The 113777-nt window shown below is 71.4% G+C and carries 106 protein-coding genes, 1 tRNA gene and 2 pseudogenes (2 of these 109 only partly in view); 74 read left to right on the top strand and 35 right to left on the bottom strand.

Going from position 1 to position 113777, the window contains the following annotated elements:
- A protein-coding gene (locus ACF06X_RS24120) for a flavodoxin family protein (protein WP_392289358.1) crosses the window boundary here: on the bottom strand, positions 1 to 66 show its 5' end (the start). 555 nt of this gene lie to the left of the window's left edge; the window shows 66 of its 621 coding nt (coding positions 1–66); the start codon lies at positions 64 to 66; its stop codon lies off the left edge, out of view.
- Positions 67 to 214: 148 nt separating this feature from the next.
- Here ACF06X_RS24120 and ACF06X_RS24115 point away from each other — a divergent pair, with 148 nt between their 5' ends.
- Positions 215 to 1162 (top strand): DMT family transporter, encoded by a 948-nt coding sequence (locus tag ACF06X_RS24115; RefSeq protein WP_392289357.1) that lies wholly within the window; start codon positions 215 to 217, stop codon positions 1160 to 1162.
- On the opposite strand, the gene ACF06X_RS24110 is transcribed toward ACF06X_RS24115, so the two are convergent.
- Both ACF06X_RS24110 and ACF06X_RS24105 read right to left on the bottom strand, forming a co-directional pair.
- Positions 1059 to 1949 (bottom strand): LysR family transcriptional regulator, encoded by an 891-nt coding sequence (locus ACF06X_RS24110; RefSeq protein WP_392289356.1) that lies wholly within the window; start codon positions 1947 to 1949, stop codon positions 1059 to 1061. The two genes, ACF06X_RS24115 and ACF06X_RS24110, sit on opposite strands and share 104 nt — an antisense overlap.
- 1 nt (position 1950) lies before the next feature.
- The gene (locus tag ACF06X_RS24105) at positions 1951 to 2424 is read right to left on the bottom strand and encodes a PLD nuclease N-terminal domain-containing protein (protein WP_392289355.1); all 474 of its coding nucleotides are present in this window, start codon (positions 2422 to 2424) and stop codon (positions 1951 to 1953) included.
- Positions 2425 to 2525: 101 nt separating this feature from the next.
- Here ACF06X_RS24105 and ACF06X_RS24100 point away from each other — a divergent pair, with 101 nt between their 5' ends.
- On the top strand, positions 2526 to 3983 hold the full coding sequence (locus tag ACF06X_RS24100) for a menaquinone biosynthesis decarboxylase (RefSeq protein WP_392289354.1): 1458 nt from the start codon (positions 2526 to 2528) through the stop codon (positions 3981 to 3983).
- Positions 3980 to 4882 carry a menaquinone biosynthesis prenyltransferase MqnP gene (gene mqnP / locus ACF06X_RS24095; protein WP_392289353.1) on the top strand — a complete coding sequence of 301 codons (903 nt, stop codon included), beginning with the start codon at positions 3980 to 3982 and terminating at the stop codon, positions 4880 to 4882. Before ACF06X_RS24100 ends, mqnP begins: the two co-directional genes overlap by 4 nt.
- 6 nt (positions 4883 to 4888) lie before the next feature.
- Here the strand turns inward: mqnP and ACF06X_RS24090 are convergent, their stop codons facing one another.
- Positions 4889 to 5494 carry a rhomboid family intramembrane serine protease gene (locus tag ACF06X_RS24090; protein ID WP_392289352.1) on the bottom strand — a complete coding sequence of 202 codons (606 nt, stop codon included), beginning with the start codon at positions 5492 to 5494 and terminating at the stop codon, positions 4889 to 4891.
- A gap of 98 nt (positions 5495 to 5592) precedes the next feature.
- Here ACF06X_RS24090 and ACF06X_RS24085 point away from each other — a divergent pair, with 98 nt between their 5' ends.
- The 8 genes from ACF06X_RS24085 to ACF06X_RS24050 all read left to right on the top strand — a co-directional run bounded on the left by ACF06X_RS24085 (position 5593) and on the right by ACF06X_RS24050 (position 13146).
- Positions 5593 to 6279, top strand: a complete 687-nt coding sequence (locus tag ACF06X_RS24085; RefSeq protein ID WP_392289351.1) for a UbiX family flavin prenyltransferase — start codon at positions 5593 to 5595, stop codon at positions 6277 to 6279.
- Between the two features lie 200 nt (positions 6280 to 6479).
- The gene (locus ACF06X_RS24080) at positions 6480 to 6935 is read left to right on the top strand and encodes an Lrp/AsnC family transcriptional regulator (protein WP_355113733.1); all 456 of its coding nucleotides are present in this window, start codon (positions 6480 to 6482) and stop codon (positions 6933 to 6935) included.
- A 48-nt stretch (positions 6936 to 6983) separates the two neighbouring features.
- Positions 6984 to 8147 (top strand): aminofutalosine synthase MqnE, encoded by a 1164-nt coding sequence (mqnE, locus tag ACF06X_RS24075; protein WP_392289350.1) that lies wholly within the window; start codon positions 6984 to 6986, stop codon positions 8145 to 8147.
- 121 nt (positions 8148 to 8268) lie between these two features.
- Positions 8269 to 8805 (top strand): GNAT family N-acetyltransferase, encoded by a 537-nt coding sequence (locus ACF06X_RS24070; RefSeq protein ID WP_392289349.1) that lies wholly within the window; start codon positions 8269 to 8271, stop codon positions 8803 to 8805.
- A 57-nt stretch (positions 8806 to 8862) separates the two neighbouring features.
- A complete protein-coding gene (locus ACF06X_RS24065; RefSeq protein WP_392289348.1) occupies positions 8863 to 9156 on the top strand; it encodes a DUF4229 domain-containing protein in 294 nt (97 codons plus the stop codon).
- A 389-nt stretch (positions 9157 to 9545) separates the two neighbouring features.
- Complete coding sequence (locus tag ACF06X_RS24060) at positions 9546 to 10883, top strand: dicarboxylate/amino acid:cation symporter (RefSeq protein WP_392289347.1); 1338 nt, start codon at positions 9546 to 9548, stop codon at positions 10881 to 10883.
- An 81-nt stretch (positions 10884 to 10964) separates the two neighbouring features.
- Entirely contained in the window at positions 10965 to 12455 is a 1491-nt protein-coding gene (locus ACF06X_RS24055) for a sensor histidine kinase (protein WP_392289346.1), read from the top strand.
- A 7-nt stretch (positions 12456 to 12462) separates the two neighbouring features.
- Positions 12463 to 13146 carry a response regulator gene (locus ACF06X_RS24050; RefSeq protein ID WP_392289345.1) on the top strand — a complete coding sequence of 228 codons (684 nt, stop codon included), beginning with the start codon at positions 12463 to 12465 and terminating at the stop codon, positions 13144 to 13146.
- Positions 13147 to 13185: 39 nt separating this feature from the next.
- On the opposite strand, the pseudogene ACF06X_RS24045 reads toward ACF06X_RS24050, so the two are convergent.
- Positions 13186 to 13506: pseudogene (locus ACF06X_RS24045) on the bottom strand (phosphatase PAP2 family protein); the annotation flags it as partial.
- 482 nt (positions 13507 to 13988) lie between these two features.
- Between ACF06X_RS24045 and ACF06X_RS24040 the strand changes: the two are divergent.
- Entirely contained in the window at positions 13989 to 14639 is a 651-nt protein-coding gene (locus ACF06X_RS24040; protein WP_392289344.1) for a TetR/AcrR family transcriptional regulator, read from the top strand.
- On the opposite strand, the gene ACF06X_RS24035 is transcribed toward ACF06X_RS24040, so the two are convergent.
- Positions 14608 to 15465, bottom strand: a complete 858-nt coding sequence (locus ACF06X_RS24035; protein WP_392289343.1) for a MaoC family dehydratase — start codon at positions 15463 to 15465, stop codon at positions 14608 to 14610. The genes ACF06X_RS24040 and ACF06X_RS24035 overlap by 32 nt on opposite strands.
- A 97-nt stretch (positions 15466 to 15562) precedes the next feature.
- Between ACF06X_RS24035 and ACF06X_RS24030 the strand changes: the two genes are divergently transcribed.
- On the top strand, positions 15563 to 17443 hold the full coding sequence (locus ACF06X_RS24030) for an AMP-dependent synthetase/ligase (protein WP_392289342.1): 1881 nt from the start codon (positions 15563 to 15565) through the stop codon (positions 17441 to 17443).
- Between the two features lie 45 nt (positions 17444 to 17488).
- On the opposite strand, the gene ACF06X_RS24025 is transcribed toward ACF06X_RS24030, so the two are convergent.
- From ACF06X_RS24025 to ACF06X_RS24015, 3 genes are all read right to left on the bottom strand, one after another.
- A complete protein-coding gene (locus tag ACF06X_RS24025; RefSeq protein WP_392289341.1) occupies positions 17489 to 17737 on the bottom strand; it encodes an SCO4226 family nickel-binding protein in 249 nt (82 codons plus the stop codon).
- A 41-nt stretch (positions 17738 to 17778) separates the two neighbouring features.
- Entirely contained in the window at positions 17779 to 18432 is a 654-nt protein-coding gene (locus ACF06X_RS24020) for a pyridoxal 5'-phosphate synthase (protein ID WP_392289340.1), read from the bottom strand.
- A 165-nt stretch (positions 18433 to 18597) separates the two neighbouring features.
- Positions 18598 to 19767, bottom strand: a complete 1170-nt coding sequence (locus tag ACF06X_RS24015) for an acetyl-CoA acetyltransferase (protein WP_392289339.1) — start codon at positions 19765 to 19767, stop codon at positions 18598 to 18600.
- A 119-nt stretch (positions 19768 to 19886) separates the two neighbouring features.
- On the opposite strand from ACF06X_RS24015, the gene ACF06X_RS24010 reads away from it, so the two are divergent.
- Together ACF06X_RS24010 and ACF06X_RS24005 are read left to right on the top strand one after the other, a co-directional pair.
- On the top strand, positions 19887 to 21089 hold the full coding sequence (locus tag ACF06X_RS24010; protein WP_392289338.1) for an acyl-CoA dehydrogenase family protein: 1203 nt from the start codon (positions 19887 to 19889) through the stop codon (positions 21087 to 21089).
- Positions 21089 to 21571, top strand: coding sequence for a nitroreductase family deazaflavin-dependent oxidoreductase (locus ACF06X_RS24005; protein ID WP_392289337.1), 483 nt, complete (start codon positions 21089 to 21091; stop codon positions 21569 to 21571). Before ACF06X_RS24010 ends, ACF06X_RS24005 begins: the two co-directional genes overlap by 1 nt.
- Positions 21572 to 21673: 102 nt before the next feature.
- Here the strand turns inward: ACF06X_RS24005 and ACF06X_RS24000 are convergent, their stop codons facing one another.
- Positions 21674 to 22321 (bottom strand): TetR family transcriptional regulator, encoded by a 648-nt coding sequence (locus ACF06X_RS24000; protein ID WP_392289336.1) that lies wholly within the window; start codon positions 22319 to 22321, stop codon positions 21674 to 21676.
- Between the two features lie 274 nt (positions 22322 to 22595).
- Between ACF06X_RS24000 and ACF06X_RS23995 the strand changes: the two genes are divergently transcribed.
- Both ACF06X_RS23995 and ACF06X_RS23990 read left to right on the top strand, forming a co-directional pair.
- Complete coding sequence (locus ACF06X_RS23995; protein ID WP_392289335.1) at positions 22596 to 23636, top strand: VOC family protein; 1041 nt, start codon at positions 22596 to 22598, stop codon at positions 23634 to 23636.
- A 103-nt stretch (positions 23637 to 23739) separates the two neighbouring features.
- Positions 23740 to 26178, top strand: coding sequence for a PQQ-binding-like beta-propeller repeat protein (locus ACF06X_RS23990; RefSeq protein WP_392289334.1), 2439 nt, complete (start codon positions 23740 to 23742; stop codon positions 26176 to 26178).
- A gap of 22 nt (positions 26179 to 26200) precedes the next feature.
- Here the strand turns inward: ACF06X_RS23990 and ACF06X_RS23985 are convergent, their stop codons facing one another.
- Complete coding sequence (locus tag ACF06X_RS23985) at positions 26201 to 26908, bottom strand: hypothetical protein (protein WP_392289333.1); 708 nt, start codon at positions 26906 to 26908, stop codon at positions 26201 to 26203.
- Positions 26909 to 27014: 106 nt separating this feature from the next.
- Between ACF06X_RS23985 and ACF06X_RS23980 the strand changes: the two genes are divergently transcribed.
- The gene (locus tag ACF06X_RS23980) at positions 27015 to 27611 is read left to right on the top strand and encodes a hypothetical protein (protein ID WP_392289332.1); all 597 of its coding nucleotides are present in this window, start codon (positions 27015 to 27017) and stop codon (positions 27609 to 27611) included.
- Between the two features lie 23 nt (positions 27612 to 27634).
- Here the strand turns inward: ACF06X_RS23980 and ACF06X_RS23975 are convergent, their stop codons facing one another.
- The 3 genes from ACF06X_RS23975 to ACF06X_RS23965 are packed head-to-tail and all read right to left on the bottom strand — an operon-like array spanning position 27635 to position 30004.
- Positions 27635 to 28438 (bottom strand): enoyl-CoA hydratase/isomerase family protein, encoded by an 804-nt coding sequence (locus tag ACF06X_RS23975; protein ID WP_392289331.1) that lies wholly within the window; start codon positions 28436 to 28438, stop codon positions 27635 to 27637.
- Positions 28435 to 28860 (bottom strand): Zn-ribbon domain-containing OB-fold protein, encoded by a 426-nt coding sequence (locus tag ACF06X_RS23970; protein WP_392289330.1) that lies wholly within the window; start codon positions 28858 to 28860, stop codon positions 28435 to 28437. Before ACF06X_RS23970 ends, ACF06X_RS23975 begins: the two co-directional genes overlap by 4 nt.
- Before the next feature lies 1 nt (position 28861).
- Positions 28862 to 30004 carry a lipid-transfer protein gene (locus tag ACF06X_RS23965; protein WP_392289329.1) on the bottom strand — a complete coding sequence of 381 codons (1143 nt, stop codon included), beginning with the start codon at positions 30002 to 30004 and terminating at the stop codon, positions 28862 to 28864.
- Positions 30005 to 30099: 95 nt separating this feature from the next.
- Here ACF06X_RS23965 and ACF06X_RS23960 point away from each other — a divergent pair, with 95 nt between their 5' ends.
- From ACF06X_RS23960 to ACF06X_RS23945, 4 genes are all read left to right on the top strand, one after another.
- Positions 30100 to 31650 carry a FadD3 family acyl-CoA ligase gene (locus tag ACF06X_RS23960; protein ID WP_392289328.1) on the top strand — a complete coding sequence of 517 codons (1551 nt, stop codon included), beginning with the start codon at positions 30100 to 30102 and terminating at the stop codon, positions 31648 to 31650.
- 53 nt (positions 31651 to 31703) lie between these two features.
- Positions 31704 to 32003, top strand: a complete 300-nt coding sequence (locus ACF06X_RS23955; RefSeq protein ID WP_392289327.1) for a ribbon-helix-helix domain-containing protein — start codon at positions 31704 to 31706, stop codon at positions 32001 to 32003.
- Positions 32000 to 32395, top strand: a complete 396-nt coding sequence (locus ACF06X_RS23950) for a hypothetical protein (RefSeq protein ID WP_392289326.1) — start codon at positions 32000 to 32002, stop codon at positions 32393 to 32395. The genes ACF06X_RS23955 and ACF06X_RS23950 overlap by 4 nt, the downstream gene beginning before the upstream one ends.
- 140 nt (positions 32396 to 32535) lie before the next feature.
- Complete coding sequence (locus ACF06X_RS23945) at positions 32536 to 33216, top strand: hypothetical protein (RefSeq protein ID WP_392289325.1); 681 nt, start codon at positions 32536 to 32538, stop codon at positions 33214 to 33216.
- A gap of 37 nt (positions 33217 to 33253) precedes the next feature.
- Here ACF06X_RS23945 and ACF06X_RS23940 read toward each other — a convergent pair whose 3' ends face one another.
- The 4 genes from ACF06X_RS23940 to ACF06X_RS23925 are packed head-to-tail and all read right to left on the bottom strand — an operon-like array spanning position 33254 to position 34695.
- Entirely contained in the window at positions 33254 to 33823 is a 570-nt protein-coding gene (locus ACF06X_RS23940) for a Uma2 family endonuclease (protein WP_392289324.1), read from the bottom strand.
- Between the two features lie 20 nt (positions 33824 to 33843).
- Entirely contained in the window at positions 33844 to 34134 is a 291-nt protein-coding gene (locus ACF06X_RS23935) for a hypothetical protein (protein WP_392289323.1), read from the bottom strand.
- A complete protein-coding gene (locus tag ACF06X_RS23930) occupies positions 34131 to 34433 on the bottom strand; it encodes a hypothetical protein (RefSeq protein ID WP_392289322.1) in 303 nt (100 codons plus the stop codon). Before ACF06X_RS23930 ends, ACF06X_RS23935 begins: the two co-directional genes overlap by 4 nt.
- Before the next feature lies 1 nt (position 34434).
- Positions 34435 to 34695 (bottom strand): hypothetical protein, encoded by a 261-nt coding sequence (locus tag ACF06X_RS23925; protein ID WP_392289321.1) that lies wholly within the window; start codon positions 34693 to 34695, stop codon positions 34435 to 34437.
- Between the two features lie 137 nt (positions 34696 to 34832).
- Here ACF06X_RS23925 and ACF06X_RS23920 point away from each other — a divergent pair, with 137 nt between their 5' ends.
- Together ACF06X_RS23920 and ACF06X_RS23915 are read left to right on the top strand one after the other, a co-directional pair.
- Positions 34833 to 35591 (top strand): GntR family transcriptional regulator, encoded by a 759-nt coding sequence (locus tag ACF06X_RS23920; protein WP_392289320.1) that lies wholly within the window; start codon positions 34833 to 34835, stop codon positions 35589 to 35591.
- 47 nt (positions 35592 to 35638) lie between these two features.
- Complete coding sequence (locus ACF06X_RS23915; protein ID WP_392289319.1) at positions 35639 to 36397, top strand: GntR family transcriptional regulator; 759 nt, start codon at positions 35639 to 35641, stop codon at positions 36395 to 36397.
- Positions 36398 to 36833: 436 nt separating this feature from the next.
- Here ACF06X_RS23915 and ACF06X_RS23910 read toward each other — a convergent pair whose 3' ends face one another.
- Complete coding sequence (locus ACF06X_RS23910) at positions 36834 to 37034, bottom strand: hypothetical protein (RefSeq protein ID WP_392289318.1); 201 nt, start codon at positions 37032 to 37034, stop codon at positions 36834 to 36836.
- Between the two features lie 202 nt (positions 37035 to 37236).
- Positions 37237 to 40200, bottom strand: coding sequence for a BTAD domain-containing putative transcriptional regulator (locus ACF06X_RS23905; RefSeq protein ID WP_392289317.1), 2964 nt, complete (start codon positions 40198 to 40200; stop codon positions 37237 to 37239).
- A gap of 154 nt (positions 40201 to 40354) precedes the next feature.
- Between ACF06X_RS23905 and ACF06X_RS23900 the strand changes: the two genes are divergently transcribed.
- From ACF06X_RS23900 to ACF06X_RS23870, 7 genes are all read left to right on the top strand, one after another.
- Positions 40355 to 41572, top strand: a complete 1218-nt coding sequence (locus tag ACF06X_RS23900; RefSeq protein WP_392289316.1) for an amidohydrolase family protein — start codon at positions 40355 to 40357, stop codon at positions 41570 to 41572.
- A gap of 38 nt (positions 41573 to 41610) precedes the next feature.
- Positions 41611 to 42528 (top strand): LLM class F420-dependent oxidoreductase, encoded by a 918-nt coding sequence (locus tag ACF06X_RS23895; RefSeq protein ID WP_392289315.1) that lies wholly within the window; start codon positions 41611 to 41613, stop codon positions 42526 to 42528.
- Between the two features lie 16 nt (positions 42529 to 42544).
- Positions 42545 to 43306, top strand: coding sequence for an SDR family NAD(P)-dependent oxidoreductase (locus tag ACF06X_RS23890; protein WP_392289314.1), 762 nt, complete (start codon positions 42545 to 42547; stop codon positions 43304 to 43306).
- A 111-nt stretch (positions 43307 to 43417) separates the two neighbouring features.
- The gene (locus ACF06X_RS23885; protein WP_392289313.1) at positions 43418 to 44542 is read left to right on the top strand and encodes an LLM class flavin-dependent oxidoreductase; all 1125 of its coding nucleotides are present in this window, start codon (positions 43418 to 43420) and stop codon (positions 44540 to 44542) included.
- 198 nt (positions 44543 to 44740) lie between these two features.
- A complete protein-coding gene (locus tag ACF06X_RS23880; protein ID WP_392289312.1) occupies positions 44741 to 46468 on the top strand; it encodes an amidohydrolase family protein in 1728 nt (575 codons plus the stop codon).
- Positions 46465 to 47922 (top strand): aldehyde dehydrogenase family protein, encoded by a 1458-nt coding sequence (locus ACF06X_RS23875; protein ID WP_392289311.1) that lies wholly within the window; start codon positions 46465 to 46467, stop codon positions 47920 to 47922. Before ACF06X_RS23880 ends, ACF06X_RS23875 begins: the two co-directional genes overlap by 4 nt.
- Before the next feature lie 270 nt (positions 47923 to 48192).
- A complete protein-coding gene (locus ACF06X_RS23870; protein WP_392289310.1) occupies positions 48193 to 49758 on the top strand; it encodes an APC family permease in 1566 nt (521 codons plus the stop codon).
- 130 nt (positions 49759 to 49888) lie between these two features.
- Here ACF06X_RS23870 and ACF06X_RS23865 read toward each other — a convergent pair whose 3' ends face one another.
- Positions 49889 to 50356, bottom strand: coding sequence for a carboxymuconolactone decarboxylase family protein (locus tag ACF06X_RS23865; RefSeq protein ID WP_392289309.1), 468 nt, complete (start codon positions 50354 to 50356; stop codon positions 49889 to 49891).
- Between the two features lie 117 nt (positions 50357 to 50473).
- Positions 50474 to 51268, bottom strand: a complete 795-nt coding sequence (locus ACF06X_RS23860; protein ID WP_392289308.1) for a GNAT family N-acetyltransferase — start codon at positions 51266 to 51268, stop codon at positions 50474 to 50476.
- A 94-nt stretch (positions 51269 to 51362) separates the two neighbouring features.
- Here ACF06X_RS23860 and ACF06X_RS23855 point away from each other — a divergent pair, with 94 nt between their 5' ends.
- Positions 51363 to 51896 carry a GNAT family N-acetyltransferase gene (locus ACF06X_RS23855; protein WP_392289307.1) on the top strand — a complete coding sequence of 178 codons (534 nt, stop codon included), beginning with the start codon at positions 51363 to 51365 and terminating at the stop codon, positions 51894 to 51896.
- 52 nt (positions 51897 to 51948) lie between these two features.
- Positions 51949 to 52779 (top strand): LLM class F420-dependent oxidoreductase, encoded by an 831-nt coding sequence (locus ACF06X_RS23850; protein WP_392289306.1) that lies wholly within the window; start codon positions 51949 to 51951, stop codon positions 52777 to 52779.
- Positions 52780 to 52791: 12 nt separating this feature from the next.
- On the opposite strand, the gene ACF06X_RS23845 is transcribed toward ACF06X_RS23850, so the two are convergent.
- From ACF06X_RS23845 to ACF06X_RS23835, 3 genes are all read right to left on the bottom strand, one after another.
- Positions 52792 to 53415: a hypothetical protein gene (locus ACF06X_RS23845; RefSeq protein ID WP_392289305.1), complete on the bottom strand. Its 624-nt coding sequence runs from the start codon at positions 53413 to 53415 to the stop codon at positions 52792 to 52794.
- Between the two features lie 70 nt (positions 53416 to 53485).
- The gene (locus ACF06X_RS23840; protein ID WP_392289304.1) at positions 53486 to 53989 is read right to left on the bottom strand and encodes a hypothetical protein; all 504 of its coding nucleotides are present in this window, start codon (positions 53987 to 53989) and stop codon (positions 53486 to 53488) included.
- Entirely contained in the window at positions 53982 to 55808 is a 1827-nt protein-coding gene (locus ACF06X_RS23835) for an alpha/beta hydrolase (protein ID WP_392289303.1), read from the bottom strand. Before ACF06X_RS23835 ends, ACF06X_RS23840 begins: the two co-directional genes overlap by 8 nt.
- 279 nt (positions 55809 to 56087) lie before the next feature.
- On the opposite strand from ACF06X_RS23835, the gene ACF06X_RS23830 reads away from it, so the two are divergent.
- A complete protein-coding gene (locus ACF06X_RS23830; protein WP_392289302.1) occupies positions 56088 to 58685 on the top strand; it encodes a bifunctional FO biosynthesis protein CofGH in 2598 nt (865 codons plus the stop codon).
- 165 nt (positions 58686 to 58850) lie between these two features.
- Complete coding sequence (locus tag ACF06X_RS23825; RefSeq protein WP_392289301.1) at positions 58851 to 59969, top strand: ADP-ribosylglycohydrolase family protein; 1119 nt, start codon at positions 58851 to 58853, stop codon at positions 59967 to 59969.
- Here the strand turns inward: ACF06X_RS23825 and ACF06X_RS23820 are convergent.
- Positions 59954 to 61477: a sodium:solute symporter family protein gene (locus ACF06X_RS23820; protein WP_392289300.1), complete on the bottom strand. Its 1524-nt coding sequence runs from the start codon at positions 61475 to 61477 to the stop codon at positions 59954 to 59956. The two genes, ACF06X_RS23825 and ACF06X_RS23820, sit on opposite strands and share 16 nt — an antisense overlap.
- A 229-nt stretch (positions 61478 to 61706) precedes the next feature.
- Positions 61707 to 62489: an SDR family oxidoreductase gene (locus ACF06X_RS23815; RefSeq protein ID WP_392289299.1), complete on the bottom strand. Its 783-nt coding sequence runs from the start codon at positions 62487 to 62489 to the stop codon at positions 61707 to 61709.
- An 82-nt stretch (positions 62490 to 62571) separates the two neighbouring features.
- Here ACF06X_RS23815 and ACF06X_RS23810 point away from each other — a divergent pair, with 82 nt between their 5' ends.
- The 3 genes from ACF06X_RS23810 (at position 62572) to ACF06X_RS23800 (ending at position 66292) form a co-directional block, all read left to right on the top strand.
- Positions 62572 to 63393, top strand: a complete 822-nt coding sequence (locus ACF06X_RS23810; RefSeq protein ID WP_392289298.1) for a hypothetical protein — start codon at positions 62572 to 62574, stop codon at positions 63391 to 63393.
- Between the two features lie 122 nt (positions 63394 to 63515).
- Positions 63516 to 63932: a hypothetical protein gene (locus ACF06X_RS23805; RefSeq protein ID WP_392289297.1), complete on the top strand. Its 417-nt coding sequence runs from the start codon at positions 63516 to 63518 to the stop codon at positions 63930 to 63932.
- Positions 63929 to 66292: a tetratricopeptide repeat protein gene (locus ACF06X_RS23800; protein WP_392289296.1), complete on the top strand. Its 2364-nt coding sequence runs from the start codon at positions 63929 to 63931 to the stop codon at positions 66290 to 66292. Before ACF06X_RS23805 ends, ACF06X_RS23800 begins: the two co-directional genes overlap by 4 nt.
- 107 nt (positions 66293 to 66399) lie before the next feature.
- On the opposite strand, the gene ACF06X_RS23795 is transcribed toward ACF06X_RS23800, so the two are convergent.
- The 3 genes from ACF06X_RS23795 to ACF06X_RS23785 all read right to left on the bottom strand — a co-directional run bounded on the left by ACF06X_RS23795 (position 66400) and on the right by ACF06X_RS23785 (position 68603).
- Positions 66400 to 66609 carry a DUF397 domain-containing protein gene (locus ACF06X_RS23795; RefSeq protein ID WP_392289295.1) on the bottom strand — a complete coding sequence of 70 codons (210 nt, stop codon included), beginning with the start codon at positions 66607 to 66609 and terminating at the stop codon, positions 66400 to 66402.
- A 194-nt stretch (positions 66610 to 66803) separates the two neighbouring features.
- Positions 66804 to 67664 (bottom strand): helix-turn-helix domain-containing protein, encoded by an 861-nt coding sequence (locus ACF06X_RS23790; protein WP_392289294.1) that lies wholly within the window; start codon positions 67662 to 67664, stop codon positions 66804 to 66806.
- A 216-nt stretch (positions 67665 to 67880) separates the two neighbouring features.
- A complete protein-coding gene (locus tag ACF06X_RS23785) occupies positions 67881 to 68603 on the bottom strand; it encodes a GPP34 family phosphoprotein (protein ID WP_392289293.1) in 723 nt (240 codons plus the stop codon).
- A gap of 162 nt (positions 68604 to 68765) precedes the next feature.
- Between ACF06X_RS23785 and ACF06X_RS23780 the strand changes: the two genes are divergently transcribed.
- The 4 genes from ACF06X_RS23780 (at position 68766) to ACF06X_RS23765 (ending at position 76512) form a co-directional block, all read left to right on the top strand.
- Positions 68766 to 71018 carry a D-alanyl-D-alanine carboxypeptidase family protein gene (locus ACF06X_RS23780; RefSeq protein WP_392289292.1) on the top strand — a complete coding sequence of 751 codons (2253 nt, stop codon included), beginning with the start codon at positions 68766 to 68768 and terminating at the stop codon, positions 71016 to 71018.
- Between the two features lie 350 nt (positions 71019 to 71368).
- On the top strand, positions 71369 to 73057 hold the full coding sequence (locus ACF06X_RS23775; protein WP_392289291.1) for an MFS transporter: 1689 nt from the start codon (positions 71369 to 71371) through the stop codon (positions 73055 to 73057).
- Positions 73058 to 73147: 90 nt separating this feature from the next.
- Positions 73148 to 73873 (top strand): DUF6333 family protein, encoded by a 726-nt coding sequence (locus ACF06X_RS23770; protein WP_392289290.1) that lies wholly within the window; start codon positions 73148 to 73150, stop codon positions 73871 to 73873.
- 170 nt (positions 73874 to 74043) lie between these two features.
- Positions 74044 to 76512, top strand: a complete 2469-nt coding sequence (locus ACF06X_RS23765; protein WP_392289289.1) for a hypothetical protein — start codon at positions 74044 to 74046, stop codon at positions 76510 to 76512.
- Positions 76513 to 76657: 145 nt separating this feature from the next.
- On the opposite strand, the gene ACF06X_RS23760 is transcribed toward ACF06X_RS23765, so the two are convergent.
- Together ACF06X_RS23760 and ACF06X_RS23755 are read right to left on the bottom strand one after the other, a co-directional pair.
- Positions 76658 to 76730, bottom strand: a tRNA-Arg gene (locus ACF06X_RS23760).
- Between the two features lie 85 nt (positions 76731 to 76815).
- Positions 76816 to 77487 (bottom strand): HAD family hydrolase, encoded by a 672-nt coding sequence (locus ACF06X_RS23755; protein WP_392289288.1) that lies wholly within the window; start codon positions 77485 to 77487, stop codon positions 76816 to 76818.
- Positions 77488 to 77621: 134 nt separating this feature from the next.
- Between ACF06X_RS23755 and ACF06X_RS23750 the strand changes: the two genes are divergently transcribed.
- The gene (locus ACF06X_RS23750; protein ID WP_392289287.1) at positions 77622 to 79139 is read left to right on the top strand and encodes an FAD-dependent monooxygenase; all 1518 of its coding nucleotides are present in this window, start codon (positions 77622 to 77624) and stop codon (positions 79137 to 79139) included.
- Between the two features lie 69 nt (positions 79140 to 79208).
- Here the strand turns inward: ACF06X_RS23750 and ACF06X_RS23745 are convergent, their stop codons facing one another.
- From ACF06X_RS23745 to ACF06X_RS23735, 3 genes are all read right to left on the bottom strand, one after another.
- Complete coding sequence (locus ACF06X_RS23745; RefSeq protein WP_392289286.1) at positions 79209 to 80411, bottom strand: sensor histidine kinase; 1203 nt, start codon at positions 80409 to 80411, stop codon at positions 79209 to 79211.
- A 222-nt stretch (positions 80412 to 80633) separates the two neighbouring features.
- Positions 80634 to 81320, bottom strand: coding sequence for a ScbR family autoregulator-binding transcription factor (locus tag ACF06X_RS23740; RefSeq protein WP_392289285.1), 687 nt, complete (start codon positions 81318 to 81320; stop codon positions 80634 to 80636).
- 163 nt (positions 81321 to 81483) lie between these two features.
- On the bottom strand, positions 81484 to 82230 hold the full coding sequence (locus ACF06X_RS23735) for a ScbR family autoregulator-binding transcription factor (protein ID WP_392289284.1): 747 nt from the start codon (positions 82228 to 82230) through the stop codon (positions 81484 to 81486).
- Positions 82231 to 82386: 156 nt separating this feature from the next.
- Here ACF06X_RS23735 and ACF06X_RS23730 point away from each other — a divergent pair, with 156 nt between their 5' ends.
- The 31 genes and pseudogenes from ACF06X_RS23730 to ACF06X_RS23580 form a co-directional block, all read left to right on the top strand.
- On the top strand, positions 82387 to 83289 hold the full coding sequence (locus ACF06X_RS23730) for a ScbA/BarX family gamma-butyrolactone biosynthesis protein (RefSeq protein WP_392289283.1): 903 nt from the start codon (positions 82387 to 82389) through the stop codon (positions 83287 to 83289).
- Positions 83286 to 84131, top strand: coding sequence for an NAD(P)H-binding protein (locus ACF06X_RS23725; protein ID WP_392289282.1), 846 nt, complete (start codon positions 83286 to 83288; stop codon positions 84129 to 84131). The genes ACF06X_RS23730 and ACF06X_RS23725 overlap by 4 nt, the downstream gene beginning before the upstream one ends.
- Before the next feature lie 290 nt (positions 84132 to 84421).
- Positions 84422 to 85063 (top strand): TetR/AcrR family transcriptional regulator, encoded by a 642-nt coding sequence (locus tag ACF06X_RS23720; RefSeq protein WP_392289281.1) that lies wholly within the window; start codon positions 84422 to 84424, stop codon positions 85061 to 85063.
- A 16-nt stretch (positions 85064 to 85079) separates the two neighbouring features.
- Entirely contained in the window at positions 85080 to 86075 is a 996-nt protein-coding gene (locus ACF06X_RS23715; RefSeq protein ID WP_392289280.1) for an aldo/keto reductase, read from the top strand.
- Positions 86076 to 86357: 282 nt separating this feature from the next.
- Positions 86358 to 87137 carry a response regulator transcription factor gene (locus tag ACF06X_RS23710; RefSeq protein ID WP_392289279.1) on the top strand — a complete coding sequence of 260 codons (780 nt, stop codon included), beginning with the start codon at positions 86358 to 86360 and terminating at the stop codon, positions 87135 to 87137.
- Positions 87138 to 87194: 57 nt separating this feature from the next.
- Positions 87195 to 88277 (top strand): hypothetical protein, encoded by a 1083-nt coding sequence (locus ACF06X_RS23705; RefSeq protein WP_392289278.1) that lies wholly within the window; start codon positions 87195 to 87197, stop codon positions 88275 to 88277.
- Positions 88278 to 88514: 237 nt separating this feature from the next.
- Positions 88515 to 90272, top strand: a complete 1758-nt coding sequence (locus tag ACF06X_RS23700; protein WP_392289277.1) for an acetyl/propionyl/methylcrotonyl-CoA carboxylase subunit alpha — start codon at positions 88515 to 88517, stop codon at positions 90270 to 90272.
- Positions 90273 to 90367: 95 nt separating this feature from the next.
- Entirely contained in the window at positions 90368 to 90697 is a 330-nt protein-coding gene (locus tag ACF06X_RS23695) for a TcmI family type II polyketide cyclase (RefSeq protein WP_392289276.1), read from the top strand.
- Positions 90694 to 91965 (top strand): beta-ketoacyl-[acyl-carrier-protein] synthase family protein, encoded by a 1272-nt coding sequence (locus ACF06X_RS23690; protein WP_392289275.1) that lies wholly within the window; start codon positions 90694 to 90696, stop codon positions 91963 to 91965. Before ACF06X_RS23695 ends, ACF06X_RS23690 begins: the two co-directional genes overlap by 4 nt.
- Positions 91962 to 93176 (top strand): ketosynthase chain-length factor, encoded by a 1215-nt coding sequence (locus tag ACF06X_RS23685; protein WP_392289274.1) that lies wholly within the window; start codon positions 91962 to 91964, stop codon positions 93174 to 93176. The genes ACF06X_RS23690 and ACF06X_RS23685 overlap by 4 nt, the downstream gene beginning before the upstream one ends.
- 106 nt (positions 93177 to 93282) lie before the next feature.
- Positions 93283 to 93555 carry an acyl carrier protein gene (locus ACF06X_RS23680; protein WP_392289273.1) on the top strand — a complete coding sequence of 91 codons (273 nt, stop codon included), beginning with the start codon at positions 93283 to 93285 and terminating at the stop codon, positions 93553 to 93555.
- Between the two features lie 164 nt (positions 93556 to 93719).
- Positions 93720 to 94505 carry a 3-oxoacyl-ACP reductase FabG gene (gene fabG / locus ACF06X_RS23675; protein WP_392289272.1) on the top strand — a complete coding sequence of 262 codons (786 nt, stop codon included), beginning with the start codon at positions 93720 to 93722 and terminating at the stop codon, positions 94503 to 94505.
- A gap of 79 nt (positions 94506 to 94584) precedes the next feature.
- Positions 94585 to 95532: an aromatase/cyclase gene (locus tag ACF06X_RS23670; RefSeq protein WP_392289271.1), complete on the top strand. Its 948-nt coding sequence runs from the start codon at positions 94585 to 94587 to the stop codon at positions 95530 to 95532.
- 5 nt (positions 95533 to 95537) lie between these two features.
- Entirely contained in the window at positions 95538 to 97019 is a 1482-nt protein-coding gene (locus ACF06X_RS23665; protein WP_392289270.1) for an FAD-dependent monooxygenase, read from the top strand.
- 113 nt (positions 97020 to 97132) lie between these two features.
- Positions 97133 to 98002 (top strand): glucose-1-phosphate thymidylyltransferase RfbA, encoded by an 870-nt coding sequence (rfbA, locus tag ACF06X_RS23660; protein WP_392289269.1) that lies wholly within the window; start codon positions 97133 to 97135, stop codon positions 98000 to 98002.
- 138 nt (positions 98003 to 98140) lie between these two features.
- Positions 98141 to 98779 carry an antibiotic biosynthesis monooxygenase family protein gene (locus ACF06X_RS23655; protein WP_392289268.1) on the top strand — a complete coding sequence of 213 codons (639 nt, stop codon included), beginning with the start codon at positions 98141 to 98143 and terminating at the stop codon, positions 98777 to 98779.
- Positions 98780 to 98791: 12 nt separating this feature from the next.
- Positions 98792 to 99970 carry a nucleotide disphospho-sugar-binding domain-containing protein gene (locus ACF06X_RS23650; protein WP_392289267.1) on the top strand — a complete coding sequence of 393 codons (1179 nt, stop codon included), beginning with the start codon at positions 98792 to 98794 and terminating at the stop codon, positions 99968 to 99970.
- Positions 99967 to 100965 carry a dTDP-glucose 4,6-dehydratase gene (gene rfbB / locus ACF06X_RS23645; RefSeq protein ID WP_392289266.1) on the top strand — a complete coding sequence of 333 codons (999 nt, stop codon included), beginning with the start codon at positions 99967 to 99969 and terminating at the stop codon, positions 100963 to 100965. The genes ACF06X_RS23650 and rfbB overlap by 4 nt, the downstream gene beginning before the upstream one ends.
- Positions 100965 to 102512 carry an FAD-dependent monooxygenase gene (locus ACF06X_RS23640; protein ID WP_392289265.1) on the top strand — a complete coding sequence of 516 codons (1548 nt, stop codon included), beginning with the start codon at positions 100965 to 100967 and terminating at the stop codon, positions 102510 to 102512. The genes rfbB and ACF06X_RS23640 overlap by 1 nt, the downstream gene beginning before the upstream one ends.
- A 28-nt stretch (positions 102513 to 102540) precedes the next feature.
- Positions 102541 to 103749, top strand: a complete 1209-nt coding sequence (gene metK / locus ACF06X_RS23635; protein ID WP_392289264.1) for a methionine adenosyltransferase — start codon at positions 102541 to 102543, stop codon at positions 103747 to 103749.
- Between the two features lie 65 nt (positions 103750 to 103814).
- Entirely contained in the window at positions 103815 to 104828 is a 1014-nt protein-coding gene (locus tag ACF06X_RS23630; RefSeq protein ID WP_392289263.1) for a carbohydrate kinase family protein, read from the top strand.
- 51 nt (positions 104829 to 104879) lie between these two features.
- Positions 104880 to 106007, top strand: a complete 1128-nt coding sequence (locus tag ACF06X_RS23625; protein WP_392289262.1) for a DegT/DnrJ/EryC1/StrS family aminotransferase — start codon at positions 104880 to 104882, stop codon at positions 106005 to 106007.
- Positions 106008 to 106092: 85 nt separating this feature from the next.
- Positions 106093 to 106836, top strand: a complete 744-nt coding sequence (locus ACF06X_RS23620) for a class I SAM-dependent methyltransferase (protein ID WP_392289261.1) — start codon at positions 106093 to 106095, stop codon at positions 106834 to 106836.
- Positions 106833 to 107444 carry a dTDP-4-dehydrorhamnose 3,5-epimerase family protein gene (locus tag ACF06X_RS23615; RefSeq protein WP_392289260.1) on the top strand — a complete coding sequence of 204 codons (612 nt, stop codon included), beginning with the start codon at positions 106833 to 106835 and terminating at the stop codon, positions 107442 to 107444. Before ACF06X_RS23620 ends, ACF06X_RS23615 begins: the two co-directional genes overlap by 4 nt.
- Entirely contained in the window at positions 107435 to 108439 is a 1005-nt protein-coding gene (locus ACF06X_RS23610; protein WP_392289259.1) for an NAD-dependent epimerase/dehydratase family protein, read from the top strand. The genes ACF06X_RS23615 and ACF06X_RS23610 overlap by 10 nt, the downstream gene beginning before the upstream one ends.
- The gene (locus ACF06X_RS23605) at positions 108436 to 109815 is read left to right on the top strand and encodes an NDP-hexose 2,3-dehydratase family protein (protein WP_392289258.1); all 1380 of its coding nucleotides are present in this window, start codon (positions 108436 to 108438) and stop codon (positions 109813 to 109815) included. Before ACF06X_RS23610 ends, ACF06X_RS23605 begins: the two co-directional genes overlap by 4 nt.
- Before the next feature lie 336 nt (positions 109816 to 110151).
- A complete protein-coding gene (locus tag ACF06X_RS23600) occupies positions 110152 to 111051 on the top strand; it encodes an alpha/beta hydrolase (protein ID WP_392289257.1) in 900 nt (299 codons plus the stop codon).
- Between the two features lie 28 nt (positions 111052 to 111079).
- Positions 111080 to 112387, top strand: coding sequence for an MFS transporter (locus tag ACF06X_RS23595; protein WP_392289256.1), 1308 nt, complete (start codon positions 111080 to 111082; stop codon positions 112385 to 112387).
- A 38-nt stretch (positions 112388 to 112425) separates the two neighbouring features.
- On the top strand, positions 112426 to 112785 hold the full coding sequence (locus ACF06X_RS23590) for an acyl carrier protein (protein ID WP_392289255.1): 360 nt from the start codon (positions 112426 to 112428) through the stop codon (positions 112783 to 112785).
- Positions 112786 to 112790: 5 nt separating this feature from the next.
- Positions 112791 to 113315: pseudogene (locus tag ACF06X_RS23585) on the top strand (4'-phosphopantetheinyl transferase family protein); the annotation flags it as partial.
- Positions 113316 to 113639: 324 nt separating this feature from the next.
- Positions 113640 to 113777: the start of an acyl-CoA carboxylase subunit beta gene (locus ACF06X_RS23580; protein ID WP_392289426.1), read on the top strand. Its footprint extends 1434 nt past the window's final position; the window shows 138 of its 1572 coding nt (coding positions 1–138); its start codon is at positions 113640 to 113642; its stop codon lies beyond the right edge, outside the window.

The following is a 113777-nucleotide window of genomic DNA, read 5'->3' as shown; positions in this document are numbered from 1 at the left end:
GGAGCGTGAGCTGCCGAGAACGAAGAGGAACGAGCGGTCCGCGTCACGCGTGGCGTCGAGAGTCATGTCTGCTCCGGTCTCGTGGGTGCCCCGTTGCCAACTTCGCTGCTTCGGAAGGTATTCCGGCTGCCATCGGCCCCGCCGATGGGCCCATCGGCAGGACCCCCCACTGGCTCGTGGACCGGCCCCGGGCCCCGTCCGTAGCGTCGGCGGCATGAGAAACGAGAGCGCAACGCAGACCAGGGGAACCGTCGAGCTGACCCTCGCCATGGTGCTCTCCGGGACCCTGGGGATCTTCGTCGTCGAGTCCGGGGCGTCGCCCCTGAACGTGGTGTTCTTCCGGTGCCTGTTCGGGGCCGCCGCCCTCGGCGCGTACAGCCTGGCCCGGGGCTACTTCACCGGGCACGGGTTCACGCCGAAGAAGCTCGGACTCGCCGTGCTCGGTGGGGTGTTCATCGTCTTCAACTGGGTTCTGCTCTTCGAGGCGTACGAGGCCACGTCGATCTCCTTCGCCACCGTCGTCTACCACACCCAGCCGTTCTTCCTCGTGGTCTTCGGCGCCGTGCTCTTCCGGGAGCGGATCACGGCCGCGAAGTTCGGCTGGCTCGCCGTCGCCTTCGTCGGGCTCGTCCTCGTCTCCGGCATCCGGCCCGGCGACACCGCCTCCCTCAAGGGCCTCGGACTCGCGCTCGCCGCCGCCGTTCTCTACGCCCTGTCGACGATCGTCACCAAGCGGATCACCGGCGTACGCCCCCACCTCGTCGCGCTCGTCCAGGTGCTGGCCGGCATCCCGCTGCTGCTGCCCTTCGCCGACTTCGGCGCGGCCTCGCGGCTCGGTGCCGGGTGGGGGTGGCTCGTCGGGCTCGGGCTCATCCACACCGGCCTGATGTACGTCCTGATGTACGCCGCCTACCAGAAGCTGCCCACCGCCAAGATCGCCGTCCTCGCCTTCACCTACCCGGCCGTCGCGATGTTCGCCGACTGGGCGGTGTACGGGCACCACATCGGCCTCGTCCAGGCGCTCGGCGTCCCGCTGATCGTGCTGGCCAGCCTGAAGATCACCCTGTCGGGGTCTGCTCCCGCACGAGCCGCCGTGCCTGCTCCACGAACAGCCGCACATGCGCCGGCAGCCGCTTCCCCCGCCGCCACGCGATCTGAGTGACGAGAGTGAACGGCGGTTCCCAGTCCAGCTCGACCAGCGCCCCGGACGCCAGCTCCTCGGAGACGGTGACCCGGGGCAGCAGGGCGATCCCGAGCCCGGTGGCCACGCCCCGCTTCGTCGCCTCGATCGTCCCGAACTCCATGAACGGCGGCGACCACTCGCTCAGCGCCGCCTCGAACAGGTCGCGGTACGGGCATCCCGGCTCGGTCCCCACCAGCTGGGCCGCCGCCAGGTCCGCCGGCGTCAGACCCGTACGTCCCGTCAGCGGGTGGCGTGGCGCCGCGACCAGGATCAGCGGCTCGGGCGCGAGGATCTCCGTCTCCAGGCCCTCGTGTTCCGTCTCGCGCTCCATCAGGAACCCGACGTCGTACGTGCCCTGACGCAGCGCCTGCCGGGTCTCGTCGCCGAGGGTGGGGCGCAGGGTCAGCCGCACCTTGGGGTAGCGGTGGTGGAAGAGCTCCAGGAGCGGCGGCAGCCGGTAGGAGGTCAGCGACTCCATCGTGCCGACGGCGATCGACCCGGCCGGCTCCTCGGCCTCCGCGACCGCGACCCGGGCCTCCTCCGTGAGCTCGATGATCCGGCGGGCGTACGGCAGGAGCCGCTCGCCGGCCTCGGTGAGCCGGATGCGGCTGCCGAGCCGTTCGAAGAGCTCCACGCCGAGGGAGGACTCCAGGGAGCGGACCTGGCCGGTCACGCTGGACTGGGCGTACTTCAGCTCGGCGGCGGCCCGGGTGAAGGAGAGGACGGTCGCGACCTTCTCGAAGGTGACCAGGAGCCGGAACTCCACGTCAGGACTTCTGCCCGTCGTCGCCCCGTTCGCCACCTCGTTCGCCACCTCGTTCGCCGTCTCGCTCGCCGCCCAGCTCGCCACCCCGTTCGCCGCCCGGCTCGCCCTGCTCGCGCTCCTTCCGCAGCTCCTCCTCGCGGCGGCGCAGGTCCGCCTCCCAGTCCTTGAGGACGGCCTGGTCCTTCTCGTTCTCGTCCTTGAGGGACTTCAGGAAGTCGGGGTTGTCGTCCGGCGCGACCCACTCGGTGCGGTGGTTGCGGTGCCACTCGGAGGGGGTGCGGCCGCCGGCGGGGGCCTTGCGCATCTTGCCCGCGGCGAACCACACGATCGGGCCGACGATCCAGAACAGCAGGATGATGATGACCCAGACGACCTTGGGCAGGTGCTTGGCCTCGTCCTCGGGGGTGTTGAGGCAGTCGATGAACGCGTAGATCGTCAGCGCCAGCGGCAGGATGTACATCAGTGCCCTGAGCATGTGGGACAGCCCCCTGGAAGCGATGCTGGAAGCAGTGGCAGGGCCCGTTTCGGCGGCCCCGGTGACAGGTCCAGCCTAGCCCGTGGCGGATACTGGCCCCTATGGCTTACGACGATCTCCGCTCGCTGCTGAGGGCCCTGGAACGCGAAGGCGACCTCAAGCGCATCAAGGCCGAAGTCGACCCGTACCTGGAGGTCGGGGAGATCGTCGACCGGGTGAACAAGGCGGGAGGCCCGGCGCTGCTCTTCGAGAACGTCAAGGGCTCCGCCATGCCGCTCGCGATGAACGTCTTCGGGACGGACCGCCGGCTGCTCAAGGCGCTCGGCCTCACGTCGTACGGAGAGATCAGCGAGAAGATCGGCGGGCTGCTCAAGCCCGAGCTTCCGCACGGTTTCGTCGGGGTACGGGAGGCCTTCGGCAAGCTGGGCTCGATGGTGCACGTGCCGCCGAAGAAGGTGAAGTCGGACAACGCCCCCGTCCATGAGGTCGTCCTCACCGGCGACGACGTCGACCTGGACCGGCTCCCGGCGCTCTTCACCTGGCCGAAGGACGGCGGCTCCTTCTTCAACCTGGGTCTGACGCACACCAAGCACCCGGAGACGGGCGTGCGCAACCTCGGGCTCTACCGCCTCCAGCGCCACGACAGGCGCACGATCGGCATGCACTGGCAGATCCACAAGGACAGCCGCAACCACTACGCGGTGGCGGCGGCGCGCGGCGAGCGGCTGCCGGTCGCGATCGCGTTCGGCTGCCCGCCGGCCGTGACGTACGCGTCGACGGCGCCGCTGCCGGGCGACATCGACGAGTACCTCTTCGCCGGCTTCGTGCAGGGCAAGCGGATCGAGATGGTCGACTGCAAGACCGTGCCGCTCCAGGTGCCGGCGAACGCGGAGGTCGTGATCGAGGGGTGGCTGGAGCCGGGCGAGATGCTCCCGGAGGGCCCCTTCGGCGATCACACCGGCTTCTACACGCCGCAGGAGCCGTTCCCGGCGCTGAAGATCGACTGCGTGACGATGCGGAAGCGTCCGCTGCTGCAGTCGATCGTGGTGGGCCGGCCGCCGACCGAGGACGGGCCGCTCGGCCGGGCGACGGAGCGTTTCTTCCTGCCCCTGCTGAAGATCATCGTGCCGGACATCGTGGACTACCACCTGCCGGAGTCCGGCGGCTTCCACAACTGCGCGATCGTCTCGATCGACAAGAAGTACCCGAAGCACGCGCAGAAGGTCATGCACGCCATCTGGGGCGCGCACATGATGTCGCTGACGAAGCTGATCATCGTGGTGGACAAGGACTGCGACGTGCACGACCTGCACGAGGTGTCCTGGCGGGCGCTCGGCAACACCGACTACGCCCGCGACCTGACCGTGGTCGAGGGCCCGGTCGACCACCTCGACCACGCGTCGTACCAGCAGTTCTGGGGCGGCAAGGCGGGCATCGACGCGACGAAGAAGCTTCCCGAGGAGGGCTACACCCGGGACGGCGGCTGGCCGGACATGGTGGAGTCCGACCCGGCGACGGCCGCGCTCGTGGACCGCCGGTGGAAGGAGTACGGCCTGTGACCGGCGCCGCCGCGGCCGCGCCGGTGCCCGGGCGCACCAAGGCCTTCCTGCGCCTCGTGATGATCGAGCACTCGGTCTTCGCGCTGCCCTTCGCGTACATCGCCTCGCTGACCGCGATGTTCCAGCGGGACCGGAACATCGACTGGCTCACGCTGCTCCTCGTCACCGTCTGCATGGTGGGGCTTCGGACCTTCGCGATGGCCTGCAACCGGATCATCGACCGCGAGATCGACGCCCGTAACCCGCGGACGGCCGGGCGGGAGCTGGTCACGGGGGCCGTGTCCGTGCGGTCGGCGTGGACCGGGGCGGGGATAGCGGTCGTCGTCTTCCTCGGGGCGGCGGCGCTGTTGAACCCGCTGTGCCTGGCGCTCGCGCCGCTCGCGGTCGTGCCGATGGTGATCTATCCGTACGGCAAGCGGTTCACGAACTTCCCGCACGCGATCCTGGGGCTCGCGCAGGCGATCGGGCCGATCGGGGCCTGGATCGCGGTGACGGGGGAGTGGTCCTGGGACGCGGTGATCCTGGGGCTCGCGGTCGGCGTGTGGATCGGCGGCTTCGACCTGATCTTCGCCTGCCAGGACGTGCAGGCGGACCGCGCGCACGGCGTGCTGTCGGTCCCGGCGCGCTTCGGCATCCCGGCGGCGCTGTGGGGGGCGCGCGGCTCGGCGGTCGTCACGACCGGGCTGCTCGTCTGGTACGCGCTGGCGACGCAGGCGGGGCTGTTCTTCTGGGTGGGGCTGGCGATCGTGGTGGTGGCGTTCTGCTACGAGCACACGATCGTGAAGCCGCACGACCTGTCCCGGCTGAACCGGGCCTTCTTCACGACGAACGGCTTCATCGGGATCTCGCTCTTCGTCTGCGCGCTGCTCGACCTGCTGGTGCGCGGGCTCACTCTCTAGCGAGGGTTACGGCGTGAGGGCCGGGCGCCGGTCCGCGGGGCGGAACAGGAAGGCGGCGCCCACGCCGGCCACGAGCCCGACGAGGTGCGCCTGCCAGCTGACCGCGCTGTCGGTGGGCAGGGCGCCGAGCAGCATGGTGCTGCCCCAGATCGCGGCGACCGTCACCCCCACGGCGATGCCGAGGAGCCTGCGCTCCACGAAGCCGCGGACGACGAGATAGCCGAAGAGGCCGAAGACCAGTCCGGACGCGCCCGCGGTGATCGAGTCGGTCGGGGAGAGCAGCCAGACGCCGATGCCGTCGGCGACGACGATCACCCCGCAGACGGCGAGGAAGCGGCGGATGCCGCCGAGCGCCGCGAGGAAGCCGAAGATCAGCAGCGGCACGCTGTTGGAGGCGACGTGGTCGAAGCCGAAGTGCAGGAAGGGGGCGGTGACGATCCCGCCGAGGCCGTCCGGGTCGCGGGCGACGATGCCGTACGCGTCGAGTGCGTGGCCGGTGGCGTGGTCGACGACCTCGAGCACCCAGAGGGCGGCCACCCAGACGAGCATCATCTTGGCGGCGGCCTTGCCCCGGCCGGCCGAGGTCACGCCACGGGTGTGCGGTGCGGTCATGGCAGCCCCCTGCGGTCGTACGCCCTACGCTTCCCCCCGGAAACGTCCGGGCCACCTTACTCAGTGCCCGCGACGGCGGGCCGGATAGGCTCATCGGCGTGGAACCGGTAGAGGAACAGCAGCGTCGTCCCTGGGTGGTCGGGGTGTCGGGGGCGTCGGGGACCCCGTACGCCGCCGCCGTGTTGAGGGGGCTGCTCGCGGCGGGGGAGAGCGTCGACCTGGTCGTCTCGCGGGCGTCGCGGCTGACGCTGCTCGACGAGACGGGCATCGCCTTCCGGGACGCGCACTGGCGCGAGGACCTGGCGGCCTGGCTGGCGCGGGGCGCCGACGGGAAGCCGGACACGTTCGCCGTGGACGTCGAGGGCGTGCGGTACTGGGCGGCCGGGGACCTGGCGGCGGGGCCGTCGTCGGGTTCGTACCCGGTGAAGGGGATGCTGATCGTGCCCGCGTCGACCGCCTCGGTGGCGGGCGTGGCGCTGGGGCTTTCGAAGGACCTGCTGCAGCGGGCGGCGAGCGTGACGCTGAAGGAGCGGCGGCCGCTGGTGGTCGCGGTGCGGGAGACCCCGCTGAACGGGCAGACGCTGAAGCATCTGGTGGCGCTGGACGAGGCGGGCGCCGTGGTGCTGCCCGCCTCTCCGGCGTTCTACGCGGGGGCGACGCACATCCAGGATCTGGTGGACTTCGTCGCCGGGCGCGTGCTCGACGCGGCGGGGGTGCCGCACCGGCTGTACCGCCGTTGGGAGGGAGAGCTCGGTGGCGGTGGTGCGGGCTCTCGGGGTGACTAGCGCTTCTCGGCGGGGCGCGCGTGGCGCACGGGACGGGCGCTGCGCGTCGTGCGCGTGGTGCGCTGCGTCTCGGCGCGCTGCGCAGCGGACGAAAGATCGTTTTTGATCTGCTGAAAGATTCACAGGGTGTCGGCCCCTGTGTACCTTGGATTTTATACCTAAACTCGCGGTATCGCTGGACAATGGAAGGCTTCGTACCTATGGACGCCGTGGACAGGCAGCTCATCCAGGCTCTGCGCGAGAACGGCAGGGCTTCGTACGCCGAGCTCGGCCGACTCGTCGGGCTCTCCGGCCCCTCCGTCACCGACCGCATCAACCGTCTGGAGGCGGCCGGTGTCATCACCGGCTACCGCGCCACCGTCGACGCCCGCTCGCTGGGCCTCGGCGTCACCGCCCTCATCGGCATCTCGCTCTCCGACGCGGCCGACCACGAGGACGTGGCGCGCCGGCTGAAGGACCTCGCCGAGATCGAGGACTGCTGGTTCATCGCCGGCGACGACTCGTTCATGCTCAAGGTGCGGGCGAACGACGTGGACGGCCTGGAGAAGACGATCCGCCGGCTGTCCGGCACCAAGGGCGTCTCCCGGACCCGTACCACCATCGTCCTCTCCACGAAGTGGGAGAACCGGGTCGGAGATCTGCCCGAGGAGGGCTGAGGGTAGCGTGGGTGGAGCCTGATTTCGGAGATATGGGAGGCGGCCTCGATGGACGCGGGACTCAAGCGCGAGCTGGAGCAGAAGGTCCGGGCCGGTGAGCGGCTGAGCCGTGAGGACGGCATCGCCCTCTACGAGTCCGACGACCTGGCCTGGCTCGGCGGCCTCGCCCACGAGGTCCGGACCCGTAAGAACGGTGACGTCGTCCACTTCAACGTCAACCGTCACCTCAACATGACGAACGTGTGCACCGCCTCCTGCGCGTACTGCTCCTTCCAGCGCAAGCCGGGCGAGAAGGACGCGTACACGATGCGCATCGAGGAGGCCGTCCGCCTCGCCAAGGCGATGGAGGGCGAGAACCTCACCGAGCTGCACATCGTCAACGGGCTCCACCCCAACCTGCCCTGGCGCTACTACCCGCGCTCCCTCTCCGAGCTGAAGAAGGCCCTGCCGAACGTCTCGCTGAAGGCGTTCACGGCCACCGAGATCCACCACTTCGAGACGATCTCCGGCATGTCGGCCTCCGACATCCTGGACGAGCTGATCGAGGCCGGCCTGGAGTCCCTGACCGGCGGCGGCGCGGAGATCTTCGACTGGGAGGTCCGCCAGCACATCGTGGACCACCGGACCCACTGGGAGGACTGGTCCCGGATCCACCGCCTCGCGCACGAGAAGGGGCTGAAAACCCCTTCGACGATGCTGTACGGGCACATCGAGGAGCCCCGGCACCGCGTCGACCACGTGCTGCGGCTGCGTGAGCTCCAGGACGAGACCGGCGGCTTCCAGGTCTTCATCCCGCTGCGCTACCAGCACGACTTCGTCGACATGCAGGACGGCAAGGTCCGCAACAGGCTCCAGGCGCGCACGACGATGGCGACCGGCGCCGAGGCCCTGAAGACCTTCGCGGTCTCCCGGCTCCTCTTCGACAACGTGCCGCACGTCAAGGTCTTCTGGGTCATGCACGGCGTCCAGACCGCGCAGCTGGCGCTCCAGCACGGCGCCGACGACATGGACGGCTCGGTCGTCGAGTACAAGATCACGCACGACGCCGACAACTACGGCACGCCGAACAAGCTGACCCGCGACGACCTGCTCGAACTGATCCGGGACGCAGGCTTCCGTCCGGTGGAGCGCAACACGCGGTACGAGATCATCCGCGAGTACCCGGGGCCGGACGCGGGCCGCCGGGAGTCGCCGCAGCCGATGCGGGTCTGACCCCCTTCTCTGTCGATGTGTCGATGTGAGGACGGCCGTGGTGCGCGGGGACGCGCACCGCGGCCGTCTTGCTGTGCGGAATCCCCTTGAGCGGTGTGGGGGTAATGTCTACTCTCGCTCCATGCCACTTACCACGCCGCTTACCTTCGAGCTGGATCCCCCGGTCACCCCGGCCCTGCGGGACGGCATCCTGCGCCTGTGGGCGGACGTCTCCAACGCGGGCGGCGCCGTCGGCTTCGTCCCGCCCGTGGAGGTCGACGAGGTACGGCCCGAGCTGGTCAAGCACCTCGCCGCCATGACCGAGGGCCGGATGCGGCTGGTCGCCGGTTTCGAGGAGGACGGCACCGTCGCCGCCACCGCCTTCGTCGCGTACAACGCCCACCGCCTGATGAGGCACTGGGTGTGGCTCTACACCGTCATGGTCCACCCCTCCCACCAGGGCAAGGGGTACGGGCGCGACCTCATGGCCGCCGTCGAGCGCGAGGTCCGCGGCCTCGGGGGGATCGAGGCCATCCGGCTCGCCTGCCGCGGCGGCACGGGCGTCGACCGCTTCTACGCCTCCTGCGGCTACAAGGAGGTCGGGCGCGTGCCGGACGCGATCCGCGTCGCCGAGGGGGACGACCGCGACGACATCATCATGCTGCTCCCGCTGACTTGATCCCTTTCGTCCCATGCTTCACTGGACGCGACCAGTGAAGAAGAGAAAGGGGCCGTCGTGTCCGAGAACGGAACGGGTGCCGCCACCCTCCGCTACACCCTCATGCGCATCGGCATCTTCGCCGGCTGCTTCTTCGTGCTCTGGGGTCTGGTCTACATCGGCGCCCTGCCGCGCGGCCTCGGCGACTCCAACCTGCTCTGGGTCCTCGTCCTCTCCGTCGTGATCTCCGCGCCGCTCAGCTTCGTGCTGCTGCGCAAGCAGCGGGACGCGATGTCGGAGGGGATCGCGGCCAAGGTCGACCGGGCGAAGACGAAGCTCGAGTCGAACCGGTCCCGGGAGGACGCCCTGTAGCGGCGTCGTAAAGGGTAGAGGCGCCGTAAAGGGCGCGTAAGTTTCCTCACACGCACAGCAGCGCACAGCACCCCGGTCATGAGCTTCCAAGGCTCCTGACCGGGGTGTTCTGCGTTTCGGAGGCTGTTCGACCTCCCGGGACCCCAAAGAAGGGCTTTGAGCATCTCAAAGTTCAAGTGTTAACGTGTTCGGCATGAAGACAGCTGTGCGCCCCCTCGATGCCGTGAGCACCCCGCTCGTGGCGCGCCTGCATGTCGATCTGTGCCGCTGTATGTCCGCGGTCTGTTGCCGCGAGCTCTGACCCGGCATCATGCAGCGGCACCGCCTGAGCGCGTGTGTGCCGCACCCCCGTCCCGTATTTCCCCGATACGCACCTGTGGAGTGTGTCTGTGTCCGCGTCCGCGTCCGCGCCCGTGACGAAGTCTCCGTCCCGCATACCGAAGGTCCCCTTCTGGGCCCAGATCGTCGCCGGTCTCGTGCTCGGCGTCCTGCTCGGCTGGCTCGCCCGCAGCCAGGACGTCAGCTGGCTCAAGGAGACCCTCGGCCAGGTCGGCGACATCTTCGTCCAGCTCCTGAAGCTCGCCGTCGCCCCGCTCGTCTTCTTCGCGATCCTGGTGTCCATCACCAACCTGCGCAAGGTCAACAACGCCGCCAGGCTGGCCGCCCAGACGCTCGTCTGGTTCATGATCACCTCGCTGATCGCGGTCGCCATCGGCCTCACGATCGGCCTGCTCACCAACCCCGGCGCCGGCACCGGCCTCACGCCGCAGGACGGCAAGCTGCCGAAGCGCGAGGGCACCTGGATCGACTTCCTGACCGGGATCATCCCCTCGGACGTCATCACGCCCTTCACCGAGCTGAACGTCCTGCAGATCGTCTTCATGGCCGCCGTCGCCGGCGTCGCCGCGCTGAAGCTCGGTGACCGCGCCAAGCCGATCCTCACGCTCGCCGAGTCGATCCTGGAGCTGCTCCAGAAGGCCCTGTGGTGGGTCATCCGCCTCGCCCCGATCGGCACCGTCGGCCTCATCGGCTTCGCCATCGCCGACTACGGCTGGGAGCTGATCGGCAAGTACGCGACCTTCACCGCCGACGTCTACATCGGCTGCGCGCTCGTCCTCTTCGGTGTCTACCCGCTGCTGCTGGCGACCGTCGCCAAGGTCAACCCGATCCAGTTCTTCAAGGGCGCCTGGCCGGCCATCCAGCTGGCCTTCGTGTCCCGCTCCTCGGTCGGCACCATGCCGGTCACCCAGAAGGTCACCGAGCGCCTCGGCGTCCCGAAGGAGTACGCCTCCTTCGCCGTCCCGTTCGGCGCCACGACCAAGATGGACGGCTGCGCCGCGATCTACCCGGCGCTCGCCGCGATCTTCATCGCGCAGATCTTCGACGTGCAGCTGGGCATCCAGGACTACCTGCTGATCGCCTTCGTCTCGGTCGTCGGCTCGGCGGCCACCGCCGGCCTCACCGGCGCGACGGTCATGCTGACCCTGACCCTCTCCACGCTGGGCCTCCCGCTGGAGGGCGTGGGCCTGCTGATGGCGATCGACCCGATCCTCGACATGATCCGCACCGCGACGAACGTCGCCGGCCAGGCCCTGGTCCCGGTCATCGTCGCGGCCCGCGAGAAGATCCTGGACCACGACGTCTACAACGCGGCGTCGTCCTCCCCGATCGAGGAGTACGAAGCCCGCGAGGCGGAGCGGAAGGTGGCGGTCCCGGCCACGGCCTGACCGCGTCCGTAGCTCTTTGATGCCCATGTCCCCGCCGCGGGGGCATGGGCATCACCGCGTTACGACTTTCGGCAGTGCCGGATGGTCCACGTCTTCCGTACCGTCACGTCTGTGAACGAGACCACGACCGAAGACGAGAGGGCGGCCGGAGGCGGTGCGGCCGGCTTCCGGCGGGTGTTTGATCCAGGCAACCTGCTGGCGGGGGCTACGACGGTAGCGGCCGGTTTGAGTGTGGTGAGCCTGTGGTGGGCTCTGCCGACCGTGATCACCGCGTTCCTGGCGGGGCGGCGGCCTGGAAGAATCCGTCCGACAGCACTGGTACTGATCGCGGTTCTCGCAGCCGGAGTGGTGGCCGCGTCCATGGTGCCCTCGTGGCTCGCGTGGGGGAGCCGGTTCGTGGGGGTGGTGGTCCTCGCCGCCATGCTGCCCTGGTTCGCGGGCCGGTTCTGGCGGCAGCACCAGGAACTGATCAAGGCTGGTTGGGAGCGGGCCGAGCATCTGGAACGAGAGCGGCGGTTGGTCGCCGAGCAGGCCAGGCTGCTTGAGCGGGCGCGCATCGCGCAGGACATGCATGACGTACTCGGCCATGACCTCAGCCTCATCGCGCTGTCGGCCGGCGCCCTGAAGCTCGCGCCAGGCATGGAAGACCGTCATCGGCTGGCTGCCCAGGACATAAGGGCCAAGGCCGCGGCCGCGGTGGAGCGTCTTGGCGAGGTGATCGGTGTCCTGCGTGAGGAGACGGAAGACGCACCGATGCGGCCGTCCAGCTCCAGCCTTGCGCATCTTGTGGGCGAGGCGTCCGCGTCCGGGCTCGCGGTCGAACTGCGTGTCGATGGCGAGAGGGCCGATCTTCCCCCAGTGGTCGAGCGAGCCGCCCATCGCGTCGTGCAGGAAGCACTGACGAATGTGGCCAAGCACGCCTCCCGGGCGGCGACGACGGTCCACGTGTCGCATACGGCGACAGAAACAAAGGTCATGGTGAAGAACGGCCCCGCGTCGGCTCCGGTTGGTCCTCGTCCCCGGAGTGGAGGCCGCGGCCTCGTCGGTCTCGATGAACGAGTCCGGCTGGCCGGAGGCTCCTTCGAGTACGGCCCCCAGGACGGCGGCGGGTTCGCGGTCGTCGCCCGGCTTCCGCACCTGCCCCCGGCACAGCGACCGCGAACTGCCGCCCCCACTCCTCATCGGCAGGGGGACGAACTGCCGCAGGAGTATCGCCACGCTCGACGCCGTGCCGGCCGGACCCTGGTCATGGCGGTGATGCTGCCCCTGGTGACCGGCGCGGTGCTGAGCGGAACGCTGATGGGGTGGGAGACGCTGTCGGCGTCGCGCTCGGTGCTGGACCCGCGCGACTACGCCCGCCTGCGAGTGGGGCAGGATCGCTCCGAGGTGGAGCGTGTGCTGCCGGACCGTCAGACGATCCACCGCCCGTCGGCTACCGAACCCAAGGGACGAGGCATTACGTGCGAGTACTACGCGATGACAGCCGACCGGTTCGACGACCGGTCCGGAGACGCGTACCGGCTGTGCTTCCAGAGGGACACGCTGGTGTCTCTCGATGCCCTGACGCCCTGAGCGTTCGATGATCCGGGTGCTGATCGCCGACGACGAGGCGATGATCCGTGCGGGCGTGCGGGCCGTACTGTCCACCGATCCAGGCATCGACATCGTCGCCGAGGCCGCCGACGGACAGGACGCTGTGGAACTGGTCCGGCGCCATCGCCCCCAGGTGGCCGTGCTCGACATCCGTATGCCGAAGGTCAACGGCATCGAGGCAGCGGCGGAGATCCACCGGACGGTGCCGACCACCGGTGTGATCATGCTGACGACGTTCGGGGAAGACGACTACATCCTCCAGGCGCTGGGCGGCGGCGCCGCCGGTTTCCTGATCAAGTCGGGCGAGCCCGAGGAGTTGGTCGCGGGAGTCCGTGCTGTTGCCGACGGCGCCGCCTACCTGTCACCGAAGGTCGCGGCCCGAGTGGTCGCGCACCTCGCGTCGAGCGGCGCCGGTGCCCTGGCCAGTCGGCGCGGCGCTGCCCGTGAGCGGGTCAATGGGCTCACCGCCCGGGAACGCGAAGTGCTGTCGTTCCTCGGCAGCGGGTTGTCCAATGGCCAGATCGCCCGTCGGCTGCATGTGGTGGAAGGAACGGTCAAGGCGCACGTCAGCTCCGTCCTGGCTCGTCTGGGTGTGGACAACCGGGCCGCTGCCGCCGTCGTGGCCCATGAGGCCGGCATTGTTCCCCCACCAGCGCCTGAGCAGCAGTGATGTCGCCCGTACCGCGAGCGGCATCACGGCGAGCAACACAGCAGCCGCGACCGTACCGCCGAGAACCGCGCCGGCGAGCACGTCATGTGGGTAGTGGACTCCCACCAGGACGCGCAGAAGTGCCGCCGCCCCGGCCAACGGCAGTGTCACGAAAGCCAGGCGTGGCCGCCGCATGGCCAGCCCGACCGCGAGAGCGGCGGCCAGGGTGGCGTGGTTACTCGGAAAAGACCAGTCCCCCGCCCCCGGACACTCCGCGATCGCCTCGACCCCTCGCAGCGCTCGGCAGGGCCGCTCCTCGTCCACGACCAGTTTCAGTGCCTCGCTGATCGCATAGGCGGCAACGGTGCCGACACCGATCATGACGGCCCCTGCGGCGCCGGCAACGTCCTTGTGGCGGACCGCGGTCCAGCACAGCCAGAACAGCGACAGTCCAAGGATCACCAGGGTGCCCTCGGTCGCCACCTCAAGAAGCGAGCCCATCCATGCCGGTGCGTCCGCCACAGCTCCGGTCACCGACCGGTACGCGGATACCGAAGCCCCCTGCGTGACCTCAGTCGCGCCGGCCTCGCCCAGCCCGCCGGGGGACAGCCGGACAATCGCTCCAGCTCCCGCTCCCAGCAATGCCACGGAGCCCAGCAGCCGGGCGACCCGTATGTTCTCTCGAGAGTGCGTTTCCATGGCGCCGAACGTAGGAGCGGCAACAGTCGGAATCCTGAGCCGAACGGCAAGGTCGGACTTGGACGATGGTCAGGGTTGACACCACCGCCGCCGGAGAGGCAGCCGCGTGAGCGTCCCGTAGGCTCTCCACCGACCAGCGAGCGGGGTGGGGAAGGATGTCCGACGTGGGTGCCACGAAGGCCAAGCGGATGCCGCGCGCCGTGCGCGAGCAGCAGATGATGGACGCCGCTGTGCAGACCTTCGGGCAGCGGGGGTACCAGGCCGCGTCCATGGACGACATCGCCGAACTCGCGGGCGTCTCCAAGCCGCTCGTCTATCTCTACCTGAACTCCAAGGAAGACCTCTTCACCGCCTGCATCCGGCGCGAGGCGAAGGCGTTGCTCGCCGCGGTGGCCGCGGCCGTCGATCCGCGGCTGCCGGCCGACGAGCAGCTGTGGGCCGGGCTGCTCGCCTTCTTCACGCACACCGCCGAGCATCCGGACGGCTGGGCGGTGCTCAACCGGCAGGCGCGGACGCACGGGGAACCGTTCGCCAGCGAGGCCGCGCAGATGCGGGACGAGATCGTGGCGTACGTGGCGACGCTGATCGGTGCCGCCGCGAAGGAGACCCACCGTGCGACGCACCGCGATCCGGAGCTGGCCGAGCGGGATGTCGCCGGGCTGTCCCAGGCCCTGGTCGGCGCGGCGGAGTCGCTGGCCGGCTGGGCGAACGAGACGCCGGGGATGACGGCCTGGGAGTCCGCCGCGACGCTGATGAACTTCGCGTGGGCGGGCCTGGGCAACCTCATGAAGCACGAGCGCTGGTCGCCGAGGTGACGCCGGTGAGGTGCAGGCGCTCCCCGGACCGTAGTTGGAAGGCGCCGCGCCCGTCGGACGCGTAGGCGACCGTGCGCGGTAGCAGGATCGGCGCCTTGAACTCCGCTCTTACGGCGGTGAGTTCGCCGTCCGGGTCGGCTTCCGCCAGGCAGCGGGCGAGGGTCCACATGCCGTGCGCGACCGTCCCCGGGAAGCCGAAGGCCCGTGCGGCGAGCGGGTGGAGGTGGATGGGGTTGCGGTCGCCCGACACGGCGGCGTAGCGGCGGCCGAGGTCGGCGGGGAGGTGCCAGGCGGCGACCTCAGGAAGCGGAAGCGGTACGAAGGGTGCGCGGGGCTCCTCGGGCGGTCCCGGCGGGCGCCCGTGCCGGGCCAGATAGCCGCTGCGCGACTCCCACACCAGCCGCCCCGCGAGCCGGGCCTCGGTCACCATCGTGGCCTCGGTGCCCCGGCGGTGCGGGGCGAGCCCCTCGGCGTACACGGTGATCTCCGGGCGGTCCTCCGAGGTCAGCGGGGTGTGCCGGCTGATCGTGATCCAGGTGTGGACCAGGCCGAGCAGGGGCAGCGGGAAGTCCCGGCGGGACATCAGCCGCATCGCGGCGGGGAAGCCGAGGACGTGGGGGTACGTGAGGGGGAGCGGCGCGAGCCGATCAGGACCGAAGCCGCAGACGCGGGCGTACGCGGCGAGGTGTCCGGGGTCGATCCGCAGCGGGCCGCCGACGATCCGGGCCTCGGGCGCGCGGGCGTCCGGGCCGACCTTCGTGAAGGGGGAACGGACCACGGCCCCGGCCAGGGCGAGCAGGTGTCGCGGCGTCGCTGTCACGGCCATTGTCCTGGCTCCTTGCCCGGTCGTAGATTTACTCCGGAGTAAGGTTACTTGTTGGTTGGGGAGTTGACCGTCCGTTCCGACGACCGAGGAGCCGCACGTGTCCGTCGCCACCCCCTCACACCCGGAGATCCCGCCGCCGGTCGAGCCGCACCGGACCGTCGTCGACGGACGGGTGCGGGAGGTCTCCGTACCCCCGCTCGTCCCTCCCGTACGGCGGGGCTCGCTCGCCGACCTCCCCTACGACAACGCCCGCGACGACCCCGGCGCCGTCGTCTTCGGCCGCAAGCGCCCCGACGGCACCTGGGCCGATGTCACCGCCTCCGCCTTCGCGGCCCAAGTCCACTCCGTGGCCAAGGGGTTGATCGCCGAAGGGCTCCGCCCCGGGGACCGGCTCGCCCTCATGGCCCGTACCACCTACGAGTGGACCCTGCTCGACTTCGCCGCCTGGGCCGCCGGCCTGATCACCGTCCCCGTCTACCCCACCTCCTCCGCCTTCCAGACCCGCTGGATCCTCCAGGACTCCGGCGCCACCGCCTGCGTCGTCGAGGACATGACCCAGGCCCGGACCGTCTCCACCGAGCGCCGCGGACTGCCCGGCCTTGCCCACCTCTGGGTCCTCGACAGCGGCGCCGTCGACCACCTGCGCCGGGCCGGGGCGCACGTCCCCGACGAGGCCGTCACCGCGCGCCGCGGACTGCTCACCCCCGACACCCTCGCCACCCTCATCTACACCTCGGGCACCACCGGCCGCCCCAAGGGCTGCGCCCTGACCCACGCCAACTTCTTCGCCGAGGCCGACAACGCGGTCGCCCTCCTGCACCCCGTCTTCCGCTCGGTCAGCAAGGAGCCCGCCTCGACCCTGCTCTTCCTGCCCCTGAACCATGTCTTCGGGCGGATGGTGGCCATCGGCTGCGTACGGGCGCGGGTACGGCTCGGGCACGCGCCGTCGATCGAGAACGACGACCTGCTGAGCGACCTGGCCGGCTTCCGGCCCACGTTCCTGCTCGCCATCCCGTACGTCCTGGAGAAGGTCTTCCACACCGCCCGCGCCACGGCGGAACGGATGGGCCGGGGCGCCTCCTTCGACCGCGCGGCACGGGTCGCCGAGCGGTACGGGCACGCCCCGGCGCCGTCCCTCGGGCTGCGGGCGGCCCGGGCGCTGTACGACCCGCTGGTCTACCGGCGGATCAGGGCGGCGCTCGGCGGCCGGGTCCGGTACGTGATCTGCGGCGGGTCGCCGCTGGGCGCCCGGCTCTCGGAGTTCTACGCGGGCGCGGGCGTGGAGGTCTTCGAGGGGTACGGACTGACCGAGACGACCGCCGCCTCGACGGTCACCCCGCCGCAGCGGCCGCGCACCGGGACCGTCGGGTGGCCGCTGCCGGGGACGGCGGTGCGGATCGCGGACGACGGCGAGGTCTGGCTCAAGGGCGGCCATGTCTTCGCCGGCTACTGGGACTCCCAGCGCGGGGAGGCCCTGCCCCACACCTCCGAGGGCTGGTTCCCGACCGGGGATCTGGGCGCGCTCGACGCGGACGGCTACCTGCGGATCACCGGCCGGAAGAAGGACGTCCTGATCACCTCGGCCGGCAAGAACGTCGCTCCCGGCCCGCTGGAGGACTGGCTGCGCGCCCACCCGCTGGTGAGCCAGTGCGTGGTCGTCGGCGACAACCGTCCGTACGTCACGGCGCTGATCAGCCTCGACCACGAGGGTCTTGTGCACTGGCGGCGGATGCGGAAGAAGGACCACATCGCGCTCTGGGAGCTGACCCGGGACGAGGAGCTCCTGGCCGTACTCCAGCGGGCGGTGGACGAGGCGAACCGGCTCGTCTCACGGGCCGAGTCGATCCGTGCCTTCCGCCTCCTGACGACCGAGTTCTCCGAGGCCGCCGGACACCTCACGCCGTCCCTGAAGCTGAAACGGGCGGCGGTGATACGGGACTTCGCGCGGGAGATCGACGCCATGTACGCGGGCGAGTGAGGGCGCGGTCCGAGGACGCGCGCCCCTCCCCGCGCGAGCGCGCGCTCACACGCTGAGCGGAACCTCGTGGATCTCGTCCGCCGCGTGGCCCGTGCGCTCGTGGATGCGCTGGACCGCCTCGGCCGACGGGCCCGTGGAGAGGCAGTACACCGTTCCGGACTTGGGGTCCGCCCAGGCCCTTTCGAAGTGCACGCCCTCGTCCTTCTCGATGGCGAGGTCGGCCGCGTGGGCCTCCTTGAGCTGATCACCGGTGATGCCCACCATGTTGTGGTGGACGTCCATGTACGTTCCCATCTCGTCCCACCTCCTTCTCCCATGGTGCGCTCGCACGGCGATCACGGCCAGAGCAGCTCCCGGACCCAGCCGGCGCCGTCCCTGCGGTAGCGCAGCCGTACGTGCCGGCGCTCCTCGTCCCCCTGGAAGAACTCCACCTCGGCGGGCTCCAGGATGTAGAGCGTCCAGGTCTTCGACGCGGTCTCCGGCTCGGCGTTCGCCCGCTCCCAGGCCGCCGCGCTCGCCTCGGCGAGCACCTCGACCGACTCCAGGACCTCGCTCTGGCGCTGCACCAGCGCCGAGGCCAGGGCGCCCGTCGAGCGCGCGTGGAGGTCGGCGTACGACTCCTCGGGAGTCCCGGTGGCCACCCGGCCGCGGACCCGCACCTGGCGGCCCTGGCCGGGCCAGTAGAAGCCGAGCGCGGCCTCGGGCCGGGCGGCGAGCTGGCGGCCCTTGGCGCTGGTGGCGTGGGAGGCGAAGTGCCAGCCGCGGGCGTCGGCGTCGTGCAGCATCAGGACGCGGACGTCGGGGCGGCCGTCCGCGTCGGCGGTGGCCAGCGACATGACGTGCGGCTCGGTCTCCCCGGCCTCGGCCGCTGCCGTGAACCAGTCGTGGAAGAGGGTGAGCGGGTCGGCGGGCGCGGTGGACGGGTCGAAGGCGGGCAGCTCGGTGTCCCAGACCCGCAGCGAGTGGAGGGCGGTGCGAAAGTCGGTCATACGGCCACCGTAGGGCCCGGGCGGCCGGCCGCCGCCCGTACTCCCTCACCGGCACGGCGTGTGCCGCCTTCTGGATGTCGTCGTCTGTCTATGACGCTTGTATGGATCCGGGCGGTGTGGGCGGTGTGGGCGGTGTGGGCGGTGTGGGCGGTGCGAGGGGTCGCGTCAGTCCCGGCCGAGCACCACCGTTCCCGAGGAGCAGAACCAGCCCCCCGTCCCCGAGGCCACCGCCAGCTCCGGAAGGCTCCCGTCGGCCCGCCGCACCTGGAGCCCCGGCGCCTCGCCGCGCAGCTGTCGTACCGCCTCCACCAGCAGGAACAGCCCCCGCATCCCCGGATGGCAGGCCGACAGGCCGCCGCCGTCGGTGTTGACCGGCAGGCGGCCCTTCTCCTCGACGAACGGACCGCCCTCCCCCTTGGCGCAGAAGCCGAGGTCCTCCAGCGTCACGAGCGTCATGTACGTGAAGGCGTCGTAGATCTCCGCGAGGTCGACGTCCTCCGGCCGGACCCCCGCCCGCTCGAAGGCGAGCCGCCCGCTGACCGCCGCCGGGGAGACCGTGAAGTCCTCCCACTCCGACATCGTGGTGTGCGAGACGTGCTCGCCCGTGCCGAGGATCCAGACGGGCGTCTTCGCCGTGTCCGGTACGTACTCCTCGGCCGCCAGCAGCACCGCGCAGCCGCCGTCGCTGCGGATGCAGCAGTGCAGCTTCGTGAAGGGGTCGGCGATCATCGGTCCGTCGAGCACCTCGTCGACGGTGATCGGCTCGCGGAACATCGCCTCGGGGTTGTGCGCGGCGTTCGCCCGCGCCTGGACGGCGACCTCGGCGAGCTGCTCCAGGGTCGTCCCGTAGGTGTGCATATGGCGGCGGGCGGCCATCGCGTACTTGGCGATCAGGGTGTGACCGTAGGGGACCTCGAACTGCAGCGGGCCGCGCGCGCCGAAGGAGAGGTTCGAGGTGCGGCGCCCGGCGCGGATGTCGGCGCGGGCGGTGGAGCCGTAGACGAGCAGGACGGCGTTGGCGTGGCCGGCGGCGATGGCGTCGGCCGCGTGGGCGGCCATCACCTCCCAGGTGGCGCCGCCGACGGCGGTCGAGTCCACCCAGCGGGGTCGCAGCCCCAGGTACTCGGCGACCTCGACCGGGGCGAGGGTGCCGAGCCCCGCCGAGGCGAGACCGTCGATCACCGAGCGGTCGAGCCCGCTGTCCGCGAGGGCGCGGCGGGCGGCCTGGGCGTGCAGAGTGTAGGGAGTGGCCTCGTCGACGCGGCCGCAGTCGGAGAGGGATATGCCGACGACGGCGACGCGGCGCCCGGCGCGGTTCCGTGGAGTGGAGGGCATGAATCTGACGGTACATCAGATCGTGTCCCTCTGCGCCTCTCCCTCGTGGCGTCCGCCCTCTGTGCTTCTGCCCCGCACCGGCCTAACATGACGGGCCGTCAGATACGGAGGGGAGCTCCATGGACGCCGCCTTCACCGCCGAGCAGGACGAGATCCGCCGCACGCTGCGCGAACTGCTCGCCAAGCATTCCGGGCCCGCCGAGGTCCGCGCCGCCGTCGCCACCCCCGAGGGGTACGACACCGACCTGTGGCACCGGATGTCCGGCACGCTCGGACTCGCCGGGCTCGCCCTGCCCGAGGAGTACGGCGGTGTCGGCTGCGGCCCCGCCGAACTGGCCGTCGCCTTCGAGGAGACCGGCCGCGCCCTCGCCCCCTCGCCGCTCCTCGCCACCGCCGTACTCGCCGCCCCGCTGATCGCCGCCCTCGGCAGCGAACGGCAGCGCGCCGCCCTCCTGCCCCGCCTCGCGGCCGGTGACCTGACCTGCGCACTCGCCGTTCCCGGCGGCTCCCTCTCCCTCGCCCTCGGCCTGACCGGGGACAATGCCGACGACTCCTGGGCAGGCGGCGGCCGGGCCGGCGGCGTGCAGGCGCGGACCGTGGACGGGCGCACGCTGCTGTACGGGGAGGCCACACAGGTCCTCGACGGCCACAGCGCCGGGCTGCTCCTGGTCGCCGCGCACGCGGGCGGCTTCGCGCGGAGCCGGACCCTGCTGTTCCTGGTGCGCGGGGACGCGGCAGGCCTGGCGCGCGTACGGCTGCCGACGCTCGACGCGACCCGCACGCAGGCCGCCGTACAGCTGCGGGATGTCGAAGGCGAGCTGCTCGGCGAGGATCCGCCGAACGCGCCGGTCAGCGGGCTGGGCCGGCTGGGCGGGCTCGGGGTGCTCGGCGCGTTGGCCGCGACGGGGCGGACCGCGGCCGTGATGCTCGCCGCCGAGGCGGTCGGCGCGGCCGGGGCGGCGCTGGACCGCACGGTCGCGTACACCGGCACCCGCGAACAGTTCGGTCGGCCCGTCGGCTCCTTCCAGGCGGTCAAGCACCGGCTCGCCGACCTGTACGTCCAGGTGGAGGCGGCGCGCTCGCTGGTGTACTGCGCCGCGCGGGAGGCCGGGCCCGGAGGGCTCGCGCTCGCGGCGGCTTTGGAGGCGCTGCGGACGGTGGCCGGGGAGGCGATCCAGCTGCACGGCGGGATCGGCTTCACCTGGGAGCACGAGGCCCACCTCTACTTCAAACGGGCGACGGCCGACGAGCTGCTCTTCGGGCCCGCGCACCGGCTGCGGGCGCACGCGGCGGCCGGCCTCTTCGGGGAGGTGGCCGCCTGATGGCCGCCGGCCGGGAGCGGATGACCCGTCTCATCCAGAAGGTCTCGTCCACGCGGACGTTCGCGAAGATCGCCCCGCACGTCATTCCGCCGATGGACCGGGCGGTGCACCGGCTGACCCGGGGCAAGGTGCTGCTCAGCGCCCAGATGCTGCCGGGCGTGATCCTCACCGTACGGGGGGCGAGGTCGGGGCTGCCCCGGTCGACACCGCTGGCGTGCATGCCGGAGCCGGGCGGGACCTGGCTCCTGATCGGCTCCAACTTCGGGCGGCAGGGGCATCCCGCCTGGACCGCGAACCTGCTGAAGAACCCGGAGGCGGAGGTGAGTTGGCGCGGCGAGACCATTCCCGTACGGGCGGAGCTGCTGACCGGGCAGGAGCGGGCGGCGGCGTGGCGCGCGGCCCTCGCGTTCTGGCCGCCGTACGCGACGTACCAGGCGCGGGTGGAGCGGGAGATCCGGCTCTTCCGGCTGACGAGACGGTGAACCGGGCGGGGCGGGCCTGGGGGCGGACATGGGAACGCCGGCGGCGGTCTCTCGGGTGGGACCGCCGCCGGCGCGACAGGACGGATGAAGGGCGCGGGTCGGTTACTTCGTCGGCTTCTTGCCCGTGATTCCCAGGTGTACCAACAGGGCGAGATTGGGCTTGAGTTCGGCCTGCTTCACGCCCCAGGTCTGGAAGCCCTTCTGGTGGCCCGCCACCGAGGCGAGCATCGCCACGAGGGAGCCCGCCATGGCGGCCGGGCTGACGTCCTTGTCCACCTTGCCCTTGGCCTGGAGCTCCTTCACCGCCTCGGTAAGGGAGTTGGTGACGGAGTTCAGGATCTTCATGCGGATCTTGTAGAACCGTTTGTCCCCTTCGGCGGCACCGAGGTCCACCACGCGGAGGATCGCGTCGTGCTTGCGCCAGAAGTCCAGGAAGCCCTCGACCAGTTCCTCGGAGGTCTGCCAGCCGGCCTTGCCGACCCAGGAGCGGCCGGAGACCAGTTCGGTCAACCCCGCGCCCTCCTTGGCCATTTCCTCCGCGATCTCGAGAACGGCTCCCTCGACGTCGGGGAAGTACTGATAGAACGTCGCGGGGGAAGTGCCCGCCTTCCGAGCCACGTCGATGACCTTGACGTCCCGGTACGGCGAGGAGCTGAGCATCTCGCTGAGGCAGTCGAGCAGCTTCTGCCGCGTCGCCTGCCCGCGTCGTCCGGCCACGCGGCCGTCGACCGTGCGTACTTGTCCTGTCATGCCGTCAGCTTACCGAGGGGTGATCGGCGCGCGATTCGGCCGACTGCAAATGGGGTGCGAGGGCGCGTACGCCCTCTCCGGAGGGGGCGTACTTGGGGGTGGGAGGCGCCCCTGAGGGCCCGGGCGACACGTCCGTACCCGAATAGGCTTATTAACAGCCTGTGGAAAACTTCGGTGGACAACCCATGGGAATCAAGGCCCGCCGGGGTCCTTTCTCCCCATCTGTTCGCTTTTGGGGTGTGCGGGGGAGGTCCGGCCGCCCTAGCGTGGAGCCATGGCCGCATTCACAGAGGGCACCCCGTGCTGGGTGGAGGCGCAGCTCCCCGATCTCGAAGCGGGGAAGCGGTTCTACGGCGAGCTCTTCGGCTGGACCTTCGACGACGAGCGGGACGAGGCGCTCAGCGACGGCAAGCGGGTCGCCGGACTCCTCCCCAAGCGGGACGGCCGGATGCCCACGACCTGGACCGTCTACCTCGCCACCGAGGACGCCGGCGTCCTCAGCGCGCGGATCAAGGCGGCCGGCGGCCGGATGATCATGGAGCCGTACCCCGTCGGCCGCTTCGGCGTGATGGCGCTCGCCGCCGACCCCGGCGGCGCCGTCTTCGGGCTGCGGCAGGCCGGCGACGACGACGGCTTCGAGAAGACGATGGCCCCCGGGTCCTTCTGCTGGATGGAGGTCTACACGTGGGAACCGGACGCGGTCGACACCTTCTACGCCTCCGTCTTCGGCTATCTGGGGCGCCAGGTGACGGCGGAAGAGGAGGGCAGGGAGAGCGACTTCGACTACCGCGTCTGGTCCCCGCCCGGCTCCCGTCCCGGCGACGAGTCGGCCTTCGGCGGCCGGGCCGTCCTGACCGACGCCTTCCCGGCCGAGATGCCGGGGCACGTCCTCGTCTACTTCGCCGTCTCCGACTGCGACGAGACCTGCGCCACCGCGGTCCGCCTCGGCGGCCGCGTCACCAACCCGCCCTTCGACACCCCGCACGGCCGCATCGCCGTCCTCCACGACAACCAGGGAGCCCGTTTCGCCGTGCTCGCCGAGCCCCGGGACACGCGCGAGGACAAGCCCGCGGACACGCGCGAGGACAAGCCCGCGGACAGGCCCGTGGACACGCGCGAGGACAAGCCCGCGGACAGGCGCGAGGACAAGCCCGCGGACAGGCGGCCCGAGAGCAGACCCGCGGAGACGCCCGCGGGCAGCGAGAAGACCGCTGCCGAGCGGCCCACCGCCGGGGAGCCGGTCACCGACAGCGCCGGCCGGCCCGCGCGGGAACCCGCCGACGAGCCGCTCGCCGCGCCCGGCGATATGAGCTGACACACGCCGATCCGCCCCCGGGTTCGCAACCACCGCCTCGGACAGGAAGAATCAGGGCCACGGGGCCGTATTCTCATGGCCCGTACGGGGAGGTGGCACGCAAGTGGAGCAGCTGACGCAGCACGACCCGAGACGGATCGGGCCCTTCGAGGTGCTGGGCCGGCTCGGTGCAGGCGGTATGGGTCTGGTCTATCTCGCGCGCTCGGCGTCCGGCCGGCGCGTGGCGATCAAGACTGTGCGGACCGAGCTCGCCGAGGACCAGCTGTTCCGTGTCCGTTTCACCCGTGAGGTCGAGGCCGCGCGGGCCGTCTCCGGTTTCTACACGGCCGCCGTCGTCGACGCCGACCCCCGCGCCGCCGTGCCGTGGCTGGCCACCGCCTACGTACCCGCGCCCTCCCTCGAAGAAATAGTGAACGAGTGCGGGCCGCTCCCGGCCCAGGCCGTGCGCTGGCTGGCCGCCGGTGTCGCCGAGGCCCTGCAGTCCATCCACGGCGCGGGCCTGGTCCACCGCGACCTGAAGCCCTCCAACGTCCTCGTCGTCGAGGACGGACCCCGGGTGATCGACTTCGGCATCGCCTCGGGCGTCTCCAACACGCGGCTGACCATGACCAACGTCGCCGTCGGAACGCCCGCCTACATGTCGCCCGAGCAGGCCCGCGACTCGCGCAGCGTCACCGGCGCGTCCGACGTGTTCTCGCTCGGCTCGATGCTGGTCTTCGCCGCCACCGGCCATGCCCCCTTCCACGGCGCCAACCCCGTCGAGACCGTCTTCATGCTGCTCAGAGAGGGTCCGGACCTCGAGGGGCTGCCGGACGAGCTGCGTCCGCTGATCGAGTCCTGTATGCAGATGGACGTCTCGCGCCGCCCCACCCCGGCCGATCTGCAGGCCCAGCTCGCTCCCCACCTCTTCGGCTCGGGCAGCGACGACAGCGGTACGGCCTCGGCCTGGCTGCCGCACAGCGCCACGGCGATGATCGAGCACCGCCGGGGCGGCCGGCCCAGCGCCCCCGCCCCCGTCGCCGCACCTCCCGCACCCCCCGTACCGCCCGCCCCGCCGCGTCCGCCCCGGCAGGCGCCGGAGTGGGGCGGCGGCGGTAGCGACCCTCGCACCGGCCAGGCGGTCGGCGGCGGACGGCACGCCGCGCCCGCCGAGGCCGCCGGTCCGGTACGTCTCGCGGGGGCCGCCGTCCCGATCGGCCCCGGCCCACGGGTGGCCGACACCCGCGCCGCCGTCCGCCCGGGCGCCGACGCGGGACCGGCCACCGGCTGGATCCGCCCGCCCGGCGGCGGCCCGAACGGCGCCGAACCCGGCCCGCCGCCCGGCTCGCGCCCGCTGCCCTCGCCCTCGCCGTCGCCCTCGTCCGCGCCGGCCCCGGAGGCGCAGGCCGCCGCCGAGCCCGGCCACTGGCGGCCCTGGCGCTTCCGGATGTCGAACGACGTCTGGGGCACCCCGGTCGTCGCCGGCGACCTGCTCTACGTCACCTCCTTCGAGGTGCACGCCCTGGACGTGGCCAGCGGCCGCCGCCAGTTCAAGACCCGCGACGTGGCCTGGTCCATGGCCGTCGCCCAGGGCCGTATCCACGCCTCCGACGGCCCCACGCTGTACGCGCTGGACGCCGCCGACGGCCAGGAGCGGTGGCGGCTCTCGGCCGACGCCTGGGTGTACTCCCTCAAGGTCGACCGGGGCACGGTCGTCACCGGCACCCGCGGCGGCGGGGTGCAGGGCTGGGAGGCCTCCAACGGCGCCAAGCTGTGGGAGATCACGGGCGCGCAGACCGACTTCGAGACCCCGGAGGCCGGGCCCGCGATCCACGGCGACACGGTGTACGTGTGGCGGGACGCCAGGCTCCAGGCGTTGGACGCCCGTACGGGTGTCGAGCGCTGGTCGTACCCGGTCGGCGACGCCGCGTCCTGCGGCAACGTCCCGGTCCGGGTCGCCCCGGCGGAGGACGGGTGCGTCTACGTCTCGGCCGGCACGCGGGTGCTGTCGATCGACATCGCGGGCGGCCACGTCCGCTGGCACTTCGAGGCGCCCGCCGTCTTCCTCTCCCCGCCGGCCTTCGCCCCCGGCCCGGCGGTGACCGGCGGCGGGGTCTACCTCGCCGACTACCTCGGCACGGTGTACGCGCTGGACGCGACCACCGGCCAGGACCGCTGGCGGATCGCGACCGAGTCCCGCCAGTCGATCGAGCCGGTCCTTGTCGTCGACGGCAATGTGCACGTGGGCAGCGGCAGCGCGCTCTACACGCTGGACGCGGTCACCGGCACGCCGAAGTGGCGGTTCGCGGCGGGCGGCGAGCTGATCGGCAGCCCGGTCGTCGCCGACGGCCGGGTGCACTTCGGTTCGGCGGACCACGTCCTCTACACGCTGGACGCGACGGGCGGTCAGCTGCGCTGGAAGCTCGCCACCGGCGGCGAGATCACCGGCTCTCCGGTGGCGCGGGGCGGGGTCGTGTACGCGTGCAGCAAGGACCGGTGCGTGTACGCGCTGGACGCGGTGAAGGGGACGGCGACGGGACGGAGCGCGGGCCACAGGGCATGAGCCACAGGGCGTCAGCCTCGACTCAGGGTCGCTGCTGCTGCGGCGGCGGTTCGTCCGGGTGCGGACCGCGGCCGTCGTGGCCGTAGCCGTCCCGGCCGTAGTCGTCGCGCCCGTGTCCGCCCTGTCCGCCGTAGCCGTGTTGGCCGCCGTGGGCCGGGTCCTGCTGGTTCCAGCGGGGCTGGTCCATCGTCCGTGTGGGTGAATCCGCCTCATGCGGATAGGCGGGGCCCGCGCCCTGGCCGTATCCCTGCTCGTAGCCCTGCTCGTACGGCGGCGGCTGGTGCCGGTGGTGATCGTCGAGCCGGGTGGCGTGGGCGCGGCGGCGGCCGGACATGACCGCTGCGGCGAGGAGCAGCAGGACCCCGCCCCCGAGCGCGATCCCGACCCCGGAGCCCAGACCCGTACCGTCCGAGCCGACCGTCAGACCGCCCTCGGCCTGCCCGACGCGGACCATCCACAGGACGGTGAAGCCGATCACGATCACTCCGGCGACGGTCACCAGGATCCGGGAGCGGAGCACCAGGCCGACGAGGGTGACCAGGGCCGCGACGGCGAAGGGCAGCAGCATCGAGACGAAGACACCGGACTCGGCGTCGGTGATACCGCCGAACAGGTCACCGATGCGGTAGTCGCTGCCGTGACGGCCGCCGTACCAGGCACGGAAGGGGCTCCAGACGGCGGCCGCCGCTCCGGCGATGGCCAAGACCGATGCGATGACGTTACGGACCATGGATCGGCCCTCCTTCGGTCCGGCTCACGCTCCCGACGCTACGCCCGGTGAGGGAGCCCCGCCACGCGACGCTAGGGTGGCGCGGACACGACAGAAAAGGTGTGCGATGGCAACGGGGACGGCGCGCCGCAGGGGCCTCAGGCTCGCGGCGACGCTCACAGTGGTGGTGCTGGCGCTGACGGGGTTCGAGACGGGCAAGGGCAGCTCGGGCGGGAGCGGCGGCAAGGGCGGCAGCAAGAGCGGCGGCAAGAGCCGCAGCAGCGGCGGCGGCGGTGACAGCGGCGGCGGCTGCTCCAGCTCCGAGAAGAAGAACGACGACTACGGCGACTACGACGGCGCGAACAGCGGCAGCACCTACACGGCCTCACCCACCCCCACCCCCACCCCCACCGCGTCCGCCACCTCGACCGTGGACGTGGTGGTCGTCGACTGTGTCGAGCCCGCGCGGAAGAAGCGCAAGGGCAGGCCCGCCCGTAAGGCGGACACCACCGCCACCCTGCGGATCACCTCACGGGAGACCTTCACCGAGACCTTCGAGGTCACCGTGGAGTTCGAGGGCTCCGCGGGGTCCAAGGTCGACTCCGCGCAGAAGGTGGTCACCGTCGAGCCGGGCGAGACGAAGACCTTCGAGGTCGCGATGAAGACCCCGAAGGCCGTCGCCAAGGTGAAGAACTGCTCGGTCGACGAGGTACGCGCGCGGTAGAGCTCGAACAGACCGCGGCCGCCTCACCGCAGCCGGAAGCCACCGGACCCACCGGATTCGCGGGATCCGTTCTCCCTCCGGGTGAACAGCTCCGCCTGCCGCTCGGCCGGCAGGTTCCCGAGTGCGACGAGGTGGGGTGCGTGGGCGAGGGCCTGGGCGCGGGCGACCTCCTTGGCCGACCAGAGGGCGCGGACGGTGCCCTGGACCGCCTCCGTCGGGTACGTGGCGATGACGGCGGCCGCCCGGCGTGCGGCGTCCAGCGCCCCGCCGGTCGCCGTCAGCTCGGACACGAGCCCCGTCTCGTACGCCCGCCGGGCCGAGATCCGCTCGGCCGTCCCCATCAGAGCCATCCGCGCGACCTCCCCGAACGGCATCCGCTGCGCCATGTGGACGGTCTCGAAGGCGCTGACCATGCCGTAGGTGGTGTGCGGGTCGAAGAAGGTGGCGCCCTCGCCCGCGACGAGGAACTCCGCCTCCCCGAGCAGGTAGAACGCCCCGCCGCAGGCCATGCCCTCCACGGCGGCGACGACCGGTTTCCACAGGTCGTTCGCCTTGGGGCCGATGGCGAGCAGTGGATCGTCGATCGTGTACGGGGAGGAGGGCTGGGGGGCCTCGCCGGCGGCGGCGCGGTCGATGCCGGTGCAGAAGGCCCGCTGCCCGGCGCCGGTGACGACGACGGCCCGTATCTCGTCCTCGTACCGCAACCCCCGCCATGCAGCCGTCAGTCGCTCGGCCATCTCCAGGGTGATCGCGTTGTGTTTCGCGGCCCGGTCGAGGGTGACGACGGCGACGCCGGACTCCTTGTCCCGCTCCACCCGGACGCTCATCCGCGCTCCAGCAGCCAGCGCGGCACGGTGACGCCGTCGATCTCGGTGAACGCGACCTTCACCGCGGCGCCGATCCGCAGCCGTGCCGGGTCGACCGAGTCGAGCGGCGCGTCGGGGGAGGCGACCACGTTGCCGACGAGACGGATGCGGGGAGCGTCGGCGAGTTCGACGAGGACGGCGTTGTACGGGGCGTGGGCGGCGTAGTCGGGCAGGAGCGGCGGATGGGGCACGACGTACGACCAGATCCGGCCGCGGCCGGACATCCGGCGCCACTCGCTGTCGAAGGACCGGCAGTGCGGGCAGCAGGGCCGGGGCGGGAAGCGGAGCTCCCCGCAGGCGGCGCAGGCCTGGACGCGGAGTTCGCCCCGGGCGGCGTACTCCCAGAAGGGCGCGCCGTCCTCGTCGACCACGGGTGTCAGCATCTCAACTCCTCAGCAGAACGGCCGATGTGGGGACGCCTTCGCCGGCCGTGACCAGGCAGGTGGCGGCGTCGGGCACCTGGGCGGTGGAGGTGCCGCGGAGCTGCTTCACGCCCTCGGTGATGAGGTTGAAGCCGTGGACGTAGGCCTCGGAGAGTCCGCCGCCGCCGGTGTTGAGGGGCAGCCGTCCGCCGATCTCCAGGGCGCCGCCCTCGGTGAACGCGGCCCCCTCTCCCCGTCCGCAGAAGCCGTAGCCCTCCAGGGAGAGCGGGATGAGCGGGGTGAACGCGTCGTAGATCTGGGCGACGTCGACGTCGCCAGGCCCGAAGTCGGCCTGTTTCCAGAGCTGTCGGGCGGCGGTCCAGGCGGGCCCGCTGAGGGGGTCGTCGTTCCAGTAGTTGACCATTCCGTGGTGCTGGGCGGGCAGGCCCTGCGCGGTGGAGTGGACGTACACGGGCCTTTGCCTGCAGTCCCGCGCCCGCTCGGCGCTCACGACGACGCAGGCGAGCGCCCCGTCCGTCTCCAGGCAGTTGTCGAAGAGGCAGAGGGGTTCGCTGATCCAGCGGGCGGTCATGTACATCTCGCGGGTCAGCGGCCGCTCGTACATCATCGCCGCCGGGTTCTGGTTGGCGCGGTTGCGGCAGGCGAGGGCGACGTTGAAGAGGTGGTCGCGGGTGGCGCCGTACTCGTGCATGTAGCGGCGGGCGAGCATGCCGATCTCGTCGGCGGGCCGCAGGAGGCCGAAGGGCCGGGTCCACTGTCCGGGGGTGGGGAGCTGGACCTGGGTGTTCTTCCAGGGGCGCGGCCCGGAGCCCCGCTTCCGCGACCTCCACGCGACGCCGACGCTCGCCTGTCCGGTGGCGACGGCGGCGGCGAGATGGCCGACGGTCGCGCACGAGCCGCCGCCGCCGAAGCCGACCTTGCTGAAGAAGGTGACGTCGCCCGCGCCGATGGCCTTGGCTATCTCGACCTCGTCGGTCTCCTCCATCGTGTACGAGGCGAAGGCGTCGACCTCGTCGGGTGCGATGCCGGCGTCGTCGAGGGCGGCGAGGATCGCCCGGCAGGCGAGGGTCTTCTCGGACTCGGGGAGCTGTTTGGCGAACGGCGTCTGCCCGATTCCGACGATGGCGGTGGCGTCCTTGAGCACTGCAACCTCCCCGATCGCAAGCTCGCTGCGAGCTGCTGACAGCGCGTCAGGCTACAGCTAATCTGACGAACAGTCAGCTAAGGGGAGTGGTGGAGATGACGCGCGGCGACCTGGAGTGGGGCTCGATCCCGGGGCTTGTACGGGCGGCGGCCGAACGGTACGGGAGCGCTGAGGCCGTCGTCGAGGGCCGTACCCGCGTCTCGTACGAGGAGTTGGGCGAGCGCGTCGAACGCGCGGCGGCGGCGTGCATGGCGTCCGGGGTCCGGCCGGGCGACCGGGTCGCGATCTGGGCGCCGAACACCCTGGACTGGATCGCCTCGGCGCTCGGCGCGGTGACGGCCGGGGCGGTCCTCGTCCCCCTGAACACCCGCTTCAAGGGCACGGAGGCGGCCTACGTCCTGCGGCGCTGCCGGGCCAGGCTGCTCTTCGTGACGGGCACGTTCCTCGGCACCTCGTACGTCGCCTCCCTGCGCCGCTCCGGGGTCGAACTCCCGCACCTGGAACGGGTGGTGGTGCTCGGCGACGCCGCGCCGGAGGAGTGGACGACCTGGAAGTCCTTCCTGGCGGAGGGCGACGAGGTGACGTCGGCGGAGGTACGGCGGCGGGCCGGCGCGATCGCCCCCGACTCCCCCTCGGACATCATCTACACCTCCGGCACGACGGGCCGGCCCAAGGGGGCGGTGATCACCCACGCCCAGACCCTGCGCTGCTACGAGGTGTGGAGCGACCTCGCGGGGCTGCGGGAGGGCGACCGCTACCTCATCGTGAACCCGTTCTTCCACACCTTCGGCTACAAGGCCGGGATCATCGCCTGCCTGATGCGGGGCGCGGTGATGATCCCGCAGCCCGTCTTCAACGTGGAGACCGTCCTCGCGAACGTCGCCGCCGAACGCGTCTCGGTCCTCCCTGGCCCGCCGACCCTCCACCAGTCGCTCCTCGACCACCCCGCCCGCTCCTCGTACGACCTCTCCGCACTCCGCCTCGTGGTGACCGGGGCGGCGGTCGTCCCGCTCCGGCTGGTGGAGCGGCTGCGCGGCGAGCTCGGCGTCGGCACGGTCCTCACGGCGTACGGCCTCTCCGAGGCGAGCGGCATCGTCACCATGTGCCGCCGCGGCGACCCGGCGGAGGTCGTCGCGACCACCTCGGGCCGCCCGATCCCCGACACGGAACTCCGCCTCTCGGACGCGGGCGAGGTCCTGGTCCGGGGCCACCACGTGATGCGCGGCTACTTCGAGGACGAGGCGGCCACCGCCGAGGCGATCGACCCGGACGGCTGGCTCCACACGGGCGACGTGGGCGTCCTGGACGCGGACGGCAACCTGCGGATCACGGACCGGATCAAGGACATGTTCATCGTCGGCGGCTTCAACGCCTACCCCGCGGAGATCGAGCAACTCCTGGGCCTCCACCCCGACATAGCCGACGTGGCGGTCATCGGCATCCCGGACCCGAGGCTGGGCGAGGTGGGAAAGGCCTTCGCGGTGCGCCGGCCGGGGGCGCGGGTGACGGGCGACGACCTGATCGCGTGGGCGCGGAGGGAGATGGCGAACTACAAGGTCCCGAGGGAGGTCGAGTTCGTGACGGAGCTGCCGCGGAACGCGAGCGGGAAGGTGGTGAAGGGGGTGCTGCGGGGCGGGGTGGGGTGAGGTCACCCTTCGGGGTGATGCGGGCCACTTCCGCCATCGGTATGGTCGTGGGTATGGCAACGAAGAAGTACACGGTCACCCTGCCGGAGGAGCTGGCGGAGGAGATCCGCAAGGAGGTCGGCCCGGGCGGCTTCAGCGCGTACGTCACGCATGCCATACGGCGACAGCGGGAGCAGGACCGGCTGGGGGAGCTCGCCGAATGGATGCTGGAGCCGGGAGGCCCGCTCACCGAGGAGGAGCTCGCGGCGGCCGAGGCGGAGCGCCGTGAGATCGAGCGCTGGCACGAGGAGCGCGAAGAGCGGGAGCGAGCGGAAGCCGAGGCTGCTGCGGAGCGGAGGGCTGACGCCGCGTGAGCGAGACCTGCTACGTACTGGACAGTGAGGGCCTCTCGCGGGCCGCGCAGCGCGACCGGGCGATGGCCCGCCGTGTCGTGCAGGCCCATCAGTTGGGCATCCGCGTCGTGACCAGCTCCATGACCTTGGTCGAGGCGTACCACGACAAGATCCCGTATGCCGCCTGGAGGTGGACCCTTTCCCGCATCGTGGTGGAGCCGGTCACCCAGGACGTCGCGGAAGCGGCCATCACCCTCCTGAAGGGCGCCGGCCTGCACGGCCACAAGTACGCCATCGACGCGGCGCTCGCCGTGATCGCGGGGCGCCAGCGGGGCCGCGTCACCGTCTTCACCTCGGACGAGGACGACATGCGTCAGCTGTGCGCACCGGCGGTGCGGGTCCAGGCCGTCTGACCGGGGGACGCGGGAAGGAGGGGCGGGGCCGCAACCAAGTGGCCCCGTCCTGGCGTCATGAGGCGTAGCCCTCGGCAAGGCCGCTCCGTGGGGGCCAGACAGTCTGCGTCCGTCGCACGCTCACCTCCTGGAGGAAGCCGGTGTCGTCGCAAGAAGTCCTCATATCCCTCACCCCGCAACAGGCCGCGACAGGCGTGGTGTTGACCGTCACCCTGCCGACCGGCCCCGCCCACATCCGCATCCCGCCGAGCAGGGACGGCGACCTCGTCCGGGCCCGCCTGGGCGACGGCGAAGTGCTCCTGCGGGTCCGGGTCACCGGGCAGAACCCGCCTCCGGCGGCGCGGAAGTCCGGTGGTCTGGGCTGCCTGGTGACGCTCGGAGTCGTCGGCGCCGTGATAGCCGCCCTCGTCCTCACGAACGACAGCGACGACGACAGCGGCAGCGCCGCCACCACTCCCACCGTCACCTCGTCGCCGACCGCCACGCCGAGCTCGTCGTACGACGACCCGTTCGACACCCCGACCACCGCCGCCCCGACGACGGAGCCGCCGCCCGATCCGTACACGGCGGGCACCTGCCTCAACGGAACGCTGCCGGACTCGACGACCGCGCAGCGCGTCAACGACGTCGAAGAGGTCTCCTGCTCGGCGTCGGACGCCCACTACCGCGTGATCCAGACGATCCCGCTGACCTCGGACCTCGACCGCTGCCGGTCCAATCCGAAGACGCAGTACGCCTTCTCCTACCGCTACACGATCAACGGCGCGACGATCAACGAGTACGTGTACTGCCTGGTGGGGCTCGGCTCGTACGCGCGCTGAGCCGCAGCAGCACGATGCCGTGTTCCGCGTGTGACGGCTACTTCGCCGGGGCCGTGGGGTCGATCGGGAGACGGCCCGTGTCGATCACCAACTCGCCGAGGGGCGTGGCGAGCGTGGCGACCTCGCCGTACGGGACCGTGCGCTTCTGGGCGTACGCGCCGGCTGAGGGTTCCCACAGGAACGTGGCCGTCGCCTTGTACGGGTCGAAGATCAGGTACACGGGGATGGCGGCCTTGGCGTACACCTCGACCTTGGTCACGTAGTCGTTGCGGATGCTGCCGGGCGAGACGACCTCGATCGCCAGCTCGGTCAGTTCGTGCGGGTACTTCGAAAGGTTTTTGGCGCGCTCGACGGCCGGAATGACGGCCAGGTCCGGGGCGGGCTCCGAGATCGTCTCGTCCATGTCGTTCTTGACGTCCTCGACGAGCGCCCAGTCAGGTCCGATCTGGTCCCGCAGCATGACGCGCAGTTCGAAGATCGTGTCCCCGTGGAACGGGCGCACGGGGCTCATCACGATGCTGCCCTCCAGGATCTCGATCTTGTAGCCGTCAAGCTGGCCGGAGAGCTTCTCGACCGTGGCCCGCAGCATGTCCATATCGACCGTCATGCCTGCCTCCCGTGTCACCGTCATGATGGCACGGGGCCGTGAGGGACGGCACGGCACTCGGCGATCAGAAGCGCGTCCCGCAGGGCGTCGGTGAGGTGCCTGGCCAGTGTGTGCAGCTCGTCCGCATTGGCTGCCGGATCGCTCAAGGTGCCGTGGGCGCGCTCCAGGACCTGGCGGGCGAGGCCGATCTGGACGGTTTCGATCTGATCGGCGAGGCGGGAGAGCCGGCCGGTGCCGTCGCCGATGAGGTAGCAGGGCTTGCCGTCCGGGCCGCTCCAGGGGAGCAGCCGCGGGGAGCGGATCGGGTTCATGTGGTCTCCAGGGGATGAATGACGCGGGTGTCCAGGTCGAAGCCGTAGACGGCGGCGAGCAGGGTGACTCGGCGCTGTAGCCGGACTGCTTCCTCCCGCTCGTACGCATGGAGGTATGGGCGTACGAGGGCGGTGGTTGCGCCGTCGATGGGCGCGTACCAGGCGCGGACGGTCGGGGCGGGGCGGAGGCGGGCTTGCGGTTGAGGTGGCTCCGGACCGATCGGGCCGACCCGGTGGCGGCCGGTGGGGGTCAGGAGCGAACGGGCTCGGGCGCAGAGCTGAGCGACGAACGTACGCATCTCATTCACTCCTGCCGTGAGGCGAGTTGCTGGTATGGATCTCCGCCCAGACGGCCGGGCCTTCGAGCGTGAGGTCATGGCCGAAGCGGTCGCCGTCCGCGAGGGCAAGCAGCAGGGTCAGGCGTTGAGTCTCCGAGAGCTGCTCCGACAGCGGCACGCTGACGCGAATGAGTCCGGGAACCTCCGACACAAGCGGTTCGTGATGGGTGATGACCTTCAGGCGTGCCGCGAGCGCGATGGCAAGTGCTTTGGGCGTGGGCACAGGACCCCCTGTGATGGGCTGCCTACGGAGCGAAGTGCTACTCCAGTAGATTTCACCTAATGCAGTAGCTTGTCAATCCCGAGCTGTCCGAACCTTGCACTGCCTGCCCCGGAGCTGGGGTGAACGGAGAGTCGACCATGCCCCGTGAGGCGCCCTACCTCGATGTCGCAGACGCGCTGCGTGCGCGAATCGCCGCTGGTGAGTGGGTGGTTGGCGAGCGTCTGCCCTCTCGCGCACGGTTGGCCGAGGAGTACGGCGTCGGACGGAACGTCACTCAGCGCGCCATGGACCGGCTGATTGCGGAGGGGCTCCTGGAGGGGCGTGCCGGATCCGGTACGTACGTGCGGAAGCCCCGGGATCGTCGCCGGATGGTCCGCTCGCGCCATCGTGAGCGCCGCGGTGGCTCGCCCTTCCGGGCGGACATGCGTGAGAACGGCCGCACCGGTACCTGGGAAGCCCGCAGCGAGGCCCGCACGCCTGCCCCGTCGGAGATCGCGGAGCGGTTGGCCATCGAGCTCGGCGAGCTGTGTGTCGTTACGCGATACGAGTTTCTGGCGGACGGTCAGCCGGTACAGCTGTCCCAGTCGTGGGAACCAATGGCGATCACCGGAGACACGCCGATCGTCCTCCCGGAGATGGGACCGCTCGCCGGTATGGGTGTCGTGGAGCGTATGCGCTCCATCGGCGTACGGGTGGAAACGGCGGTTGAGATTCCGCGCCCTGCTCGCGCCACACAGGAACAGGCGAACCTGCTCGGCATCAGCCTTGGTGACCTGGTGCTGCTGATCGAGCGCACGTACTACGACGGCGGGGGGCGACCTGTGGAGACGGCGGACATCGTCGTACCCGATGTGCGTTGGGAGGTTGCCTACGAGTTCGGCGTCGAGCGCGGGTAGGGCTCAGTCGGGTGGTCAAGGATTCCTGTTCGGAACGGTGGTGTGGCGTGGCACAGCCCGAGTATCAGCGGATCGCCGCTGACCTGCGGCGTCGTATCTCCTCCGGAGAGTTCGGGCCCGGCGAACGGTTGCCCATCCTCCCTGCGCTGTGCGAGGAGTACGGCGTCTCGGAGGTCACCGTCCGGAACGCGTTGGGCCTGCTGCGCAACGAGGGCGTGATCGAAAGCCGCGCACGCGCCGGTACCCGAGTGCGCCCGCGCCCGCCGATCCATCGGATGGCGGCGGATCGCTATCGCGCCGCTCCGGGGGCGAAGTCCACGCCGTTCACGCGGGATCAGGGGATCGGCTGGTCCGAGTACCGCCTCGACAAGCGCTTCGAGAAGGTTCAGGCGGACACGGAACTTGCGGCGTTGTTCGAGTGCGAGACGGGTGAGCGGCTGCTCGCGCGGCACTTTGTCTTCTACGACAACGAGGTGCCGACGCAGACAAGCGTCAGTTACGTGCGGTGGAGTGACGTTGCCGGAACCCCGGTCGCCGACCCCATCCACGAGCCGTGGCCGGGCGGGACCCGGGCCCAACTGGCCAGTCTCGGGATCACGGTCGCCCGGGTCACCGAGTCCTTCACGTGCGGGATGCCGAGCGAGGAGGAGGCGGCTGCGCTGCGCATCGGATCCGGTGTGCCGGTGCTGCGCTACACGCGGCGGCACATTGCCGATTCGGGGCGCGTGGTGGAGGTGGCGCATCCGATCGTGCGGCGAGGCGATACGACGGTTGTCGACTTCGTGATCGACCTTGACGCCTCGTAAGAGCAATCCCGGCGTACGTGGTGTGGCTGCTCCGAGCGGATCACGCGAAAGGATCCACCGGGGGAGCATGCGTGAGGCGCCTGGACCGGAGTGTGGTCCAGGCGCCTCACGATGCCGACTGTCAGGTGGCGTGCTGGTCCGCCAGGGTCGGGGTCGCGGTGCCGGCCGCGGCGGCCGCCGCGTTTGGCTTGTATCTTCCTCGCTCCATAAGACGGAGAGGCCGGGCAGCTCAACCCGGCCTCTCCGTCTTGCGTCCGATCGCTGCGCGCCGTGCCCTGCCCGCCGGATCCCCCGAGACCCGTCGGGCGTCCCCCGTGCTCCCGCGCCCGCGCCGGACGTTCAGGCTGCGGCGGCTCCCCCGAAGTCGCCGCCGCAGCCGTCCCCCCGTATGAGCCGGCCCCGTGTCCCCCGTGTCCCCGTGGGCCGGCTCGGCTCGTTACTTGATCGGCTCGCTCGTCGCGTGGGAGTCGAGCGGCTTGATCGGCTCGCTCGTGGCATGCGAGTCGAGGGTGGTGATGTCGCCGCCGGTCGCGTGGGAGTCGAGCGGCTTGATCGGCTCGCCGGTGGCGTGTGAGTCCAGGGTGGTGATGTCCTCGCCCGTGGCGTGGGAGTCGGCGGGCTTGAGGTTGTCGGCCATGGAGTCAGCTCCTGAATTCATTGGGCACAGTGGGACTGAGACGTCCGCCCGGCAATTCCCCCGTGGACAGCCGGGCGGACGTTCAGGGCCGATCACCTTAACGGTGAGGCCTCGTGGCGATCCGTCTGCCCCCCGACGCGGCGGATCGACACGTACGAGAATGCCGTACGGCGATAAACGATTGATGAACGCCCAGTCCGGGTCAGGCAACCGCCGCCGGGTGGAGCAGCATCCTGACGTGGTCCGCCTCGGGTGAGCCGAGGCTCTCGAACGACGCGAGCGCCTCGCTCCAGCACACCCGCGCACGGTCGGTCTGCCCCAGCGCGGCGAGCCCGCGACCCAGAACCGTCAGGACGTTGGCGCGCCGCCACTCCCCGCCGATGCCGTGCAGCACGGACAGCGCCTGCTCGGCGTTGGCCGCGGCGGCGGCGTGCCGCCGGTCGGCGATGTGTACCTCGGCGAGCCGGAACAGGGTCATCCCGTGCCACAACTGCTGCCGGCTCTCCTGGAAGGCGGTGAGCGCCTCCGTGAGGACCGCACGGGCCTGGGTGGTCTGCCCGGACGCGGTCAGGGCGAGCCCAAGGGCGTACTTGCCGTTGGCGAGACGCAGGGCGAGGCCGCTGTCGGCGTCCTCGTAGATGGCGATGCCCTGCTTGGCGAGTTCCACGGCGCTCGCGACCCGTCCCGTGGCCAGGTGCACGCGCGACAGGTTGCACAGCGCGCTCGCCTCCCCGGGCTTGTTCGCGTCGGCGCGGAAGGCGTCCAGTGCCTGCGAGAGGTGGGCCTCGGCGTCCACGTGACGGTTCTCGTACAGGGCGAGGATCCCCCGCTCGTTGGGTGCGTTCGCGCGGGTCCACGGATCCCCGGAAGCGCGGCCGAGCTCCGCGGCGCGGCGGGCCTCCTCATCGGCCTCCTCGAAGCGACCGGCGGTGCTGTACACCTGCGTCAGCGTGGTGCGTGCGCGGCCCTCCGAGCGGGCGTCGCCGAACGCGCGGGCCGCGTCCCGTGCGGCCACGGCCGCCATTTCGTACCGGAGGGCGTTGATGCCCGACTCGGCGAGGTCTTTCGTCGCCATCAGGAGGTCGACGGCCCGGCGCAGGCACGGCCGGGCAAGGGACTGCTGGACGCAGGCCAGTACGCAGTCCGCCTCCGCGTGGAGCCAGTCGAGGGCTTCGGCGTGGTCCGTGAACTCCAGCCCGGCGTGGTGCGTGGCCTCCAGATGGGCGACGGTCCGGTCGCCCGGCCTTTCGATCGCGTACACCCTTGCCGCCGTCGACAGGTAGAAGTCGAGCAGCCGGGACAGCGCCCGCTCCCGCTCCGACGGCGGCTGTTCGTCGCGGTCCGCGCACGCACGCGCGTAGAGGCGGACCAGGTCGTGGTAGCGGTAGCGGCCCGGGGCCGCGGATTCCAGGAGGGAGGTGTCGACGAGGGCTTCGAGCAGGTCCTCGGTGTCGTGGAGTGGCAGGTCGAGGACGGCCGCCGCCGCCGGCAGTGAGATGTCCGGGCCGTCCGCGAGTCCCAGGAGGCGGAAGGCGCGGGCCTGGGCCGGCTCCAGCTGGCCGTAGCCGAGTTCGAAGGTGGCCTTGACCGCCAGGTCGCCCGCTTGGAGCTCGTCCAGGCGGCGGCGCTCGTCGGCGAGCTTCGCCGCCAGGACCGCGACCGTCCAGGTGCGACGGGCCGCAAGCCGGGACGCGGCGATACGGATCGCGAGCGGCAGGAACCCGCACGCGGCGACCACGTCCAGGGCCGCCTCCCGCTCGGCCGAGACCCGCTCCACGCCCACGATGCGGGTGAAGAGCTGCAGCGCCTCCTCCGGGGACATCACGTCCAGGTCCACCAGGTGCGCGCCCGCCAGGTCCACCATCCGGATCCGGCTGGTCACCAGGGCCGCGCAGCCGGCCGTGCCCGGCAGCAGCGGACGGATCTGGGCCGCGTCCCGGGCGTTGTCCAGGAGCACCAGGATCCGGCGGCCGTCGAGCGTCGAGCGGTACAGCGCGGCCCGCTCGTCCAGCGAGTCGGGGATCGCCGAGTCCGGGGTGCCCAGGGCGCGCAGGAACGCGCCGAGGACCGTCTCCGGCGCCGCCGCCCGGGAGCCCGCGCCCTGGAGGTCGACGTACAGCTGCCCGTCCGGGAAGTGCGGCCGGGCCTCGTGGGCCACGTGCACGGCCAGCGTCGTCTTGCCGACGCCGCCGATGCCCGCCAGCGCCGAGACGGCCATCACGGAACCCTCGGCGGTGACGAGCCGGTCGCCCAGCTCCCGTACGAACGCGGCCCGGCCGGTGAAGTCGGGAACGGTGGCCGGGAGTTGGGCCGGGCGGGAGACGGCGGGTGCGGGCGCCGACTCCTCGACCGGGCGGGCCAGTTCGGCGTCCGCCCGCAGGATCCGCTGCTGGAGCCGGGACAGTTCCGGGTTCGGGTCGACACCCAGCTCGTCGGCGAGGAGCCGGCGCGTGTCCGCGTACACGGCGAGCGCCTCCGCCTGCCGTCCGGACCGGTACAGGGCGAGCATCAGCAGTTCCCGGAGGCGTTCGCGCAGGGGGTGGGCCGCGGTCAGCGCCGTCAGCTCCGAGACGGCCTCCGCGTGCGCGCCGGCCTCCAGGTCCATGTCGAGCCGCGTCTCGACCAGCTGGAGCCGCCACTCCTCCAGGCGGGTCCGCTGCGTCTCGGCGTACGGCCCCGGTACGGACGCCAGCGCCTCGCCGTCCCACAGCCCGAGCGCCTTGTTGATCCGCGCCCGGGCCCCGCGGCGGTCCCCGCCCGCCCGCAGCTTCTCGGCCTCGGCGGCCAGCTCCTGGGCGACGGCCAGGTCCAGGGCGTCCCGGCGGGGCCGGATGGCATAGCCGCCGGACTCGCTGACCAGGACCCCGGACGGCAGGATCTTGCGCAGCCGCGAGGCGTAGGTCCGTACCGCCGCGAGCGCCTGCGAGGGCGGCTCCTCGCCCCAGATGGCGTCGATCAGCTCGGAGGCGGTCGCCGTGCGCCCGTCACGCAGCAGGAGCGCGGCGAGCAGCGCCCGCTGCTGCGGCGACCCGGACGGCAGGGCTTCGCCGCCGCGCCAGGCGCGCACCGGGCCGAGCACACCGAAGCGCAGGTCCTGACCGCCATCGCCGGGACCTGTCGACGGGGCTCGCTGCCCCGGAACTCGCGGGCCGTTCTCACGGTCCATAGCTCCCCCTGCCGTACCGCTGGTTTCGCCCAAGACAGTCTGCCTTGTCCGGAGGGGGCGCGTCAGCATCGGGTCACTGTCTGCACAAGGTCTGCCACAGGTTCCGGACGCCAGCTAGCTGACGGGTCGTCAGATCGGCGCTACGGTGAAACGCATGGAGACCTTCCCGAAGATCATCTCGGTGGACGACCACACCGTGGAGCCCCCGCACGTCTGGCGGGACCGGCTCCCGTCCCGCTACCGGGACACCGGCCCCCGGATCGTCCGCGCCCCCCTGAAGGAAATGACCTTCCTGGGAGGGAAGTTCGCGCCCGTCATGGGGGCCAAGGGGGACGACGGGCCGATCGGCGACTGGTGGGTCTACGAGGACCTGCACCGGCCGCTCACCCGGCTCGACACCGCCGTCGGCTACGACAGGGACGAGATCAAGCTCGAGGTCATCACCTACGAGCAGATGCGGCCCGGCTCGTACTCCGTCCCCGACCGTCTCGCCGACATGGACGTCAACCACGTCCAGTCCGCGCTCTGCTTCCCCACCTTTCCCCGCTTCTGCGGTCAGACCTTCACCGAGGCGAGCGACCGCGAGCTGGGGCTTCTCGGGATCCGCGCCTACAACGACTGGATGGTGGAGGAGTGGTGCGGGCCCGAGGCGCGCGGCCGGCTCATACCGCTCACCCTGATTCCGCTGTGGGACGCGGAGCTGGCCGCCGCCGAGGTCCGCCGCAACGCCGACCGGGGGGTGCGCGCCGTCGCCTTCTCCGAGATCCCGCCGCACCTCGGGCTCCCCTCGATCCACACCGACCACTGGGACCCCTTCCTGCGGGCCTGTGACGAGACCGGCACCGTGATCGCGATGCACATCGGATCCTCCAGCCGGATGCCCTCCACCTCCGCCGACGCCCCGCCCGCGGTCGGCTCCACCATCACCTTCGCCAACTGCTGCTTCTCGATGGTCGACTGGCTCATGAGCGGCAAGTTCGAGCGCTTCCCGAACCTGAAGATCATGTACGCCGAAGGCCAGATCGGCTGGATCCCGTACATCCTGGAACGCGCCGACGTGGTCTGGGAGGAGAACCGCGGCTGGGGCGGCGTCGCCGAGAAGGTCCTGCGGCCGCCCTCCGAGCTCTTCGCGGGCCATGTGTACGGGTGTTTCTTCGACGACGCCTTCGGGCTCAGAAACCTCGACGCGATCGGGGTCGGCAACGTCCTGTACGAGACCGACTACCCCCACTCCGACTCCACCTGGCCCAAGTCCCGCGAGGTCGGCGAGGCCCAGATGGGGCACCTCGCCCCGGATGTCGTCGAGCGGATCGTGCGCGGCAACGCGATCGAGCTGCTGGGCCTCACCGCCGACGGCCTGTGGCGTCCGTAGCCCGTAGTCCGTAGTCCGTAGTAAGGAGGAGGGACCCCATGGTCGTCTACGGGATGCAGCTGCCCGTCCAGTCCCAGAGCACCCTCTACGCCGAGCCCTGGGAGGCCGCCGCGGGCCCCGCCGATCTCGTCGAGATCGCCAGGACCGCCGACCGGACCGGCTTCGACTACGTCGCCTGCTGCGACCACGTCGCCATCCCGCGCCGCCTCGCCGGGCCGATGAGCACCGTCTGGTACGACCCGGTCGCCACCCTCTCCTTCCTCGCCGCCGTCACCGAGCGCGTCCGGCTCCTGTCGCACGTCGCCGTCGTCGGTCTTCGCCACCCCCTCGTCACGGCCAAGGCGTACGCCACCCTCGACCATCTCTCCGGCGGCCGTCTGGTGCTCGGGGTCGGCGCGGGGCACGTACGGGAGGAGTTCGAGGCGGTCGGGGCCGACTTCGACGCGCGCGGCCCGGTCCTCGACGAGACGATCGACGCGCTCCGGGCGGCCCTCGGGCCCGAGGAGTATCCGGAGTTCGCCGGCGAGCGCTTCGCGTTCGAGGGGCTCGGTCAGCGGCCCCGGCCCGCCCAGGAGCGGGTGCCGGTCTGGGTCGGCGGCTCCTCACCCGCCGCCGTGCGCAGGGCCGCGCTCAAGGGCGACGGCTGGCTGCCCCAGGGGGATCCCCGGGACAGGCTCCCGGCACAGATCGCCCGGCTGCACCGGATCCGGGCGGAGGCGGGGATCGCCCGTCCGCTCACCGTCGGGGCGATCGCGGAGGCGCTCTACGTCGGCGAGGCCGACTGGGACGTCGGGCGCCGGACGCTGACCGGGAAGCCCGAGGCGCTGGCCGAGTCGCTGCGCGCGTACGAGGAGATGGGCGTGCACCAGATCCAGGTCCGGTTCCGCTCCCGGAGCCGTACCGAACTCACCGACCAGATGGCGGCGTTCGCGGCGGAGGTCGCCCCCCACCTCTAGAGAAGGGGACACGGACATGGGCAAGCTGGACGGGCGCGTCGTCGTCATCACGGGCGCGGCGCGCGGGCAGGGCGAGCAGGAGGCGCGGCTCTTCGCCGCCGAGGGGGCCAAGGTCGTCCTCGCGGACGTGCTGGACGACCTCGGCGAGGCGCTGGCCAAGGAGCTCGGGGAGGAACGGGCCGCGTACGTCCGTCTCGACGTGACGAAGGAGGCGGACTGGGCGGGCGCCGTCGCCGTCGCCAAGGAGCGGTTCGGCCGGATCGACGGGCTGGTGAACAACGCCGGCATCCTCCGCTTCAACGAGCTGGTCTCCACCCCCTTGGAGGAGTTCCAGGCGATCGTCTCGGTCAACCAGGTCGGCTGCTTCCTGGGGATACGGACGGTCGCGCCGGAGATCGAGGCGGCCGGCGGCGGGACGATCGTCAACACCGCCTCGTACACCGGCCTGACGGGCATGGCGGGCGTCGGCGCCTACGCCGCCACCAAGCACGCAGTCCTCGGCCTGACCCGGGTCGCGGCCATCGAGCTCGCGGCGAGGGGAATCCGGGTGAACGCCGTCTGCCCGGGCGCGATCGACACCCCGATGAGCAACCCGGAGGGGGTGGACCCGGCGGCGACGGCCGAGCTGTACCAGAGGCTCGTGCCGCTGGGCCGGATCGGGAGGCCGGAGGAGGTGGCGGCGCTCGCGCTCTTCCTGACCGGGGACGACTCCGCGTACATCACCGGACAGCCGTTCGTCATCGACGGCGGCTGGCTCGCGGGCGTGAGCCTCTTCTGACGGTTCGTCTGACGGTTCATCAGGTATTGACGCACCTGTCGTGCGGTGCGAGAGTCGGGCACATCAAGAATCTGACGGTACGTCAGAAACAACGAGGACGGTGAACCCCCAGTGGAATTCGGGATCTTCGTACAGGGATACGTCGGCAAGCGCGCCGAGACCGATCCCGAGGCCGAGCACAAGGCTCTGATGGAGGAGACCGAGTACGTCATCCAGGCGGACGCCTCCGGGTTCAAGTACGCCTGGGCCTCCGAGCACCACTTCCTGGAGGAGTACTCGCACCTCTCGGCGAACGACGTCTACCTCGGATACCTCGCCCACGCCACCGAGCGGATCCACCTCGGCTCCGGCATCTTCAACCCGCTCGCCCCGGTGAACCACCCGGTCAAGGTCGCCGAGAAGGTCGCCATGCTCGACCACCTCTCCGGCGGACGCTTCGAGTTCGGCTCCGGCCGGGGCGCCGGCTCCCACGAGATCCTCGGGTTCATGCCGGGCATCACCGACATGAACCACACCAAGGAGATCTGGGAGGAGACGATCGCCGAGTTCCCCAAGATGTGGCTCCAGGACGAGTACGCCGGCTTCCAGGGCAAGCACTGGTCGCTGCCGCCCCGCAAGGTCCTGCCCAAGCCGTACGGCAAGTCCCACCCGGCCATGTGGTACGCCGCCGGGTCGCCGTCCTCGTACGCCATGGCGGGCAAGAAGGGGCTCGGTGTCCTCGGCTTCAGCGTGCAGAAGGTCTCCGACATGGAGTGGGTCGTCGAGTCGTACAAGACGGCGATCAAGGAGGCCAGGGCGGTCGGCGACTTCGTCAACGACAACGTCATGGTGACGTCCACGGCGATCTGCGCCGAGACCCACGAGAAGGCGGTCGAGATAGCCGTCGGCGGCGGACTCAACTACCTCCAGTCGCTCCTCTTCCGCTACCACGACACCTTCCCCCGGCCCGAGGGCGTCCCGGAGTGGCCCGAGCTGCTCCCGGAGTACAGCGCCGAGATCATCGAACTCCTCATCGCCGAGGAGCTGATGATCTGCGGCGACCCGGAGGAGGTCACCCGCCAGTGCAAGCGCTGGGAGCAGGCGGGCGCGGACCAGCTCTCCTTCGGGCTGCCGATCGGGATCTCGTACGAGGACACGATGAACACGATCAGGCTGATCGGCGAGCACGTGATCCCGAAGATCGACACGGACCCGGTCCACCGCACCACCCGCTTCCGCCAGGCGGCGGGTTCCTGACGGGGGCGGTGTCTTCCCGTACCGGGGCGATGTCTTCCTGACCGGGGCGGTGTCTTCCCGGACCGCCGCCCCGCACCGGCCCCGGCCGGGGACGTCGTAGCCGCGGCCGGCTACCGCGCCCCCGGCCGGGGCCCTCACCCCGTTGTGGCCCCGGGCCTCGCCACGCACTGAGCATCCCGTACGGAGGAAAGGGACCCCATGCTCGACCATCTGATCAAGGGCGCCACCGTCGTCGACGGGACCGGCGCCCCCGCCCGCGTCGCCGATGTCGGCATACGCGACGGGCGGATCGTCCTCGCCGAGCCCGACGCGGTCGCGAGGACCACCGAGGACGCCACCGGCCTCGTCCTCACCCCCGGCTTCGTCGACCCGCACACCCACTACGACGCCCAGCTCTTCTGGGACCCCTTCGCCACCCCCTCCATGAACCACGGCGTCACCACCGTCGCCGGCGGCAACTGCGGCTTCACCCTCGCGCCCCTCCATCCCGACCGGCCCGAGGACGCCGACTACACCCGCCGCATGATGTCCAAGGTCGAGGGCATGGCCCTCAAGGCGCTGGAGGAAGGCGTCGAGTGGTCCTGGTCGTCCTTCGGTGAGTACCTCGACGCCCTCGAAGGGCGGATCGCCGTCAACGCCGGCTTCATGGTCGGCCACTGCGCCCTGCGCCGGTACGTGATGGGCGCGGACGCGGTCGGCGGGCAGCCCACCGAGGAACAGCTGGCCCGCATGGTGGACCTGCTCCACGACGCCATGGACGCCGGCGCCTGGGGCCTTTCCACCACCCAGTCCTCCACGCACTCGGACGGCGACGGTGCCCCCGTCGCCTCCCGGCACGCGGGCCCCGCCGAGCTGATCGCCCTGTCGAAGGCGGTCGGCGAACACGAGGGCACGCAGCTGGAAGCGATCCTCGCCGGCTGCCTCGACCAGTTCTCGGACGACGAGATCGACCTCTTCGTCGAGATGACGGCCGCCGCCGGGCGCCCGCTCAACTGGAACGTCCTCACCATCGACGCCGCCGTCCCCGAACGCGTCCCGCGCCAGCTCGTCGCCTCCGAACGGGCCCGCAAGTCCGGCGGCCGGATCGTCGCCCTCACCATGCCGATCCTCACTCCCATGAACATGTCCCTGGGCACCTTCTGCGCGCTCAACCTCATCCCGGGCTGGGGCGAGATCCTCGCGCTCCCCGTCCCCGAGCGGATCGCGAAACTCCGCGACCCGGCCGTACGGGCCGAGATGCTGCGCCGCGCCGACTCCAAGGAGGCCGGCGTCTTCCGGCGCCTGGCGAACTTCGGCCGGTACGTCATAGGGGACACGTACAGCCGCGAGAACGAGGGACTGACCGGCCGCGTCGTGAAGGACATCGCCGCCGAGCGCGGCCAGGACGCCTTCCAGTGCCTGGTGGAGATCTGCGCCAACGACGAGCTGCGGACCGTCCTGTGGCCGATGCCCACCGACAACGACCCCGCCTCCTGGGCGCTGCGCCGCGAGACCTGGGAGCACGAGGACGTGATGCTGGGCGGCTCCGACGCCGGCGCCCACCTGGACCGCATGTGCGGAGCCCCGTACACCACCCGCTTCCTCGGGGACTGTCTGCGCGGACGGAAGCTCGTCGGGCTCGAGCGGGCCGTGAAGATGCTGACCGACGACCCCGCCCGGCTCTTCGGCCTGCGGGACCGCGGCCGGATCGCCGAGGGGTACCACGCCGACCTGGTCCTCTTCGACCCCGAGCGGATCGACGCGGGCCCGGCCACTCTCGTGCACGACCTGCCGGGCGACAGCCCGCGGCTCGACTCGCGGGCGATCGGCATCGTGTCCGTGCGGGTCAACGGCGTGGAGACGGTCCGCGACGACGAGGTGACCGGCGCGATACCCGGCCGGGTGCTGCGGTCGGGCCGCGACACGAGGACGGTGAGCACCCGGTGACGCGCGCGGAGAGGCTCTTCATCGGCGGCGAGTGGGTCGAGCCGGACGGCGGGCACTACGAGGTGGTCGACCCGGCCACCGAGGAGGTCGTCGGCCTCGCGCCGGAGGCGAGCACGCGCCAGGTGCACGAGGCGGCGGCCGCCGCCCGGGATGCCTTCGGGGCCTGGTCCGGTACGCGACCGGAGGAGCGGGCCGCGATCCTCGACCGGGCCGCGGACCTCATGGCGCGCGACGCCGAGGAGAACGTGGCTCTCGCGCGGGCCGAGACCGGTGCCACCACCGCCACCGCCCGCGGGATGCAGGTCGCCGTCGGCTCCGCCCGCTTCCGGCGGTACGCGCGCGGCGCCCTGGAGCCGGTCGAGCAGCCGCTCCCGCCGCAGATCAACGAGGCGGGGCCGATGGGCAGGGCTGGGGTCTTCGGGGCGGTCGCCGTGCGCCGCCCGGTCGGGGTCGTCACCTGCATCACCTCGTACAACAACCCGTGGGCCAACGCGGCGGGCAAGATCGCCCCGGCGCTCGCCATGGGCAACACGGTCGTGGTGAAGCCCGCCCCGCAGGATCCGCTCTCCGTCTACGCCATGACGCGGGCCCTTGAGGAGGCCGGGGTCCCGGCCGGGGTGGTCAACGTCGTCACGGGGGCGAGCCCGGCCGTGGGGGAGGCGGCCGTCGACTGCCCGGACGTCGACATGGTCTCCTTCACCGGCTCCACGGCGGTGGGGCAGGCGATCGGCGCGGTGTGCGGCCGGGCGCTGAAGCGGCAGCTGATGGAGCTGGGCGGCAAGGGCGCGGCGCTGGTCTTCGACGACGCCGACCTGGACTCCGCCGTCATGGGGATCGGCACCACCTTCGCCTTCTACAGCGGGCAGATCTGTACGGCCCCGACCCGGGTCCTCGCCCAGCGCGGGATCTACGAGCGGCTGGTCGAGAAGCTCACCGGCTTCCTGGCGCACATGAAGGTCGGCGACCCGGCGGCGCCGGGCACGGTGGTCGGCCCGGTGATCTCGGCGGCCCACCGCGAGCGGGTGGAGGCCTACGTCGAGCTGGGCAGGAAGGAGGGCGCCCGGGTCGTCGCGGGAGGGGAGCGCCCGGACTTCCCGAAGGGCTTCTACGTGGCGCCCACGCTGCTCGCGGAGTGCGGCAACGACATGCGGGTGGTCCGGGAGGAGATCTTCGGCCCGGTGGTGGTGGTCGTGCCCTTCGACGACGAGGACGAGGGTGTCGCGCTCGCCAACGACAGCGACTACGGGCTCCTGGACTACGTGTGGTCCGGGGACGTGGCCCGCGCATTCCGCATCGCCGGGCGGCTGCGCGCGGGAGGGGTCGGGGTGAACACCGTCGGGCGGAACATGGAGGCGCCCTTCGGCGGATTCAAGAAGAGCGGTGTGGGACGGGACGTGGGCTCGTACGCGCTGCACGCGTACAGCGAGTTGCAGGCGGTGGTCTGGCCCGGTTGATGCCCGGTTGATCCACTCCCATCCCTTGCGGAAGAAGGTTCGAAAAACAGCACGGGAAATTTTAGAAACGGACATTTGGGGCACGGCTGCGGTTCCCGCATATCGGACGGCCGCGAGTGGACCTATCAATCGGTCGGCCGTCACCGGTCGTCGATCTTTCAATCAACGCCGCAAGGGCGCCATGACCCTTTCAATGCAAGGCGGAGATCGGCCGAAGCGGCGGAGTTCGATCTTCCGGATGTGGAAACCGCAGCCTTTAACGTCCTCTTCATGACTCAGGTGGAACCACGGCCCCAGGCCGGAGACACGGTAAGGGGCGTCAACGCCCAGGGCGACAAGCAGGGTGTGCGCACCAAGGGCCTCGGCGGAAACTCCGTCGGGCTGATGGGCGGCGCCGTCATCGGTATATCGACGGTCGCACCCGTCTACTGTCTGACCTCGACGCTCGGCCCCACGGTCGGTGAGGTCGGACTCCAGATGCCGGCCATCTTCCTCGCCGGTTTCCTCCCCATGCTCCTCGTCGCCTTCGCGTACCGGGAACTGAACAAGGCCCTCCCCGACTGCGGCACCTCCTTCACCTGGTCGGTGAAGGCCTTCGGATCCAAGATCGGCTGGATGTGCGGCTGGGGCCTGCTGGTCGCCACCATCGTCGTCCTCTCCAACCTCGCCGGTGTCGCCACCTCCTTCTTCTGGCTCACCGCGGGCGAGGTCACCGGTAGCGCGGACGTCGCCGCACTGGACGAGAACAAGGCCGTCCACATCCTCACCACGCTGGTCTTCATCGGCATCGCCACCGCGATCAGCTACCGGGGCATCACCGCCACCAAGTGGGTCCAGTACGCCCTCGTCGGCCTTCAGCTCACGGTCATCGCGATCTTCGCCTTCATGGCGATCACCAAGGCCGACCAGGTCCCCGGATCGATCGACTTCTCCTTCACCTGGCTGAACCCCTTCGGCATCGAGTCCTTCTCGGCCTTCACCGCCGGCCTCTCCCTGTCGATCTTCATCTACTGGGGCTGGGACGCCTGCCTGTCCATCAACGAGGAGAGCACCGGCAGCGCCCGCACCCCCGGCCGCTCCGCCTTCCTCGCCATGGTCGTCATCGTCGCCTCCTACCTGCTGGTCGCCATCGCCGTACAGATGTACGCGGGCATCGGCGAGGAGGGCACCGGCCTCGGCAACCCGGACACGTCCGACAACGTCTTCGCCGTCCTCGCCGGTCCGATCATGGGCCCCGGCCTCGGCATCCTGCTCTTCGTCGCCGTGCTCGCCTCGGCCGCGGCCAGCCTCCAGACCACGTTCATCCCGGTCGCCCGCACGGCGCTCGCCATGAGCACGTACGAAGCGCTGCCCCCGGCCTTCGCCCGGGTGAACCCCCGCTTCAAGACGCCGGGCCGCGCCACGGTGTGGGCGGGCATCGCCACGGGTGTCTTCTACGCGGTGATGAGCCTGGTCAGCGAGAACGTCCTCGTCGACACGATCTACGCACTCGGCCTGATGATCTGCTTCTACTACTCGATCACGGCCTTCGCCTGCGTCTGGTTCTTCCGCAAGGAGCTCACGTCCTCCTTCGGCAACCTGATGGTCAAGGGAATCCTCCCGGGCGTCGGCGGCCTCATGCTCACCGCCGTCTTCGGCAAGACGCTGTACGACATGTGGGACCCGGCCTACGGCAGCGGCTCCTCGGTCCTCGGGGTCGGCTCGGTCTTCGTGATCGGCGTCGGACTGCTCCTGCTCGGCGTGGTGATCATGGTGATCATGCAGCGCCGGAGCCCCGCGTTCTTCCGCGGTGAGGTGCTGACGAAGGAGACGCCGTCGCTGGTCGTCGCCGACTGATCCACTGATCGACCGATTCACCGCAGAACCCTGAGTCACCGGCGAGGTGGCGGGACCCCCGTTCCCGCCACCTCGCCGTTTTCGTCGCTCTCGCCGTTTCCGTCGTGCTCGTCGTGCTCGCCGTCTCCGGCTACCACGAGGCGCCGGCGGGCTGCCTCGTCGTCACGTTGATCCGGTTGAACAGGTTGGTGACGCCGACCATCAGCACGATCGAGGCGAGCTGCTTCTCGTCGTAGTGGTCGGCGGCCGCGTCCCAGATCTCGTCCGGCACGGCGTCCGAGGCGTCCGCGAGCCGGGTCGCGGCCTCGGCCAGGGCGAGCGCGGCACGCTCCTCGTCCGTGAAGTACGGCGTCTCCCGCCAGGCGGCGACGGCGAACAGCTTCTCGTCGCTCACCCCGTTCTTCCGCGCGCTCTTCGCCCCGAAGTCCACGCAGAAGCCGCAGTTGTTGATCTGGCTGGCCCGCAGGTGCACGAGCTCCAGGGTGGACTCCGGGACGCCGCCCTGCCGGGTGACCTTGAGCAGGTCGAGGATGGCGGGCATCGCCTCGGGCAGGACGGTGGCGGGGTTGCTCATCCGGGCCTTCAGCTCGTGCTGCATGTGATCGCTCCTCAGCGGTTCGTCGTGGCGGCCGCTCTCCGTCGGCCTCACCTCACTGACGGATCGCGCGACGAGGGTGTGACATGTTCCCGAGAAATTTTTTTTCGGATCGGGGGATCAGGCCGGTTCGGCGATCAGGGCCGTGCCGATCGTCCGGAAGCCGAGCCGGCCGTAGAGGCGGGCCACGTCGCCGTCCGTGGCGGTGAGGAAGACCGTCTCCACGTCCCGAGCGCGGGCGTCGGCGACCAGGGCGGCGGTGACCGCGAGCCCCAGGCCGCGGCGGCGCGCGGCCGGCAGGGTGCCCACGCCGACGACCTCCGCGACGGCGCCGACCGGCTGGTGGACCGGCTGGTACTGCCCGGCGCAGAGGGCGGTGCCGGTCGCGTCCACGGCGGCGGCCAGGCGGGTGAGGCCCGCGTCGATCCGGGCGGCGAGCTGGGCGGCCGCGGCGGGCGAGGGATCGACGCCGAAGGCCGCGTACGGGGCGGCGGCGGCCGAGGGCAGCGCGGGGTCGTCGGTGCCGATCATCCGTACGGTGACACCGTCGGGCACCGGAACCCGCTCGCCCGCGCCCGTTCCCGCGCCGTCGCCTTCGCCCTCGCCGTCGAGGACCATCAGCGGGTGCTCGTGCACCACGAGCCCGCTCTCCTCGACGGCGGCCCGCAGCCCGGGAGTCGTCTCGGCCACCCACTCGAAGGCCTCCGGCACGCCCAGCTCCCGCTGCCGGGCCCGTACCCGCTCCACCTCGGCGACGGAGACGTCCCCGGTGTGCCCGAGCGCGGGCCGCGCGTAGTACGGCCAGCCGTCCCCCTCCCGTACGAACAGGGTCAGCGGCCCGAACGCCTCGGCGCGGGCGGCGGAGCGGGGGACGGCGTCGTAGTAGTCCTCAAGGCGTCGCAGCATGGCGATCATCCAAGCAGGACGGCCACGGCGGCACAGGCGGATTTTCCCGGGGCCGATCCGGGCCCGATTACCGTCGGGCCGCCCGGTTCGACAGGATGGTGCCATGACCGAGATCCGTACACCCCGCCTCCTCCTCCGCCGCTGGACCGACGACGACCTGGTCCCCATGGCCGAGATCAACGCGGACCCCGAGGTCATGCGCTGGATCGGCGACGGCTCCGTCCGGGATCTGGAGCAGACCGCCGAGGACATCGAGCGCTGGGAGGAGGAGTGGGACGAGGAGGGCTTCGGGCTCTTCGCCGTCGAGCTCCTCGGCTCCGGCGAGCTGATCGGCTTCGCCGGGCTCTCCGTGCCGGACTTCCTCCCGGAGATCCTGCCCGCCGTGGAGATCGGCTGGCGGATCGGGAGGCCGTTCTGGGGGCAGGGGTACGCCTCCGAGGCCGCCCACGCCGCCCTGGAGTTCGCGCTGCAGGACCGCGGCCTGGACAGGATCGTCAGCATCGCGCACATCAGCAACACGGCCTCCGAGAACGTCATGCGCAAGCTCGGCATGGTCCCGGAGCGCGACCTCAACCACCCCGTCTACGGCGTCCCGCTGCGCGTCCACGCCATCGACCTCAGCGAGTACGCGGGCTGACCGACGCGTCGAACCTCTCGGAAATCCCCGCTCCACGCCCTACCGTGCCGCTATGCGGATCTCGACCACGATCTTCCTGACCGACGAGACCATCTCCCCCGTGCGGATCGCGCGCGAGCTGGAGGAGCGCGGCTTCGCCGGGCTCTACCTGCCCGAACACACCCACATCCCGGTCGAGCGGACGACCTCGTACCCGGCGGGCGGCACACTGCCCCGCGAGTACGGCCGTACCCTCGACCCCTTCGTGGCGCTCGGCCAGGCCGCCGCCGTCACCGACCGGCTCGGGCTCGGCACCGGCATCACGCTGGTCACCCAGCACGACCCGATCGCCCTGGCCAAGCAGATCGCCACCCTCGACCACCTGTCGGGCGGCCGTTTCACCCTCGGCGTCGGCTTCGGCTGGAACAGGGAGGAGGCCGCCGACCACGGCGTGGAGTGGGCGACGCGCCGCGAACTCGTCCGGGATCGGATGGCGCTGATGCGCGCCCTGTGGGCGGCCGAACCCATCGCGTACGAAGGCGGGTTCGGGATCTCGGTACGTGCCTCCCAGGCGTACCCCAAACCAGCCGGCGGCGCGCCCCGCACCCTGGTCGGCGGGGCGGCGGGACCGAAGCTCTTCGCGCAGATCGCGGAGTACGCGGACGGCTGGATGCCGATCGGCGGGCGGGGTCTGAGCGAGACCGTCCCGGTGCTGCGCGAGGCGTGGGAGGCGGCGGGCCGCGGCCCGGAGGCGCCGCAGGTGGTGCCGTACGCGGTCCAGCCGAACCCGGGAAAGCTCGCGCACTACGAGGAGTTGGGGTGTGAGGAGGTCGTGCTGCAGCTTCCGCCGGCCGACGAGACGGAGGTACTGCGCGTCCTGGACGACTACGCGAAGTACCTGTGAGGCGTCCGAGTCTCAGCGCAGTGCGGGCGGCTCCAGGCCCTCGACGGCCTCCTCGCCCCGGCCGCCGGCCGGGTCGTAGGCGCAGGGCATGCCGGTGAACCCCTCCAGGGTCTGCCAGTACGACCGCCAGGTGAAGGAGACCCGGTCGTCGTCCCCCTTGAGCGCCCGAAGTGTCCGGTGGTCGCCCGACGTGTCGTAGTCGGTGACCGTCCATCCGGTCGCCTTCAGGTGCGCGTGCAGCCGGCCCAGCGCCGCCGCGCCCTCCGCCTCGTCGACCGCGTCGAGCCGCCACTCGTGGTGCAGTTGGTACGAACGAGGCTCGGGTGTGTCGTCGATGCCCTCGATGCCGCGGGGGTAACAGACACTGCCCGAGATCCGGTTGTCGGCCTCCGCGCGCTCACCGCTGCGCACGGCCGGCAGGGGGCGGCCGACGCCCGCCGCGTCGTACATCTCCTGCGACCGTTCCGTCGCCCGCCGCGCCATCTCGGCGGGCGGCACGACCGGGAAGTCCTCGCCGGTCGCCCGGTCGACGGCGTACCAGACGACCAGCCCGAGAATCAGCAGCACGGGCAGGGCGACGACGCCGAGGACGACGTACAGACCGATACGCAGACGGCGGCGGGTGGGTTCGTTCATGGCGCCGACGCTACGGGCGGGCCCGGGGGACGGGATCCGTACGGGGGCTCAGGGGGGTGGGCTCGGGTACTCAGGATTCCTGGAAGCAGCGGGAGACGACGGTGACGTTGAGCATCGCCTTCGTCTTCGTCTTCGGGTCGTTCCGGTTGTCCATCAGCCGCAGCTCGGCCGAGTACTCACCGTCGGGGGAATCGGCGACGATCGTGGGGATCTTCGCATTGCTCGTGTCCGGGCCGTCCGAGACGATCTTCCAGCCGTTCTCGGGAAGCGTCCTGCGCATGGCGGCGTACGCCTTCTCCAGCTCCTCGAAGGGCAGGCCGTACACGCTCCAGGGGTGGATCATCTGGATCACGTCGCCCTCGTACCCCTCGCAGGGCAGCGGCCCCGGAGCGGGCTTGGTGACCTTCCCCTTCAGGCCCGTCATGTCGAGGAGGCGGCTGGAGGTCTGCTGCGTACCCTCCTGCATCCGCGTGCTGTCGCGGACCTCGGCGGTCTTCTTCTCCACAGTCGAGCATCCCGTCAGAAGCGCGCACGCCAGCATGGCGAGCACGACCGGTGTGTGTCGCTTAGTCAAGTCGTACCTTGTCGTATTGGCCGGCGATGACCGCCGCCTGGTTGTTGAGGCTGTTCCGGCCTGGTTCCCAGAAGTCCCCGTGGTCCTTCGCGTCGCTCTGCATGATGTTGCCTCCGAACCCCTTGTCGGTGGGGATCGTGAAGCCCTCACCATGCCCGACCAGCCTGCCACCCTGCCGGACGAGGATGTCGTCCCCGTCGCCGCCCATGGCCCAGACGTGCTCCTTGCCCACACCCAGGTCGCTCGCGTGCTTCACCTGCATGCCGGGGCTGCCGACGGCGATGATGTCGTCCGCGAGCGGTCCGGCGCTCTGACCCTGCTGCGTGGCCATGCCGGCGACGGTGGAGCCGTAGCTGTGGCCCATCACGGTCGTGTGCGACTTGTCGGGGCCGCCCTGGGCGGTCTCCATGCCGTTCATGAACTGCCGCAGCGTCGGCGCGCCCTCCTCCCCGTACTTGTTGAGCGTGGCCGCCGGAATGTCGTTCGGCGCGTTGTAGTCGAACCAGGTGATGGTCGAGAACTTCGCCTCGGGGTCGAGGGCGTGGGACGTCGACCACAGGCGGTCGGTGCGGCTCAGGTCACCTTCGATGTCCGACAGCTTCGTCTTCGTCCCCGGTACGTACACCGCCGTGTGGTCCGCCGTGTCCGGGTTGCCGTTCGCGAGGATGACCCGGCCGTCGTCCTTCTCCGCGTTGAACTTCAGCAGGTACGCCTCCGGCATGCCACTGCCCGCCGGGCGCTCCAGACGGCTCTCGATCGCGTCCATGCCGTGCAGCCAGCCCTTGAGGTCCGCCTGGCGGCCTTCGTACTTGTGGTGCCAGTCGAGCCACTCCTGGCTGTACACCATGCCGCCGCGCGCGCCGTACGAGACCAGCTTCGGCTTCGGCTCCGGCGGGATCCCCGCCAGCTCGATCTCGTACTTCGCCCTGGACTCGGCGAACACCATCCGGTTCGCGTCGTCGCGCACCGTCGACGGGATGCCGTCGAGCGCGCCGACCGACGCCGGGAACAGCGTGGCGTACTCGTCACGCTGTTCCTGCGTGAGTCCGTTCCACCACTTGGCGTTCTCCTCGGTGCTCTTGCCCTGGGGGATGTCGCTCGCGGCGACGTACTTGCCGGCCGCGTCCTGGAGACGCTTGGTGTCCGCCGCCGCGTCCGCGAGGTCCTTGTACTCGACCTTGAGGCCCGGGTCGGCCTTCAGGTGGCGCAGCACACCGGAGTAGCGGCCGTCGATCTCGTTGGCCTCCCGGACGGCCGCGGCGATCGCGTTGGCGACGGCCTGGGCCTTGGCCTGGTTCGGGTTGCCGCCGCCGAGGCCGGGATAGAGGCCCGGGGGGTTCAGGAGCGGTGAATTGCCCTGCCCCTGGTACAGCGGCGGGCCGGTGGGGGAGAAGAGGCCGAACTGCGAGCCGTTGGCGGTGCCGCCGGGGATCGGCTTCTTGTCGATGAGGTTCTCGCCGCCGGCCGGGTACTCGACCGAGCCGTCCGCGTGGACGGTGAACTTGAGGTTCTCGGCGTCCTCCAGGGCCTGCTTGAGCTTCTTCTGGGGGGCGGCGAGTTCGGTGGCGAGGCCGTTGAGGGCGGTGCGGACGAGGCCGCACTCGGTGTGAAGGTACTGGTAGTTGCGGGAGAGCTGGTCGAGGTCGGCCTCGGCCGCCTCGGCCGCCTTTCCCGTCTGCGACTTCCGGATCCTCGCGAGCATCTCGTTGTCGACGCGGTCCTTGTCGGCGTTGGAGCGGGCGCTGACCTTGCCCCAGCCGTCGGCCGCGTCGGTGTACTCGTTCAGCTTGACGTCGCGCAGTTGCTGCCAGGTGGGCACCGTCGGTCAGCTCCCGTACGTCGGCCGCGAGGGCGGCGCGGGCCACCGGGTTTCGAGCGTCACCAGATTCCCCCGAGAATGTGATCGTCATCTGCCGGGCGCCATCGTATGCAGGGACGCGCGGGTGCGGATGAGTACGCGTACTCACCGCCGCGTTCTCGCTGGGCCCCGGAGACCCCGGCGACCCCCGGCGGTCCCGGCGATCCCCGGCCATCTCCGGCGATCCCGGGTTGTCCACAGGCCCCGCCGCGCGTCACGGTCGGCTCGTATGCTCGACGCATGACGGATCACCAGCTCGGACGGCCCACGGACAACGCCATGCGCCGTGCCCTCAGGCGAGCCAGGGACGGCGTGGCGCTCGACGTCACCGAGGCCGCCGTGCTGCTCCAGGCGCGCGGGGCCGACCTGGAGGACCTGGCGGCGTCGGCGGCCCGGGTGCGGGACGCCGGTCTGGAGCAGGCCGGGCGGCCCGGTGTCATCACGTACTCGAAGAGCGTGTTCATCCCGCTCACCCGGCTCTGCCGGGACACGTGCCACTACTGCACGTTCGTGACCGTGCCGGGCAAGCTGCGCCGGGCCGGTCACGGGATGTTCATGTCCCCGGACGAGGTCCTGGACATCGCCCGCCGGGGTGCCGAACTGGGCTGCAAGGAAGCGCTGATCACGCTCGGCGACAAGCCGGAGGACCGCTGGCCCGAGGCGCGCGAGTGGCTGGACGCGCACGGATACGACGACACCCTGGCGTACGTGCGGGCGATGGCGATCCGGATCCTGGAGGAGACCGGGCTGCTGCCGCACCTCAATCCGGGGGTGTTGTCCTGGACGGACTTCCAGCGGCTCAAGCCGGTGGCCCCGTCCATGGGGATGATGCTGGAGACGACGGCCACCCGGCTGTGGTCCGAGCCCGGCGGCCCGCACCACGGCTCCCCCGACAAGGAACCGGCCGTCCGGCTGCGGGTCCTGGAGGACGCCGGCCGCTCCTCCGTGCCCTTCACCAGCGGGCTGCTCATCGGCATCGGCGAGACGTACGAGGAGCGGGCCGAGTCGCTCTTCGCGCTGCGCAAGGTCTCCCGCGCCTACCACTCCATCCAGGAGCTGATCATCCAGAACTTCCGCGCCAAGCCGGACACGGCGATGCGCGGCATGCCGGACGCGGACCTCGACGACCTCGTCGCCACCATCGCCGTCGCCCGGCACATCATGGGCCCCTCGGCCTGCCTGCAGGCCCCGCCGAACCTCGTCGACGAGGAGTACGGACGGCTGATCGGCGCCGGCATCGACGACTGGGGCGGCGTCTCGCCGCTCACCATCGACCATGTGAACCCCGAGCGGCCCTGGCCGCGGATCGACACGCTCGCCGAGAAGTCCCGCGCGGCCGGCTTCGAGCTGCGCGAACGCCTCTGCGTCTACCCGGAGTTCGTCGCCCGCGGCGAGCCCTGGCTCGACCCGCGTCTCCTCCCGCACGTCCGCGCCCTCGCCGACCCGGAGACGGGCCTGGCGAACCCCGAGGCGCCGGTGCGCGGGCTGCCCTGGCAGGAGCCGGACGAGGCGTTCACCGCCACCGGCCGCACCGACCTGCACCGCACCATCGACACCACCGGCCGCACCCACGACCGCCGGGACGACTTCGACGAGGTGTACGGCGACTGGGAGGCGCTGCGCGAGGCGGCCGCCCCCGGCATGGTGCCCCAGCGCATCGACACCGATGTCCGCGAGGCCCTCGCCGTCGCCGCCGACGACCCGACGCGGCTCACCGACGAGCAGGCCCTGGCCCTGCTCCACGCCGACGGCCCGGCGCTCGACGCGCTGACCCGGATCGCCGACGACGTCCGCCGGTCGGTGGTCGGCGAGGACGTCACGTACATCGTCACGCGGAACATCAACTTCACCAACGTCTGCTACACCGGCTGCCGCTTCTGCGCCTTCGCCCAGCGCCGCACCGACGCCGACGCGTACACCCTCTCCCTGGACCAGGTCGCCGACCGGGCCCAGCAGGCGTGGGAGGTCGGCGCGGTCGAGGTCTGCATGCAGGGCGGCATCCACCCCGACCTGCCGGGCACGGCCTACTTCGACATCGCGCGGGCCGTGAAGGAACGCGTCCCGGGCATGCACGTGCACGCCTTCTCCCCGATGGAGGTGGTCAACGGGGCGAGCCGTACGGGCCTTTCGATCCGGGAGTGGCTGACGGCGGCGAAGGAGGCCGGGCTCGACTCGATCCCCGGCACGGCGGCCGAGATCCTCGACGACGAGGTCCGCTGGGTCCTCACCAAGGGCAAGCTGCCCACGGCCACCTGGATCGAGGTCATCACCACTGCCCACGAGCTGGGCATCCGCTCCTCGTCCACGATGATGTACGGGCACGTGGACCAGCCGCGCCACTGGCTGGGCCACTTCCGCACGCTCGCCCGTATCCAGCGGACCGCCCTGGATTCCGGGGCGGAGGGTTTCACCGAGTTCGTGACGCTCCCCTTCGTCCACACCAACGCCCCGGTCTATCTCGCGGGCATCGCCCGCCCCGGCCCGACGGTCCGGGACAACCGGGCGGTCACGGCCATGGCCCGGCTCCTCCTCCACCCGTACATCCCGAACATCCAGACCAGCTGGGTGAAGCTGGGCGCGGACGGCGCGGCCGAGATGCTGCGCTCGGGCGCCAACGATCTCGGCGGCACCCTGATGGAGGAGACGATCTCCCGGATGGCGGGCTCCGGCTACGGCTCGTACCGCTCGGTCAGGGATCTCGTCGCCATAGCGGAGGCGGCGGGCAGACCGTCCCGCCCCCGCACGACGCTGTACGGCGAGGTCCCCGAGGAGCGGGTCCGGGCGGCGCAGGCCTCCGACGGGCACCTCCCGGAGCTGCTGCCGGTCCTGCCGGACTGAGCCCGACCCGGTCCTGCCAGACCGAGCCAAACCCGGCCCTGAAGGGCGTCCGATCACATAACGTTCCGACCCCCGAACGGACGTACGCGGTCGATTACAGTGCTGCGGCAGACCAAACCTGCGTCAGTCCTGCGTCAGACCTGCGTCACCGGGGGAGGGCACGTCGTGACCACAACCGCCGCGGCCGTGTGGGGCCGTGCCGAGCAGCAGGACTTCCGGGCCCGGGTCCGGGGCTGTCTCCTCGGCGGCGCCGTCGGCGACGCGTTCGGCGCGGGCGTCGCCGGGCTCACCCTGGAGGAGATACGGGCCGCGCACGGGCCCGAGGGGCTCACTGAGCCGGTGCCCGCCTACGGCAGACGCGGGGCCGTCACCGCCGCCACGCAGATGACCCTGTTCACCGTCGACGGGCTCATCCGCGCCCAGGTCCGCCGTGACACCGGGGCCTGGCACCCGCCCACCGACGTCCACCGGGCCCATCTGCGCTGGGCCGCGACCCAGCGCGACTGGGGCCCGGACGAGCGGCGCAAGGACAACGGCTGGCTCGCCCGCGAGGAGTGGCTCTACGCCCGCCGCGACCCGGCCCGGGCCTGCCTGACCGGCTTCGGCGACGAGACCCTCGGCACCCTGGACCAGCCCAAGAACCCCGGCGCGACCGACTCCGGCGCCCTGGTCCGCTCGGCGCCCTTCGGGCTCCTGGTGGGCTGGGAGCCGCAGCTGGTGTGCCAGCTGGCGGTGGAGTGCGCGGCGCAGACCCACGGCGACCCGGCCGCGTACCTCGCGGCCGGCGCCCTCGCCGTCGTCGTGCACGGGCTCGCGCGCGGCGAGAGCGTGGACGGCGCGGTGCAGCGGGCGCTCGGCCAGCTCGCCCCGCGCCCCGGCCACGAGCCCGTCACCGACGCGCTGCAGCACGCCCTGGGAGCCGTACGCCAGGGGATGCCGAACGCGGCCCGGGTGACCGCGCTCGGCGCGGACGAGGACCGGGCGGAGAACCTGCTCGCCGCCGCCGTCTACTGCGCGCTGGTCGGCGAGGACATCTGCCACGGACTGCGCCTCGCGGTCAACCACGACGGTCCTTCGGCGGCGACGGGGGCGGTGACCGGCGCGCTGCTCGGCGCCCTGCACGGCGAGACGGCCCTCCCGCCGGCCTGGCTGGCCGAACTGGAGGGCCGTGCGACGGTCCTGGAGCTCGCCGACGACTTCGCGATGGAGATGACCCAGGGCGCCGCCCTGCACAGCCCCTCGGAGTCGTCGCCCGGCTGGCTCGCCCGCTACCCGAGGGGCTGACGCTCGGGCGCCACGGCCGCCGGGCTGCCGTCGTCCGAGTGGAGCTTGTCGAGGACCGCGTCCCGTTCCGGGGTGTCCTCCGGCTTGATGAAGCCGATGAGGACGTACAGGACGAGGGAGGTGGCGAGCGGCGAGACGATCTGGGTCTGGAGCTCGAGGCCGTCGAGCCCGTAGTTCGTGAGCCAGAACGCGAACAGGCCGGCCGCCCAGGACACGAGTGCCGCCGTCGGCCCGGACTTACGGAAGGTCCTCAGCAGACCGAGCATGAACGGGATCGCGATCGGCCCCATCAGGCCGGCCACCCACTTGATGACGACGGTGATGATGTCGCCGAAGGTCGGGGAGTTGACCTGCGTCGCGATCGCCATCGACAGGCCGAGGAAGGCGACGGTCGACCAGCGGGCGGCCAGCAGCCCCGCCCGGTGCGACCAGGAGCGCGCCGCCTTGGAGAGGGCCGGGGCGATGTCCCGGGTGAAGACGGCGGCGATGGCGTTGGCGTCGGAGGAGCACATGGCCATCGTGTGGGAGAAGAAGCCGACGATCACCAGGCCGAGGAGGCCGTGGGGGAGGAGCTGTTCGGTCATCAGGGCGTACGAGTCGGAGGCGTCGGGCTTCTTCGGGTCGACGAGGAGCGGCGCGACCCACATGGGGAAGAAGAGCACCAGCGGCCAGACGAACCAGAGCACCGCCGAGAGCCGGCCGGAGCGGGTCGCCTCGCGGGCGCTGGGGGTGGCCATGTAGCGCTGGGCCTGGTTCCACATGCCGCCGCTGTACTCGAAGGTCTTGATGAAGAGATACGCGAGGAGGAACGTCATCGTGTAGGGGCCGGCCGTCGGCTCGGCGTGTCCCTGCAGCTCGGGGCGGTCCCAGACGGTCCACAGCGCGCTGAAGCCGCCGAGCTTCGCCATGACGGCGACGAGCATCGCGATACCGGCGAAGAACTGGATGACGAACTGGCCGAGTTCGGTGAGCGCGTCGGCCCAGAGGCCGCCGACGGTGCAGTAGATGCCGGTGATCACACCGGTGATGAGGATGCCCTGGTTGAGGGAGATGCCGGTGAAGACGGAGAGCAAGGTGGCGATCGCCGCCCACTTGGCGCCCACGTCGACGATCTTCAGCAGCACCCCGGACCAGGCGAGGGCCTGCTGGGTGGGCAGGTTGTAGCGGTTCTTCAGGTACTCCAGCGGCGAGGCCACGTGCAGGCGCGAGCGCAGCCGGTTGAGACGGGGCGCGAAGAGGTTGGCGCCGATGGCGATGCCGATCGCGATGGGGAAGGACCAGGTGACGTAGGAGGTGACGCCGTAGGTGTAGGCGATGCCCGCGTAGCCGGTGAACATCACGGCGCTGTAGCCCGACATGTGGTGGGAGATGCCGGAGAGCCACCACGGCATCTTGCCGCCGGCGGTGAAGAAGTCGGAGACGTTGTCCACGCGCTTGTGGGACCAGACGCCGATCGCGACCATCACGCCGAAATAGCCGATGAGCACGGCCCAGTCGAGACTGTTCATTGAGCCCCCTCCAGGGGTTCCGGTCCGCCTTGTGAACGCCGTTCATGGTGTGGTGAGTTGAACGGCCGCGACAACGGAGTGGAGGGTCAAGAGAACGTAAAATCGTTCGAGTTGTTGACCTGAGTTCATGGACATGAATCCAGATGGGGTCAAAAAGGGCCGTACGGCGGAGGGTCGCTCGCCGTACGGCCCGGGCGTCCGGTGGTGTCCGCAGCAGTTACCGCAGCGGCTACCGCATCAGCTCGCCCGCGTTGACGAGCAGCGACTGCCCGGTGATGGCCCGCGCCCGGTCGGAGGCGAGGAAGACCGCCGCCTCCGCCACGTCCCCGTCGGTCGCCAACTCCGGCAGCGCCACCCGCTCCGTGAGTCGGCCGAGCACCTCGGCCTCCGTCACCCCTTCGGTGTGCGCGGTGAACCGGACGTACGCCTGGACCGGTGGCCCCCACATCCAGCCCGGCAGCACGCTGTTGACCCGGATCCGCCGCGGTCCCAGCTCTCGCGCCATCGAGTACATCGCCGAGGTGAGCGCCCCCTTCGAGGCCGCGTACGCCGCCTGCTGGACCTGCGAGGGGGCGGCCACCGCCGACTGCGTCCCGATCAGGACGACGGAACCGCCGCGCTCCCTGAGCGCCGGCAGGCACGCCCGCGTCATCCGCAGGGTGCCCAGCAGATTGACGTCCAGGACGCCCTGCCAGGTGGTGAAGTCGGCGTCCTCCAGGCCGCCGAAATAGCTGTCCCAGGCGGCGACGTGGACCACCGCGTCGATCGCGCCGAAGCGCGCCAGGGCGAGCGCGGCGAGCGCCTCGCACCGCGCCTCGTCGGTGATGTCGGTGGCGAGGTACGCGGTGCGCCCGCCCTCCGGGTCGATCTCGGCCGCCGACTTGGCGAGGTTCGCCTCGGTGCGCGCGCCCAGCACCGCGTTGCCCCCGTCCCGTACCACCGCCTCGGCGATCCGATGGCCGAGCCCGGCGCCGACACCCGACACGACCACGGTCTTTCCCTGGAGCAGCATCCGGGCGCCTCCCGACTCTGGCCATCTATCTGACGGCCCGTCAGAGTAGGAGTCCCCGGAGGACAAGGGAAGGGGTACGGGCATGGACAGTGGGACGTACGGAGAGCTGGCGGCGGTGGGGCCGTACGGAGTCCGCCCCGGGCACGCGCTGATCACCATGGTCGAACCGCACCCGGGCCACGAGTACGCGTACAACCGCTGGTACGAGGACGACCACTACTACGCGGGCGCGATGGCGATGCCCTGGATGTACGCGGGCCGCCGCTGGGTCGCCACCCGCGACCTCCAGGAACTGCGCTCCCCGGAGAAGTCCGCCGTCGCCCAGCCCGTCACGGCCGGCTGCTACCTCTCCACGTACTGGATCACCGAGGGCCGCTACGACGACCACATGAAGTGGACCGTCGCCATCAACAAGCGCCTGAACCGCGACGCCCGCGTCTACCACGACCGTACGCACGTCTTCACGGCCTTCCAGGACCACGAGGCGACCGTGTACCGGGACGGGGCCGCCGGACCGCGCGACGTCCACGCCCTCGACCACCCCTACGCGGGCCTGATCCTCCAGGTGATCGACACGGACGCCCCGGAGCGGCGGGCCGAACTCCTCGACCACCTGCGCTCCCGCGAACTGCCCCGCCGCCTCGCCGGCTCCCCGGCGGCGATGGTCACCCTCTTCCGCCCGACACCGCTGCCCGGCGACCGGATGACGTACGTGAAACAGGTCGAGGGCGTCGACACCCGCCTGACCTTGCTCTGGTTCCTGGAGAACGACCCAGGCGCCTGCTGGTCCGCCCACTTCACGGACCTCGACACGGTCGCGGGGGAGGCGGGGCGGGTCGAACTGGTGGCGCCCTTCATCCCGACGGTGCCGGGCACGGACCGGTACGTGGACCAGCTGCGCTGAGCCCGAGGAGCCCAGTACCGGGGCAGCGCCGTGAGATCGGCCTGACAGCACCAGATAGCGCCCCTATTGTGGACGTTCGGTTACAGCGACTGTGGCTGTGCCGACCAAGCATGGGGGCGTTGATGGAAGCACAGATGCTGGAACTCGCGCGGGCGGCGGGCGCCGCCGTGGTCACCCTGATGGCCACGGACGCCTGGGAGCGGACGCGAGACGGGGTCGTGGCGCTGTGGCGCCGGGCCAGTCCGTCCCGAGCGGACGGCGTGGAGGGGGAGCTCGAGGCGACCAGGGACGACCTGCTGGCAGCGAGGGAGAACGGGGACGACCTCACCGAACAGGAACTGCGCGAGGAATGGGTGGGTCGCCTTCGGCGTCTCCTTCGCGAGCAGCCCGAGGTCGCGGAGGAGCTGCGCCGGATCCTCACCGAGCTGGCTCCGGAATCCCAGGACAACGGCGCCAGGACGGTACAGATGCGGGCCGAGGCGTCCGGCAGCGGCCGCGTCTACCAGGCGGGTCGAGACCAGCACATCACCGAGCGGTGAACGGAGCGGAGCGGCACGCCGAGCCGGGAGTGCAGGGCAGGGCGTCCGGCCAGGGCCGGGTCTACCAGGCACAGGGCGACCAACATGTGACAGAGCACCACCACCACTACCCCCCGAGCGACGCCACCTCCCTGTTCGGTACGTCCTTGGGGCGCACCGTCGTCCAGGTGCCCCCGAGCACTTTCGGCGGGATCGCTCCGCCGGTACCTGATTCGGTACGCACGCCGCTCGTCGCACCGGCCCCGCTGGTGGTGCGGGACCGCAGGGAGGTCATGCGGGATCTCCTGTCGGCGGCCGGGGACGAGACCGGCGGAGTGCACGTTCTCCACGGGCTGGGCGGCTGTGGCAAGACGACGGTGGCCCAGGCCGTCTTCAACGAGGTGACACGCGGGAACCGACGGATAGGCCTGTGGGTCAACGCCTCCGAACGCTCGACGCTTCGGGCGGGAATGCTGGCCGTCGCCGCGGACCGCGGCGCCGGGGCCGGTGAGCTGGCCGCGGCCCACGGAGGGCAGCGCGCTTCCGCCGACCTCGTCTGGCACTACCTCCACGCCTCCCGGGAGCCGTGGCTCCTCGTCCTCGACAACGCGGATGACCCCGCGGCGCTGGGGGAAGGAGGATGGCTACGGCAGAGTCCGCGGGGCACGGTCATCGTCACCACACGGCAGGCCCGCTCCCCGGTGTGGCACGGAGCCCGCCTGCATCACCTGGGAGTGCTGCCGGTCGAGGACGCGGCGCTGGTGCTTCGTGACCTGGCTCCCGAGGCGGGATCCGCCGAAGACGCGGAGAGGGTGGCGCGCAGACTTGACTGTCTTCCTCTCGCGCTCACGCTCGCCGGGTCCTTCCTGTCACGACAGATACTGGAAAGCTGGTCCATGAGCGACTACCGGCGCCATTTGGACGACAACCCGACGGAATTGATCGATCAAGGAGCTGTCCCGGGCAACTCCGAGCGAAACGCTCGGCAGCTCGTGGGGCGAACGTGGGGAATCTCGCTGGCTGCCCTCGCGGATGACGGCGTCCCCGAATGCACGTCGCTTCTGCGGCTGTTGTCCTGCTGGAGTTCCGACCCGGTGCCGCTGTCCCTGATCCGCCCCGAGGCCGTGAACGCCGCACAGCTGGACGCTCTCCACCCACCGCTGATCGGGCCACGTGTCGAGGCGGCCCTCCGGGGCCTCCTGGACCACTCACTCGTCTCCCTGGTGAGCCTCGACGTCGGCGGCGAGACGGTGCGCTGCGTCAAGACGCACGGTGTGGTCCTGGACAGCGTCGCCGCCACCGTCCCCGAGGCCCAGCGGGCGCTGCTCGTCAAGGCCGCCGCGCAGCTTCTCCAAGGCGCCGTGCCGGAGTACACCGCCCGGGCAGGGGACGCTCATCGCGTGGGGCACCTGGCGCCTCACGCGGCGAACCTGCTTCGACGTGTGGAGGACGCCGACGGCGCCGGCAGCGTCGTGGCGCTCTGTACGCGCCTCGCCGCGTACCTCTTCGACGGCGGTGACAACCAGGCCGCGCTGTCCCTGGCGCGAGGCGCGGCGGAAGCCGGCGGGCAGTGGCTGGGAGCCGATGACCCGGCGACGCTCCGGGCGCAGTACCGCGCCGCCATCTCGTTGTTCCGGATCGGGCGCTTCGAGGAGTCCGAAGCGCTGCACCGGCGGGTGCTCGACGCCCGGGAGCGGGTACTGGGTCCGGAGCACCCGGAGACGCTGGAGAGCCGACAGAACATCAGCGAACCGCTCGGCCAGTTGCAACGGATCGACGACTGCCTGGCCACCCTGCGCGACACGGCGGAGATCCGCTCGCGGATCCTCGGTGAACACCATCAGGACACGCTCCACGCACGGGCGCTTCTTCTCGAGTACCTCGCTGCCGCCGAGGCCGTGGACGAGTTCGACACGGTGGGGCCGGAGACCGTTGCCGCCTGCGAGGAACTCCTGGGCGACGACTCCTTCACCACCGTGACGGCTCGCCACAACTACGCGTACGGACTTCACCGCTTCGGCCGATTCGAGCAGGCGGAAGGAGAAGCCCGCAGAGCACTGCGGGGACGCGAACTCGTCCATGGCCCCGACCATGCGCTCGCCCTCTCCGCGGCGGTACTGCTGAGCTGGATCCTCGGCAAGCTCGGACAGGTCGAAGAGTCCGTCTCGCTCGGCCGCCGGGTCGTCCAGGGGCAGGAGCGCGCGCTCGGGCAGGAGCACCCGTACCTCCTCACGAACCGCACGGGCCTGGCCGAGGCCCTGGCGGCGGCGGGCGAGACGGAGGAGGCGCGGGCTCTGGCACGGCAGAACCTGCCCCTGTGCGAGCGGGTACTGGGACCGGACGACCCGGTCACGGTCAGGACGCGCGGCCTCGCCGGCTAGCGGCCCCGCCGGCGCAGGGACTGGCACGCGGACAGCAACCAGCCCCCTCGGCCAGGACGGCGATCCGGTCGAGAGGGCTTACCTGAGGGTGCTATGGAACGCGGGGTTCAAGCGCCGGGGCGGTTGCGCTCGCTGACGTCGAGGATGAACTCCGACCAGGTGTCGGCGGAGAAGCCGAGGCCGGAACGGGCGATGTCCTTCGAGTCCCGGACCCGGACCATGAGGTGCCCCTGCGCCTTGACCTCTACGCAGTCGCCATTGACGGCCGAGTACGAGGACTTGGTCCATTCCGCCAGCGCGTCGTGCCGAAACAGCATCGTGACTCCGATGGTTGTACCAGTGGGGTGGGTGACGTGCATTTCAGCCGCTGCAGTAGCGGCTCTGTCATCGACGCTACGCTGCAACATCACCGGTGGTGGGACGCGTTCACCCATCTGGATGGCATATTCCATCGAATTCTGTGCACGGGAGTTGGGGCGGTGTAGGGTGCCCGCTCTCCCGAATTCTTCAGCTACTGCTCCTGGAGTTCCTCTGCCACGCGGAGGATGAACTCGCGCGACTGCTCGGCGCTCAACGCCTTCGCCCTGAGGTGCTCGTACATCACCGCGTAGCTCTGGACGTCAGCGGTCTTCTCCAGATAGAGATCGCTGGTGACGCCTTCGAGATAGACGACGCTGGCATCCATCGCCTCCTGGAACTCCAGGATGGCGAACTTTCCGTACATTCCCGGGTGTGCGCCGACTTCGTACGGCAGTACCTGGAGCGTGACGTGCGGCTTCTCGCTCAGCTGGGCCAGGTGCCTCAGCTGATCGGCCATGATGTGCGGATTGCCGACGATGCGGCGCAGCAGGGCCTCGTCGATGACGGCCCAGAACCGCAGCGGGTTGACCGAATCGGAGAGGCGGTCCTGGCGCTTCAACCGAATCTGGATGCGCTTGTCGATGTCGCCGGGTGTGGCCTCCGGCCACATCCCCTCGATCACCGCCTGCGCGTAGTCACGCGTCTGCAGGAGGCCGGGAACGATGAGCGACTCGTACACACGCAGGGACGCCGCGTCCGTCTCCAGGCCGATGTAGACGCTGTACGGGATGTCGCCGAAGGCGTGCCACCAGCCCTGCTGGCGGGAGTCCTTCGCCATCTGCATCAGGGAGTCGACGATCCGGTGGTCCTCGACCTCGTACACGCCGCACAGGTCGCGCACATCGCGCTGGCTGATGGAGCGACGGCCGTTCTCCAGTCGGCTGATCTTCGACTGGGAGACGAGAAGACGCTCGGCGACCTGTTCGGCCGTCATGTTCTTCGCCTCCCGGAGCTTGCGCAGCTCCTGGCCCAATCGGCGTCGCCTGACGGTGGGATTGACGTTGGACGCCACGGGAACTGCACCTCCGGCTGTCGGCTGCGTAGCTGTGAGTATCTACTGCTTGGCAGACTGCCACCAAAGGTGTGGTGTGCGCTGGGAAATGGCCACAACACCGGGGAAGCGCGCGTGGCGGGGCGGTCGTGACGACCACCCCGCACACGCTTGCGGCTCCCGGACCGGTCTCCCGGGTCGGTTCTGTTCCACTGGTTCTGTTCCAGTGGACCTGCTCTAGTGCACGGCCGCGCGGACCATGCCGCCGCGGCGGGGCTGCTCCGGGACGCCCCCGGGACGTCCGCCACCCGCTGCGGAGTTACGGCGCGGCTGGGCGGCCACACCGTTCTGGACGTCCATCACGGCGTGCGCCACGAGGCCGCCCATGGGGTCGTGCCGGATCAGATCGCGCAGCCGGGACCGCGACGACCGTCCTTCGTTCCCCGGGTACAGGTGCTTGCCGAGTCCGACCGCGTGGGCCAGCGCGGCGAGCGCCGCGGTCCGCGGGTCCGGCGGTACGCCGGTGCGGATCGCACTGTCCAGCCGGGCCCTGATCTCCCGGCTGATCGCCGTCTCCGTCGCCTGGTAGCGAGTCGTCGGCAGCACCCCGCACATCTGGCCCTCCACGGCATGCACCATGCCGCATCGCTCCAGATGCGAGAGATACGTCTGGCGGAGCCCCAGTCGGGGTCCGCCGATCCAGTGGACGGCCCGAACCGGGCTGCCGCGTCGGCGCAGCAGTTCCAGTGCGGAGTCCAGAGTCGGATCTCCGGTCGGCCGTGGCATCACCACGGCGATACGATCCCCGTCAGGGGCTATCCGTCCCGCCAGAGCCAGCTCCACTAGCTGTGCTCCGGCGAGGCCCAGGTCGAGCGACTGCGGCTGCGCTGTGGTACCCGTGGCCGGGTCCAGAGCGAGCAGCAGAAGCTCCTCCGGAAGTGTTCTGCGGCTCCTGCCCATCCATGCCTCCCCGCGTGGATGAGTCACAGGGTGACCCCTCTCACATTCATCTGTCGAGAGTGCCTGGGTGGTTCGTACGGGAACCAGTAGGTATGTCGTTCTCGTCTAGCACGGGGGCCAAGGGGTTCACACAGGACACTGGTACATGGTTCGGACGTACGCATGACGCATGGAGGAGGCACGGTGGCGGGCGAGTCCCCCGACAAGGCGGAGCAGCAGGAGTCTTCGGGGTCTTCAGGGGGCTCGACGGCTTCCGCGGAGACGACTCCGGCGGGCGGCCGGGATCCGCGGCTCTCCGTGCTTCGTGAATCGCAGGGGTCGGAAACGGCGTCGGAAACGGCGTCGGCCGTCCAGGTCGACCAGCCGACGGCCGTCTTCAAGACCTTGGCGCCGCGCACGTCGGAGGACGACGCGCCGGCGGACGAGGCGGCTGAGGAGACGACCGAGGAGACGGCCGAGGCCGAGGCGTCCGCGGACGACTTCGCGGAGACCGGTGGCGACCGTCTGCGGGCGGCGGTGGCGGCGTGGGTCGCCTCCGGCGATGAGGAGCCGTCAGGGGCGGCCCAGGCGGACCACGCCGACGAGGACGAAGCGGACGAGAAGCCGGCTCCGGCCACGTCGGAGACCGCGACCGCCGAGGGGTCCTGGTTCGCGGCGCGGAAGGGTGCCGAGTCGGAGTCCCAGTCCGAGGCTCGGGACGACGCGGAGCCGGAGCAGAAGCCGGAGCCCGAGGCCGAGCCTGCGGCCGAGCCGGAACCCGAGCCCGAGCCTGCGGCCGAGCCGGAACCCGAGCCCGAGCCTGCGGTCGAGCCGGAGCCCGAGCCCGTCGATCAGCCCACCGCCGTGTTCAAGGCGGTGCGGCCGGCTGTCGTCGACCAGCCGACGACCGCGCTGAAGATCCCGCCGCTGCCGAAGACCCCGGATGCCGGTGAGCCCGCCCCGGAGTCTCCCGCCGAGCGCACGAGCAAGTTCGTACCTCTGCGTCCGGACGTCCCCAAGGCGGCCCCTGCCGCACCCGCGGCCCCCGCCGCGAAGGCGCCGGAGGCCAAGGCCCCGGCCCCGGCCCCCACCCCCGTACCCCCGCCGTCCCTCACCGAGGCCGAGCGGACCAGGCAGCAGCCGATGCCGCCGCTGCCCCCGCTGGACCTGCTCGCGGAGCTGACCAACACCCCGCCCCCGCCGCCGAACGCGCTGCGGACCACCGTCCGGCGGGTGCGGATCTGGACGCCGCTGGTCGTTCTTCTGCTGATCATCTTTGCGATCGTACAGTTCGTCCGGCCGCTGCCCACTCCCGTCCTGAGCCTCTCCGCCGCCCCGACGTTCACCTTCGCGGGCGGCGAGCTGAACATGCCGTGGCCCACCGAGGGCCAGGGCGCCGCCGAGGTCGAGGGCGTCGGATCGCTCGGGACGTACGGGGCGCAGAAGCCCGCGCCGATCGCGAGTGTCGCCAAGACGATGACGGCGTACGTGATCCTCCGCGACCACACCATCAAGGGCAGCGAGCCCGGCCCGAAGATCACGGTCGACAAGAAGGCCGGCGAGCAGGCCAAGGCCAAGGACGAGTCGACGGCGGCGATCAAGGAGGGGCAGCAGTACACCGAGAAGGAGCTGCTCCAGCTCCTCATGATCCCGTCCGGGAACAACGTGGCCCGGCTGCTCGCCCGCTGGGACGCGGGCTCGGAGGCCGCGTTCGTCGAGAAGATGAACGCCGCCGCCAAGCAGCTCGGCATGACGGACTCGGTCTACACCGACCCGTCCGGCCTGCAGTCGACGACCGTCTCCACCCCGCTGGACCAGCTGAAGCTGGCGAGGGCGGTGATGCAGTACGACGTGTTCCGGGAGATCGTGAACATGCCGAACCTCACCGTCGAGGGCATCCCGGGCCAGATCGAGAACAACAACAACATCCTCCTCGAGCCGGGTGTCAGCGGCATCAAGACGGGCTCCTCCACGCCCGCCGGCGGCAACCTGCTCTGGTCCGCGAACACCGTGATCGACGGCAAGAACCGCCGCATCCTGGGCATCGTGATGGGGGCGAAGGACGCCGACCAGCTCTACCAGAAGCTGCAGCTGGCGATCGACTACAGCCTGAAGCTGATCCAGCAGGCCCAGAAGGACGTCACCTCCGCCGCCGTCGTCCGCGAGGGCCAGGTCGTCGGCTACGTCGACGACGGGCTCGGCGGCCGGACCCCGGTGATCGCGACCAAGGAGCTCAAGGCCATCGGCTGGCCGGGCCTGAAGGTGAACCTGCAGCTCACCGACGGCGGCAAGGCCGTACCGCACTCGGGCAAGGCGGGCGACGTCGTCGGCCAGGTGTCGATCGGCACCGGCGCAGGCAAGGTCAGCGCCCCCGTCGCCCTGCGCGCCGACCTGGTGGAGCCGGGCTTCGACAAGAAGCTGACCCGCCTGGGCTGACCCGCCTGGGCTGAGCCGTCTGGGCTGACCCGCCTGGGCTGACCCGCCCCGGCGACATGACGGGCGCCCCGGTCTCCGGGGCGCCCAGCTGTTAGCGTTCCCGAGAGACCGGATCAGACAAGCATGCGCGAAGGGCAGCACGGGAGAGGGCCGCAGTGACCACCGCCGAGCCGACACGCGCCGACGACGCCGCGCGGAAGCGAGCCGCGGCCCTTCCGGCCTCTCCGCCCCCTCCGGCCTGTCCCCTCTCTCCCGACCTTCCGCGAATAAACGTCCCGGCGCCCCGCCCACCCGCGGAGCCGGCACCTCCGGCACCCCGCCCCCCGCGCCGCAGGCGCCGCTATCCCGTCATGATCGCGACGGGCGTCGCCGCGCTCACCCACGTCCTGTGGTTCTTCCTGTTCGCGAACAGCGGCGGCGACCTCGCCGCCCAGGACGCGTGGGCCGAGTTCGTGGGACGGCACCCGGACTCCGCGTACAACCTCGCCTGGTACGGAGGCATGCACCCGGTCTCGTACAGCGTGATCTCGCCGTACGTCATGTCGGTGCTCGGCGTGCGCTCGACGATGATGATCGCCGGCACGGTCTCGGCCGGTCTGACGGCGCTGATCCTGGTGCGGGTGCCGACGGTACGCAACCCGCTGGCCTGCTCCCTGGCCGGCGTCTTCGCGTTCCTGTGCAACGCCCTGTCGGGGCGCGTGACGTTCGGTCTCGGCATGATGTTCGCGCTGGGCTCGGTCGCCGCCGTCTTCTGCTGGCCGTACCGCTGGCGCCGTAAACGGTGGGCGAAGGCGGCGGTCGCCGCCCCGCTCGCCGGTCTCGCGACCGCCTGCAGCCCGGTGGCCGGCCTCTTCCTCGGCGTCGCGGCGGCGGCGCTCTTCCTCAACAAGCGGCGCCCGGGCGCGTACGCCCTCGGCCTGGCCCCGGTGGCGGTCGTCGCGGTCTCCTCCTGGCTGTTCCCCTTCTCCGGTACGCAGCCGATGTCGCTGGCGTCGACGTCGCTGCCGTTCCTCTTCGGGGTGCTGTGCTTCGTGCTGGTCCCGCGTGACTGGCGCACGGTCCGCACCGCCGCGGCCGTGTACGCCGCCGGCACGCTGCTGACCTGGTTGATCGACTCCCAGATCGGGTCGAACGTCTCGCGGCTCGTGATGCTCTTCGCGGGCGTCGTCCTCCTCGCGGCGCTGCCGTTCGCGGCTCCGCGTTCGCGCCGCTGGTACGCGATCGTGCTGGCCTTCGCGGGCCTGAACTTCTGGATCGGCTTCAAGAGCGTCGACGACGTCATCCGTACCGCCCCGGACGCGTCCTGGGCGCGCGAGGTGGCGCCGCTGATCAACCAGCTGCAGGTACGGGGGGCGGAGAAGGCGCGGGTGGAGGTCGTCCCGGCCTCCAGCCACCGCGAGTCCTCGGCGCTCACCCCGTACATCAACCTCGCCCGCGGCTGGAACCGGCAGGCGGACATGGAGCGCAACCCGCTCTTCTACGACGACACGCTGAACGCCGCGAACTACCAGGAGTGGCTGGACCGCTGGGCCGTGCACTACGTGGTCCTGCCGACCGGGGCGCCCGACTCGGGCGCGGAGCGTGAGGCGGAGCTGGTCGGCGACGGTCTGCCGTACCTGAAGCAGGTCTGGTCCGACGCCAACTGGCGGCTGTACGAGGTCGACAACCCGACCCCGCTCGCCGACCCGCCGGCCGAGGTGCGCCGGGCGCGCGCGAACGAGGTCGTGATCGAGGTCGACACCCCGGGGCGGGTGCTGATCCGCGTCCCGTACTCGCCGTGGCTGGCGCTCCTCGACGAGAACGGCGGCAAGGTCGAACCACCGGAGGAGACGGAGGCCTCGCGGCTGGCCCGCGAGGAGTCGGAGACGGAACTCCCGAAGGTCTTCCTCAACGAGAAGGGCTGCCTGCTGAAGGCGGACGCGGACGCGGAGGGCGACGAGTGGACGGAACTGGTCGCCCCGAAGGCGGGCGTCTACCGCCTGGCGGCGCCGTACAAACTCTTCCCCCGCGGCACGGCCTGCCCGGACGAACTCCGCTGACCAGGCAAGGCAGCCTGGGAGCACTGATCTTCGATCCCAGGGGAGCTCAACCGCCCCCCAGGCGACGGGGAACCCGTTACCGTGACGAGCATGTCCGACACCGACTTCTGGACCCTTCCTCCCGACCGTATGACCCGTGGCAGTGGCACCCGCTACGAACTCACCGTGTTGCAGCCCCCGTTCAGCGTGGACGTCGCCGACCTTCCGCCCAACGACCCGGAGCGGGCCGCTGAGTTCGCCCGCTCCCTGGGCACGATCGACGAGGTGGTCGAAGACCTCGGCCCCCGTAAGCGGAGTGACATGATCACGGTCGCCACGCGAGCCGATCTGGACCTCGTGCAGGTGGGTGCGTGGGGGAACCTCATGTCGATCTCCGATCCGGCGTTCGGGGACGACGGCAACGACATGCCGCTCCTGGCGGAGGCCACTCGGCTGCGGGAGCGCTTCCCCGACGCGCGGATCGTGGGCCGGGTGGAGGTGCACTGCGGCGCCGAGCACACCGAAGACCTCGTGTGGCTGCCGGACGGTACCATGTTCCACGCCTGCGGCTGGCCCGGTGACGAACCGTTCGTCGTGACCGGCGACCCGCAGGCGGTGATGGACGCCCTCGGGATCACGACCGAAGCCCTCGAAGACCTCGACGTGTACTTCGACCTGGACGACGAACCGAACCAGAACGACTGGGGCGCCCTGGCCACGGCCTGCCTCGCCGGCGCGGACCCGTGGGGCAGGGCCGACCTGGACGCCTCCTCGCTGCGGGTGCGGCACAGCGAGCACGCCACCAGCCACATGGAATCTCTGTACTTCAACGATTGATGCGTCAACTAGGCCCGTTCTTCACCAAGTTGACACGCCGACATGGCCTCAATCGGGTCTCGCGCGTGTGGTGAACGGGTCTAGGGTGAATGGGCGACGCGTACACGTCACGGGGGCCTCACGCGTCGCCTCGTAACCCCTCAGGCCCCACGTATGGGGGAAGATCACTCTTGAACAGAGCACTGCGCATACCCAAGCGGTGGAGTCTGGCAGGCCGTGTCCTGGCCGTGCTCGGGATCGCCTCGGCGGTCACCGTGACCGGTCTGCCCGGCATCGAGACCGACACCGCCAACGCCGCGGGACCAGCCGTCGCGGCCAGGATCAAGCCCGGCGCGAAGCGCTGCGACGTGAAGAACCTCGGCAAGGCGTACCCGAGCACGCCGACCAACTCGGGGTTCCCCAACGACCCCACCGGCTCTAACTTCTCCGCCTGGCAGGGCAACCCGAAGAACTACAACTACGACCTGCCGGGCAAGGCGTACGACGGGGTGAAGGCGCCGACGGCCGCCGACAAGACCAAGGCCCTGTCGAAGGCTCCGAACGACACGGAGAAGAACTACAAGGAGTGGCAGAAGGTCGCGGACAAGTCCGGTGACCCGGAGGACCGCAAGTTCGAGATCTACGCCCGGTACTTCCACAACAAGGAAGGGCTGACCTTCGACCACTGGTTCGAGCACCGGTTCATCCGCAACCAGGTCAACAACCACAAGGGGTCGGCGTTCGAGCGCCAGCTCGTCCGTGACTTCCGCCTGGTCGGGCCGGACTGGCTGTGCGAGGTCACCGTCGAGCTCATCGACGCGCAGGGCAATGTCGTCGATTCGCGCCGGTACGACGCGTACAACCAGAGGACCAAGGAGTTCAACGAGTTCAAGTCGAACTCGGAGCTCACGAACAAGCAGCTCGGGAAGGACCGGAAGGTCGCCCGGTTCATGCCGGACCACACGTTCCGGTTCACCGGCGCCAAGCCGTTCAGCGCCGGCCAGCGCAAGAAGATCGACAGTCTCAACAAGTACGTCAACGATCTGCGGCCCGGCAAGACCAACCAGGTCCGCGGCAACCAGCGGCTCTACAACCCCATTCCGCGGACCAAGCCCATCCGCGGATACTCCGACTACCAGCGCTGGTTCGCCCCGGGCTGCCAGGGCGGCCAGGGCGGCGGCCAGGGTGGGACGCAGCTCGCCGCGGCGTCCTCGTGCGGCACGCGCGGCTCGCTGAACGACCGCATCAACGGCTCCGGGAAGACCCTGGAAGAGGCCAAGAGGATCCAGGCCGACGCCCGCCGACTCGACACCCGGGGCACCCTCCCGCGCGGCGGCCCGGGCGGCGTCGACTTCACCACCCTGGAACTGCGGTACGTCGGCGGCCTGGGCAAGGGCAAGGGCATGCAGTACTCCATGCGTGCCGACCAGATGCCCAACCCGGACGAGAACCCGGGCTTCGGTGGCGAGGCGCGCATGCAGCTCTCCTCCGACGCCCTGTTCACCTGGCTCGCGCTCACTCCGGAGAAGTTCTGGGTCAACCTCAACCCGGACCAGCCGGACAAGATCATGGACGCCAAGTTCGGCAAGACCGACGCCGGACGGGTCCTGCTCGAGGCCGACTACCTGATGAAGGAGGACTTCGCCGAAGCCCTCAACCCGAAGAAGCACGCCGGCGGCAAGCGCTACTGGGACACCGCTCCCCGCCAGAACGGCCTCCCGTGCTTCCCCGGCGTCCGCTTCTGGGCCGAGCCCAAGCCCGCCGAGGTCCGCGAGCAGGACGGCGGGATCTACATTCTCGACGCACCCCTGAAGGTGTCGGCCGAGTGGCTCGACATCGAGTGGGAGGCGCCGGGCAGCACGGAGTGCAAGGGCCTGACCGACGTGGAGAAGAAGTCGATGGAGGCGAGCGTCCGCGCCAACATCGTTCCGCTCATGGAGGAGCGGGTCAACAACGACAAGCGCTACGCCGACCTGCGCGCCGTCTACACCGCACGTGTCGCCGCCGAGTACATCCGCCAGCAGGACGCCAAGGCGCCGACCGACTTCCGTAAGATCATCAACTCCAACGACGTCAGCGCGTGGCCGCTGCGCGCTCCGCACGACAAGTGGACCCGCGAGGACGTGTACCAGAAGTACATGAAGTCGCTGCGCGAGGGCATCGAGTGGTTCGAGCTGGAGTACGGCGGCAAGGTCTTCAACCAGGGCGTCGGCGGTGTGGACTTCTCCAAGCAGCCGAAGCGGAACATCACGCAGACCCGGTTCAACGTCGAGCACCGCACTCTGGACACCACGACGAAGACGTCTCTCCAGTCGGATGACGTGTCCTACCGGGACACCGACACGCTCTACCTCGGCGGCACCGGCGACATCGAGACCGGCGGCGACGACCCGGGCCCGAACCCGACGCCGACCCCGACCCCGACGCCGACGGACCCGAAGCCGACCGACCCGCCGTCGACCCCGGCCCCGGACCCGTCCACCCCGGGCGACGGCAACCCGACCCCGCCGGCGAACAGGCCGAACCCGGACGGCGACCTCGCCGACACCGGCTCCAACACTCCGATCGCCCTGATCTCCGGCATCGCCGCCGCGATCCTCGCCACCGGCGCGGCCCTCACCTGGTGGATGCGCCGCAGGCGCCAGGACGCCACGGGCTAGCCCGTCGGATCTCCAGGGGCCCTGCCACAGGGACCGTGGATCGGCCCGCGAGCGGGAGGAACACCTCCCGCTCGCGGGCCTCGGGGATGACGCTCGTGGACGCAGAAGGGCACCTACCAAGATCGGTAGGTGCCCTTTTCGCTTGTGCCCCCGGCAGGATTCGAACCTGCGACACCCGCTTTAGGAGAGCGGTGCTCTATCCCCTGAGCTACGAAGGCGGGGTCCGGCCGTGAGTGGCCGACCGGTGACAGCCTAGCGGATCGGGGTTGCGGCGGTCGCCCCCCTTCGTGCGTCGCCCGGAGGTCAGTGCAGGTCGGCTGCCGCCGTCCGGGGGGTCGGGAGGAAGGGGGGAGGCCAGGGCAAGGTGGTGAAGTCGGGGAGGATCAGGTCCGCGGCGGAGAGGGCGGAGGGGGGTTCCGTGGTGGTGACCGCCACGCAGTGGGTGCCGGCGCGTTTGGCCGCGGTGATGCCGGCTGGGGCGTCTTCGAAGACCACCACCGTGGCGGGGTCCGCGTTCAGGGACGCGCAGGCGGACAGGCAGCCCTCGGGGTCGGGCTTTCCGCGGGTGACGTCGTCCGCCGTGATCACGACGTCGAGCAGGTCGAGGACGCCGATCCGGCGCAGTTCGTGGTGGGCGTAGGAGCGGGGCGCCGAGGTGACCACCCCCAGGGGTATGCCCGCGCGGTGCAGGCGGGCGACGAGGGCGAGGGCCCCGGGGACCTCCCGTACCTCGGGCATGTCCGCGCCCGCCGTGTAGCCGACCGCCTCGGCGGCGAGCTCCTCCACGGTCAGGCCCGGGAACAGGGCGAGGTGCTCGCGCAGGACCTCCTTGCCCGGGCGGCCGGCGAAACTCCTCAGGGTGCTCTCCGTCACGGGCACCCCGTGCCGGGCGAACAGTTTGGCCCAGGCCGCCCGGCTGCGCGGCTCGGTGTCGATCAGGGTGCCGTCCAGGTCGAACAGTGCTGCGGCGAACATGCGGTACTCCTCGCTCGTCCCACGTCGCGACCGGGAATCCGGCCGCGGAAGCTCTTCCGGCCCCGCCGGGGGTGTGCGGCATGATCGACCCACCGGCCGTGGCGCACGGCGCGGTTCACACCCGGGGGGAAACGATGGGGGACACGACACACGCCGAGACCGTCGTCGTCGGCGGCGGGCCCGTCGGCATGCTGCTGGCGGCCGAACTGGCCGGCTACGGCGTCGACGTACTCGTACTGGAAGCCGCGGCGGCCACGTCCGAGGTGCCCAAGGCGGGCACGCTGCACGCCCGGCCCGTGCAGTCGCTCGCGCGGCGCGGGTATCTCGACGCCCCCCGTGCCGTACCGGAGGCGGTCGGGCAGTGGGCGACCGCGCCCTTCCACTTCGGCGGGATGCCGATGCTGACCCTGCGCGCCCCGGCGACCGAGCCCGAGGTGCTGCTCAAGCGCGGGCAGGCCGAACTGGAGCGGGAGTTCGAGGCGCGGGCCCGTGAGCGCGGCGCGCGGGTGCTGCGCGGTCACACGGTGACCGGGGTCCGCGAGGGGCCCGACACGGTCGAGGTGGTGGCCGAAGGCCCGGACGGGACCAGGACGTTCACCGGACGGTATCTGGTCGGAGCCGATGGCGCCCGCAGCACCGTCCGCCGCTGCCTGGGCTTCGCCTCCGACGAGGAGCCGGCGACCGTGTCCGCCCTGATGGGGCTCGTACGGCAGGCCGGCCCCGACCCGCTGCCCGAGGGCTGGCACCGTACCGAACGCGGCTGGGTCGTCACCCGCGCCTTCGGCGGCGGGCGCAGCCGGGTCATCACGCTGGACTGCACCGCCGCGCACCACGGGCGGGACAGCGCGCCGACCGTCGAGGAGCTCAGCGGCGAGGCGTCCCGCGTCACCGGCCGGGAGGTGGTGCTGACCGATCCGCTCGTCCTGTCCCGGTTCTCCGACTTCACCCGGCTGGTACGCGCCTTCCGCGCCGGCCGGGTCTTCCTGGCCGGTGACGCCGCGCACGTGCACTTCCCGGTCGGCGGCCAGGGGCTGGGCACCGGGCTGCTCGACGCGCTCAACCTCGGCTGGAAACTCGCGCACGCGGTGCGCGGAACGGCCGGCAAGGAGCTGCTCGACACGTACGACGCCGAACGCCGGCCGGCCGCCCGGCGCGTCGTCGACAACACCCGCGCCCAGCTGCTGCTGATGGGACGCGGGCCCGGCGTGGCGCAACTGTGCGACCTGGTGGGGGAGATGCTGTTGCCGGAGCGCGCCGGCCGGCACATCGCCGACCTCGTCAGCGCCCAGGAGACGGTCTTTCCGTCCCGGCGGGCGGGCGCCTCCCCCTGGGAGGGCCGGTTCCTGACCAACGTGCCGCTGACCGAGCGCGGTACGGGCCGGGCCACGGACGTGATCCGGCTGCTGCGCGACGGCCGCCCCGTACTGCTGCTCCTGGGCGAGGCGGGGGAGCGGTACGGGAGTGAGGCGGCCGGCTGGGCGCATGTGGTCCGCGCCGTCCGCGCCGAACCGCACCCGTCCCTGGACTTCGACGCGGCGCTCCTCCGCCCGGACGGCCATCTCGCCTGGGCCTCGGGCGCCGACCCGCTGCGGGACCCGCTGTCCGACCCGCTGTCCGACGCCCTGCGCGCCTGGTTCGGCGAGCCCCGCTGAACGTGACCTGATTCCGGGCGCGGCCCCGATGCTCCGTGCGGCCTCGTCGCCGCCCACCGCCGCGCCGTCCTAGCGGCGGCGCGGCAGCGGCAGGTGGATGCCGATGCGGGTGCCGGATCCGTGGGCGCTCTCGACGCTCAGGCGGCCGCCTATGTCCTCCATCCGCTCCCTCATCGAGCGCAGGCCCTGCCGTGCGTGGACGGTCGGCGACTCCGGGTCGAATCCGGTGCCGTCGTCCTCGACGCGGACGAAGAGCCACTGGCGGGTGACCCGGGAGACGACCACGACGTGCGTGGCGTCGGCGTGCGTGAAGACGTTGCGCAGGCACTCCCGGACCGTCAGCAGCACCTCGCGGCGCCAGGATCCTGGGACGGCGAGCTCGTCACCTGTCGAGCGCACCGTCATGCGGAGGCCGTCCGGGGCCTCCTGCCGGGCGAAGTCCCGTACCGCCTCGTCGAACGGCCGCAGTTCGGTGTGCAGGCGCAGTGTGCCGACCAGGTCCGTGACCGAGTCCAGTGTCTCGCGCAGGCAGGCCGCGAGGCCCGCGGCGGCTGCCTCCGGCCGCTCGCCGGGCGACTCCAGCCGGGACAGGGCGGCGGCCAGCGGGGCGCTGACGCCGTCGTGCAGTTCGCGGGCCAGCCGCCGGCGTTCCCGCCACAGCTGATCGGGCCCGTCGCCCAGGTTGGCGGCCGCGACGCCGTCCGCGAGGGCGCGGGTGAGGGATATGGCCCGGTCGAGGGCGCCGGTGTCGTCGGTGGGGTCGCCGTCCCGTTGCTCGGCGAGTGCGCTTTCGATCAGCAGGGCGGTCGCCTCGGCGGCGGAGATGTCCCGCGGTGTCTCGCCGGGCTCCGGGGGCGTGCCGGCCTCCGCCGTACGCAGCACGTGGTGGGCGAACGACGTGAGGAGGAGCGGGGGTTCCCCGGGAGAGGACCCGACGGCAACGGGAGCCAGGTCGGATCCGGTGGATCCGGTGGATCCGGTGGATCCGACCGGGCGGCGTTCGGCCAGCAGCTGCTCGAAGCGGCGCAGGACGGCCGCGTTGTCCGCCAGGGCGAGGGGCGGGGACGGGGAAGGGTGCTGTACGGCCGGCCGTGCGGCGGCGCGTACCGGTTTCGTCCGCTCGGACCGCGGCGGCGCGAGCCGTCGCGGATCGTCTCCCGCCAGGCGGAGCGTCCGTTCGGCGGCGGCCCGGCGCAGCCCGTCGTGGAGCGCCACGGTGAAGCCCTCGCCCACCACGGCCTCCAGCAGACCGAGCCCACTGTCCTGGGTCACTTGGGAAGGGAAGGGCACGTGTCTCCTCCGACGGGGCGGGTGCGCAAGGTCGACTGGCGGAGCGTCAGTCAACAAACCGGCTCGCCTGTTTGTCAAGGATTCGAGGGTGCCGTGAGATCCGGAATCCGTGCACGGGTGCGTAAGGACGGGTGCGTAAGGACGGGTAAGGATGGTGCGTACGGACGGGCGGGTGCGCGGTCGGGAGGGCTCGGGTGTGGCCGCTCAGCCGAGGACGTTCACCCGGGACTCCACGGGAATCCGGTCCGGGTCCCGTGGCGTCGCCTCCCGCAGGGCATCGAAGACGGGTGCGGTCCCGGCGGGATCGACCGTACGCAGCGTCGAGGCGGTGGCGACGCTGGGCAGCAGGACCTGCCAGAACCCGGTGAGCACCCGGTGGGACAGCCAGCTCCGGTCGTACTGGCCGAGTGTCTCGAAACCGGTGGTCGCGGCGACCACGGTCGCCGCCACGGTGCGCAGTGGCATCCCGGGCAGCAGTTCACCGTGGTGCGCGGCCTCGGCCAGCATCCCGCGGACGTACCGCAGCCACTCGTTGCGCAGGTCGAGCGGGCTGGAGCTCTCGCAGCCCAGCCGGAAGCCCGCGCGGGCGACCACGTCGCCGGCGAGGGCGTACCCGAGCGCGTGCGTGGAGTCCACCAGCGCCTGAAGGGCGGATTCCCGCCCGCTGTATACGTTCCGGACGGCGCCCCGCAGGGCCTGGACGGCCTCGTACTCCACCGCCGCGCGGACGGTGGCCTTGTTGGCGAAGTGGAAGTGCAGCGCGCCGCGGCTCACGCCCGCGCCTGTGCTGATCATGCTGAGAGTGGCTTCGGCGAAACCGTGATGATCGAACACCGTGGCGGCTGAGTGGATCAGCTCCCGACGCGTGCGTACGGCCCGTTCCTGTTTCATCCCGATGACTCCCGTGTCAGAACCTCAGGACGAATTAAACCAACTGCTTGGTTCTGAAAAGAACCCCGAGGCGACCGGGAAGGCCGGAAAGAGCGCCTCGGTGTGCCCCGCGGCCTGCCGCGCGAGTGCCGGCAGGCCGCTTCGGGGGGCGGTTCGCGTCGTCCTACTGGGTGGCCTTGGCCGTCTCCTGGTCCGCGTCGGTCTCCGCGCCGACGCCGACGCCGGTCTCCGCGCCCGCGGCCGGTTCCGCACCCGCGGTCGGTTCCGCGCCCGCCGCGCCCGCGGCCGATTCCGCGAGCTGCTTGCCGCGCTCCGGGGAGAGGTCGAGCGCCGCGAGTACGGACGGCACGGCGATGCTCGGCAGCAGGTGCCGCTGCAGCGACGCCAGGCGGTGGCGCAGGTCCTGATAGCCGGTCAGGGCGTGGGACATCGACTGGATGCCGGCGAACGCCCCGACGTAGACGTCCGCGGTGAGCAGCGGTTCGACGTGCGGCAGCAGCTCGTTCTGCTTCTTGGCGGCGACCAGCAGCTCCATAATGGTGTCCCGCCAGCGCAGGAACGGACCGCTCCGGTCGAAACCGTGCGCCTGCTGGTCCAGGGAGAGCCGCACGCCGGCCTGCACCAGCGGGTTGGTCTGCAGTCGATAGGCGTGCACCGCGCCGACATCTATGAGTTCCTGGAGCTTGATGTCCTGGGGCGGCAGCACGAAGTCGAGGTCCTGAGCCTCCAGGACGCCCTGGGCCAGCTCCTTCTTCGACTCGAAGTGGAAGTACAGCGCCCCCTTGGTGACGCCGGCCCGCTGGAGGATCTCGCTGATGGTCGTGGCCTGGTACCCCTGTTCCTCGAAGACCTGGGCGGCCGCCTCCAGGATGACCCGACGCGTCCTGATGGCCCGGTCCTGCTTTGCCACGTTCGCTCCTTGCTCGTCGACGACCGGCTCGTCAGCGTTGTAAGAAAACCGGCCCGCCTGTATCTTCCTTGCCGAGGCGCGACATTTTAACACTGTGGGGGGAAAATGAATCACACAGCAGTGGTCGATCGCACGTCTGACCTGGAGGCTTGCGGTTTGCAGCCCGTACCGCTGGAGCTCACCCATCGGGCCCGGCCCGGCGACTCTTTCCCGTCCGGCTGGGCCCGGCTCGGACCCGACCGGTTCCTCGTACGGGCCGACTGGCCGCGCGAGCACCCCTTCTTCTCTACCGTGCACGGCGGTCTGTACGACCCCATGCTGGTGGTGGAGAGCATGCGGCAGTCCACGCTGGTGATCGTCCACGCGGCCTACGGTGTGCCGACGGGGCATCAGTTCCTGCTCACGGACCTTCAGTACGACTGCGACATGGCGGAGCTCGTCGCCGACCCGGGGGGACCGGTCGACATCGAGGTGACCTGCACGGCCATCCAGTACCGCGGCGAGCTGCTGGCCTCCCTGCGGGCCGACTGGGTCGTCCGCCGGAACGGACGGATCTGCGCCACAGGGGTGGGACACGCTCGTCTGACCAGCGCCGCGGTCTACCGGCGGCTGCGCGGGGAGCTCGCGACGCCGGTGGAGTTCATACCCCACGCGCCGCCGGTACCGGCCGCCGTCGTCGGCCGCACCAGGACCGAGGACGTCCTGCTCTCGCCCGCCGAGGAGGCGGGCCGTTGGCTGCTGCGTCCCGACACCCGTCATCCCGTTCTCTTCCAGCGGCCGAAGGACCACATACCCGGCATGCTGCTCCTGGAGGCCGCCCGGCAGGCGGCCGCCGCGACGACGACGGGCGACCGGTGCCTCATACCGGCCGTCGGCCGCATCTTCTTCTACCAGTACGCCGAATTCGCCAGCCCCTGCTGGGTGGACGCCCGCCGGGCCTGGTCCCGCGACGCGGGCGACGAGGCCGTCCAGGTCTCCTGCCACCAGGACGGCAGCCCGGTGTTCTTCGCCGTCCTGCGCGGCCCCGTCGTCCCCCGCCCGAGAGGGGCGGCGGGGTGATCCTCGTGACCGGAGCGACCGGCACCGCCGGCGGTGCCGTGGCCCGGGTGCTGGCCGAACAGGGCCGGCCCACGCGCCTTCTCGTCCGCGACCCGCGACGGGTCACCGCCCCCGGACCACACGCGGAGGTGGTGACCGGAACCTACGCCGACCCGGCCACCCTCGACGCGGCGCTCGAGGGCGTGCGCGCCGTCTTCGTCGTCACCAACAACCCCTGGGAACCCGACGACGCGCGCCTGGTGGAGGCGGCCGGGGCCCGGGGCGTGCGGCACCTGGTCAAGCTCTCCGCGGCGGCGGTCGAGGACGAGCTGTCCGAGGACCTCATCACGTGCTGGCAGCGAAGGGCGGAGGAGACGATCCGTACCAGCGGTATGGATTGGACGATCCTCCGCCCCCGGTCGTTCATGACCAACACGCTCGCCTGGGCGTCCTCCATCAAGGCCGAGGGAGTCGTCCGGGGGATCGGCGGCGACTGCCCCAGCGCCTGCGTCGACCCGAGGGACGTGGCCGAGGTGGCGGCGCTGGCCCTGACCGGTCCGGGGCACGCCGGCCGCGTGCACACGCTCTCGGGCCCCGAGGCCGTCAGCGCCGAGGAGCAGGTGGCACAGCTCGGCCGGGCGCTCGGCCGCACGCTGCGCTACGAGGAGCTGGAGCCGGACCAGGCCCATGCCCAGTGGCTGAGCCGGTACCCCCGCGAGATCGCCGACGCCCTGCTGACCCGGGTGGAACGGCTGCGGGACGGCGCCAAGCAGCGGGTGGAGAACACGGTCCCGGACGAGCTGGGCCGCCCCGCCCGGGCGTACCGGGACTGGGTACGGGAGCACGCCGCCCGGTTCGACTGAGAGCCCCGCGATGGCGTAACGCGCACGCCCCGCCTCGCCCCGCCTCGCCCCGCCTCGCCCCGCCTCGCCCGGCCGGTCCGGCCGGTCCGAGCCCCGCCGTGGGCGCGTGCCACGCCGCCCCACCATGATCTCCCGACGGGCCGTCGCCCGCCGGGAGCTTCGTGCTGCCCCGTCATGGCCAGCCGTCATGGCCAGGCGTCATGGCCAGTCGTTCGCCCCATAGGTATAATGGTCATGGTAGAACAGTGCAACGGCCCTTGCAGAAGAGGGCTCCGGCGTGAGGGGCGCAGATGGTGGTGGAGCGGAGCGCGAAGGGGCGACGGCCGCGCGGCGGCCTCGTCGAGAAGCGCGAGGCGATCCTGCGCGGGGCGCTGACCGTCTTCGCCCAGGACGGGTACACCCGCGCCTCCATCGAGGCGATCTCCTCCGCGGCGGGCGTGTCCACCCGCACCATCTACAACCACTTCGAGGACAAGGCCCAGCTCTTCCAGGCGGTCATCCAGGGGAGCGCGGCGCGCGTGGCCGAGTCCCAGATCGCGGTCATCGAGAAGCATCTCGACCATGTGCAGGACCTGGAGAAGGACCTGATCGCCTTCGGCATGGCCTGGGTGACGCCGATGGCGGACTACGCCGACCACTTCGCCCTGGTCAAGCAGATCAACGCCGAGTCCGGGCACATCCCGGCGGAGGCGATCGAGGCCTGGCAGAAGACCGGCCCGCTGCGGGTGCGCCGCGAACTGGCGTACCGCATGATGCGGTTGGCCGACCGCGGCCTGCTCAAGGTCCGGGACGCCGACCGGGCCGCCCTGCACTTCGGGCTGCTGATCTCGGTGGCCGACCCGGCCTTCACCGCGTCCGAACCCACTCCCGAGGAGATCGAGGCGACGGTGGTCTCCGGCGTGCACGCCTTCCTCCACGGCTACCTCGGCTGACGGCGGGAGCCCCACGATGCGTCACCGACTGCTGGGCCGGACCGGGCTGCGGGTCTCCGAGCTGTTCCTCGGCGCCATGTCCTTCGGGGAGCCGGGCGGCGGCGCCCCCCTCGCCGAATGCCGCCGGATCCTCGACGTGTACGCCGAGGCCGGCGGCAATGTCGTGGACACCGCGGTCACCTACCGGGGCGGCCGGAGCGAGGAGATCGTGGGCGAGCTGCTCGCGGGCCGGCGCGACCGCTTCGTGGTGGCCAGCAAGTACGGAGTCTCCCGCGACCGGTCGGACCCGAACGCGGGCGGCGGCCACCGCAAGAACCTGATGCTCTCGCTGGAGACGAGCCTGAAGCGGCTGCGTACGGACTACATCGACGTGTACTGGATCCACCTCTGGGACCCGTACACGCCGCTGGAGGAGCTGATGCGCGCCCTCGACGACGCCGTACGGTCGGGCAAGGTCCTCTACGTGGGCGTCTCCGACGCCCCCGCCTGGGTGGTCGCCCGCGCGAACACGCTCGCCGAGTGGCGGGGCTGGTCCGCCTTCGCCGGCCTGCAGGTGCCCTACAGCCTGCTCCAGCGGGACATCGAGCGTGAACTCCTGCCGATGGCCGAGGCCTTCGGCATGACGGTCGCGGCCTGGAGCCCGCTCGGCCACGGCGTCCTGACGGGCAAGCACCTGCCCGAGGGTCTGAGGGGCGAGCACCTGGCCGAGGAGCCGCCGGTCGGCTCGGAGCACGCCGTGGTACGCGCGGTGGTCGAGGTGGCCCGCGAGCTGGGCGTGACGCCCGCTCAGGTGGCCGTCGCCTACACCCGGGCCCGGTCCCGCGCCGTTCACCCGATCATGGGCGCGCGCACGGCGGAGCAGCTGGCCGAGAACCTTCGGGCGGTGGACGTGGTCCTGCCCGAGGAGTCGCTGCGCCGCCTTGAGGCCGCGACGGACTTCACGCCGGGCTTCCCCGGCGACTTCCTCGCGCAGGCCGCCCCCAGCGCCTTCGGTGACCATCTCACCGAATAAGAGACCGTGGTGGCCCTTTTCGGGGTCGCTCTTTCCGAGGCCGGGACTCTTCACCCGGCTGTCATCTCTCGTCCTTCACGCGGCATCCCCCTGGCAATGCGAGGGGGATGCCGCGTATGTCTATGTTTGGTGCCGGTAGCCGCGCCGGCCTGGCGCTATTTCTTGTCCTCGACCTGGCGTGTTTCTCGCTTGTCGGTCAGACCTTTGACAAACCGGCGGTGCGGTTTATTGTGTGGGCGACGCTCGATCACCGCTCAAGCTGTGTCAAGCAAGGGGGAGAAAATGAACCAGCGTTCCGCAACAGTGCTCGAACCGCACATACCCCACCAGAGGGTCTCCGAGGGCCCGTTCCCACCGCCGGACTCCACACCCTCCGGCCCCTCCCGCATCGCCCGCCCCTCGACCACCTGGCGCGTTCTCATCGTCGAGAACAACGCCCACGAGGCCGAGGCCCTGGCCAGGGGCCTGCGCCGGCACGGGCACGAGGTGGACAGTGTCGCCACCGGCGGCGAAGCCCTGCACACCTACGAGAGCGCCGATCTGGTGCTGCTCGACCTCGAACTGCCCGACATCGACGGCCTGGAGGTCTGCCGCAACATCCGGCAGGCCTGTGACGTCCCCGTCATCGCCGTCACCGGGCGCGGCTCCGAACTCGACCGCGTCCTCGGCCTGCAGGCCGGAGCGGACGACTACCTCGCCAAGCCCTACGGCTTCCGCGAACTGATGGCCCGTATGGAAGCCGTCATGCGCCGGGCGCGGCCCCAGGCCCCGCTCGCCGGCACCATCGACCACGGGCCGCTGCGCATCCACGCCGCGTCGCGCCAGGTCACGCTCGACGGCGTCCGGGTGGAGCTGACCCGCAAGGAGTTCGACCTGCTCTACCTCCTCGCCTCACACCCGGACACCGTGATCCCGCGCAAGCGCCTGATGCAGCAGGTGTGGGGCGACTCGTGGTCCCGCCGGACCGTCGACACCCACGTGTCCACCCTGCGCAACAAGCTCGGTGCCAGCACCTGGATCACCACGATCAGGGGGGTCGGTTTCCGGTTCGGCCACGGCTGACGGGGCCGAGCGGGCGGATCGGCACGGTCGCAGCGTCCACACACAGGGGGAGAAGAAGTGACACACGACAAGACATCCGCGCACCCGCGGCCGTGCGAGGGGGCGTCCTGCGCGGCCCCGGCCGGCGCCGCCCGGGGCCGCGCACCCGCCGGGGCGGGGGGCGGCCGCCTGTGCGTGGTGTGCCGGCACCGGCTCGCGGAGGGTTTGCGGCGGCTGCCCGCGCTCCACGAGGCGTGCGGGCAGGTCCTGACCGGCGGCGCGCCGGGCGGGCTGAGGGAGCGGACGACCGGCGGGGCCCTGCCGGGCCTGCCCTTCAACGGGGCCGCGGCGGAGGTGCGGTCGAGGATGCGCGCCGTCCTCGGCTCCTGGGGCGGGCTCGTCGCCCAGCAGCGGTCCCTGCCCGTTCCGCCGCGTACGGTCGCGGCGCTCGCCGGGTTCCTGCTGCGCAACGCGGACTGGCTCGCGGCCCATCCGGCGGCGGGGGCCGTCTCGGCGGAGATCGCGGCGCTGGTCCGGGACGGCCATCGGATCGCGTACCCGGACGAGCGGCGCCGGATCCGCCTGGGGGCGTGCGCCGAGCCGGGCTGCACCGGAAAGCTGACCGTCTCGGTCTCCGTCGGCACCCGGGGGCCCGCCGGCACCCCGGAGATCCGCTGCGACGCCGACGCGGACCATGTCTGGCCCAGCGAACGGTGGAGCGCGCTGCACCGCGCCATGGTGGGCGCCGCGCCCGGGGGGCAGGCCGCCGCAGCGGCGCCCGGGCAGGCGCCCGGGCGGGCCGCCGGGGCTGCCCCCGGGCAGGTCGCCGGGGCCGCGCCCGGACACGGCCCCGGACAGGCGCCCGTACACGCCCCCGGACAGGCAGCTGGGTACGCACCCGTTCCGACCGCCGGGCACGCGCCCGGGCAAGCCCCCGGACGCGCCCCCACGGCCGCCCCCGGCAGGTCGGTGGCCACCGCGCGCGGCAGTGAGCGGTGGCTGACCGCCGCCGACATAGCCGCGCTCTGGCGCACTCCGGTCGGCAGCGTCTACCGGCTGGCGAGCGAGCAGCGGTGGCGCCGGCACAAGCGCCGGGGGCGTACGTACTACAGCGAACGCGACGCGCACGCGTACTTCGAGCGCCGTTCCGTACGCCGCTGAGCGGCCGGTCGACCTGCGCGTGCTGACTGATTCTTGACATGGGCTTGCCTGCCGCTGAAGGCAGGCGGGCACCCCTTGTGAAACCTGACTGAGTCCTGAAATGCCAAGCGTTGATCGGGAGTTCGGGGTCGAAGAACCTTGAGGTCAGGATCCGGTGCTCTGTCCCCGGGGTGGTGAGAAACCCCCCCGGGGACAGCGTCCGGGCACAGGAGAGCGAGTCGAGAAAGGCCCTCAGTCGTGCGCAAGGTGCTCATCGCCAACCGTGGCGAAATCGCTGTCCGCGTCGCCAGGGCGTGCCGGGATGCCGGGATCGCGAGCGTAGCCGTCTACGCCGATCCGGACCGGGACGCTCTGCACGTCCGCGCGGCCGACGAGGCGTTCGCTCTGGGCGGTGACACCCCGGCGAGCAGCTATCTGGACATGGCCAAGGTCCTTTCAGCGGCGAAGGACTCCGGCGCGGACGCGATCCACCCCGGCCACGGATTCCTTTCGGAGAACGCCGAGTTCGCCCAGGCCGTCCTGGACGCCGGTCTGATCTGGATCGGCCCGCCGCCGCAGGCGATCCGCGACCTCGGTGACAAGGTCGCCGCGAGGCACATCGCCCAGCGGGCCGGTGCCCCGCTGGTGGCGGGCACCCCGGACCCGGTCTCCGGCGCCGAGGAGGTCGTGGCCTTCGCCCGCGAGCACGGCCTGCCGATCGCGATCAAGGCCGCCTTCGGCGGCGGCGGCCGCGGCCTGAAGGTCGCCCGCACCCTGGAAGAAGTGCCCGAGCTGTACGACTCCGCCGTCCGCGAGGCCGTCGCCGCCTTCGGCCGCGGCGAATGCTTCGTCGAGCGCTACCTCGACAAGCCCCGCCACGTCGAGACCCAGTGCCTGGCCGACACCCACGGCAACGTCGTCGTCGTCTCCACCCGCGACTGCTCGCTCCAGCGCCGCCACCAGAAACTCGTCGAGGAAGCCCCCGCCCCCTTCCTCAGCGCCGAGCAGAACGCGGAGCTGTACCGGGCCTCCAAGGCGATCCTGAAGGAAGCCGGCTACGTCGGCGCCGGCACCGTCGAATTCCTCGTCGGCACCGACGGCACCATCTCCTTCCTCGAGGTCAACACCCGCCTCCAGGTCGAACACCCCGTCACCGAAGAAGTCACCGGCATCGACCTCGTGCGGGAGATGTTCCGCATCGCCGACGGCGAGCCCCTCGGCTACGACGACCCGCCCATGCGCGGTCACTCGATCGAGTTCCGTATCAACGGCGAAGACCCCGGCCGCGGCTTCCTGCCCGCCCCCGGCACCGTCACCACCTTCAACCCGCCCACCGGCCCCGGCGTCCGCCTCGACGCCGGCGTCGAATCCGGCTCCGTGATCGGACCGGCCTGGGACTCCCTCCTCGCCAAGCTGATCATCACCGGCGCCACCCGCGAACAGGCCCTGCAGCGCGCCGCCCGCGCGCTTGCCGAGTTCACCGTCGAAGGCATGGCCACCGCCATCCCCTTCCACCAGGCCGTCGTCACCGACCCCGCCTTCACCTCCGACCCGTTCACGATCCACACCCGCTGGATCGAGACCGAGTTCGTCAACGACATCAAGCCGTTCACCCCCACCGGCACCGACACCGACGAAGAGGACGAGACCGGCCGGGAGACCATCGTCGTCGAGGTCGGCGGCAAGCGCCTGGAAGTCTCCCTCCCCTCCAGCCTCGGCATGACCCTGGCCCGCACCGGACTGGCCGCCGGCGCCAAGCCCAAACGCCGCGCCGCGAAGAAGTCCGGCCCCACCGCCTCCGGCGACACCCTCGCCTCCCCCATGCAGGGCACCATCGTCAAGATCGCCGTCGAAGAGGGCCAGCACGTCGAAGAAGGCGAACTCATCGTCGTCCTCGAAGCCATGAAGATGGAACAACCCCTCAACGCCCACCGCTCCGGCACCATCAAGGGCCTCACCGCCGAGATCGGCGCCTCCCTCACCTCCGGCGCCCCCATCTGCGAGATCAAGGACTGAATCTCCCGGGACCCCTCTCTTTTCTTTCCGGTCCCCGTCCGTACCCATCACCCGCCCGACGCCCGGAGCAATCCGGCCGTGGAGGAGAAACAACCATGCACAGCACACTGATCGTGGCTCGTATGGATCCCGACGCGAGCCTCGACGTCGCCCGCACGTTCGCCGACTTCGACGCCACCGAGATGCCCCATCTGATGGGCACCCGCAGGCGCCAGCTCTTCGCCTACCGGGGCCTGTACTTCCACCTGCAGGACTTCGACAACGACAACGGCGGCGAGCTCATCGAGAAGGCCAAGTCCGACCCGCGCTTCGTGCGGATCAGCGAGGACCTCAAGCCCTTCATCGAGGCCTACGACCCCGCCACCTGGCGCTCCCCCGCGGACGCCATGGCGACCCGCTTCTACAACTGGGAGGCCTCGGCGTGACCGCACGACGCGTGGTCATCACCGGCATCGAGGTGCTTGCCCCGGGCGGGATCGGGGCCAAGAACTTCTGGAACCTGCTGAGTGACGGCCGTACCGCCACCCGGGGAATCACCTTCTTCGATCCCTCGCCGTTCCGCTCCCGCGTCGCCGCGGAGATCGACTTCGATCCCGAGCTGCACGGGCTGAGTCCGCAGGAGATACGGCGGATGGACCGGGCCGCGCAGTTCGCCGTCGTGGCGGCGCGCGGCGCGGTCGCCGACAGCGGCCTCGACGTCGCCGCGTACGACCCGTACCGCGTCGGCGTCACCATCGGCAGCGCGGTCGGCGCCACCATGGGCCTCGACGAGGAGTACCGCGTCGTCAGCGACGGCGGCCGGCTCCACCTGGTCGACCACGACTACGCCGTACCGCACCTCTACAACTACCTGGTCCCCAGCTCCTTCGCGGCCGAGGTCGCCTGGGCCGTAGGCGCCGAGGGGCCCAGCACCGTGGTCTCCACCGGCTGCACCTCCGGCATCGACTCGGTCGGACACGCGGTGGAGCTGATCCGCGAGGGCTCCGCCGACGTCATGATCACCGGCTCCTCGGACGCGCCGATCTCGCCGATCACCATGGCCTGCTTCGACGCGATCAAGGCCACCACCCCCCGCCACGACGACCCGGAGACGGCCTCCCGGCCGTTCGACGGCAGCCGCAACGGCTTCGTCCTCGGCGAGGGCTCCGCCGTGTTCGTGTTGGAGGAGCTGGAGAGCGCGAAGAAGCGCGGCGCCCACATCTACGCGGAGATCGCCGGGTACGCCACCCGGTCCAACGCGTACCACATGACGGGGCTGCGTCCCGACGGCGCGGAGATGGCCGAGGCCATCCGGGTCGCCCTCGACGAGGCGCGGATGAACCCGACGGACATCGACTACATCAACGCGCACGGTTCCGGCACCAAGCAGAACGACCGCCACGAGACGGCGGCCTTCAAGCGGAGCCTGGGCGACCACGCCTACCGGACCCCCGTGAGCTCCATCAAGTCGATGGTGGGCCACTCGCTCGGCGCGATCGGCTCCATCGAGATCGCCGCCTCCGCGCTGGCCATGGAGCACAACGTGGTGCCGCCCACGGCGAACCTGCACACGCCCGACCCCGAGTGCGACCTCGACTACGTCCCGCTGGTCGCCCGCGAGCAGCTGACCGACGCGGTCCTCACCGTCGGCAGCGGCTTCGGCGGATTCCAGAGCGCCATGGTGCTGGCCCGTCCCGAGAGGAGCGTGGCATGACCACGTCGGTGGTAGTGACCGGCCTGGGCGTCGCCGCCCCCAACGGCCTGGGCACCGAGGACTACTGGGCCTCGACCCGTAGCGGCAAGTCCGGCATCGGGCGGATCACCCGCTTCGACCCCGCGCAGTACCCGGCCCAGCTGGCCGGCGAGGTGCCCGGCTTCGTCGCCGAGGACCTGCTGCCGAGCCGGCTGCTCCCGCAGACCGACCGGATGACCCGGATGGCGCTGGTCGCCACGGACTGGGCGCTGGCCGACGCGGGCGTACGGCCCGAGGACCTGCCCGACTTCGACATGGGCGTGGTCACGGCCAGCTCTTCGGGCGGCTTCGAGTTCGGCCAGGGCGAGCTTCAGAAGCTGTGGAGCCAGGGCAGCCAGTTCGTCAGCGCGTACCAGTCCTTCGCCTGGTTCTACGCGGTCAACAGCGGCCAGATCTCCATCCGTAACGGCATGAAGGGCCCCAGCGGCGTCATCGTCAGCGACCAGGCCGGCGGCCTGGACGCGGTGGCGCAGGCCCGCCGCCAGATACGCAAGGGCACGAACCTGATCGTCTCCGGTTCGATCGACGCCTCGGTCTGCCCCTGGGGCTGGGTCGCCCAGCTCGCGAGCGGGCGGCTGAGCAGCAGCGACGAGCCGACGCGCGCCTACCGCCCGTTCGACGCGGAGGCCTCCGGGCACGTGCCGGGGGAGGGCGGCGCCATCCTGATCATGGAGTCGGCCGAGGCGGCGCGGGAGCGCGGTGCGCGGATCTACGGCGAGATCTCCGGCTACGGCGCCACCTTCGACCCCCGCCCCGGCAGCGACCGCGAGCCGAGCCTGCGCAAGGCGATCGAACTGGCCCTGGCCGAGGCCCGGGTCGCCCCGGAGGACGTGGACGTGGTCTTCGCCGACGCCGCGGCCGTCCCCGAGCTCGACCGGATCGAGGCCGAGGCCATCACCGCCGTCTTCGGCCCGCGGGGCGTGGCGGTCACCGCGCCGAAGACGATGACCGGCCGGCTCTACTCCGGCTCCGCGCCGCTCGACCTCGCGGCCGCGTTCCTGGCCATCAACGAGGGCCTGATCCCGCCGACGATCAACGTCGAGCCCTCCGCCGACTACCAGCTCGACCTGGTCGGCCCCCAGCCGCGCACCGCCGAGGTGCGCACGGCGCTCGTCCTCGCCCGCGGACACGGCGGATTCAACTCCGCCGTCGTCGTACGCGCCGTCGACTGAGCGCGTCCGGGCGGCGCCCTCCACCGGTCGTCCATCCCCCCGCCGGCCGTGGAGGGCGCTACCGCCCGCTCCAACCCCGAGCACACCGACAGACGAAGGGACACCCATGTCCACCACCGAATTCACCCTCGACGACCTGCGCCGCATCCTGCTCGACGGAGCCGGCGCCGAGGAGGGCGTCGACCTCGACGGCGACATCCTCGACGTGCAGTTCGAGGCGCTCGGCTACGAGTCGCTCGCCCTGCTGGAGACCGGCAGCCGCATCGAGCGCGAGTACGGCATCACCCTCGACGAGGACGTGTTCACCGACGCGGACACCCCGCGCGCGCTGCTGGCCGCCGTCAACGCCCAGCTCACGACCGGTGCCGCCGCCGCCTGAACCGGCGCACCCGCGGGCCGGGCGGTCCCTCGCCGCCCGGTCGGCACCCCCGCGGGCCGGGCGGTCCCTCGCCGCCCGGTCGGCACCCCCGCGGGCCGGGCGGTCCCTCGCCGCCCGGCCCCGACCGACCGACCGACCGCAACACCACCAGTGGAGAAGAGAGCATGACGCAGCAGGAGAAGCGGGTCGCCCTGATCACCGGCGCCACCAGCGGGATCGGGCTCGCCGTGGCCCGTCTGCTGGCCGCCCAGGGCCACCGGGTGTTCATCGGCGCCCGCAGCGCGGAGAACGTCAGCGCGACCGTGAAGCAGCTTCAGGAGGAGGGCTTCGAGGCCGGCGGCGCCGCCCTCGACGTCCGGTCGAGCAGCGACGTCAAGGCCTTCGTCCAGGCGGCCGTCGACCAGTTCGGCACGGTCGACGTCCTCGTCAACAACGCCGGCCGCAGCGGCGGCGGGGTCACGGCGGACATCGCCGACGAGCTGTGGGACGACGTCATCGACACCAACCTCAACAGCGTCTTCCGGATGACCCGGGAGGTGCTGACCACCGGCGGCCTGCGCCACAAGGACCGCGGCCGCATCATCAACATCGCCTCCACCGCGGGCAAGCAGGGCGTGGTGCTCGGCGCTCCTTACTCGGCCTCCAAGCACGGCGTGGTCGGCTTCACCAAGGCGCTCGGCAACGAGCTGGCCCCGACGGGCATCACCGTGAACGCCGTCTGCCCCGGCTACGTCGAGACGCCCATGGCCCAGCGCGTGCGGGCCGGCTACGCCGCCGCGTACGACACCAACGAGGAGGCGATCCTCGAGAAGTTCCAGGCGAAGATCCCGCTCGGCCGCTACTCCACCCCCGAGGAGGTGGCCGGCCTGGTCGGCTACCTGGCCTCCGACACCGCCGCGTCCATCACCTCGCAGGCGCTGAACGTCTGCGGCGGCCTCGGCAACTTCTGAGCAGCCGGTCTTCAAGGCAGCCGATCATCAGAGCAGCCGATCTTCTGAGCATCCGATCCCAGATTCGAGGAGCATGAGCATGCCGCAGCAGGGCCTTCGCGAGGTGGAGCACGAGATCGTGATCTCCGCCCCGGCCGAAGCCGTCTACCGGTTGATCGCCGAGGTCGAGAACTGGCCGCGCATCTTCCCGCCGACCATCTACGTCGACCACGTCGAGCGCGGCGAGCGCGAGGAGCGCATCCGCATCTGGGCCACCGCGAACGGCACGGCCAAGAACTGGACCTCGCGGCGCACCCTGGACCCCGAGTCCCTCACCATCACCTTCCGGCAGGAGGTGCCGGCGCCGCCGGTCGCCGCCATGGGCGGTACGTGGATCATCGAGCCGGTCTCCGCGACCGAGTCCCGGGTCCGCCTGCTGCACGACTACCGGGCGATCGACGACGACCCGGAGAGCCTGGCCTGGATCGACGAGGCCGTGGACCGCAACTCCCGCTCGGAGCTGGCCGCTCTGAAGACCAACGTGGAGTTCGCCCACGCCGCCGAGGAGATCACCTTCTCCTTCGAGGACACCGTGCAGATCAACGGGTCCGCCAAGGACGTCTTCGCCTTCATCGACGAGGGCGACAAGTGGGAGGAGCGGCTGCCGCACGTGGCGACCGTCCGCCTGGAGGAGCTCTCCCCGGGGCTGCAGGTCCTGGAGATGGACACCCGCGCCAAGGACGGCTCGACGCACACCACCAAGTCGTACCGCGTCTGCTTCCCGCATCAGAAGATCGCGTACAAGCAGGTGACGCTGCCCGCGCTGATGACCCTGCACACCGGTTACTGGACGTTCGCGGAGAACGAGGACGGCGTGGCCGCCTCCTCCCAGCACACCGTCGTGCTCAACACGGCCAACATCGCGCGCGTCCTCGGCGCGGACGCCACCGTCGCCGACGCCCGGGAGTACGTGCGGACGGCCCTGAGCACCAACAGCCGCGCCACCCTCGGCTTCGCCAAGGACTACGCCGAGCAGAAGCGGCGCTGACGACCGTGACCGACAGCCAGGGGAGCCCGGACGCCCGGGTGATCGTGGTCGGTGGCGGCCCCACCGGCCTGATGCTCGCGGGAGAACTGCGGCTCGGCGGAGCCGAGGTCGTGGTCCTCGACCAGCGGTCGGGGCCGACGACCGAGTCGCGCGCCTCCACCCTCCACGCGCGCACCATGGAGATCCTCGACAGCCGCGGGCTGCTCCGGCTGCTGGGCGGGACGCCACCGTGCGAGCCGCGCGGCCACTTCGGCGGCGTCCCGCTCGATCTGACGCTGCCCAGCTCGCACCCGGGCCAGTGGAAGGTCTCCCAGACCCGGGTGGAGGAACTGCTCGGCGGCTGGGCGGCCGGGCTCGGCGCCGACATCCGGCGCGACCACGAACTGCTCGATCTGCGCGTCACGGACGACGGGGTCGAGGCCGAAGCCCTCGGCCCCGCCGGCCGGGTGCGGCTGCGGGCGGGTCACCTGGTGGCCTGCGACGGCGAGCGCAGCACCGTACGGCGGCTGACCGGGGCGGAGTTCCCCGGGCAGGACGCCGGGCGGGAGCTGCTCCGCGCCGACGTGCGGGGCGTCCGGATCCCGGACCGCCGCTTCCAGCGTCTGGAGCGGGGCCTGGCCATCGCGGCCACCCGTGAGGGCGTCACCCGGGTGATGGTCCACGAGTTCGGCAGCCGGGCCGTTCCCCGTACGGCGGAACCGGAGTTCGCCGAGGTCGCCGACGTGTGGAAGCGGGTCACCGGGGAGGACCTCAGCGGCGGAACGCCGGTGTGGGTCAACGCCTTCGGTGACGCCAACCGGCAACTGGCCCGCTACCGCCACGGCCGGGTGCTCTTCGCCGGGGACGCCGCCCACCAGCAGATGCCGGTCGGCGGCCAGGCGCTCAACCTCGGCCTCCAGGACGCGGTCAACCTCGGCTGGAAGCTGGCGGCCACGGTGAGCGGGCGGGCCCCCGAGGGCCTGCTCGACACCTACCACGAGGAGCGGCACGCCACCGGCCGGCGGGTGCTGTCCAACATCCGCGCCCAGGCGCGGCTGTTGCTCGGCGGTCCCGAAGTGGAGCCGGTGCGCGCCCTGTTGGGCGAGCTGGCCGGCACCGACACGGTCCGTGCCCACCTCGCCGGGATGATCTCGGGGCTCGACATCCGCTACGAGACGGCCGGGCAGGGGCATCCGCTGCTCGGGCGCCGGCTGCCGCCCACCACCCTGACCACGGCGGGCGGCCCGGTCCGCACGGCGGAACTCCTGCGCTCCGGGCAGGGCGTCCTGCTCGACCTGGGCACGACGGCCGTCGCCCCGGCGGTCGCCCCGGAGGGCTGGGAGGGCCGCGTACGTCACGTCGCGGCCCGGGTGGACACGGACGGCGAACTGCGCGCGGGAGAGGCGTACCTCGTGCGGCCGGACGGCCACATCGTGTGGGCGGGAGTCGGACCGGACGGTGTCCTGACCGCGATGCGGAAATGGTTCGGAGACCCTGACCGAAATTGACACTGGCCTGACCTGAGTTTCCTTGAAAACTCGCCGCGGTGCGAAGATCCTGTTATTCGGATCAATTCCGATTCAAGCCCGGAATCTCGCGTGAAATGCATGGAGGCAGTGACGTGAAGGGAATCATCCTGGCGGGCGGACATGGCACGAGGTTGCAGCCGATCACCTTCGGGGTGTCCAAGCAGCTTCTGCCCGTCTACGACAAGCCGATGATTTACTATCCACTGTCGGTGCTGATGCTCGCCGGAATTACCGACATCCAGATCATTTCCTCGCCCGACGATCTGGAGGGCTTCCGGCGGCTGCTCGGCGACGGCTCCGACCTCGGGCTCGACCTCAGTTACGCGGAGCAGGACAAGCCGCGGGGTCTCGCGGACGCCTTCCTGGTCTCCGAGCGGCACATCGGCGACGAACCGGTGGCGCTGGTGCTCGGCGACAACATCTTCCACGGCCACGGCTTCTCCGGCGTGCTGAAGGACAGCGTCGAGAACCTGGACGGGGCGGTGCTGTTCGGCTACCCCGTCCGGGATCCCGAGCGGTACGGCGTCGGCGAGGTCGACGCCGCCGGCAACCTCACCTCCCTGGAGGAGAAGCCCGAGCACCCGCGGTCCAACCTGGCCATCACCGGCCTGTACTTCTACGACAACGACGTCGTGGAGATCGCCAAGGACCTCCAGCCGTCCGAGCGCGGAGAGCTGGAGATCACCGACGTCAACCGGGTCTACCTGGAGCGCGGCAGGGCGAAGCTCGTCCAGCTGGGCCGCGGCTTCGTCTGGCTCGACACCGGCACCCACGACGCCCTGACCGAGGCGGGCCAGTACGTGCAGCTCCTCGAGCACCGGCAGGGCGTCCGTATCGCCTGCATCGAGGAGATCGCCTGGCGGATGGGGTTCATCGACCAGGAGGCGTGCCACCGGCTCGGCGCCCGGCTGTCCCGCTCTCCGTACGGCCGCTACGTCATGGAGATCGCCGCGGCCGGCTGACGCGGCGCGCCGTGAGCGTCCGCGGGGCATTCCCTCTCGCGCGTCCCCCCGCGCGACCGACTTGGAAATATCCACCGAAGGACAGGAATCATCATGCCCTTGATCAATCCCGAAGACGGTTACCTGACTGTTTTCAACATGTTCGAGACCGAGACCCGGGAAGGTCAGGACCGCGTTCTCGGCGAGATGTGCGACATCATCGACAAGGCGAACTACCCCGGCTGGATCTCCTCCACCGTGCACGGTGGAGTCGACGCCCCGGGAACCGCGAACTTCATTCAGTGGCGCAGCCTCGAGGACCTTCAGGCGCGTTATGCGGGAAAGAAGTTCCAGAACAAGACCGTGCCGCTTTTCGACGAGCTCGCCACCACCGTCAAGCTGCTCAAGACCGAGGCCGTCTTCGCCCAGCGCCACCCCTCGCTCGGCGGCGTCACCGAGATCTCCCCGGACCGCGACGACTACACGGTGATCTTCATCCTCGACGTCGCCCCGGAGAACCAGAAGGAACTGGTCGACACCCTCGCCAAGCCCGACGAGTGGCTGCTGAGCGTCCCCGGTTACCGCTCGCACGCCTACTTCCGCGGCCTCGACGGCTCCTTCATCGTCAACTACGCGCAGTGGGACAGCAAGGAGACCTACGACGCGTTCCACACGCTCCCGGACGACCAGCGGCCCGAGTCGGTCCGCAAGGGCCGCGAGCACGCCCGCACGCTCGCCACCGGCCGCTGGGCGAACACCTTCCGCGTCGCGCACTCGCGCTCCGCCGCGCAGGTCTAGGCGGCACCGGCGATGCGCTACCTGTTCACCACCATTCCCGGCCCCTCCCACGTGCTGCCGATGGTCCCGCTGGCCCACGCGGCGCTGGCGGCGGGCCACGAGGTCCTCTTCGCCACCAGCGGCGAGGCGGCGCTGCGCACGGCCAAGTCCGCCGGTCTGCACACCTTCGCGGTCGACGACGGCCAGGCCGCCGCGCCGTACGAGGAGATGGCCCGCAAGGTCAGCGAGACGACCATCACCAGCGACCTGCCGATCAACGAGCTGATCGGGTACTTCGCCGGGGTCTTCGCCGAGGTCGGCTCCCGGATGGCGGACGCCCTCATCGAGGCCGGCCGCACCTGGGGCGCCGACGCCGTGGTCTACCCGCCCCCGCACGTCGGCGGCCTGCTCGCGGCCCGCGCGCTCGGCATCCCCGCGGTGCTGCACGGCATCGGCACCCGCCGCCCCACCTTCGGCCCGGCCCTCGCCGCGCTACGGCCCACCGCCGAGCGGCTCGGGGTGACCGAACTGCCCGAGGCCGAGGTCGAGATCGACCTGAGCCCGGCGTCCCTGGAGACCATCCACCAGGACACCCCGCACCAGGCCCGCGCGGGCCACACCCTGCCGATGCGCTACATCGCGTACACCGGCGGAGCGGTGCTCCCCGACTGGCTGCTCCAGCGCGGCCCGCGCCCGCGGGTCGCCGTCACGCTCGGCTCGCTCCCCGCGATCTACGGCGACGGCGCCCTGCTCCGGGAGATCATCGAAGGGGCCCGCGAGCTCGACGTCGAACTCGTCGTCACCACCGGCGGCGCCGAACTGAGCGCCCTGCCCTCGCCGTTGCCCCCGTACGTACGGGTCGTCGACTGGCTGCCGCTCAAGGCGCTGCTCGCCACCTGCGACGCCGTCGTCCACCACGGCGGCATGGGCAGCGTCTACGCCTCCCTCGACGCCGGTGTGCCGCAGCTGGCCATCCCGGTGACCGGCACCGACAGCGTCGCCAACGCCCAGGTGGCCGTCGCCCGCGGCGCCGGCCGGCTGCTCGACATCGCCGATGCCCGGGCCGCCACCGTGGCGTCCGCGCTCCGCGAGGTCCTGCACACCCCCTCGTACCGCGAGGCCGGCCGTCAGGTGTCCGCCGAGATGCGGGCCATGCCCGCGCCGGCCACCGTCGTCGCCGAACTCTCCGCCCTGCTGGGGGCCGCCGGATGAGGCTCCTGGTCACCGGCGGAGCCGGGTTCATCGGCTCCCACTACGTACGCTCCCTCCTGGACGGCGGCTACGGCGCGGCCCCGGACACCCGGGTCACCGTGTTCGACAAGCTGACCTACGCCGGGAACCGCGACAACCTGCCCGCCGCCCACGACCGCCTGGACTTCGTCCGCGGCGACCTCTGCGACGGGGACCTGCTGCGCGAGCTGCTGCCCGGACACGACGCGATCGTCCACTTCGCCGCCGAGTCGCACGTGGACCGCTCGGTCGCCGGCGGCGGGGACTTCGTCCGCACCAACGCGCTGGGCACCCAGGTCCTCCTGGAGGCCGCCCTGCACAGCGGTGTCGAGCGGGTCGTGCACGTCTCCACCGACGAGGTCTACGGCTCCATCGACGAGGGCGCCTGGACCGAGGAGTGGCCGCTGCTGCCCAACTCCCCGTACGCCGCCTCCAAGGCGAGCTCCGACCTGATCGCGCGCAGCTACTGGCGCACCCACGGCCTGGACGTGTCGATCACCCGCTGCTCCAACAACTACGGGCCGTACCAGCACCCCGAGAAGCTCATCCCGCGGTTCGTGACGAACCTGCTGGAGGGCCGGAAGGTGCCGGTCTACGGCGACGGGCGCAACCGCCGCGAGTGGCTGCACGTGGACGACCACTGCCGCGCCATCCATCTGGTCCTCGCCAAGGGCGGGGCCGGGGAGATCTACAACGTCGGCAGCGGGAACGAGCTGGAGAACCTCCAGCTCACCGAACGCGTGCTGGAACTGTGCGGCGCCGACGCCTCGATGATCGAGTACGTCGAGGACCGCAAGGGCCACGACCTGCGCTACTCGCTGGACGACACCAAGATCCGCGAGCGGCTCGGCTACGCGCCGCAGGTGCCCTTCGACCGCGGGATCGCCGAGACGGTCGCCTGGTACCAGGACAACCCGATGTGGTGGAAGGCGGCGAAGCACCGCGCCGACACCGAACAAGCCGCCGGGGCCGTGTGATGGCCGCCGCCGAGAACCGAGAGGGGACATCCGTGGACACGGACGTCATCGTGGTGGGTGCCGGCCCGACCGGCCTGATGCTCGCGGGCGAACTGCGCCTGGGCGGGGCGCGGGTCGTCGTCGCGGAGCGGCTGGAGCGGCCGACCGGCCAGTCGCGCGGGCTCGGCTTCACCGCCCGCGCCCTGGAGTCGTTCGAACAGCGTGGCCTGGTACCCCGCTTCGGCGGTCTTGAGACCAGCCCGATGGGCCACTTCGGCGGTGTGCAGTTCGACTACACCGTGCTGGAGGACGCGCACTTCGGCGCCCGGGGCATCCCGCAGTCGCAGACCGAGACGGTCCTGGAGGAGTGGGCCGGCGAGGTCGGCGCGGACATCCGCCGGCGCTGGGAGTTCCTCGGGTACGAGGAGGACGAGGACGGCGTCCGCGTCCGGTTCGCCACCGACGGGGGCGAGCGGGAGCTGCGCGCCTCCTACCTGGTGGGCGCCGACGGCGGGCACAGCGCCGTGCGCAAGGCCGCGGGCTTCGACTTCCCCGGGACGCCGGCCACCCGCGGCATGTACCTCGCCGACGTGGTCGGCTGCGACCTGCGGCCCCGGTTCCTGGGCGAGCGGCTGCCGGGCGGCATGGTCATGGCCGCCCCGCTGGCCGAGGGCGTGGACCGGATCATCGTGTGCGAGCACGGCGCCCCGCCGGCCGACCGCAGCGAGACCCCGGAGTTCGCCGAGGTCGCCGCCGCCTGGCAGCGGCTCACCGGCGAGGACATCTCGGGCGGCGGCGCCGACTGGGTCAGCTCCTTCAGCGACGCCACCCGGCAGGTCACCGAGTACCGGCGCGGCCGGGTCCTCCTCGTCGGCGACGCGGCCCACATCCACCTGCCCGCGGGCGGCCAGGGCCTCAGCACCGGCATCCAGGACGCGGTCAACCTCGGCTGGAAGCTGGCGGCCACGGTGAACGGCTGGGCCCCCGAGGGCCTCCTCGACACCTACCACGCCGAGCGCCACCCCGTCGGCGCCCGGCTCCTCATGAACACCCGCGCCCAGGGCCAGATCTTCCTCGGCGGCGAGGAGGCGGACCCGCTGCGCGAGCTGCTCGGCGAACTCATCGTCCACGACGAGGTCAAGAAGCACCTGGCGGGCATCGTCAGCGGTCTCGACGTGCGCTACGACCTCACCGGGCCGGACGCGAACGGCGAGGCCGGCGCGGCGGGCGAGGCGGACGCGGCGGCCGAGTCGCACCCGCTGCTCGGACGCCGGCTCCCGCACCGCCCGCTGCACGGCGCGGCCGGCGAGCAGAACACCGCCCAGCTGCTCCACGCGGCCCAGGGCGTGCTGCTCGACCTCGGTGACGACGCCGCGCTGCGCGAGGCCGCCGAGGGCTGGAAGGACCGTGTCGTCACGGTCACCGCCGCCCCGGCCGACCGCGAGGCCTTCGCCGGCGCCCCGGCGCTGCTGGTCCGCCCCGACGGCTACGTGGCCTGGGCCGGCGCGGACACCACCTCGCTGACGGCGGCGCTCACCCGGTGGTTCGGCCGGCCCGCGGCGGCCTGACCCTCCCGACCGACCTAAAGGAACTGTGATGGCAACACGTCTGTTCACCTCGGAGTCCGTGACCGAGGGCCACCCCGACAAGATCGCCGACCAGATCAGCGACACCATCCTCGATGCCCTGCTGCGGGAGGACCCGGACTCGCGGGTCGCCGTGGAGACCCTGATCACCACCGGTCTGGTGCACATAGCGGGCGAGGTGACGACGAAGGCGTACGCGCCGATAGCCAAGCTGGTGCGCGAGAAGATCCTGGAGATCGGCTACGACTCCTCCACCAAGGGCTTCGACGGCGCCTCCTGCGGCGTCTCGGTCTCCATCGGCGCGCAGTCCCCGGACATCGCGCAGGGCGTCGACACGGCGTACGAGAAGCGTGTCGAGGGCGATGAGGACGAGCTGGACAAGCAGGGCGCCGGCGACCAGGGTCTGATGTTCGGCTACGCGTCGGACGAGACCCCGGAGCTGATGCCGCTCCCGATCCACCTCGCCCACCGGCTCTCCCGCCGCCTGACCGAGGTCCGCAAGAACGGGACCATCCCGTACCTGCGCCCCGACGGCAAGACCCAGGTCACCATCGAGTACGACGGCGACAAGGCCGTCCGCCTCGACACCGTCGTGGTGTCCTCCCAGCACGCGGCGGACGTCAGCCTGGACGGGCTGCTCACCCCCGACGTCCGGGAGCACGTGGTCGAACACGTCCTCGCCCAGCTGGCCGAGGACGGCATCAAGCTGGACACCGAGGGGTACCGGCTGCTGGTCAACCCGACCGGGCGTTTCGAGATCGGCGGCCCGATGGGCGACGCCGGCCTGACCGGCCGGAAGATCATCATCGACACGTACGGCGGTATGGCCCGTCACGGTGGCGGCGCGTTCTCCGGCAAGGACCCGTCGAAGGTGGACCGCTCGGCCGCCTACGCCATGCGCTGGGTCGCGAAGAACGTCGTCGCGGCCGGGCTCGCCTCGCGCTGCGAGGTCCAGGTCGCGTACGCGATCGGCAAGGCGGAGCCCGTCGGCCTCTTCGTCGAGACCTTCGGCACCCACACGATCGAGCCCGAGAAGATCGAGCACGCCATCGGCGAGGTCTTCGACCTCCGCCCGGCCGCGATCATCCGCGACCTCGACCTGCTGCGCCCGATCTACTCCCAGACGGCCGCCTACGGCCACTTCGGCCGCGAGCTTCCCGACTTCACCTGGGAGCGCACCGACCGCGTCGACGCCCTGCGCAAGGCCGCCGGTATCTGAAGCGCCGCACCCGTCCTCCGACCGCACCCGTCCCCCGACCCCACCCCTCACAGGAGCCCACCGCCGTGCGCATCGCCGTGACCGGATCGATCGCCACCGACCATCTGATGGCCTTCCCGGGAAAGTTCGCCGAGCAGATCCTCGCCGACAGTCTGGAGCGGGTCTCGCTCTCCTTCCTCGCCGACTCTTTGGAGGTCCGGCGCGGCGGGGTGGCGGCCAACATCGCCCTGGGCCTCGGCCGGCTCGGTCTGACGCCCGTCCTCGTCGGCGCGGCCGGCGTCGACTTCGCGGAGTACGCGGCCTGGCTGCGGGCCGGCGGGGTCGACACGGACGCGGTACGGGTCTCCACGACCCTGCACACCGCCCGGTTCGTGTGCACCACGGACACCGAGCAGAACCAGATCGCCACCTTCTACGCGGGCGCCATGGCCGAGGCCCGCGACATCGACCTGGCCGAGGTCGCCGAGCGGGCCGGCCCGCTGGGCCTGGTCCTGATCGGCGCCGACGACCCGGCGGCCATGGTCCGCCACACCGAGACCGCCCGGCGCCTCGCCGTCCCGTTCGCCGCCGACCCCTCGCAGCAGCTCGCCCGGCTCGGCCGCGACGAGGTGCGCACCGTCGTGGAGGGCGCCGCGTACCTGTTCACCAACGAGTACGAGGCGGCCCTCCTGACGGACCACGCCGGCTGGAGCGAGGCCGAGGTGCTGGACCGGGTCGGCACCTGGATCACCACCCGCGGCGCCGACGGCGTCGAGATCCGCACCCAGGGCGCACCGGTCCTGCGCGTCGCGGCCGTCCCCACCGGCGACGCCGTCGAACCCACCGGTGTGGGCGACGCCTTCCGGGCCGGCTTCCTCGCCGGCGTCTCCTGGGACTGGTCGCACGAGAGGGCCGCCCGGCTCGGCTGCGCCCTGGCCACCCTGGTCCTGGAGAGCGTCGGCACCCAGGAGTACCGGCTGGACCCGGCCGACCTGCTGCGCCGCATCGGCGAGGCGTACGGGCCGGCCGAGGCCCGGGCGATGGAGCCCCGGCTGAGCGCGGTCGCGGCGGGCCTGGCCGGCCTCGCCCCGAGCGCCTGACCACCCCTCATATCCACCCACATTCCTTTACGCGTGCCAGGAGGTACGAGCGTGACCACGTACGTATGGGACTACCTGCCGGAATACGAGAAGGAGAAGTCGGAGATCCTCGACGCCGTCGAGAAGGTCTTCTCCTCGGGCCAGCTGGTCCTGGGGGAGAGCGTCAAGGGCTTCGAGGAGGAGTTCGCCGCCTACCACGGTGAGGGCTTCCACGTCACCGGTGTCGACAACGGCACCAACGCGCTCAAGCTCGCCCTGGAGGCCCTCGGCGTCGGCCCCGGCGACGAGGTCGTCACCGTCTCCAACACGGCCGCCCCCACGGTCCTCGCGATCACCGGCACGGGCGCCACCCCCGTCTTCGTCGACGTCCGCGAAGAGGACTTCCTCATCGACACCGACCTCGTCGAGGCCGCGATCACCCCGCGCACGAAGGTGCTGCTCCCCGTCCACCTGTACGGCCAGAGCGTGGACATGGCCCCGCTGAAGGAGATCGCCGACCGGCACGGGCTGAAGATCCTGGAGGACTGCGCCCAGGCGCACGGCGCCCGTCACCACGGCCGGCTCACCGGCACCATGGGCGACGCCGCGGCCTTCTCCTTCTACCCCACCAAGGTCCTGGGGGCCTACGGGGACGGCGGCGCCGTGATCACCGCCGACGCCGAGACCGACCGCTCCATGCGCCAGCTGCGCTACTACGGCATGGACAAGGTCTACTACGTGGTCCGCACCCCCGGCCACAACTCCCGCCTCGACGAGGTGCAGGCCGAGATCCTGCGGGGCAAGCTCGCCAAGCTCGACACGTACCTGGAGGACCGCAACCGCGTGGCCCGCCGCTACGAGGAGAAGCTCGGCGACCTCACCGGTCCCGGCGGTCTGCTGCTGCCGGCCACGAACCCCGGCAACACCCACGTCTACTACGTCTACGTGGTCCGCCACCCCCAGCGCGACCTGATCATCGAGAAGCTCAAGGCCGACCACGACATCTCGCTGAACATCAGCTACCCGTGGCCCTGCCACACGATGACCGGCTTCGAGTACCTCGGATACGAGAAGGGCTCGCTGCCCGTCACGGAGAGGCTCGCCGGGGAGATCTTCTCGCTGCCGATGTACCCCTCGCTCACCGAGGACAAGCAGGACCGTGTCATCAGCGCCCTGCGCGAGGTCCTGGCCTCCCTCTAGGGGCTGTCGCGTCCGCAATGTCTCGCCGGGCCCGCCCGCACACCCGCCGCGTCCGGCACCTGCCGTCCTCAGAAGGAAGAATCCCTTGATCACTCAGGAAACCACCGGCATCTACGACGTGGGCGACGTCTACGACGCCATCTACGGCGGCCGGGGCAAGGACTACCGCTCCGAGTCCGCCGTCGTCACCAAGCACGTCCGCAGCCGCCACCCCGAGGCCGTCTCGATCCTCGACGTCGGCTGCGGCACCGGCGGCCACCTGCGCCACTTCGCCGAGGACTTCGACGACGTCGAAGGCGTGGACCTGGCCGAGGGCATGCTCGCCGTCGCCCGCCGCGAGCTGCCCGGCATCCCCGTACGGACCGGCGACATGCGCTCCTTCGACCTCGGCCGCCGCTACGACGCGGTCGTCTCGCTGTTCAGCGCCGTCGGCAACCTCGTCGGCCAGGAGGAACTCGACGCGACCCTTGCCACCTTCGCCCGGCACCTGGTGCCCGGCGGAGTCGTGGTCATCGAACCGTGGTGGTTCCCGGAGAACTTCACCCCGAACCACATCGGCGGCAGCGTCACCACCGTCAACGGCCGCACCGTGGCCCGCGTCTCGCACACCGTGCGCGACAGCGAGGCCGCCAGCCGGATGGACGTCCACTACGTCATCGGCGAGCCCGGCAAGGGCCTCCAGCACTTCTCCGACACGCACGTCATGGCGCTCTACCCGCGCGAGGCGTACGAGAAGGCCTTCACCCGCGCCGGCCTCTCGGTGGAGTACGTCACCGGCGAGTACGCGGGCAACGGCCTGTTCATCGGCGTGAAGCAGGGGGACGCGTGAGCAACGTCCAGGTCAAGCGGCTCGGCATCGAAGGCGCCTACGAGTTCGAGCCCACCGTCTACAAGGACGAGCGGGGCCTGTTCTCCTCCCCGTACCAGGGCGGGGTCTTCGAGGAGGCGCTCGGCAAGCCCCTCTTCCCGGTCCGGGACGTCAGCCACAACCTGTCCGCCGCCGGCGTGCTGCGCGGCATCCACTACACCACCACCCCGCCGGGCCGGGCGAAGTACGTCTACTGCCCCTACGGCAGCGTCCAGGACTTCCTCATCGACCTGCGGGTGGGCTCCCCGACCTTCGGACAGTGGGAGACCACCGAACTCAGCGGCGACAACTGCCGGGCCCTGTACATCCCCGTCGGCGTCGGCCACGCGTTCCTCTCCGAGCAGGACGACACCATGATCGTCTACCTGATGTCCGAGGGGTACGTGCCGCAGAACGAGCAGGCGCTCTCACCGCTCGACCCCGAGCTGGGCCTGCCGCTCCCCGCCGGCCTGCGGGCCGCCCAGTCCGAGCGCGATGCCAACGCCCCCACGCTGGCCCAGTCCCTGGAGCGCGGGCTGCTGCCCGAGTACGTCAAGTGCAAGGAAGTGGAGGACCTGCTGTGGCCGTGAAGCCCCCGCTCGTCGTCCTGCTCGGCGCGACCGGCTTCGTCGGCTCCGCCGTGCTGCGCGAGCTCGCCGCCCGCCCTCTGCGGGTACGAGCCGTCTCCCGCCGCCCCGTCCAGGTGCCGGGCGACGCCGTCGCCGAGGTCGAGGCGTACTCCGCCGACCTCACCGAGCCCGGCGCGATCGCCCGGGCCGTCGACGGCGCCGACCTCCTGATCCACAGCGTTCTCTACAGCGCCGGGGCGACGACCTGGCGGGTCGAGGACGGTGACTCGGCCGCCGAACGGGTCAACGTGGGCCTCGTCCGCGACCTGGTCCAGGCGCTCCGCGAGCGCGGCCCGGCCGCGCCGCCCGTCGGCGTCCTGTTCACCGGCGCGGCCTCCCAGGTCGGCCCCATCGACAAGGACGTCCTGGACGGCAGCGAGACCGACCACCCCAAGGGTGAGTACGACCGCCAGAAGCTCGCCGCCGAGCGGCTGCTGCTGGACGCCGACGCCGAGGGCGTGCTCCGCGGCGCCTCGGTCCGGCTGCCCACCGTCTTCGGCTACGGCCCGCGCTCCACCGCCCGCGACAAGGGCGTCATCTCCACCATGGTGCGCCGCGCCGTGGCCGGCGAGCAGCTGACCATGTGGCACGACGGCACCGTCCGGCGCGACCTGGTCCACGTCGAGGACGTGGCCCGCGCCCTGGTGGCCGGCATCGACCACATCGGCGAACTGGCCGGCCGGCACTGGCTGCTGGGCAGCGGCACCGGTTCACCGCTGGGCGAGGTGTTCACCACCGTCGCCGGTCTCGTCGCCGAGCGGACCGGGAAGCCCGCCGTGCCCGTGGTCTCCGTGGAGCCGCCCGCCCACTCGGAGCCCGGCGACTTCCGCTCGGTCACCGTCGACGCCTCCGCGTACCGCGCCGTCACCGGCTGGCGTCCCGAGATCCCGCTGACCGAAGCGCTGCGCCGGACCGTCGAGTTCATCGCCGACGGCCGCGAACAGGAGCTGTCGTGAGCCTGGCGCTTCAGCCCCGCACCGACGAGTCGCTGGCCGAGCGGCTGGCCCGCTCGGCCGCGGCCACCGGCGCCGGGGCGTGGATCCGTACCGAGGACTTCGACGGCTGGCTCGACGGACGCCGGCGCGCCCACCACTTCAAGGTCGAACGGATCGGCTTCGACGAGCTGGACGGCTGGGCGTTCGCGCCCGGCACCGGCAACCTGACGCACCGCACCGGCCGGTTCTTCACCGTCGAGGGCCTGTCCGTGCGGGTCGGCGAGGGACCGTTCGGACAGTGGCAGCAGCCGATCATCCGGCAGCCCGAGGTCGGCATCCTCGGCATCGTGGCCAAGGAGTTCGACGGCGTCCTGCACTTCCTGCTCCAGGCCAAGATGGAGCCGGGCAACCGCAACCTGCTGCAGCTGTCCCCGACCGTCCAGGCCACCCGCAGCAACTACACCAAGGTCCACCAGGGCGCGGACGTGAAGTACCTGGAGTACTTCACCGACCCCGCGAGGGGCCGGGTCGTCTTCGACGTCCTGCAGTCGGAGCACGGCTCCTGGTTCTACCGCAAGGCCAACCGGAACATGCTCGTCGAGGCGGTGGACGACGTCCCGCTCGACGACGACTTCTGCTGGCTGACCCTCGGGCAGATCGGTGAACTGCTGCGCCGGGACAACGTGGTCAACATGGACTCGCGCACCGTCATCGCCTCCTTCCCGCTGGGCGACGGCGGGGCGGCGCTCCACTCCGACGCCGCGGTCCAGTCGTGGATCACCGTCGAGAGGTCCCGGCACGACGTCACCGTCGAACGCGTCCCCCTCGACACGATCGACGGCTGGCAGCGGGACGAGACCTCTGTCAGCCGCCCCGACGGCCGGTTCTTCCGCGTGGTCGCCGTCTCCGTCGAGGCGGGCAACCGCGAGGTCACCGGCTGGACCCAGCCGCTCCTCGAACCCACCGGCCCGGCCGTCGCCGCCTTCCTGGTGCGCCGGATCGGGGGAGAGCCGCACCTGCTCGTCAACGCACGGGTGGAGGCCGGGTTCCTCGACACGGTCGAGCTCGGGCCCACGGTCCAGTGCGACCCGGAGAACTGGCGCGGAGTCGAACCGCCGCCGTTCCTCGACACCGTCCTCGGCGCGGGGCCGGAGCGGGTGGTGTACGAGGCGCTGCACTCGGAGGAGGGCGGCCGCTTCCTGTACGCGGAGATCCGCTACCTCTTCGTCGAGGCCGACGAGAGCCAGGCCCCGCTGGACCCGCCACCCGGCTTCCAGTGGGTCACCCCCGGCCAGCTGAACGCCCTGGCCGGCCACGCGCACTACGTCAACGTCCAGGCCCGGACGCTTCTGGCCTGCCTCAACGCGGGCGCGGTGGACCTGGACCAGGTGCGCTGAGCCGGGACCGCTCGCCTCGTGGCCGGTGGCGTGCGGGCGCCGGCCGGGCGGGCGGACCGGTCCCAGGACCCCGAGCCGTAAGCCGTAAGCCGTACAAGCGGCACCCGTCGTTCGAGCCCCCATGCCCCTGGAGGACACCATGCACCGCCCCCGCACGACCCCACCGGCCGCCGGGCCCGCCCGATGAGCCCGGCGGCGACCGCACCAGCCGGGACGGCGGCAACCGCCGCGACGGCCGCAACCGCCGGGACAAACGCACCAGCCGGGACGGCAGCGCCCGCCGCGACGAGCGCATCGGCCGCGTGGACCGGGCGACCGGCCACGCGGTCGCCCGGGGTGCGCGAGACGACTCTCGACGCGGCCGGCGTCACGCTGTCCGCGCTCGTCGCGGAGCCCGCCGGGCCGCCGCGCGCGACCGTCGTGGCCATCCACGGCGGCGGGATGACCGCGGGGTACTTCGACAGCCAGTCGCACCCCGACACCTCGCTGCTCACCCTCGGCGCCCGCCTCGGCTTCACCGTCGTGGCCGTGGACCGCCCCGGTTACGGCCTCTCCCGCGGCACGCTGCCGGACGGCCAGACGCTGTCCGAACAGTCCCGGTCGCTGCGCGCCGCGCTCGGCGACCTCACCACCCGTCACCCCACGGGCGCCGGGGTCTTCCTGCTCGCCCACTCCTACGGCGGCAAACTCGCCCTCACCTGCGCCGCCGACCTCGCCGACCTCGCCGACCCGGCCGACCCGGTCTGTCCCGGGAGCGCCGGGACCGGCGCCGTCCCGGCGCTGCTCGGCGTCGACGTCTCCGGCATCGGCCACCAGTACGCCGTGGACCACCTGGACCTGCCCGACCCGCACCAGCACCGCCACTGGAAGCGGAACTGGGGCGCCCTGCGGTTCTATCCGCCGAACACCTTCAAGGACAGCACGGCACTCGTCGAGCCCATGCCGACCCGGGAATGGGCGGAGGCCGCCCGCTGGCCCCGGCGCTTCACCGAGATCGCCGCCCGCATCCGGGTCCCCGTCCGCCTCACCTTCGCCGAACACGAACTGTGGTGGCGACACGACCCCGCGGCCCTCGCCGACCTCGAGGACCGCTTCCACCGGGCCCCCTTCGTCACCGTCGACCGACAGCCCGACGCGGGCCACAACATCAGCCTCGGCCGGCTGGCCCGTACCTACCACCTGCGCGCGCTCGCCTTCCTGGAGGAATGCCTCGCCAGAGGGAGCGCGACCACCTGACACGAGAGGCCAGGCGTACCGCATCCCCATGGAGAAGACGTATCCGAAGACCTTCCGGTCCCTGTCCGTGCGCAACTTCCGGCTCTTCGTCGCCGGACAGGTGGTCTCGGTGGCGGGCACCTGGATGATGGTCGTGGCCCAGGACTGGCTGGTGCTCTCGCTGACGGGAGACTCCGGCGCGGCCCTCGCCACGGTCACCGCGCTCCAGTTCACCCCGCTGCTGCTGCTCACCCTCTACGGGGGCCGGCTGGCGGACCGCTACGACAAGCGGATGCTGCTCACCCTGGCCAACACCGCCTCCGCCGTGCTGGCCCTGCTCCTGGCGCTGCTCGCCCTCACCCATGCCGTACAGCTGTGGCACATCCACCTCTTCGCCCTCGCCCTCGGCATCGTCAACGCCGTCGAGGTGCCCAGCCGGATGTCGTTCGTCAGCGAGATGGTCGGCCCCGACCTGCTGCCGAACGCCTCCGCGCTGAGCGCCGCCTACTTCAACGTCGCCCGCGTGGTCGGCCCGGCCCTGGCCGGGCTGCTCGTCAGCGCCCTGGACGTGGGTCCGGTGATGGTGCTCAACGCGGTCAGCTATCTGGCCACCATCGTGGCCCTGCGCATGATGCGCCCCGAGGAACTGACCCGCACCGCCCGGTCCTCGGCCGACGCGCGCGTGATCGACGGCCTGCGGTACGTACGCGGGCGTACGGACCTGATGGTGCCGCTGCTCCTGGTCGCCGTGGTCAGCCTGTTCGGCTTCAACTTCCAGCTGACCCTGCCCCTGCTGGCCAAGACGGTCTTCCACGCCGACGCGTCCTCCTTCGGGCTCCTGGCCACGGCGTTCGCGGCCGGCTCGCTGGCCGCCGCGTTCGCCACCACCCGGCGGCGGGGCCGGCCGGCGGCCCGTACGGTCACGCTCTCCGCGCTCGCCTTCGGGCTCCTCGAGACCGCCGCCGGCTGGGCCCCGGGCTACGCCTCGGCGGCCGTGCTCCTCGCCCTGACCGGTTTCGCGAGCATCTACTTCGCCCAGGCGGTCAACCATCGCGTCCAGCTCGGCAGCGACCCGGCCTACCGGGGGCGGGTGATGGCCCTCTACACCGTGATCGTGCAGGGCTCGACGCCGCTCGGCGCGCTCTTCGTGGGCTGGCTCAGCGCCCACCACGGCACCCGCGCCGGGGTCTACGCCGGCGGGCTCGTCTCGCTTGCGGCGGCCCTCGCGGTCCTTCTCGCCGGACGGCTGCGCGCCGCACGCCGCACGCGCCGCGCCCGTCTTACGCGCCACCGCCCGGATCCCGCCACACCGTCCGATCCGCGCCCGGCCCCGTCCCGGCCGACCGCCCGGCCCTGATCCGCCGGACAGCCCGGCCTCTCGCCGAAAGGAAGTCCATGACGCAATCGAACGAGCCCGACGGGATCGGGCGCCTTCCGGCCCTGCCCGCCCTGCCCGCCCTGCGTGCGATGAGCACCGCCGAGCGGGCCCGCGCCATCGGGCACTGCCTGCGCCTCGAACTGGGGGTGATCCTCAAAGTGCCGCCCGGCCACCGGGTCAGCGCGGGCAGACCCCTGCGCAGTCAGGGCCTCGACCCGGTCGACGCCCTGTGGCTGGGCCGCCGTATCGGCCGGGCGCTCCACACCGAGCTGGCCGTGGAGCAGATCAGGGACGGCACCGTCGCCGATCTGGCGGAGGGCCTGGCCGCACGCCTTGAGCCGGCCACACCGGCTTCCGCCGGAGCGGAGCGCCGGTGAGGACGATGACGGTCGCCGCCGGCGAGGTCCACGTATGGCTGCTACGGGCCCCGCCGGACGGCACGGTCCTTCCGTCCCACGCGCTCCGCAAGCTCGACGAGGCCGAGACCCGGCGCTCCGCCGCCTTCCGGCGGCCCGGGGACCGGCTCATGTACCTCGCGGCGCACATCGCCCTGCGCCAACTGCTCTCCGCCTACACCGGCACGGCGCCGCACCGGCTGCACTTCGGCCGCGAGCCCTGTCCGCGCTGCGGCGGCGGGCACGGGCCGCCCGTCCTCACCGACGCCGGCCCCGCGCCCTATTTCTCGCTGTCCCACAGCCACGGCAGGGCCCTGGTCGGACTGGCCGGCGCGCCCCTGGGCGTGGACGTCCAGCGCACACCCCGGCCCGAGACGGTCGGCGTCTGCCTGGCCGCCCTGCACCCGGCCGAGCGAGACGAGCTGGAGGAGCTGCCCGCGGAGCTGCGGCCCGGGGAGTTCGCCCGGCTGTGGACCCGCAAGGAGGCCTATCTCAAGGGCCTGGGCACCGGAATGTGCCGCGATCCGGCCCTCGACTACCTGGGGCGCGGCGGGCCGGGCGCGCCGCGCGGGCCGGCCGGCTGGAGCGTACGCAACCTGCCCGCCCCGCCCGGCCACGCGGCGGCCGCCGCGCTCAAGGCCGGCGCACCGCACCGCACCGTGCTGCGGATGCTGCCCGGCGCCCGGCTGTACGCCGAGGACGCCGCCGCGTTCATCGCCTCAGCCCGCGAGGTGCCCGCCGAGCCGGGACCCGGAGCGGAACCCGAAGCGGAACCAGAACCAGAACCAGAACCAGACCCCGAACCCCGACCTCGACACGGGAGTGGAGAACACCAGATGCCGCCCGCAACAACCCCGGACGAACTCACCGACCGGATAGCCGAACTGACCGAGCGCAAGGAGAGCGCCCGGAACGGCACCGACCCGAAGGCCACCGAACGTCAGCACGCCAAGGGCAAGCTGACGGCCCACGAG

Source organism: Streptomyces sp. NPDC015346, assembly GCF_043078785.1.
Lineage (GTDB): Bacteria > Actinomycetota > Actinomycetes > Streptomycetales > Streptomycetaceae > Streptomyces.
This window is presented reverse-complemented; position numbering and strand designations above follow the sequence as displayed.

What these genes read in the sequence shown, in the direction of transcription:
- ACF06X_RS23935 (WP_392289323.1), bottom strand. Translation starts at nt 34,134, where the DNA reads ATGAACCCGATCCGCTCCCCGCGGCTGCTCCCCTGGAGCGGCCCGGAC.
- ACF06X_RS23740 (WP_392289285.1), bottom strand. Translation starts at nt 81,320, where the DNA reads ATGAAACAGGAACGGGCCGTACGCACGCGTCGGGAGCTGATCCACTCA.
- rfbB (WP_392289266.1), top strand. Translation starts at nt 99,967, where the DNA reads ATGAGGCTCCTGGTCACCGGCGGAGCCGGGTTCATCGGCTCCCACTAC.
- ACF06X_RS24020 (WP_392289340.1), bottom strand. Translation starts at nt 18,432, where the DNA reads ATGACCGACTTTCGCACCGCCCTCCACTCGCTGCGGGTCTGGGACACC.
- ACF06X_RS23775 (WP_392289291.1), top strand. Translation starts at nt 71,369, where the DNA reads ATGATCGCGACGGGCGTCGCCGCGCTCACCCACGTCCTGTGGTTCTTC.
- ACF06X_RS24080 (WP_355113733.1), top strand. Translation starts at nt 6,480, where the DNA reads ATGGACGCCGTGGACAGGCAGCTCATCCAGGCTCTGCGCGAGAACGGC.
- ACF06X_RS23880 (WP_392289312.1), top strand. Translation starts at nt 44,741, where the DNA reads ATGCTCGACCATCTGATCAAGGGCGCCACCGTCGTCGACGGGACCGGC.
- ACF06X_RS23900 (WP_392289316.1), top strand. Translation starts at nt 40,355, where the DNA reads ATGGAGACCTTCCCGAAGATCATCTCGGTGGACGACCACACCGTGGAG.
- ACF06X_RS23640 (WP_392289265.1), top strand. Translation starts at nt 100,965, where the DNA reads ATGGCCGCCGCCGAGAACCGAGAGGGGACATCCGTGGACACGGACGTC.
- ACF06X_RS23960 (WP_392289328.1), top strand. Translation starts at nt 30,100, where the DNA reads ATGACGCGCGGCGACCTGGAGTGGGGCTCGATCCCGGGGCTTGTACGG.
- ACF06X_RS24070 (WP_392289349.1), top strand. Translation starts at nt 8,269, where the DNA reads ATGCCACTTACCACGCCGCTTACCTTCGAGCTGGATCCCCCGGTCACC.
- ACF06X_RS23820 (WP_392289300.1), bottom strand. Translation starts at nt 61,477, where the DNA reads ATGAACAGTCTCGACTGGGCCGTGCTCATCGGCTATTTCGGCGTGATG.
- ACF06X_RS23750 (WP_392289287.1), top strand. Translation starts at nt 77,622, where the DNA reads ATGGGGGACACGACACACGCCGAGACCGTCGTCGTCGGCGGCGGGCCC.
- ACF06X_RS24035 (WP_392289343.1), bottom strand. Translation starts at nt 15,465, where the DNA reads ATGGCCGTGACAGCGACGCCGCGACACCTGCTCGCCCTGGCCGGGGCC.
- ACF06X_RS23590 (WP_392289255.1), top strand. Translation starts at nt 112,426, where the DNA reads ATGACGCAATCGAACGAGCCCGACGGGATCGGGCGCCTTCCGGCCCTG.
- ACF06X_RS23845 (WP_392289305.1), bottom strand. Translation starts at nt 53,415, where the DNA reads ATGAACGAACCCACCCGCCGCCGTCTGCGTATCGGTCTGTACGTCGTC.
- ACF06X_RS24100 (WP_392289354.1), top strand. Translation starts at nt 2,526, where the DNA reads ATGGCTTACGACGATCTCCGCTCGCTGCTGAGGGCCCTGGAACGCGAA.
- mqnE (WP_392289350.1), top strand. Translation starts at nt 6,984, where the DNA reads ATGGACGCGGGACTCAAGCGCGAGCTGGAGCAGAAGGTCCGGGCCGGT.
- ACF06X_RS23890 (WP_392289314.1), top strand. Translation starts at nt 42,545, where the DNA reads ATGGGCAAGCTGGACGGGCGCGTCGTCGTCATCACGGGCGCGGCGCGC.
- ACF06X_RS23910 (WP_392289318.1), bottom strand. Translation starts at nt 37,034, where the DNA reads ATGGCCGACAACCTCAAGCCCGCCGACTCCCACGCCACGGGCGAGGAC.
- ACF06X_RS23940 (WP_392289324.1), bottom strand. Translation starts at nt 33,823, where the DNA reads ATGACGGTCGATATGGACATGCTGCGGGCCACGGTCGAGAAGCTCTCC.
- ACF06X_RS23655 (WP_392289268.1), top strand. Translation starts at nt 98,141, where the DNA reads ATGTTCGAGACCGAGACCCGGGAAGGTCAGGACCGCGTTCTCGGCGAG.
- ACF06X_RS23805 (WP_392289297.1), top strand. Translation starts at nt 63,516, where the DNA reads ATGGAAGCACAGATGCTGGAACTCGCGCGGGCGGCGGGCGCCGCCGTG.
- ACF06X_RS24000 (WP_392289336.1), bottom strand. Translation starts at nt 22,321, where the DNA reads ATGACAGGACAAGTACGCACGGTCGACGGCCGCGTGGCCGGACGACGC.
- ACF06X_RS23955 (WP_392289327.1), top strand. Translation starts at nt 31,704, where the DNA reads ATGGCAACGAAGAAGTACACGGTCACCCTGCCGGAGGAGCTGGCGGAG.
- ACF06X_RS23975 (WP_392289331.1), bottom strand. Translation starts at nt 28,438, where the DNA reads ATGAGCGTCCGGGTGGAGCGGGACAAGGAGTCCGGCGTCGCCGTCGTC.
- ACF06X_RS23695 (WP_392289276.1), top strand. Translation starts at nt 90,368, where the DNA reads ATGCACAGCACACTGATCGTGGCTCGTATGGATCCCGACGCGAGCCTC.
- ACF06X_RS23870 (WP_392289310.1), top strand. Translation starts at nt 48,193, where the DNA reads ATGACTCAGGTGGAACCACGGCCCCAGGCCGGAGACACGGTAAGGGGC.
- ACF06X_RS24005 (WP_392289337.1), top strand. Translation starts at nt 21,089, where the DNA reads ATGGCCGCCGGCCGGGAGCGGATGACCCGTCTCATCCAGAAGGTCTCG.
- ACF06X_RS23830 (WP_392289302.1), top strand. Translation starts at nt 56,088, where the DNA reads ATGACGGATCACCAGCTCGGACGGCCCACGGACAACGCCATGCGCCGT.
- ACF06X_RS23980 (WP_392289332.1), top strand. Translation starts at nt 27,015, where the DNA reads ATGGCAACGGGGACGGCGCGCCGCAGGGGCCTCAGGCTCGCGGCGACG.
- ACF06X_RS24050 (WP_392289345.1), top strand. Translation starts at nt 12,463, where the DNA reads ATGATCCGGGTGCTGATCGCCGACGACGAGGCGATGATCCGTGCGGGC.
- ACF06X_RS23855 (WP_392289307.1), top strand. Translation starts at nt 51,363, where the DNA reads ATGACCGAGATCCGTACACCCCGCCTCCTCCTCCGCCGCTGGACCGAC.
- ACF06X_RS23810 (WP_392289298.1), top strand. Translation starts at nt 62,572, where the DNA reads ATGGACAGTGGGACGTACGGAGAGCTGGCGGCGGTGGGGCCGTACGGA.
- ACF06X_RS23755 (WP_392289288.1), bottom strand. Translation starts at nt 77,487, where the DNA reads ATGTTCGCCGCAGCACTGTTCGACCTGGACGGCACCCTGATCGACACC.
- ACF06X_RS23895 (WP_392289315.1), top strand. Translation starts at nt 41,611, where the DNA reads ATGGTCGTCTACGGGATGCAGCTGCCCGTCCAGTCCCAGAGCACCCTC.
- ACF06X_RS23985 (WP_392289333.1), bottom strand. Translation starts at nt 26,908, where the DNA reads ATGGTCCGTAACGTCATCGCATCGGTCTTGGCCATCGCCGGAGCGGCG.
- ACF06X_RS23595 (WP_392289256.1), top strand. Translation starts at nt 111,080, where the DNA reads ATGGAGAAGACGTATCCGAAGACCTTCCGGTCCCTGTCCGTGCGCAAC.
- ACF06X_RS23815 (WP_392289299.1), bottom strand. Translation starts at nt 62,489, where the DNA reads ATGCTGCTCCAGGGAAAGACCGTGGTCGTGTCGGGTGTCGGCGCCGGG.
- metK (WP_392289264.1), top strand. Translation starts at nt 102,541, where the DNA reads ATGGCAACACGTCTGTTCACCTCGGAGTCCGTGACCGAGGGCCACCCC.
- ACF06X_RS23715 (WP_392289280.1), top strand. Translation starts at nt 85,080, where the DNA reads ATGCGTCACCGACTGCTGGGCCGGACCGGGCTGCGGGTCTCCGAGCTG.
- ACF06X_RS24090 (WP_392289352.1), bottom strand. Translation starts at nt 5,494, where the DNA reads ATGACCGCACCGCACACCCGTGGCGTGACCTCGGCCGGCCGGGGCAAG.
- ACF06X_RS23720 (WP_392289281.1), top strand. Translation starts at nt 84,422, where the DNA reads ATGGTGGTGGAGCGGAGCGCGAAGGGGCGACGGCCGCGCGGCGGCCTC.
- ACF06X_RS23770 (WP_392289290.1), top strand. Translation starts at nt 73,148, where the DNA reads ATGTCCGACACCGACTTCTGGACCCTTCCTCCCGACCGTATGACCCGT.
- ACF06X_RS23970 (WP_392289330.1), bottom strand. Translation starts at nt 28,860, where the DNA reads ATGCTGACACCCGTGGTCGACGAGGACGGCGCGCCCTTCTGGGAGTAC.
- ACF06X_RS23920 (WP_392289320.1), top strand. Translation starts at nt 34,833, where the DNA reads ATGCCCCGTGAGGCGCCCTACCTCGATGTCGCAGACGCGCTGCGTGCG.
- ACF06X_RS23865 (WP_392289309.1), bottom strand. Translation starts at nt 50,356, where the DNA reads ATGCAGCACGAGCTGAAGGCCCGGATGAGCAACCCCGCCACCGTCCTG.
- ACF06X_RS23680 (WP_392289273.1), top strand. Translation starts at nt 93,283, where the DNA reads ATGTCCACCACCGAATTCACCCTCGACGACCTGCGCCGCATCCTGCTC.
- ACF06X_RS24105 (WP_392289355.1), bottom strand. Translation starts at nt 2,424, where the DNA reads ATGCTCAGGGCACTGATGTACATCCTGCCGCTGGCGCTGACGATCTAC.
- ACF06X_RS23780 (WP_392289292.1), top strand. Translation starts at nt 68,766, where the DNA reads ATGACGCATGGAGGAGGCACGGTGGCGGGCGAGTCCCCCGACAAGGCG.
- ACF06X_RS24025 (WP_392289341.1), bottom strand. Translation starts at nt 17,737, where the DNA reads ATGGGAACGTACATGGACGTCCACCACAACATGGTGGGCATCACCGGT.
- ACF06X_RS23685 (WP_392289274.1), top strand. Translation starts at nt 91,962, where the DNA reads ATGACCACGTCGGTGGTAGTGACCGGCCTGGGCGTCGCCGCCCCCAAC.
- ACF06X_RS23670 (WP_392289271.1), top strand. Translation starts at nt 94,585, where the DNA reads ATGCCGCAGCAGGGCCTTCGCGAGGTGGAGCACGAGATCGTGATCTCC.
- ACF06X_RS23795 (WP_392289295.1), bottom strand. Translation starts at nt 66,609, where the DNA reads ATGCTGTTTCGGCACGACGCGCTGGCGGAATGGACCAAGTCCTCGTAC.
- ACF06X_RS24015 (WP_392289339.1), bottom strand. Translation starts at nt 19,767, where the DNA reads ATGCCCTCCACTCCACGGAACCGCGCCGGGCGCCGCGTCGCCGTCGTC.
- ACF06X_RS23860 (WP_392289308.1), bottom strand. Translation starts at nt 51,268, where the DNA reads ATGATCGCCATGCTGCGACGCCTTGAGGACTACTACGACGCCGTCCCC.
- ACF06X_RS23930 (WP_392289322.1), bottom strand. Translation starts at nt 34,433, where the DNA reads ATGCGTACGTTCGTCGCTCAGCTCTGCGCCCGAGCCCGTTCGCTCCTG.
- ACF06X_RS24055 (WP_392289346.1), top strand. Translation starts at nt 10,965, where the DNA reads ATGGTCCACGTCTTCCGTACCGTCACGTCTGTGAACGAGACCACGACC.
- ACF06X_RS23710 (WP_392289279.1), top strand. Translation starts at nt 86,358, where the DNA reads ATGAACCAGCGTTCCGCAACAGTGCTCGAACCGCACATACCCCACCAG.
- ACF06X_RS23650 (WP_392289267.1), top strand. Translation starts at nt 98,792, where the DNA reads ATGCGCTACCTGTTCACCACCATTCCCGGCCCCTCCCACGTGCTGCCG.
- ACF06X_RS23850 (WP_392289306.1), top strand. Translation starts at nt 51,949, where the DNA reads ATGCGGATCTCGACCACGATCTTCCTGACCGACGAGACCATCTCCCCC.
- fabG (WP_392289272.1), top strand. Translation starts at nt 93,720, where the DNA reads ATGACGCAGCAGGAGAAGCGGGTCGCCCTGATCACCGGCGCCACCAGC.
- ACF06X_RS24115 (WP_392289357.1), top strand. Translation starts at nt 215, where the DNA reads ATGAGAAACGAGAGCGCAACGCAGACCAGGGGAACCGTCGAGCTGACC.
- ACF06X_RS23785 (WP_392289293.1), bottom strand. Translation starts at nt 68,603, where the DNA reads ATGGGCAGGAGCCGCAGAACACTTCCGGAGGAGCTTCTGCTGCTCGCT.
- ACF06X_RS23905 (WP_392289317.1), bottom strand. Translation starts at nt 40,200, where the DNA reads ATGGACCGTGAGAACGGCCCGCGAGTTCCGGGGCAGCGAGCCCCGTCG.
- ACF06X_RS24010 (WP_392289338.1), top strand. Translation starts at nt 19,887, where the DNA reads ATGGACGCCGCCTTCACCGCCGAGCAGGACGAGATCCGCCGCACGCTG.
- ACF06X_RS23995 (WP_392289335.1), top strand. Translation starts at nt 22,596, where the DNA reads ATGGCCGCATTCACAGAGGGCACCCCGTGCTGGGTGGAGGCGCAGCTC.